The 112,847-nt window shown below is 69.7% G+C and carries 104 protein-coding genes and 12 pseudogenes (1 of these 116 running past the window's edge); 57 read left to right on the forward strand and 59 right to left on the reverse strand.

The features are described 5' to 3' along the window. Positions 1 to 575: 575 nt before the first annotated feature. From QF027_RS00005 to QF027_RS00015, 3 genes and pseudogenes are all read left to right on the forward strand, one after another. A pseudogene (locus QF027_RS00005) lies at positions 576 to 980 on the forward strand (DEAD/DEAH box helicase family protein); the annotation flags it as partial. 97 nt (positions 981 to 1,077) lie between these two features. Continuing rightward, a complete protein-coding gene (locus QF027_RS00010) occupies positions 1,078 to 1,581 on the forward strand; it encodes an AbfB domain-containing protein (protein WP_307071998.1) in 504 nt (167 codons plus the stop codon). Positions 1,582 to 2,171: 590 nt separating this feature from the next. Then, positions 2,172 to 2,687 (forward strand): hypothetical protein, encoded by a 516-nt coding sequence (locus QF027_RS00015; RefSeq protein WP_307071999.1) that lies wholly within the window; start codon positions 2,172 to 2,174, stop codon positions 2,685 to 2,687. A 61-nt stretch (positions 2,688 to 2,748) separates the two neighbouring features. Here QF027_RS00015 and QF027_RS00020 read toward each other — a convergent pair whose 3' ends face one another. The 4 genes from QF027_RS00020 to QF027_RS00035 form a co-directional block, all read right to left on the reverse strand. Next, positions 2,749 to 3,276, reverse strand: a complete 528-nt coding sequence (locus tag QF027_RS00020; RefSeq protein ID WP_307072000.1) for a hypothetical protein — start codon at positions 3,274 to 3,276, stop codon at positions 2,749 to 2,751. Positions 3,277 to 3,643: 367 nt separating this feature from the next. Further along, positions 3,644 to 4,114, reverse strand: coding sequence for a GNAT family N-acetyltransferase (locus tag QF027_RS00025; protein WP_306972059.1), 471 nt, complete (start codon positions 4,112 to 4,114; stop codon positions 3,644 to 3,646). Between the two features lie 746 nt (positions 4,115 to 4,860). Then, entirely contained in the window at positions 4,861 to 5,517 is a 657-nt protein-coding gene (locus QF027_RS00030; protein WP_307072001.1) for a TetR/AcrR family transcriptional regulator, read from the reverse strand. A 183-nt stretch (positions 5,518 to 5,700) separates the two neighbouring features. Continuing rightward, a complete protein-coding gene (locus QF027_RS00035; RefSeq protein WP_306972057.1) occupies positions 5,701 to 6,906 on the reverse strand; it encodes a cytochrome P450 family protein in 1,206 nt (401 codons plus the stop codon). A gap of 244 nt (positions 6,907 to 7,150) precedes the next feature. On the opposite strand from QF027_RS00035, the gene QF027_RS00040 reads away from it, so the two are divergent. Further along, positions 7,151 to 7,861 (forward strand): transposase, encoded by a 711-nt coding sequence (locus tag QF027_RS00040; protein WP_307072002.1) that lies wholly within the window; start codon positions 7,151 to 7,153, stop codon positions 7,859 to 7,861. Positions 7,862 to 8,378: 517 nt separating this feature from the next. Beyond that, entirely contained in the window at positions 8,379 to 9,002 is a 624-nt protein-coding gene (gene wrbA / locus QF027_RS00045) for an NAD(P)H:quinone oxidoreductase (protein WP_306972055.1), read from the forward strand. Positions 9,003 to 9,076: 74 nt separating this feature from the next. On the opposite strand, the gene QF027_RS00050 is transcribed toward wrbA, so the two are convergent. The 8 genes from QF027_RS00050 to QF027_RS00085 form a co-directional block, all read right to left on the reverse strand. Beyond that, positions 9,077 to 9,583 carry a PhzA/PhzB family protein gene (locus QF027_RS00050; protein ID WP_306972054.1) on the reverse strand — a complete coding sequence of 169 codons (507 nt, stop codon included), beginning with the start codon at positions 9,581 to 9,583 and terminating at the stop codon, positions 9,077 to 9,079. A 37-nt stretch (positions 9,584 to 9,620) separates the two neighbouring features. Continuing rightward, positions 9,621 to 10,316, reverse strand: coding sequence for a phenazine biosynthesis FMN-dependent oxidase PhzG (gene phzG, locus QF027_RS00055; protein ID WP_307072003.1), 696 nt, complete (start codon positions 10,314 to 10,316; stop codon positions 9,621 to 9,623). After that, on the reverse strand, positions 10,309 to 11,145 hold the full coding sequence (locus QF027_RS00060; protein WP_306972052.1) for a PhzF family phenazine biosynthesis isomerase: 837 nt from the start codon (positions 11,143 to 11,145) through the stop codon (positions 10,309 to 10,311). Before QF027_RS00060 ends, phzG begins: the two co-directional genes overlap by 8 nt. Before the next feature lie 74 nt (positions 11,146 to 11,219). Next, the gene (locus QF027_RS00065) at positions 11,220 to 13,109 is read right to left on the reverse strand and encodes an anthranilate synthase family protein (protein WP_307072004.1); all 1,890 of its coding nucleotides are present in this window, start codon (positions 13,107 to 13,109) and stop codon (positions 11,220 to 11,222) included. After that, positions 13,106 to 13,729: an isochorismatase family protein gene (locus tag QF027_RS00070; RefSeq protein ID WP_306972050.1), complete on the reverse strand. Its 624-nt coding sequence runs from the start codon at positions 13,727 to 13,729 to the stop codon at positions 13,106 to 13,108. The genes QF027_RS00065 and QF027_RS00070 overlap by 4 nt, the downstream gene beginning before the upstream one ends. Before the next feature lie 26 nt (positions 13,730 to 13,755). Then, entirely contained in the window at positions 13,756 to 14,931 is a 1,176-nt protein-coding gene (locus QF027_RS00075) for a 3-deoxy-7-phosphoheptulonate synthase (RefSeq protein WP_373431985.1), read from the reverse strand. Between the two features lie 62 nt (positions 14,932 to 14,993). Continuing rightward, the gene (locus QF027_RS00080) at positions 14,994 to 15,482 is read right to left on the reverse strand and encodes a PhzA/PhzB family protein (RefSeq protein WP_306972048.1); all 489 of its coding nucleotides are present in this window, start codon (positions 15,480 to 15,482) and stop codon (positions 14,994 to 14,996) included. Between the two features lie 107 nt (positions 15,483 to 15,589). Next, positions 15,590 to 16,486, reverse strand: coding sequence for an aromatic prenyltransferase (locus QF027_RS00085; RefSeq protein WP_306972047.1), 897 nt, complete (start codon positions 16,484 to 16,486; stop codon positions 15,590 to 15,592). Between the two features lie 498 nt (positions 16,487 to 16,984). On the opposite strand from QF027_RS00085, the gene QF027_RS00090 reads away from it, so the two are divergent. Together QF027_RS00090 and QF027_RS00095 are read left to right on the forward strand one after the other, a co-directional pair. Further along, entirely contained in the window at positions 16,985 to 17,917 is a 933-nt protein-coding gene (locus QF027_RS00090) for a LysR family transcriptional regulator (RefSeq protein WP_306972046.1), read from the forward strand. A gap of 217 nt (positions 17,918 to 18,134) precedes the next feature. Beyond that, positions 18,135 to 18,783 (forward strand): annotated as a pseudogene (locus QF027_RS00095) (transposase); the annotation flags it as partial. Positions 18,784 to 18,846: 63 nt separating this feature from the next. On the opposite strand, the gene QF027_RS00100 reads toward QF027_RS00095, so the two are convergent. After that, positions 18,847 to 20,445, reverse strand: a complete 1,599-nt coding sequence (locus QF027_RS00100) for a prenyltransferase/squalene oxidase repeat-containing protein (RefSeq protein WP_307072006.1) — start codon at positions 20,443 to 20,445, stop codon at positions 18,847 to 18,849. 406 nt (positions 20,446 to 20,851) lie between these two features. Between QF027_RS00100 and QF027_RS00105 the strand changes: the two genes are divergently transcribed. Both QF027_RS00105 and sigJ read left to right on the forward strand, forming a co-directional pair. Next, positions 20,852 to 21,310 (forward strand): hypothetical protein, encoded by a 459-nt coding sequence (locus QF027_RS00105; RefSeq protein ID WP_307072007.1) that lies wholly within the window; start codon positions 20,852 to 20,854, stop codon positions 21,308 to 21,310. Positions 21,311 to 21,473: 163 nt separating this feature from the next. Continuing rightward, entirely contained in the window at positions 21,474 to 22,412 is a 939-nt protein-coding gene (sigJ, locus tag QF027_RS00110; protein WP_307072008.1) for an RNA polymerase sigma factor SigJ, read from the forward strand. 116 nt (positions 22,413 to 22,528) lie between these two features. Here sigJ and QF027_RS00115 read toward each other — a convergent pair whose 3' ends face one another. Together QF027_RS00115 and QF027_RS00120 are read right to left on the reverse strand one after the other, a co-directional pair. Continuing rightward, on the reverse strand, positions 22,529 to 23,578 hold the full coding sequence (locus QF027_RS00115; protein ID WP_307072009.1) for a methyltransferase: 1,050 nt from the start codon (positions 23,576 to 23,578) through the stop codon (positions 22,529 to 22,531). A 131-nt stretch (positions 23,579 to 23,709) separates the two neighbouring features. Next, positions 23,710 to 24,606, reverse strand: a complete 897-nt coding sequence (locus QF027_RS00120) for an aromatic prenyltransferase (protein ID WP_306972041.1) — start codon at positions 24,604 to 24,606, stop codon at positions 23,710 to 23,712. Positions 24,607 to 25,098: 492 nt separating this feature from the next. On the opposite strand from QF027_RS00120, the gene QF027_RS00125 reads away from it, so the two are divergent. Together QF027_RS00125 and QF027_RS00130 are read left to right on the forward strand one after the other, a co-directional pair. Beyond that, positions 25,099 to 25,656 (forward strand): cupin domain-containing protein, encoded by a 558-nt coding sequence (locus tag QF027_RS00125; protein WP_307072010.1) that lies wholly within the window; start codon positions 25,099 to 25,101, stop codon positions 25,654 to 25,656. A 14-nt stretch (positions 25,657 to 25,670) separates the two neighbouring features. Then, positions 25,671 to 26,810, forward strand: a complete 1,140-nt coding sequence (locus QF027_RS00130) for a DegT/DnrJ/EryC1/StrS family aminotransferase (protein WP_307072011.1) — start codon at positions 25,671 to 25,673, stop codon at positions 26,808 to 26,810. A gap of 143 nt (positions 26,811 to 26,953) precedes the next feature. Here QF027_RS00130 and QF027_RS00135 read toward each other — a convergent pair whose 3' ends face one another. The 3 genes from QF027_RS00135 to QF027_RS00145 all read right to left on the reverse strand — a co-directional run bounded on the left by QF027_RS00135 (position 26,954) and on the right by QF027_RS00145 (position 30,849). Then, positions 26,954 to 27,964, reverse strand: a complete 1,011-nt coding sequence (locus QF027_RS00135; RefSeq protein ID WP_306972038.1) for a methyltransferase — start codon at positions 27,962 to 27,964, stop codon at positions 26,954 to 26,956. Positions 27,965 to 28,085: 121 nt separating this feature from the next. Beyond that, entirely contained in the window at positions 28,086 to 29,672 is a 1,587-nt protein-coding gene (locus QF027_RS00140; protein ID WP_307072012.1) for a class I adenylate-forming enzyme family protein, read from the reverse strand. Between the two features lie 100 nt (positions 29,673 to 29,772). Then, positions 29,773 to 30,849 carry a type III polyketide synthase gene (locus QF027_RS00145; RefSeq protein WP_306972036.1) on the reverse strand — a complete coding sequence of 359 codons (1,077 nt, stop codon included), beginning with the start codon at positions 30,847 to 30,849 and terminating at the stop codon, positions 29,773 to 29,775. Positions 30,850 to 31,436: 587 nt separating this feature from the next. On the opposite strand from QF027_RS00145, the gene QF027_RS00150 reads away from it, so the two are divergent. From QF027_RS00150 to QF027_RS00165, 4 genes are all read left to right on the forward strand, one after another. After that, positions 31,437 to 32,354, forward strand: coding sequence for an aromatic prenyltransferase (locus QF027_RS00150; protein WP_306972035.1), 918 nt, complete (start codon positions 31,437 to 31,439; stop codon positions 32,352 to 32,354). Positions 32,355 to 32,385: 31 nt separating this feature from the next. Further along, positions 32,386 to 33,480: a polyprenyl synthetase family protein gene (locus QF027_RS00155; protein WP_306972034.1), complete on the forward strand. Its 1,095-nt coding sequence runs from the start codon at positions 32,386 to 32,388 to the stop codon at positions 33,478 to 33,480. A 127-nt stretch (positions 33,481 to 33,607) separates the two neighbouring features. Further along, positions 33,608 to 35,122, forward strand: a complete 1,515-nt coding sequence (locus QF027_RS00160) for an MFS transporter (RefSeq protein WP_306972033.1) — start codon at positions 33,608 to 33,610, stop codon at positions 35,120 to 35,122. A gap of 132 nt (positions 35,123 to 35,254) precedes the next feature. Beyond that, positions 35,255 to 35,638, forward strand: coding sequence for a nuclear transport factor 2 family protein (locus QF027_RS00165; RefSeq protein WP_306972032.1), 384 nt, complete (start codon positions 35,255 to 35,257; stop codon positions 35,636 to 35,638). A gap of 114 nt (positions 35,639 to 35,752) precedes the next feature. Here the strand turns inward: QF027_RS00165 and pcaB are convergent, their stop codons facing one another. Then, positions 35,753 to 37,192, reverse strand: coding sequence for a 3-carboxy-cis,cis-muconate cycloisomerase (pcaB, locus tag QF027_RS00170; RefSeq protein ID WP_306972031.1), 1,440 nt, complete (start codon positions 37,190 to 37,192; stop codon positions 35,753 to 35,755). After that, entirely contained in the window at positions 37,189 to 39,264 is a 2,076-nt protein-coding gene (locus QF027_RS00175; RefSeq protein WP_307072013.1) for an FAD/NAD(P)-binding protein, read from the reverse strand. Before QF027_RS00175 ends, pcaB begins: the two co-directional genes overlap by 4 nt. 399 nt (positions 39,265 to 39,663) lie before the next feature. Between QF027_RS00175 and QF027_RS00180 the strand changes: the two genes are divergently transcribed. The 9 genes from QF027_RS00180 (at position 39,664) to QF027_RS00220 (ending at position 48,473) form a co-directional block, all read left to right on the forward strand. Beyond that, entirely contained in the window at positions 39,664 to 40,284 is a 621-nt protein-coding gene (locus tag QF027_RS00180) for a hypothetical protein (protein ID WP_306972029.1), read from the forward strand. Beyond that, complete coding sequence (locus tag QF027_RS00185) at positions 40,281 to 40,466, forward strand: hypothetical protein (protein WP_306972028.1); 186 nt, start codon at positions 40,281 to 40,283, stop codon at positions 40,464 to 40,466. Before QF027_RS00180 ends, QF027_RS00185 begins: the two co-directional genes overlap by 4 nt. A 434-nt stretch (positions 40,467 to 40,900) precedes the next feature. Then, positions 40,901 to 41,908, forward strand: a complete 1,008-nt coding sequence (gene mvk, locus QF027_RS00190; RefSeq protein WP_307072014.1) for a mevalonate kinase — start codon at positions 40,901 to 40,903, stop codon at positions 41,906 to 41,908. Beyond that, positions 41,898 to 42,953: a diphosphomevalonate decarboxylase gene (mvaD, locus tag QF027_RS00195; RefSeq protein WP_307072015.1), complete on the forward strand. Its 1,056-nt coding sequence runs from the start codon at positions 41,898 to 41,900 to the stop codon at positions 42,951 to 42,953. The genes mvk and mvaD overlap by 11 nt, the downstream gene beginning before the upstream one ends. Next, positions 42,950 to 44,086, forward strand: coding sequence for a phosphomevalonate kinase (locus QF027_RS00200; RefSeq protein WP_306972025.1), 1,137 nt, complete (start codon positions 42,950 to 42,952; stop codon positions 44,084 to 44,086). The genes mvaD and QF027_RS00200 overlap by 4 nt, the downstream gene beginning before the upstream one ends. Further along, positions 44,083 to 45,174 carry a type 2 isopentenyl-diphosphate Delta-isomerase gene (gene fni, locus QF027_RS00205; protein ID WP_307072016.1) on the forward strand — a complete coding sequence of 364 codons (1,092 nt, stop codon included), beginning with the start codon at positions 44,083 to 44,085 and terminating at the stop codon, positions 45,172 to 45,174. The genes QF027_RS00200 and fni overlap by 4 nt, the downstream gene beginning before the upstream one ends. After that, entirely contained in the window at positions 45,171 to 46,232 is a 1,062-nt protein-coding gene (locus QF027_RS00210) for a hydroxymethylglutaryl-CoA reductase (RefSeq protein WP_307072017.1), read from the forward strand. Before fni ends, QF027_RS00210 begins: the two co-directional genes overlap by 4 nt. A gap of 3 nt (positions 46,233 to 46,235) precedes the next feature. Beyond that, a complete protein-coding gene (locus QF027_RS00215; RefSeq protein WP_306972022.1) occupies positions 46,236 to 47,405 on the forward strand; it encodes a hydroxymethylglutaryl-CoA synthase in 1,170 nt (389 codons plus the stop codon). 84 nt (positions 47,406 to 47,489) lie between these two features. Then, positions 47,490 to 48,473 carry a 3-oxoacyl-ACP synthase III family protein gene (locus QF027_RS00220; protein ID WP_307072018.1) on the forward strand — a complete coding sequence of 328 codons (984 nt, stop codon included), beginning with the start codon at positions 47,490 to 47,492 and terminating at the stop codon, positions 48,471 to 48,473. Positions 48,474 to 48,848: 375 nt separating this feature from the next. Here QF027_RS00220 and QF027_RS00225 read toward each other — a convergent pair whose 3' ends face one another. The 5 genes and pseudogenes from QF027_RS00225 to QF027_RS00245 all read right to left on the reverse strand — a co-directional run bounded on the left by QF027_RS00225 (position 48,849) and on the right by QF027_RS00245 (position 54,352). Beyond that, a complete protein-coding gene (locus tag QF027_RS00225; protein WP_307072019.1) occupies positions 48,849 to 49,601 on the reverse strand; it encodes a thioesterase II family protein in 753 nt (250 codons plus the stop codon). A gap of 117 nt (positions 49,602 to 49,718) precedes the next feature. Further along, on the reverse strand, positions 49,719 to 50,540 hold the full coding sequence (locus QF027_RS00230) for an AfsR/SARP family transcriptional regulator (RefSeq protein WP_306972019.1): 822 nt from the start codon (positions 50,538 to 50,540) through the stop codon (positions 49,719 to 49,721). Positions 50,541 to 50,763: 223 nt separating this feature from the next. After that, positions 50,764 to 51,045 (reverse strand): annotated as a pseudogene (locus QF027_RS00235) (BTAD domain-containing putative transcriptional regulator); the annotation flags it as partial. 562 nt (positions 51,046 to 51,607) lie between these two features. Continuing rightward, positions 51,608 to 52,471 (reverse strand): AfsR/SARP family transcriptional regulator, encoded by an 864-nt coding sequence (locus tag QF027_RS00240; RefSeq protein WP_307072021.1) that lies wholly within the window; start codon positions 52,469 to 52,471, stop codon positions 51,608 to 51,610. A gap of 303 nt (positions 52,472 to 52,774) precedes the next feature. Further along, positions 52,775 to 54,352 (reverse strand): acyl-CoA carboxylase subunit beta, encoded by a 1,578-nt coding sequence (locus QF027_RS00245; RefSeq protein ID WP_307072022.1) that lies wholly within the window; start codon positions 54,350 to 54,352, stop codon positions 52,775 to 52,777. Positions 54,353 to 54,859: 507 nt separating this feature from the next. On the opposite strand from QF027_RS00245, the gene QF027_RS00250 reads away from it, so the two are divergent. Continuing rightward, complete coding sequence (locus QF027_RS00250) at positions 54,860 to 55,846, forward strand: ScbA/BarX family gamma-butyrolactone biosynthesis protein (RefSeq protein ID WP_307072023.1); 987 nt, start codon at positions 54,860 to 54,862, stop codon at positions 55,844 to 55,846. Positions 55,847 to 55,989: 143 nt separating this feature from the next. Here QF027_RS00250 and QF027_RS00255 read toward each other — a convergent pair whose 3' ends face one another. Together QF027_RS00255 and QF027_RS00260 are read right to left on the reverse strand one after the other, a co-directional pair. Next, a complete protein-coding gene (locus tag QF027_RS00255; protein ID WP_306972013.1) occupies positions 55,990 to 56,634 on the reverse strand; it encodes a ScbR family autoregulator-binding transcription factor in 645 nt (214 codons plus the stop codon). A 196-nt stretch (positions 56,635 to 56,830) separates the two neighbouring features. Continuing rightward, entirely contained in the window at positions 56,831 to 57,550 is a 720-nt protein-coding gene (locus QF027_RS00260; RefSeq protein ID WP_307072024.1) for an HAD family hydrolase, read from the reverse strand. A gap of 173 nt (positions 57,551 to 57,723) precedes the next feature. Between QF027_RS00260 and QF027_RS00265 the strand changes: the two genes are divergently transcribed. Further along, positions 57,724 to 58,488 (forward strand): SDR family oxidoreductase, encoded by a 765-nt coding sequence (locus QF027_RS00265; RefSeq protein WP_306972011.1) that lies wholly within the window; start codon positions 57,724 to 57,726, stop codon positions 58,486 to 58,488. A 36-nt stretch (positions 58,489 to 58,524) separates the two neighbouring features. Here the strand turns inward: QF027_RS00265 and QF027_RS00270 are convergent, their stop codons facing one another. From QF027_RS00270 to QF027_RS00320, 13 genes and pseudogenes are all read right to left on the reverse strand, one after another. Next, complete coding sequence (locus QF027_RS00270; RefSeq protein ID WP_306972010.1) at positions 58,525 to 58,926, reverse strand: DUF6009 family protein; 402 nt, start codon at positions 58,924 to 58,926, stop codon at positions 58,525 to 58,527. Then, entirely contained in the window at positions 58,923 to 60,467 is a 1,545-nt protein-coding gene (locus QF027_RS00275) for a DNA primase family protein (protein ID WP_307072025.1), read from the reverse strand. The genes QF027_RS00270 and QF027_RS00275 overlap by 4 nt, the downstream gene beginning before the upstream one ends. After that, entirely contained in the window at positions 60,464 to 61,450 is a 987-nt protein-coding gene (locus QF027_RS00280) for a bifunctional DNA primase/polymerase (protein ID WP_373432385.1), read from the reverse strand. Before QF027_RS00280 ends, QF027_RS00275 begins: the two co-directional genes overlap by 4 nt. 1,346 nt (positions 61,451 to 62,796) lie before the next feature. Then, positions 62,797 to 63,660, reverse strand: a complete 864-nt coding sequence (locus tag QF027_RS00285; protein ID WP_373432386.1) for a ParB/RepB/Spo0J family partition protein — start codon at positions 63,658 to 63,660, stop codon at positions 62,797 to 62,799. A gap of 17 nt (positions 63,661 to 63,677) precedes the next feature. Continuing rightward, positions 63,678 to 63,809 (reverse strand): annotated as a pseudogene (locus QF027_RS49390) (ParA family protein); the annotation flags it as partial. A 408-nt stretch (positions 63,810 to 64,217) separates the two neighbouring features. Continuing rightward, positions 64,218 to 64,601 (reverse strand): DUF6183 family protein, encoded by a 384-nt coding sequence (locus QF027_RS00290; protein WP_307072027.1) that lies wholly within the window; start codon positions 64,599 to 64,601, stop codon positions 64,218 to 64,220. Then, on the reverse strand, positions 64,505 to 64,879 hold the full coding sequence (locus QF027_RS00295) for a hypothetical protein (RefSeq protein WP_307072028.1): 375 nt from the start codon (positions 64,877 to 64,879) through the stop codon (positions 64,505 to 64,507). Before QF027_RS00295 ends, QF027_RS00290 begins: the two co-directional genes overlap by 97 nt. Continuing rightward, positions 64,876 to 65,130: a hypothetical protein gene (locus QF027_RS00300; RefSeq protein ID WP_306972006.1), complete on the reverse strand. Its 255-nt coding sequence runs from the start codon at positions 65,128 to 65,130 to the stop codon at positions 64,876 to 64,878. The genes QF027_RS00295 and QF027_RS00300 overlap by 4 nt, the downstream gene beginning before the upstream one ends. Before the next feature lie 387 nt (positions 65,131 to 65,517). Next, positions 65,518 to 65,701 (reverse strand): annotated as a pseudogene (locus QF027_RS49395) (DNA primase); the annotation flags it as partial. A 29-nt stretch (positions 65,702 to 65,730) separates the two neighbouring features. Further along, positions 65,731 to 66,114 carry a DUF6009 family protein gene (locus tag QF027_RS00305; RefSeq protein ID WP_306971812.1) on the reverse strand — a complete coding sequence of 128 codons (384 nt, stop codon included), beginning with the start codon at positions 66,112 to 66,114 and terminating at the stop codon, positions 65,731 to 65,733. Between the two features lie 187 nt (positions 66,115 to 66,301). Then, complete coding sequence (locus QF027_RS00310) at positions 66,302 to 67,834, reverse strand: DNA primase family protein (RefSeq protein ID WP_307072029.1); 1,533 nt, start codon at positions 67,832 to 67,834, stop codon at positions 66,302 to 66,304. Further along, a complete protein-coding gene (locus tag QF027_RS00315; RefSeq protein ID WP_306972159.1) occupies positions 67,831 to 68,850 on the reverse strand; it encodes a bifunctional DNA primase/polymerase in 1,020 nt (339 codons plus the stop codon). The genes QF027_RS00310 and QF027_RS00315 overlap by 4 nt, the downstream gene beginning before the upstream one ends. A 1,038-nt stretch (positions 68,851 to 69,888) precedes the next feature. Beyond that, positions 69,889 to 70,545: a maleylpyruvate isomerase family mycothiol-dependent enzyme gene (locus QF027_RS00320; RefSeq protein WP_306972004.1), complete on the reverse strand. Its 657-nt coding sequence runs from the start codon at positions 70,543 to 70,545 to the stop codon at positions 69,889 to 69,891. Positions 70,546 to 70,770: 225 nt separating this feature from the next. On the opposite strand from QF027_RS00320, the gene QF027_RS00325 reads away from it, so the two are divergent. From QF027_RS00325 to QF027_RS00370, 10 genes and pseudogenes are all read left to right on the forward strand, one after another. Next, positions 70,771 to 71,076 (forward strand): hypothetical protein, encoded by a 306-nt coding sequence (locus QF027_RS00325; protein WP_306972003.1) that lies wholly within the window; start codon positions 70,771 to 70,773, stop codon positions 71,074 to 71,076. 437 nt (positions 71,077 to 71,513) lie between these two features. Beyond that, entirely contained in the window at positions 71,514 to 74,261 is a 2,748-nt protein-coding gene (locus QF027_RS00330) for an FG-GAP repeat domain-containing protein (RefSeq protein ID WP_307072030.1), read from the forward strand. A gap of 69 nt (positions 74,262 to 74,330) precedes the next feature. Further along, a complete protein-coding gene (locus QF027_RS00335) occupies positions 74,331 to 74,528 on the forward strand; it encodes a hypothetical protein (protein WP_307072031.1) in 198 nt (65 codons plus the stop codon). 89 nt (positions 74,529 to 74,617) lie between these two features. Then, a complete protein-coding gene (locus QF027_RS00340; RefSeq protein WP_307072032.1) occupies positions 74,618 to 75,127 on the forward strand; it encodes an AMIN-like domain-containing (lipo)protein in 510 nt (169 codons plus the stop codon). A gap of 408 nt (positions 75,128 to 75,535) precedes the next feature. After that, positions 75,536 to 75,649: pseudogene (locus QF027_RS49400) on the forward strand (DUF397 domain-containing protein); the annotation flags it as partial. Positions 75,650 to 75,657: 8 nt separating this feature from the next. Continuing rightward, positions 75,658 to 75,834 (forward strand): annotated as a pseudogene (locus QF027_RS00350) (ROK family protein); the annotation flags it as partial. Positions 75,835 to 75,971: 137 nt separating this feature from the next. Then, a complete protein-coding gene (locus QF027_RS00355) occupies positions 75,972 to 76,913 on the forward strand; it encodes a TIGR01777 family oxidoreductase (RefSeq protein WP_307072033.1) in 942 nt (313 codons plus the stop codon). 194 nt (positions 76,914 to 77,107) lie between these two features. After that, on the forward strand, positions 77,108 to 77,278 hold the full coding sequence (locus tag QF027_RS00360) for a hypothetical protein (protein ID WP_307072034.1): 171 nt from the start codon (positions 77,108 to 77,110) through the stop codon (positions 77,276 to 77,278). Between the two features lie 158 nt (positions 77,279 to 77,436). Continuing rightward, positions 77,437 to 77,601, forward strand: a complete 165-nt coding sequence (locus QF027_RS00365; protein ID WP_307072035.1) for a hypothetical protein — start codon at positions 77,437 to 77,439, stop codon at positions 77,599 to 77,601. Then, positions 77,598 to 78,371 (forward strand): sigma-70 family RNA polymerase sigma factor, encoded by a 774-nt coding sequence (locus QF027_RS00370; RefSeq protein WP_307072036.1) that lies wholly within the window; start codon positions 77,598 to 77,600, stop codon positions 78,369 to 78,371. The genes QF027_RS00365 and QF027_RS00370 overlap by 4 nt, the downstream gene beginning before the upstream one ends. A 482-nt stretch (positions 78,372 to 78,853) precedes the next feature. Here the strand turns inward: QF027_RS00370 and QF027_RS00375 are convergent, their stop codons facing one another. Continuing rightward, the gene (locus QF027_RS00375) at positions 78,854 to 79,219 is read right to left on the reverse strand and encodes a hypothetical protein (RefSeq protein ID WP_307072037.1); all 366 of its coding nucleotides are present in this window, start codon (positions 79,217 to 79,219) and stop codon (positions 78,854 to 78,856) included. Between the two features lie 323 nt (positions 79,220 to 79,542). Here QF027_RS00375 and QF027_RS00380 point away from each other — a divergent pair, with 323 nt between their 5' ends. The 3 genes from QF027_RS00380 to QF027_RS00390 all read left to right on the forward strand — a co-directional run bounded on the left by QF027_RS00380 (position 79,543) and on the right by QF027_RS00390 (position 81,375). Further along, complete coding sequence (locus QF027_RS00380) at positions 79,543 to 80,208, forward strand: restriction endonuclease (RefSeq protein WP_307072038.1); 666 nt, start codon at positions 79,543 to 79,545, stop codon at positions 80,206 to 80,208. 113 nt (positions 80,209 to 80,321) lie between these two features. Then, positions 80,322 to 81,122, forward strand: coding sequence for an endonuclease domain-containing protein (locus QF027_RS00385; protein WP_307072039.1), 801 nt, complete (start codon positions 80,322 to 80,324; stop codon positions 81,120 to 81,122). 109 nt (positions 81,123 to 81,231) lie between these two features. Further along, positions 81,232 to 81,375 carry a hypothetical protein gene (locus QF027_RS00390; protein ID WP_307072040.1) on the forward strand — a complete coding sequence of 48 codons (144 nt, stop codon included), beginning with the start codon at positions 81,232 to 81,234 and terminating at the stop codon, positions 81,373 to 81,375. Between the two features lie 113 nt (positions 81,376 to 81,488). Here the strand turns inward: QF027_RS00390 and QF027_RS00395 are convergent, their stop codons facing one another. Beyond that, complete coding sequence (locus tag QF027_RS00395; protein WP_307072041.1) at positions 81,489 to 82,580, reverse strand: integrase; 1,092 nt, start codon at positions 82,578 to 82,580, stop codon at positions 81,489 to 81,491. Positions 82,581 to 82,945: 365 nt separating this feature from the next. Here QF027_RS00395 and QF027_RS00400 point away from each other — a divergent pair, with 365 nt between their 5' ends. Together QF027_RS00400 and QF027_RS00405 are read left to right on the forward strand one after the other, a co-directional pair. Beyond that, positions 82,946 to 83,083, forward strand: a complete 138-nt coding sequence (locus tag QF027_RS00400; protein ID WP_307072042.1) for a hypothetical protein — start codon at positions 82,946 to 82,948, stop codon at positions 83,081 to 83,083. Between the two features lie 342 nt (positions 83,084 to 83,425). Next, complete coding sequence (locus QF027_RS00405) at positions 83,426 to 84,658, forward strand: helix-turn-helix domain-containing protein (protein ID WP_307072043.1); 1,233 nt, start codon at positions 83,426 to 83,428, stop codon at positions 84,656 to 84,658. 60 nt (positions 84,659 to 84,718) lie between these two features. Here the strand turns inward: QF027_RS00405 and QF027_RS00410 are convergent, their stop codons facing one another. Then, entirely contained in the window at positions 84,719 to 85,348 is a 630-nt protein-coding gene (locus tag QF027_RS00410) for a hypothetical protein (protein ID WP_307072044.1), read from the reverse strand. 142 nt (positions 85,349 to 85,490) lie between these two features. Then, entirely contained in the window at positions 85,491 to 86,999 is a 1,509-nt protein-coding gene (locus QF027_RS00415) for a WD40 repeat domain-containing protein (protein ID WP_307072045.1), read from the reverse strand. A gap of 170 nt (positions 87,000 to 87,169) precedes the next feature. On the opposite strand from QF027_RS00415, the gene QF027_RS00420 reads away from it, so the two are divergent. After that, positions 87,170 to 87,406 carry a hypothetical protein gene (locus QF027_RS00420; protein ID WP_307072046.1) on the forward strand — a complete coding sequence of 79 codons (237 nt, stop codon included), beginning with the start codon at positions 87,170 to 87,172 and terminating at the stop codon, positions 87,404 to 87,406. Positions 87,407 to 87,503: 97 nt separating this feature from the next. On the opposite strand, the gene QF027_RS00425 is transcribed toward QF027_RS00420, so the two are convergent. Beyond that, a complete protein-coding gene (locus QF027_RS00425; protein WP_307072047.1) occupies positions 87,504 to 88,553 on the reverse strand; it encodes an integrase in 1,050 nt (349 codons plus the stop codon). 196 nt (positions 88,554 to 88,749) lie between these two features. Here QF027_RS00425 and QF027_RS00430 point away from each other — a divergent pair, with 196 nt between their 5' ends. From QF027_RS00430 to QF027_RS00445, 3 genes are all read left to right on the forward strand, one after another. Continuing rightward, positions 88,750 to 89,469, forward strand: coding sequence for a hypothetical protein (locus QF027_RS00430; protein ID WP_307072048.1), 720 nt, complete (start codon positions 88,750 to 88,752; stop codon positions 89,467 to 89,469). A gap of 79 nt (positions 89,470 to 89,548) precedes the next feature. Continuing rightward, positions 89,549 to 89,725, forward strand: a complete 177-nt coding sequence (locus QF027_RS00435; RefSeq protein WP_307072049.1) for a hypothetical protein — start codon at positions 89,549 to 89,551, stop codon at positions 89,723 to 89,725. Positions 89,726 to 90,802: 1,077 nt separating this feature from the next. Next, complete coding sequence (locus QF027_RS00445) at positions 90,803 to 92,452, forward strand: substrate-binding and VWA domain-containing protein (protein ID WP_307072089.1); 1,650 nt, start codon at positions 90,803 to 90,805, stop codon at positions 92,450 to 92,452. A 369-nt stretch (positions 92,453 to 92,821) separates the two neighbouring features. On the opposite strand, the gene QF027_RS00450 is transcribed toward QF027_RS00445, so the two are convergent. The 3 genes from QF027_RS00450 to QF027_RS00460 all read right to left on the reverse strand — a co-directional run bounded on the left by QF027_RS00450 (position 92,822) and on the right by QF027_RS00460 (position 93,779). After that, positions 92,822 to 92,974: a hypothetical protein gene (locus QF027_RS00450; RefSeq protein ID WP_307072050.1), complete on the reverse strand. Its 153-nt coding sequence runs from the start codon at positions 92,972 to 92,974 to the stop codon at positions 92,822 to 92,824. Positions 92,975 to 93,022: 48 nt separating this feature from the next. After that, entirely contained in the window at positions 93,023 to 93,307 is a 285-nt protein-coding gene (locus QF027_RS00455; protein ID WP_307072051.1) for a hypothetical protein, read from the reverse strand. A gap of 130 nt (positions 93,308 to 93,437) precedes the next feature. Further along, complete coding sequence (locus tag QF027_RS00460) at positions 93,438 to 93,779, reverse strand: hypothetical protein (protein ID WP_307072052.1); 342 nt, start codon at positions 93,777 to 93,779, stop codon at positions 93,438 to 93,440. A gap of 399 nt (positions 93,780 to 94,178) precedes the next feature. On the opposite strand from QF027_RS00460, the gene QF027_RS00465 reads away from it, so the two are divergent. Beyond that, positions 94,179 to 94,664 carry a hypothetical protein gene (locus QF027_RS00465; RefSeq protein ID WP_306971918.1) on the forward strand — a complete coding sequence of 162 codons (486 nt, stop codon included), beginning with the start codon at positions 94,179 to 94,181 and terminating at the stop codon, positions 94,662 to 94,664. A 78-nt stretch (positions 94,665 to 94,742) separates the two neighbouring features. Here the strand turns inward: QF027_RS00465 and tpg are convergent, their stop codons facing one another. Further along, on the reverse strand, positions 94,743 to 95,303 hold the full coding sequence (gene tpg / locus QF027_RS00470) for a telomere-protecting terminal protein Tpg (protein ID WP_307072053.1): 561 nt from the start codon (positions 95,301 to 95,303) through the stop codon (positions 94,743 to 94,745). 3 nt (positions 95,304 to 95,306) lie between these two features. After that, positions 95,307 to 97,439 carry a telomere-associated protein Tap gene (gene tap, locus QF027_RS00475; RefSeq protein WP_307072054.1) on the reverse strand — a complete coding sequence of 711 codons (2,133 nt, stop codon included), beginning with the start codon at positions 97,437 to 97,439 and terminating at the stop codon, positions 95,307 to 95,309. 344 nt (positions 97,440 to 97,783) lie between these two features. Between tap and QF027_RS00480 the strand changes: the two genes are divergently transcribed. The 3 genes from QF027_RS00480 to QF027_RS00490 all read left to right on the forward strand — a co-directional run bounded on the left by QF027_RS00480 (position 97,784) and on the right by QF027_RS00490 (position 100,165). Beyond that, the gene (locus QF027_RS00480) at positions 97,784 to 98,566 is read left to right on the forward strand and encodes a TnsA-like heteromeric transposase endonuclease subunit (RefSeq protein WP_307072055.1); all 783 of its coding nucleotides are present in this window, start codon (positions 97,784 to 97,786) and stop codon (positions 98,564 to 98,566) included. A 130-nt stretch (positions 98,567 to 98,696) separates the two neighbouring features. Then, positions 98,697 to 99,398: a hypothetical protein gene (locus tag QF027_RS00485; RefSeq protein WP_307072056.1), complete on the forward strand. Its 702-nt coding sequence runs from the start codon at positions 98,697 to 98,699 to the stop codon at positions 99,396 to 99,398. 59 nt (positions 99,399 to 99,457) lie between these two features. Continuing rightward, positions 99,458 to 100,165, forward strand: coding sequence for an N-acyl homoserine lactonase family protein (locus QF027_RS00490; RefSeq protein ID WP_307072057.1), 708 nt, complete (start codon positions 99,458 to 99,460; stop codon positions 100,163 to 100,165). Between the two features lie 173 nt (positions 100,166 to 100,338). On the opposite strand, the gene QF027_RS00495 is transcribed toward QF027_RS00490, so the two are convergent. Continuing rightward, entirely contained in the window at positions 100,339 to 100,491 is a 153-nt protein-coding gene (locus tag QF027_RS00495; protein ID WP_307072058.1) for a hypothetical protein, read from the reverse strand. 306 nt (positions 100,492 to 100,797) lie between these two features. Here QF027_RS00495 and QF027_RS00500 point away from each other — a divergent pair. Continuing rightward, positions 100,798 to 101,102: pseudogene (locus QF027_RS00500) on the forward strand (MarR family transcriptional regulator); the annotation flags it as partial. Here QF027_RS00500 and QF027_RS00505 read toward each other — a convergent pair. Then, a complete protein-coding gene (locus tag QF027_RS00505; RefSeq protein ID WP_307072059.1) occupies positions 101,099 to 101,527 on the reverse strand; it encodes a hypothetical protein in 429 nt (142 codons plus the stop codon). The pseudogene QF027_RS00500 and the gene QF027_RS00505 sit on opposite strands and share 4 nt — an antisense overlap. Positions 101,528 to 101,974: 447 nt before the next feature. Here QF027_RS00505 and QF027_RS00510 point away from each other — a divergent pair, with 447 nt between their 5' ends. Beyond that, positions 101,975 to 103,294, forward strand: coding sequence for an MFS transporter (locus QF027_RS00510; protein WP_307072060.1), 1,320 nt, complete (start codon positions 101,975 to 101,977; stop codon positions 103,292 to 103,294). A gap of 2 nt (positions 103,295 to 103,296) precedes the next feature. Here the strand turns inward: QF027_RS00510 and QF027_RS00515 are convergent. Continuing rightward, positions 103,297 to 103,520: pseudogene (locus tag QF027_RS00515) on the reverse strand (hypothetical protein); the annotation flags it as partial. Between QF027_RS00515 and QF027_RS49405 the strand changes: the two are divergent. From QF027_RS49405 to QF027_RS00525, 3 genes and pseudogenes are all read left to right on the forward strand, one after another. After that, a pseudogene (locus QF027_RS49405) lies at positions 103,513 to 103,605 on the forward strand (dienelactone hydrolase family protein); the annotation flags it as partial. The pseudogenes QF027_RS00515 and QF027_RS49405 overlap by 8 nt on opposite strands. A 999-nt stretch (positions 103,606 to 104,604) precedes the next feature. After that, positions 104,605 to 105,324, forward strand: coding sequence for a CBS domain-containing protein (locus QF027_RS00520; RefSeq protein ID WP_307072061.1), 720 nt, complete (start codon positions 104,605 to 104,607; stop codon positions 105,322 to 105,324). A gap of 117 nt (positions 105,325 to 105,441) precedes the next feature. Beyond that, positions 105,442 to 105,870 carry a hypothetical protein gene (locus QF027_RS00525; protein WP_307072062.1) on the forward strand — a complete coding sequence of 143 codons (429 nt, stop codon included), beginning with the start codon at positions 105,442 to 105,444 and terminating at the stop codon, positions 105,868 to 105,870. A gap of 51 nt (positions 105,871 to 105,921) precedes the next feature. Here QF027_RS00525 and QF027_RS00530 read toward each other — a convergent pair whose 3' ends face one another. Together QF027_RS00530 and QF027_RS49410 are read right to left on the reverse strand one after the other, a co-directional pair. Next, positions 105,922 to 106,413 carry a DUF4265 domain-containing protein gene (locus QF027_RS00530; protein ID WP_306971904.1) on the reverse strand — a complete coding sequence of 164 codons (492 nt, stop codon included), beginning with the start codon at positions 106,411 to 106,413 and terminating at the stop codon, positions 105,922 to 105,924. A gap of 70 nt (positions 106,414 to 106,483) precedes the next feature. Further along, positions 106,484 to 106,528 (reverse strand): annotated as a pseudogene (locus tag QF027_RS49410) (hypothetical protein); the annotation flags it as partial. A 259-nt stretch (positions 106,529 to 106,787) separates the two neighbouring features. Here QF027_RS49410 and QF027_RS00540 point away from each other — a divergent pair. Beyond that, a complete protein-coding gene (locus QF027_RS00540) occupies positions 106,788 to 107,129 on the forward strand; it encodes a DUF6207 family protein (protein ID WP_306971931.1) in 342 nt (113 codons plus the stop codon). On the opposite strand, the gene QF027_RS00545 is transcribed toward QF027_RS00540, so the two are convergent. Further along, positions 107,051 to 107,794 carry an SOS response-associated peptidase gene (locus tag QF027_RS00545; RefSeq protein ID WP_307072063.1) on the reverse strand — a complete coding sequence of 248 codons (744 nt, stop codon included), beginning with the start codon at positions 107,792 to 107,794 and terminating at the stop codon, positions 107,051 to 107,053. The two genes, QF027_RS00540 and QF027_RS00545, sit on opposite strands and share 79 nt — an antisense overlap. Before the next feature lie 336 nt (positions 107,795 to 108,130). Beyond that, the gene (locus QF027_RS00550; RefSeq protein ID WP_306971900.1) at positions 108,131 to 108,367 is read right to left on the reverse strand and encodes a hypothetical protein; all 237 of its coding nucleotides are present in this window, start codon (positions 108,365 to 108,367) and stop codon (positions 108,131 to 108,133) included. A gap of 387 nt (positions 108,368 to 108,754) precedes the next feature. Here QF027_RS00550 and QF027_RS00555 point away from each other — a divergent pair, with 387 nt between their 5' ends. After that, complete coding sequence (locus tag QF027_RS00555) at positions 108,755 to 109,291, forward strand: 2'-5' RNA ligase family protein (protein WP_307072064.1); 537 nt, start codon at positions 108,755 to 108,757, stop codon at positions 109,289 to 109,291. A 19-nt stretch (positions 109,292 to 109,310) separates the two neighbouring features. Here the strand turns inward: QF027_RS00555 and istB are convergent, their stop codons facing one another. Together istB and istA are read right to left on the reverse strand one after the other, a co-directional pair. Next, positions 109,311 to 110,072, reverse strand: a complete 762-nt coding sequence (istB, locus tag QF027_RS00560) for an IS21-like element helper ATPase IstB (protein WP_307072065.1) — start codon at positions 110,070 to 110,072, stop codon at positions 109,311 to 109,313. After that, a pseudogene (istA, locus tag QF027_RS00565) lies at positions 110,069 to 111,723 on the reverse strand (IS21 family transposase). The gene istB and the pseudogene istA overlap by 4 nt, the downstream one beginning before the upstream one ends. Before the next feature lie 256 nt (positions 111,724 to 111,979). Between istA and QF027_RS00570 the strand changes: the two are divergent. Further along, positions 111,980 to 112,847, forward strand: partial view of an amino acid transporter gene (locus QF027_RS00570; RefSeq protein ID WP_307072066.1) — the start only. 1,115 nt of this gene lie beyond the right edge of the window; the window shows 868 of its 1,983 coding nt (coding positions 1–868); its start codon is at positions 111,980 to 111,982; the stop codon falls past the right edge of the window.

Raw genomic sequence — 112,847 nt, forward strand, 5'->3', positions numbered from 1 at the left:
CCCGCGGAGCGGGATATGCAGCGCTGGCGCGCTGCATAGGGAGCGGCTCCGCTGACGCTCCGCCAGATTCCCGCGCAAGCGCGGGAATCGAATTCCGCAAGCGGAATTCTGAGTGCGTGTCAATTCGCGTAAGCGCGAATTGGGGGAATCCCGCAAGCGGGATTCCTGGGGCTGGCGGCAAGAGGGGGTGCATTGCGTGCGGGACTGTGTAGGGTTTGGGATTCCCAGCCACTACCTCTGTAAGGGGTGTGACGCACTGTCGGCCTGACGGAGTGCCGGCGCCTTGTTGTAGTGACGGGGTTCCGCTGCGCTCCACCCTGAACCTCTCCCCCACCGTCTACCTGTCCCCACTGTTCACCAAAACCCTGTCTGTATATAGGATAGTCGACCGTTTGTGGGTGAGATTGAGTCACTGTGCCATCCTCGGGTGTGAAGTTGGCGTATGGGTGATGCATCATGACTTGTGGCTGTGTAGAGTCTGGGATCAGATGCTACACCCCTAGCGCCGCGTACCTTGCGCCTGGATTCTATTTGTTATTACGCGCCGCATTCCGAGAAAAAGGAGAACACGGGGCATGGCCGTGAAGCTGCGTGATCACCAGATCGAGGCCGTTTCCGCCATTGTGCGGGGTCTTGATGTTCCGCCGGGTGGTATTCCCTGGAATGGTCTTCGTGGGCAGGTGCACGCGGCGTGTGGGACGGGGAAGACGATTATGGCTGCGGTGTCGGCGAGGCGGCTTGTGCCCAGGGGGCGTGTGCTCGTGCTGGTGCCGACGCTGGATCTGCTGGCGCAGACGGTGAGGGCGTGGCACGAGGTTGGGCACAGGGGGCCGGCGGTTGCGGTGTGTTCGCTCCAGGACGACCCGGAGCTGTGGTCGTTGAAGGTGCGTTCCACGACGAACCCGGTCCAGTTGGCGCTGTGGCACGGGCAGGGGCCGGTCACCATCTACGCGACGTACGCCACCTACGCCAATCTAGCGTCGGGATGCAAGTTTATTTGACTGGAGAGATACTAAGAGATGGTAGTCGGCATCAAATGGCCAGAATAATGTCGATTGTAATGCAAGGGGAACGGCCATGTCACTCGGCGAAGTCTGGTACGCAACTATTGAAGCGGCATCGTGGAGTGGTGACGGAATGGCGTGGTATGTTCGCCATAGGTATTGGCTTGCATATCTTGAGAAGCACCCAATAGCGGGGGATAAGCGGGATGCCTCGTTCTTACTAGTTCCCGGGCTTGCCGATGAGCGGCATTTCTCGTTCCGGGCAACGAACCCGGGCCTTGAGAATCAGCACCTCCGAAACGAAGGAGGGCGGCTCAAACTGCAGCATCACTTTGAGGGTGACGAACTCTACGAACAGGACGCTACGTTTGAAATGACTCCCTGTCTGGCAATCAAAGACATCGGGCCGGGAGTATCATTCCGCTCGCATAATCACCCAGACCTGTTTATGCGCTATAAGAGTGTGGAACAGCCGCCGGCTCCAGCAGAAATGTGGATGGAAGATTTCCAAGAGGCTGGCGGGCAAAATTACCGGATGAGTTTTTCTTTCCGCCTTATTCCCGGCCTATATCATTGAATCTCGCGCAGACACTGATTCCTAAGAGCTCGTAACACGATCTTGCGTCTCCAAGGGTTGGACCGTCGGCCTGCCAGCGATACTGGCGAGATGGACAGATGGCAGGGCCCTGCCACGCTTGAGTGGTGGGCCAATCGATCGACCTGCTTGGGCAGGTTCGGTGTGTGGACGCGGCCGGGTGCGCGCTGTGCTTCGGGGCGGGGCCGGCCAGAGGCCAGGCCGTTGCAGAGGACGTGGATGCGGGCCTGGCACCCTCGTACCTGCCGGAAGATCGCCCACTAAGGGAAGCGCTGGAGGAGGTCGATCCGAGGTGGTGCCCGGAGTGGGAGAACGGGTGGCAGCGCTGCTTCCGGAGCCATGCGGCGTGGTACCTCAGGCGACCCGGGGCATAGCGCGGAGACGAGTGCCAGCGATCCAGACAAGTGGGGTAGCCCCAGCGGAGAAGCCAGGACGGCACCGACTCCGTGATCACACCAGCCACAAAGTGATCGTTTCACTTTGGGAGAAGCAGCTCACGACAGGCTGTAGATCACGAAGCGGAGACCAACGCGCCGGTGTCACATAGGCGTTGATCAGTCCAGAATCGCCTCATGGCCAAAGACGACCGCCATGAGGCGGCAGCACCTTCATTCCTGTCCTGCGCCGCCGAAGTGGCTAGTCTGCTAGACCTGGGGACCGGCGCAGACATGCCGGAAGATCGCCGTGCTCGGCACCTGGCCCATGCGGTCCGCAAGCCGCTGCTGGAGAGCGCCGGCCTGCCTGAGGAGTTCTTCGCCCCGCTCATGGCCGCAGCTGTCTACGACCCGGACCCCAGCTTCTGCCGCTGGTTCGTTGAGCCCGCGGTTTACGCATTCGGGCGCCGTCGGGTCATGACGGCACTGCTCGACTATCTCCGGACGGGCACGGAAGCGGAGCGAGCAGGCGCCAAGCGGGCCTGGTACTGCGCCCACGTCCCGCTATGTGCAGATCGATCCCCGGCCTACGCACCCGACGGGAGTCGCGATCCAGCCCTGGATGAGACCCACGACGTCGCGGACGAGTGGCGTGAGGCTACCGACGCACAGCTGCGTGAATTGGCCACCGTACGGGCCCGCAACGAAGTCTGACGCCGCGCAGGAGGGTTGCGGGACAGGCTTTAGTAAGGCGCCGACGCGGTGGATCGCCAGCTCACACGTAGTAGTGGATGGTCGCCCACACTGCGACGCCGATGGTGAGCAACAGCAAGTCCCTGGATACTGCCCTGACCTTCCTGGCTCGGCGCAAGGTGAGCTTTCTCCTGCTCCGATAGGTCTGAACCAGGCTGTTGATGTAGAGCTGCCCCACAAGGACCAGCAAGACACCCACGGCAATGGCACCGGGCCTCCCTGCGAACCAGTTCAGGAGGGCGGTCTCGGAACCATCTGCCGTGAGTAGGGCCGCCATCTCAATGAACACGAGGAAGATTAGAACGACGGCCTCAGTCAACAGGTCCCGGAAGATTTGCTTCTTGTCCTGCTGGGGCGGCTGCCCGGACACGTGCCGCCAGACCATAACGAAGGGCCGCCAGCACCACTTGACAGTGGGTACTTGCGTCCTCGGTGCCCGTGTCCTCGCTCGTAGCTCGTGCGCGCTCCGCGACTCCACTACTACCGCGAGGATGGCCACAGGAATCACCTGTGCCAGAACGCCCGCGAAGTCTACTTTGGGATCAGTCACGCGCTGATCTTCGTGACCTACTTCCCGATTTTGGCTACCCAAGGCACCCGCGTCGTGGCAGGCCACCCGAACGCGGGACTCTCAATGGCGGCCAGGTGGATAAAGCCAACACCCCACTATGGCGGGGAGGAAGGCACCGGCTGGGACCCGTTGGTTTCGTAGGTCGGAGTGGGCAACGTATGTCGATGGCTTTGGGCAGCACTTGGCGGTCATTGGGCCCGGAAATATCGATGAGAAGTAGCAACGCTCGAAGCGGGAGCCGCTCTCTGGCGCGTCAAGTCGACGAGGATGGGCGGCATGACGGAAGCCACCACCACAGCACGCCAGCTACGGCGGCACTGACACGGCGGGGAAGCGATAGTGGGTCTCAGATATCCCGCTCCAGGACCGGCCGAGGGCGGCGCCCCGGCGGGGGCGGCCGGTAGCCCGGCGGCGAGGAGAGATGTTCACACCCCCCGCCGTACTCGGGGAACGCGACGCCCATCTCCTTCTCCATCGCCGGGAAGAACTGCTGAGCCTCCGGGGACTGACCGGTGGTCTGCCAGGTATAGCCGGGCCCGTCGTCCAGCGCCCGGCGGATCAGCCGACGGCCGAGCCCCTGGCCCTGGTGCTCGATCGTGATGGAGATCTTGTTGATGCTCCCGACGCGGCAGGCATCGCACACCATCCACACCAACGTCCCGATGTCGTACCCCTCGCGGTCGAACATGCGGATGCGGCGATGCCCGGCCAGACGCCGCGGCGGCCAGTACAGGAACCGCACCTCCTGGCCGCGGGTGGCCAACAAGATCCACCGCCACCGCAGCGGCGAGAGGTACTCAGGTACGGGCGGTGTCACCGGCTGCTCCTCCTTCGGATTCCTCCCGGGCCTGAGAGCGCGGGGCTGGGACACCCCCAGGGTGTCGCACCCGCCCCCGCTCGCCGACAGGACGCGTCACGGCCGGTACAACCCGAGACTCAGAGCCGCTGATGCCGCCTACGGTCCGTGGCGGTCCCATGGAGCCGCACGCGAAGCCGCCTCAGCGCCGTCCGGGGCCGACGCACAGCAGCTGACGGGCTGCCGGCGGATGGATCCACGGCCTTCCCAGCCGGCCGCCTGCTAGCGCCCCCCAAGACCTACGCCATACCCGGGCGGCGGCTCCAGGCGGCCGCGCACCCCCGCTACCTAGCAGTCCCCTCCCCGAGGAGGCTCGACGGCTCAGCGGTGGTCCTTCAGGCCATGGTGTTCAACTCGTGCTGTTTGGTGGGGAGTTGAGGCACTGACCGTTCAGCTCCCGTATGTGGGTATGACAGGTGGTGCCGGTTGTGTCTTTAAAGACTGTCCCGCAATGATCCGGAGGTCAGCATCGCAAGCCGGAAAGCTGCGTTGTCGTGCGCGCGACGTGTATACGGTGCCGAAGTGATCGCCGCTGAGGGGTCCATGCTGCTCCGGACGACCTGTGCCATCGCCTGGAGTGGCCGGTGCGGGGAGTGCTGAGCGGTGTCGGCCGTGGCGGCTGGCCGATGATGCCGAACGCGCCGCTGTCGTCGTACGGGGCAAGCCGCTTCCGGGAGGTGAGGGGGACGATCTCCCGCGCGGCTCCTTCAACGCCGCCGGTGCGGGCCGAGCTCGAGGAGCACGTTGCCGAGCTGGGCGGAGGTCAGGGGCGGTACGGGCAGGGTGGACGCGGCCGGATTGGCGCGGAAACCGTCGAGAAGCAAGGCAAGCGGGCGGGTCCATGCGTCGGGGGCGACGGTGCTCAGTGCAGGCACGACCCGGCCCAGCGCCGCCAGGACGAAGAGGACGTCCTCGGTGGTGAGGTCCGGACGGACGGTGCCCTGCGCCTGACCGCGGCGGAGCAGGTCCGCGACGGTCTCGCGGTGATGGGCGTGGATGGCGTCCAGAGAGGTCACGCCTTCCAGACTCGTGGTCATGAGGTCGTTGGTGCCGCGGTCTGCGGCAAGCGTCGCGAACACGGTGTGCAGGTATCGCGTCAGCCCTGTCCACGCGTCCTCGGCGGTGCGTGCTTGCGCGCCGGCGGCCATGGTCTCCGTGAGAGCATCCCGGAAGACCTCGTCCACGAGCGCGGCGCGGGTCGGAAAGTGGCGATAGAGGGTCGCGTTGCCGATACCTGCGCGCCGAGCGATGACGTCGAGCGGAGCGTCCAATCCCTGTTCGGCGAAGACCTCACGGGCCGTCTGGGTCAGCAGCTTCCGGTTGCGCAGCGCGTCGCGGCGCCCCGTCGGCGCATGGCCGCCCATCGTGTCTCCTTCCTGATCGTCTCGTCTTCGTACCGGAGAGCGCTCCCCGGTACGGATGCTACCGACGATCGAGCAAGCAGGAATCCTCCCCCTGAGCTGTCGCTGTGGGCATGAGGCCCACCGGCGCCGAAAGGGAGGCTCGGTGTACAGATCGGCGTTCGTCCTCGGCGGCGGGGGCCGTGTCTACCAGCGCACCGGCAGCTCTCGCAGGCTCCGCATGAGACTGGGCCGCCACCGTGGTGTGCCGTCACCGTCGAAGGCCAGGCGGGGGAAACGGTCCAGCAGGATACGCAGGGCCAGGGTCGCCTCCAGCCGTGCCAGCGGGGCGCCCAGGCAGTGGTGCAGGCCGTACCCGAAGGCGAGGTGAGCACGGGTCTCGGTCGGATCACGGCGGATGTCGAACCGGTCGGGGGCGGGGAAGCGCGCAGGGTCGCGGTTCGCGGCGGCGATGGAGAGCACGACACGTGCGCCCGCCGGTATCCGGGCGCCGCCGAGAGTGATCGGTTCAGCGGCGTAGCGGTAGGTGCCCGCTGGTGCGGGCGACTCGAAGCGGAGCGTCTCCTCCACGGCGCCCTTCAGCAACTCGGGGTCGGTACGGAGGGCGGCGAGCTGCCCGGGATGGCCGAGCAGCAGCTGGACGGCGTTGGCGATGAGGTTGACGGTGGTCTCGTGCCCTGCGACGAGCAGCAGGAAGGCCATTCCGAGCAGTTCCTCCGGGGTGAGCCGGTCGCCGCCGTCCCCGTCGTGAGTGCGGACCAGGGCGTGCAGCAGATCGCTGTCCGCGGCGTCCCGAAGCCGCCGTTTCTCCTCCGCCAGCCCCGCGAGGTACGCGGCCATCTCCTGGCTGGCGCGGGTGGACTGCTCCGCATCGTCGAGGGCGACGACCTTCGTGGACCACGCCCGGAAGGCATCCCGGTCCACGTCCGGCACGCCGAGCAGCTCGCAGATGATGGTGAGCGGCAACGGATAGGCGTATGCGGCCACAAGGTCGGCACGGCCGTCGGCGGCCACGGCGTCCAGAAGCGCACCGGCCGCCTCCTCAACGCGGGGCCGCAGCGCCTGGACGCGGCGGGCGGTGAACTCGCGGGCCACGAGCGTCCGCAGCCGGGTGTGATCGGGCGGGTCGACCTGGAGCATGTTGCGGCCCACGGAGTACAGCCCGTCGTCCTCGAAGTCGGCAGAGTGTCGTACGTCATTGCGCAGCCTGGGGTCGGCGAACGCGACACGCACTTCCTCATGCCCGACCACCAGCCATGACTCGTCCCCGGTGGGGAAACGCACGTGGTGGACGGAGCCGCGGGAGCGCAGCGAGTTGAAGGCGGAGTAGGGGTCGGCGGTGAAGTCGTCGGTGAGGTCGGCGAGTCGGACGGTATGGCGCTGCATGCGCATCGGCGGCTCCCGGGAAAGAAGGAGGGATCATCCCCCGTTTAGGTGTCAGCCGCGACCGTAACATGAAGCAGGGAGTGGTCCCCGCTTCCCTCTTCGAGGGCAAGCCCACAAGTGTCCGAATGACGACTGTGACGCCCGGCGCCGATCCGGGCGGCTGCAGCAACGAACCGCCTTTTTGACCTCGCTCTCCACGGAGAAGAAGGTGATCACCTGTCCCTGGCGGATGTGATGCCATGATCGCGTTGTGGCTGGTGTGATCACGGCGGCACAGCCGTCCTGGATAGGCCCGTTCACCGGGCTGAGCCGAGGCCGACCCTGGAGCCTGCCCCTGGAGGATCGTGTCCTGCTGGTTGTGGCTTACTGGCGCACCAACTTGACGCTGCGTCAGCCCGCGCCGCTGTTCGGAATCTCGAAGTCTGCGGCCGACCGGATCATTAACCGCCTCGCGCCGCTGCTCGCGCTGCGGCCGCACCGACGGTTCCGCAAGGACACTGTGCTCATTGTGGACGGCACCCTGGTCCCCACGCGTGACCATGCGGTGGCAGAGCAGTCGAAAAACTACCGGTACTCCACCAACCACCAGGTCGTCATCGACGCCGATACGCGGCTGGTCGTCGCAGTCGGCCGACCTCTGCCCGGCAACCGCAACGACTGCAAGGCATGGGGCTTGTCCGGAGCGAAGGCCGCCGTCGGAAATGCCGTGGTGATCGCTGACGGCGGATATCGCGGCACTGGCCTGGTGATCCCGCATCGCCGTGAACCAGGCCAGGCCGAACTCCCGGCCTGGAAGGAGGAGCACAACCGCTCACACCGCAGGGTCCGTGCCCGTGTCGAGCACACCTTCGCCCGCATGAAGAGCTGGAAGATCCTCCGCGTCTGCCGATTGAAGGGCGAGGGCGTTCATCACGCCATGCTTGGCATCGCCCGCCTGCACAACCTCGTGCTCGCCGGATAGACCCACCCAAGGTGGGCATCCTCGATGCTGACCATGCCAAGGCAGTCGATCATTGCGGGACAGCCTTTAAACCGCTCGCGGCTTGATCAACTCACCGCGGTGTTGCTACGACCCCTGGAATTCGCCCCTCGCTGGGGCCCTGCACGGCGTCCTCGGCGTCGGCCGGGGAGGCGGGAAACCGGTGGGCGAGGCTGGGCAAGGCTGTTTCCTTGCCCCCTTCACCTCACATCACGGCGGCCTGCGTCGTCGAACAGACGGAGACCGAGAAAAACCTGTTCCCCCGTCAGGAGGCCCGGCCGCCGGGTCCTCGGTCTCCCCTTGCCGCTTCTCCGTCCCCCCGCGGGCGTACCCCGCCCGCGGGGGGACGGAGACGGAGGCATGCCGGGGGGTTCGCGTCCGTCGCTCCAGGAGCGGCTGACCGGCGAAACCTGTGCGGCGTACGGAACATCGAACGCGGCTCCCGCCGGCCTCGAGTGCGAGGCGGACGAGCAGCCATGAGGAGAGGACAGCACCTGTCGTGGAATCCGTGAACGTCGCGATCATCTACTACAGCGCGACCGGCCATGTGCACACCCTCGCGCACGCCGCCGCCGAGGGCGCCGAGAAGGCCGGTGCCGCCGTCCGGGTCCGCCGCGTCGCCGAGACGGCCCCCGCCCAGGCCGTCGCCGCCAACCCCGCCTGGGCCCGGTACCGCGAGGAACACGCGGACATCCCCGAGGCCGGTCTCGACGACCTCGACTGGGCCGACGCCGTCCTCCTGGGCACGCCCACCCGGTTCGGCAACCCCGCGAGCCAGCTCCGGGCCTTCCTCGACACCACGGGCCCGCTGTGGGTGCAGGGCAAGCTCGCCGGCAAGGTCTACTCCGCCTTCACCGTCAGCAACACCCTCCACGGCGGGCAGGAGTCCACCATCCTGGCCCTGTCCAACACCTTCTACCACTGGGGCGGCATCATCGTGCCCCCCGGTTACACCGACCCCATCCAGTTCCAGGTCGGCAACCCGTACGGCGTCTCCCACGTCGCGGGTGCCCCCGGGCAGCAGACGGCACCCAGCCAGGAGACCCTCCAGGCGGCCCGCTACCAGGCCCAGCGCGTCACCGACACCGCGGCGGCCCTGAAGAAGGGCCGCGCCGCCCGGTGACGCCGCTCCCCCCGCGGGGGGCGTGCGGGATCCCGGCCCCCGCGCGGCCGGGATCCCCCGGGCGGCGGCCGGGGTCAGCTGGGGATCCAGTCCCGCTGGATACGGGGGGTCCCGATGCCGAGCGACCGCATGTGCTCGATGGGGTTGGTGTACTCCCGGCTGGCGACGATCCGGCCGTCGCTGAGCGTGAAACCGTGGATGAAGTGGTTGTGGTAGTGGCCCTCGGGATAGCCGGGGAAACGGATCGTCCCCTCGCCCTCGCACTCGACCCAGATGACGGCCGGGTCCTGTGTCTCGTAGAGGTGCACGCCGTGCCACCGCCAGTCGGGCAGCACCTTCAGGGACAGCTCGCCATGCCGCTTCAGCTTCTCGCGGCCCCTGACGACGATGGGCCGGCCGATGTCGGTGTAGAACAGGGACGCGGTGCCGTCCTCGGTGTAGAGGGTGTAGCGGCTCAGCCGTGCCTCGGCGCCGGTCTCCATGTACCGCTCCACGGCCCGCCGGTTGCGGGCCCGCAGCTCGTGGTCGCCGGTGAACACCGCGGCCAAGCCGCCGGACCCGGTGGACGGGGACGATGTCATGGTGCCTCCCGGTGGGCCGACGGAGCAGACGCGCGGGTCACGGCTGGAGCCGGCTGGTCCGCCAGCCGTCGCCGACCCGGTCGTAGCGCAGTCGTTCGTGCAGCCGGTCGGTGCCGTGGGCCCAGAACTCCAGGGATTCGGGTTCGAGCCGGTAGGCCACGAACGTCTCGGGGCAGGGCAGCGGCCGCTCCAGGGCACCCAGCTCCAGGGCCCTGGCACGCAGTTCGGCGAACTCGTCGAGGCCGGACAGCGGCTCGCTCTGCCGGGAGACGGAGGTCATCGGGTGGGTGAAGACGGGCCGCGCGAACCACAGGGCCTCGGCCTCGGCCCGGGGCAGCAGGCGCACCGGACCCGCCAGCGTGATCTGCCGGCTGGTCTCGCGCCAGTACAGGACGCCGGAGGCCCACGGGTTCTCAGCCAGTTCCCGGCCCTTCCGGCTGCCGGCGTGGGTGATGAAGACGAGGCCGGCGTCCGTGACCGCGTTGACCGCCACGATGCGGGACGAGGCGCGGCCCCGGGCATCGGCGGTGGCCAGGGCGAGGGCGCGCGGTTCGCGCACGCCGTGGGCGGTGCTGCTCTCCAGCCACCCGGCCAGCAGCGCCATCGGCTCCGGCGGCGGCATGAGGAACTCGGGGAAGTCCAGCTCGATGGTCGTGGTGAGGGTCTCCGAGCGCGTGCCGCCCCGGTCGGCGGCCTTCCCGGGCGTCGCGTTCCTCGTTGACAGGTCAGACATGGAGCACTCCTTCGATTGTGACGACGCCGTGGCCCTCGACCTCGACGGAGTCGACCCGGTCCCCCTCCCCCTGCACCCGTGCGCCCATGGGGGACGGGCGGCCGATCTCGACGCCCTGAGTGATCTCGATGTGCTGCCCGTAGGCGTTCAGGCCGTGGCGGGCGAGGTGGATGGCGATGGGCCCGGCGGCGGAGCCGGTGGCGGCGTCCTCCACGACCCCGTACGCGGGCGAGAACATGCGGTTGCGCCACCGGGTGCCGGACCCGGCGAAGCAGTTGGCCGCCATGTCGGGGAACCGGGCCAGGGCCCGGTGGTCGGGGTCCAGCTTCGACAGCGCCTCGACGCTCTCGAGGCCGACGAGGACGTGGCGCGGGCCGTTGCGGTAGATCTCCACCGGGAGCGTCGACCCGCCGACGCCGAGCGCCTCGAGGAGTTCGGCGGCGCGGTCGAAGGGTTCCCACACGGGCACGGGCTGGCGCATGCGGGCGGCGACGACCTTTCCGTCCACGCGCTCCAGCTCGAAGGGGATGACCCCCATGGCGGTCTCGATCCGCAGTCGGCCGGCGTCGGTTCGGCCGCCCAGTGCGATGGCCGTGCCCAGCAACGGGTGCCCGGCGAAGGGGAGTTCGTTGACCGGGGTGAAGATCCGCACATGGGCGTCCGCGCCCTGGCGGGGCCGGAGCACGAACGTGGACTCCGAGAGGTTCATCTCCCGGGCGATGCGCTGCATCTGCCCGCAGGACAGGTCGTCGCTCGCGAAGAACACCGCGACCGGGTTTCCGGTGAGCGGCGTCCGGGCGAACGCGTCGACGACGACGTACTGGTGCATCTGTTCTCCTACGTCTCCAAGGGGTGCGGCCGTGCCGGGGCGAGCGGCGCGAACCGGCCCGGTGGGGCCTTCGGTCAGGCCGGATCAGGAGTGCGGTCCGGGGCGAGAAGACCGGCCAGGGTGGTGCCCACGATGCGCGGTCCGTCCTTTGTGAGCACCGACTCGGGGTGGAACTGCATCGAGGCGAACCAGGGACCGCGCAGGGCGTGGACCTCCCCGGTGAACCGGTCCCGGCTGACCCGGACCGGACCCAGGCCGCCGGCGCTGAACTCGTCGCTCTCGCCGACCAGGGCGAAGGTGTTGTAGAAGCCGACGCGTTCGGCAGCGCCGAACAGGTCGATCTCCTTCTGCACTCCCTGGTTGGGCACCTCCCTGCGGCGCAGCGGCAGGCCGAGCCCGAGGCCGAGGACCTGGTGGCTGAGGCACACGGCGAGGAAGGGACGGCGGGCGCTCAGCAGGGTGCCGACCGCCGTCTGCAGATGGCGCATCTTGGGGTGCGCGGTGTCCCGCGGATCGCCCGGACCCGGCCCCATCACGACCAGGTCGTGCCCCTCGAAGGCGTAGTCCTCGTCGAAGCGCCGGACCGTCACCCGCAGACCCAGTGCACGCAGTTGCTGGTCGAGCATGGAGGTGAAGGTGTCCTCGGCATCCACCACCAGCACGTCGCGTCCGGCCAGTCCCGGCCACGCCGACGCGCGTGCCGCGGCGTCGGAGAGCCAGAAGCCGGCGATGGCGTCGTTGCGCAGCCCCAGGGCCCGGCGTACGCCGGGGTGGTCTGCGAAGCGCTCCCGCCTGCCGCCGTCCAGGGCGGCGACGAGCGCGGCCGCCTTGGCGCGAGTCTCCGCGGCCTCCGAGGCGGGATCGGAGTGGCGGACGATGGTGGCGCCCACGCCGATGCCGATGCGTCCGCCGGGCCCGATGTCGGCGGTACGGATCAGGATCGCCGAGTCCATGACGCGCTCGCCCGCGTCGTCACGGCCGATGAGCGCGGCGGCGCCGCTGTAGTATTCGCGGCCGCCCGGCTCGAAACGTGCGATGGTGCGGCAGGCGCTCTCCAGCGGACTGCCGGTGACCGTGGGCGCGAACATGGTCTCGCGCAGGATGTCGCGCACGTCGCGGCCGGTGTGTCCCTCGATGAAGTACTCGGTGTGCGCGACCCGGGCCATCTCCTTGAGGTAGGGGCCCACGACACGGCCGCCCGCGGGGCAGATCCGGGCCATCATCTTGAGTTCCTCGTCGAGGACCATGTACAGCTCGTCGGTCTCCTTCCGGTCACCGAGGAACTCCAGGACGCCCGAGAGGGAGGGACCCGACGGCGGATAGCGGTAGGTGCCGCTGATGGGGTTCATGACGGCCGTGCCGCCCTGGAGGCTGACGTGCCGCTCGGGCGAGGCGCCGACCAGGGTCCGGGTGCCGGTGTGGATCAGGAACGTCCAGTGGGCACCGGATTCACCCTTGAGGAGCCGGCCGAACAGCGCGGGGGCGCTCAGCGGCCCGTAGTCCGTGATGTCGGCGACGAAGGTGCGCTTGATGACGAAGTTCGCGCCCTCCCCGGTACCGATCATCTCCTTGACGATGCGGCGCACCACCTCCTCATAGGCCGCGTCGTCGGCGTCGAAGCCACCGCCGGACAGCGTCGTCGCCACGTCGGGAATCCGTGTCAGCGCCTCCTCGAGAGGCAGCCGCTGCTGACCGGTGACGGTCATCGCCACCAGCGGTGTCCCGTCGTCGGCACAGGCGAAGCCGCGCTCGGCCAGCTGCCGGTAGGGGACGACGACGAGGACCTCGTGATGTGCACCGGGGCCCGGGACCGGCGGCAGGGGGATGTCGGCCAGGGTCGCCGGCAGGGACACCGTGCCCGTCAGGACCTCCACGGCGCCGGGGTCGGTGCCGGGCCGGTACAGCAGGGCATACGGCTGTGACGGTGTGTCCAGCACATGGTCGAGCAGATCGGCACAGGTCATGCGAACAGTCCCTTGACCGTGGTGACACGAGCGCAGCGCCCGGCGGCATAGGCGAGTGCCTGGTGGTGGTGGTCCGCCGAGAAGTCGGCGGTGGCATCGGCGACGAAGAACGGCCGGATGTCGTGGGTGAAGGCGTCGACGGCGGTGGCCAGCACACCGACGTGGGCGTAGACCCCGCACAGGACGAGCTGGTCACGGCCCGTGGCACGCATCCGCTGCAGCAGATCGGTCTTGAAGAAAGCGCTGTAGCGCCACTTGGTCAGCAGCCAGTCGTGTGCCGCCGGGGCGAGCGCGTCGACGACCTGACGGTCCTCGGGCTCGGGACGCATGCCCGGACCCCAGAAGTCCTTGAGCAGACCACGCTCCTCGTCGGTCATGCCACCCGGCTGGGCGGTGTAGGCGACCGGCATGCCAAGCCCGGCGCACTGCTCACGCAGCAGCGCCGTGTTACGGACCAGGGCATCGCGCAGGCCTTCGGGGAGCGGCTTGAGGAAGTACCGCTGCATGTCATGGACGAGGAGGACCGACCGCTCTGGTTCGGCCTTCCAGGACACAACGGCCGACGGCAGGTCACCGTCGGAGGGAAGCGGGTACGCGGAGATGGAAGGTATGCCGGTCATGGCTCCTGTTCCTGCTCGGCTGTGGCTCAGGCGGCCCAGGACGTGATGACGGAGACGGCCTGCCACGGGGTGAGACGGGGGTCGCACAACGAGGTGTAGCGCTCGCCCACGGAGTCCAGGTCGGACCAGGTCGTCGCGCATTCGGTGACATCGTCCGGAGTGGTCTCCAGGTGCAGGCCACCGGGAACGCCACCGGCACCCTGCACCGCCGCCACAAACCGCGAGACCTCCAAAGCGACGGTCTCCACCAGACGCGACTTGCGGCCGCCGGGCGCCGTCACGGTGTTGCCGTGCATGGGATCGCTGAGCCAGATGACGGGGTGACCCGCACCCTGCACAGCCTCGACCAGACGTGGAAGCCGGTCAGTGACACGCTCGGCTCCCATCCGCGCCACAAGGGTGAGTTTGCCGGGATCCCGCCACGGATCGAGCCGCTCGCACAGCGCCAACAACTCGTCCCGCTCCATCGCGGGGCCGACCTTGCACGCCACCGGATTACTCACCTGAGACAGCAACGCGACATGAGCGCCATCGACCTGCCGGGTGCGTTCACCAATCCACGGCCAATGCGTCGACCCCAGGAACAGCCGTCCCTGCTCGTCGACACGGAGCATAGGAATCTCGTAGTCGAGGAGCAGCGCCTCATGACTCGTCCAGACCACGGCTTCCACGACATCGCGTCCCGCCGCACGTTCCCGCCAGCCGAGATGACCGACAATGTCATTAGCGGCCATATAACCCGTAAGGATACGCAAAGGATCGGCACGACGGCTCTCACGGTCTGGTTCCGGACCATTAACCATATGACCCCGGAAAGACGGCAAAGCGACACCACCGACAACTTCCGTGTCCTTCGAACGAGGCTTGGCGAACTGCCCCGCGATACGTCCCACACGCAGCACAGGTTTGCCCGTGACCAGACCAAGAGCTCCGGCGAGCAGGTCGAGCACCGCGGCCTTGCGCGTCACGTGATGGGGGGTGCACTCCTGCGGGTCCTCGGCGCAGTCGCCCGACTGCACCACCATGGCCTCGCCGAGCGCCACCTTGCCGAGCAGGGTGCGCATCGTGGCCACGTCGTCGGGCCGTACGAGGGTGGGGCGTGCGGCCAGTGCCTGGCTCACCCTGCTCAGCTGGGAGAGGTCGCCCCATTCGGGCTGCTGCCTCGCCTCCCGGAAACGAATGTCCCGTACGACGTCTCTCACGACATCTTTCATGACGTACTCCGATCCGCAGATGATGTCGTGCCGCTCAGGTGGCGGGCCTTTCAGGTGGGAATTCCCTTGCGCTTGATCTCCGGGACAGGAATGCCGAGCGCCCGCAGCTGTTCGAAGGGGTTCATGAATTCGCGCTGCCGCTTGATCTTCCCGTTCTCGAACTCGAACGAGTGCAGGAAGTGGTTCTCGTAGTAGCCCTCGGGGTAGTCGCCGAAGCGGATCTTCCCGTGGCCGTCGCATTCCACCCAGAAGCGGTCGGGGTCCTGGGTCTCGAAGATCGTGATGTTGTACCACTCCCAGTCGGGGAAGCACTCCAGTGACCAGACGGCGTGGTCGGCGAGACGGTCCTTGCCCTTGATCACGATGGGGGCGCCGGTGTCGGTGGTCCACAGACCGCCGCTGCCGTCCTCGGTGAACAACTCGTGCCGCCGCAGCCGGTCCTGCCCCTTGGTGTTCATGTACTGCTCGACGACGGCACGGTTGTTACGGCGCTGTTCCGCGCGGTCGAGGAATGCCTGGGGGGCGACGCTTTCGTGCACGACGGCTCCTGTGTGTTCTCGGGTGACTGAACGCATGACAAAAGCGGCCCCGGTGACGGGACCGCTTGACTGTGTGGGGTGGAGGGCCGGGGGCCGGGGACTTGCTGCTAGCCGGCGTCGACGGCGGTCAGCATGGCCTCCACCCGGGTGTGCCACTGGTAGTACGACTGGATCTTGTGCAACTCGCCCTCGGGGGTCACCGAGACGCCGTAGACGTACTGCTCGCCGGCGGGGTACGGGGCGTTCTTCACGAGGTTCTCGATGCCGGGGCCGGTCTCCAGGGGAAGCCCCAGAGGATCCGTCGTCTTCACGGAGAACGTGATCCGCTCGATCGTCGAGGAGTCCCAGCTCAGGGTGGTGTACATGCAGAAGGCCTGTTCGCAGAACCGCAGCAGCCCCTCGCTCGGCTCGGGCAGCCCCGCCTCGCCCAGCAGCGCCCGGAGCGTCTTCGGCCGGAAGAACTCGGGCGAGGAGGGGTTGAAGTACAGGTTCACCGTCCGCTTCGGGTAGTCGATGCCGACCGTGTTCACGATGCCGGCCACGCCGTACCGTTCGAAGAAGGCGAGGTTGTCGGTCACGCTGCGCGGCATCGAGGGCAGGTCGGCCAGCTCGGCCGCCGGCTGCGGCGTCGGCGCGGGGAAGAAGGTCCAGGTCTTCTTGAAGCCGCCGACGACACCGAAGTCGAAGCCGTAACCGCCGACCGGGAAGGCCTGGTGGATCTCCGCCGACAGCCGGTCGACGGCATGACCCGTCGGGGTGGCCAGGCCGTTGGAGAGCGCGACCGCGTAGGGGTCGAGGTCCTTGGGAAGCATCGTCCAGCGGCAGTCCAGGTCGCCCGCGCGCCGGGGACCGGTCTGGGTCCGGAAGGAGATGACGGCGGGCGCCATCACGTGCTCGTACGCCGTCAGAATGGGCCAGACCTTGTCGTGCGAGAGGGAGAGGCCCATCATCCGGGACGTCTCCTGGGTGACCGAGTAGAACTCCGATGTCCGAGCTTCTGGCATGCTTCCTCCACGGATCGGTCGCGGTGTCCGGCGGGATGATGGCAGGAGGGCTGCCTCGTGCACCGTCGGTGCGGGCGTGCCCGGTGCGCCGTGAACGCGGCTCCCTCTGCGTCGTCGGCCGCGAAGGCGGGCGGGACACCGGGTGGCACGGCGCGGGTGCCGGAAAGCGGGAGAGAGAACCTGCCGACTCGCTGCCGCCTGAGAGTTTTCGGGCAGGGAGGGCGTGCAGAAAGCGTGACACAGGCGGCGCCTTCGTACCAAGGGCCTCCCGGAGTGACCTGGATCACTCATCCAGTGATTCTCCCGCCGGCCTGCTGACGGCGTGCCGGAACGGTGTGACGATCGGGGTGTGGCCGCATCGCGTGTGCAGATGCCGGGCGCCGTGCCCGTCACCTGTGCGGTGACCCTGCTGACGACCGTAGGGCGTACCGCTTATGCGATTCCAAGACCTCTTCCGTCATGTGATGATGCCTCGGAAGGCATAACCGGAGGTGAGCGGTGGATCTCCTGCAGTTGCGCTACTTCCAGGCCGTCGCCCGCTACGAGCACATCAGCCGCGCCGCGGAGGAGCTGCACGTCGCCCAGCCCGCGCTCAGCCGCACCATCGCCCGCCTGGAGGCCGACCTCGGCACCCCGCTCTTCGACCGGCGGGGCCGCCGCGTCCGGCTGAACCAGTACGGCGCGGTGTTCCTGCGCCACGTCGACCGTGCCCTGCGCGAACTCGACGACGGCCGCCGAGCGCTGCGCGACGCCCGTGACACGGGGGTCGGCCGGGTCGGCGTCGCCTGCGAGACCCTCCTGACGATCACCCCTCTCCTCGGCGGTTTCCGCGCCGCTCATCCCCGGGCCGACGTGCGGCTCTTCCAGTCGAACGCACGTGAGATGAGCCGCCAGCTGCGCGCCGGCGAGGTCGACTTCTGCGTCGCCTCGCAGCCACTGACCGGCACGGGTCTGGAGTGCGTGGAGCTCGCCCGGGAAGAGGTGCTGCTCGCGGTGCCGCGCGGGCACCGGCTCGAAGGCCGGGAGAGCGTGACGATCCCCGAGATCGCCGACGAGCCCTTCGTCACCACCCGGCCCGGCCACTGGCAGCGCGCCCTCCTCGACCGGCTGTTCGCGGCCGAGGGTCTCACCCCCCGGCTGTCCTGCGAGGGTGACGAACCGGCCGCCAGCCAGGACATGATCAGCGTGGGGCTCGGCATCGGCCTCATCCCCGCGATGTCCCGCCAGGCCCGTACGGAGACGAGCGTCCCGGTCGCCTGGGTCCACCTGGACGCGCCCGACTGCCACCGGGTGCTCACGCTCGTGCAGAGCCGCGACGCCTACCTGTCCGAAGTGGCGCTGAAATTCAGAGAGTTCATCATCGGCAGGCCCTTCATGGCACACCGTCCGCCCGGCCCGCGTCCCGAGCCCTCCCTCCCTCCCGCCCAGTAGGACTCCGTTAAGTTGCTCTGGCCTTTGGGTTTGGGCTGGTGGTGGACGTTCTGGGCAGGGGGCGGTGGCAGGTGGTGCAGGTGCCGGTCCAACAGTTCAGCAGGTCCTGGATGGCGTCGAGGGCCTGGTAGAGAGTGAGCCCGCTGTATCGGCTTTTGGGGCCAGGCGCTGTTCGGTGAGGAACGTCTCCGCCCACCTGGCCGAGGTCTACGGCGCGAGCGTGTCCAAGCAGACCATCTCCCCTATCACCGACAAGGTCATGGATGGGATGGCTGCACGTGAAGGTCCGCGACGGGCAGGTGGCCAACCGGCCTGTCTACGTCGCCCTGGCCGTGACGGTGGACGGCACCCGCGACATCCTCGGACTGTGGGCCGGTGACGGCGGCGAGGGCGCCAAGTACTCGCTCCAGGTCCTCACCGAGATCAAGAACCGGGGCGTCGAGGACGTCGTTCCGCTATGCGGGCCGCCAGGACTGGGACAAGATTTCCCGCGCGCTCAAGCCCGTCTGCACCGCGCCGACTGCAAGCGCGGCCGAGGACCGCTTCCTGGAGTTCCCTGAGGAGTGGGGCGCCAAGTATCCGGCGATCGTGCGGCCTTGGGAGAACGCCTGGGCGGAGTTCGTGCCGTTCCTCCAGTTCGACACCGAGATCCGCCGCATCGTCTGCACCACGACCGCGATCGAGTCGGTCAACGCGCGCATACGCAAAGCCGTCCGAGCCGCGGACACTTCCCGAACGAGGCCGCCGCGCTCAAGTGCGTCTACATGGCTGTCATGAGCCTGGACCCCACCGGCCAGGGACGCAAACGCTGGACCATGCGAGGGAAGCCCGCACTCCAGGCCTTCGATATCGCCTTCGACGGCCGACTCTCCGTCGGCCGCCGACAACTCACCACACGAGTTACACCGTTGGCTGGACACACCCAACGGTCAGGCGACGCCGCTCGCTACCAGGCGGTTGAGCGCCGTCAGGACGTGCACGTCGGCCAGTACGGGAAAGTCGAAGGGCAGGGGGCGCGGGCCCGCCTGGTCGGGGACCGAGGTGAATCCGCCGTCGGGGTGCTGCTGGTCCTCCAGGTAGGCGAGGGGCTTGGCCAGGTCGGCCCCCGGGGCGTGGCGGGCGAGCGCGCACAGGGCCTGGGCGGTGGACAGCACATCGCTGTCCTTGTCCGGGCTGTGTCCCCAGCCGCCGTCACTCGCCCGGGCCTGCTGGAGGAAGGCGACGGCCCTGGCCGTGCACGCGTCTGCGCGCCGCCGCAGATCCTCCTGTGAGGCGGGTACGCAGGACAGGGCGTCCAGGACGCGCAGGGTGACGCTCGAGAAGCTGAGCGACCAGCCCGGTTCGAAGCTACCGTCCTCGTGCTGGGCACTGATGAGTACCTCGGCCGCGGGGCCGAGCAGATCCGCGTGGCGGCTCCAGGGCAGGGCGATGACGGCTCCCGCCGTCATGTCCAGGTCCCAGGGGTGGCCCCGCAGATAGGTGGGGAAGCCGCCCTCCTCGTTCGCCCGGGCGCGCAGGTACGCCTCGCCCCCCTCGATGCCGTGCCGGAACCGCGTCCCGTCGAGTGTCCGCAGGAACTCCACGCACCGGGCGGTGTCGTCGACGTCGGTCTGGGTCGTGGTCTCGTTGTAGCCCCAGCCGCCGTCGGCGTGCTGACGGGAGGCGATGTACTCCCCCATCCGCGACGCGAGCTGCGCGTGCCCCGGCACGGGGGCGAGGGCCACTCCGGCGAGGGCGGTCACGAAGACCTCCTGCCCGTCGATGAACGGCACGCCACCGTCCCGGCCGCGCAGCCGGACCAGCGCCTCGATCCCCTCGCGCATCAGTTCGCAGCCGGGTCGGTACGTGTGGAGTGCGTGCAGTGCCACGAGGTGGGCCAGCGCGTTTCCCTCCCACACCCGCCCCGCGGGGAAGGCGGCAAGCCGGCGCACCAGCAGATCCTGGTACTCGAGCAGGTCCCACCGGTAGGTGGCGTCCCCGGCTGCCCCGGGCTGCCCCGCTCCCCCGTTGCCGTGCGCGTGCAGGACGGTGGCCGCGCACAGCGTCAGCTCCGTCCACACCGCCTGCGGCCGCGGGCCGATGCTGCGCGGATCCGGGCGCGCGCCGTCCGGCAGCAGTCCGCACAGGCCCAGGATCGTCTCCAGCAGGAGCCGTTTGCGGGCACCGGTGCCGTGCCGGGACCTCCCGAGGTCCAGCACGTCACCGGCGTCGCAGGGCCGGCCGAGCAGCGCGTCGGCGACCACCCGTTCCAGGGGGCCGTTGGGCCGGGCCCCCTGGAGGTAGTCCTGCAGTTCCTTCTGCGCACGGGGCAGCGCGCGCTCCTTGCGCAGCAGGAGCAGCAGCAGCGCGGACTCGATGATCCGGCCGGCGCACCGGTCCTTGAGGGCGCCCTCACCGTCCACCTGCACGGCCAGGTGGCGCGCCACACGGTCGCGTACCGCCACGGCCCCGGACCGATGCCCGTCGCCGCTCGCTGCCGGCGGCTGCAGGGCGGAGCCGCCCACGGAGCCCACCAGACGATCACTCATGCTCAGTTTCCTTTCGGATGTACGAACGCGACGCACGGGCTGCCCGTGCGGGAGCCCGTGCGGGGATGCCGGGCGCAGAAGGGAAGGGCGGGTCGCCGCGGAGGAGGGGCACGGGAAGAGGGCGGTTCCCCGCCCTCGGCGCCCGGTCGGTCCCGGACCGGCCTCGCGCATGTCGGGGAAAAAAAGAACGCCGAGCACGGCGGGAGGAGAACCTCGACCACCGCTCGGCGGAATCCGGGCAGGGGGAATGCGCGGACAGTGTGACACGGTCGGCGTCACCGGGCCAAGGGGTGTCCGAAAGCCGACGTGGCACACGTCGGCGCGCCCCGGCTCACAAACCGGGGTGCCACGTCGTCGGTCAAGTGTGCTGAAGACTCAGCAGCCGAGACGAGAGATGGGGAGCTCGATGCACGACACCTCTTCCGAGGGTGCGCCCTCCCAGGCCGGGACGGGCACGGCGGTCATGACGGACCGGACGGTGGACGGTCGTGGAACGGTTGTCCTGCTGCGGGTCGTGGCGGTCCTCGCCCTGCTCCAGACCCTGGTGCAGGGCCTGCTGGCCGGAATGCTGCTCAACGGCGATCTCGACTCGATCGACCCGCACGGGCACAACGCCTACGCCTTCGAGTTCCTGGTGTTCCTCCAGGTCGTGGCCGCCGTCCTGCTGTGGCGCCGCAACCGCTGGCTGACCTGGCCGCTGAAGGCGACGATAGGCATCCTGGCGGCCACCTTCGCCCAGACCGGACTGGGCCTGAACAGCGCGCTCGCCGCCCACGTCACCCTCGGTGTGGCACTGTGCGCGATGGAGACGGCGCTCGTCCTGCGCGCGTTCACGCTCCGCGTGGCGGCCCCGGCCCGGTCCTGAGCCCGCCGGCCGGTGCGCGGGCACCGTCGGCGTTCGCGGTCACGGCCGGGGGCCGTGGCCGCCCGCCGGCGTCCGTGACGCGACGGGTGCGCCCGGCCTCACAGGCGACCGGCCGTCTCGTCATGACCAGTGACGGAAAGCGACCCGAGGAGACCCCAAGACCATGAGCTCCCCGCAGGAAGACGACCAGCTCGATCCGGGACTGGACGCGATCATGAAGGAGCGGCGCCAGCTGATCAATCTCGCCTACCGGCTGCTGGGGTCGCTGGCCGACGCCGAGGACGTCGTGCAGGACACGTACGTCCGCTGGTACGCCATGACGCCCGAGCAGCGGGACGCCATCGTGTCCCCGGGGGCCTGGCTGAACAAGGTCGCCAGCCGCATCTGCCTGGACCTGCTCGGCTCGGCGCGGGTGCGCCGCGAGAACTACGTGGGCGAATGGATCCCCGAGCCCGTGCCCGATCGCACGGAGTGGGCCGCAGTCCGCCCGGCGGGCACCGCCACCGACCCCGCCGACCGGATCACTCTCGACGAGTCGGTCAGCATGGCCTTCCTCGTCGTCCTGGAATCGCTCACCCCGGCCGAGCGCGTCGCGTTCGTGCTGCACGACGTCTTCCGCTACCCCTTCAACGACATCGCCGACATCGTCGGCCGGACACCGGCGGCCTGCCGTCAGCTGGCCACGTCGGCGCGCCGCCGTATCCGCGACGCACAGGCCCCGACCAGGCCCGCCAACCGGCAGACCGATGTCGTGCGGAACTTCAAGCAGGCCTGGGAGTCCATGGACATCGACGCCCTCATCGGTTTCCTCGACCCCGGTGCCGTGTCGGTCGCCGACACCGGCGGCCTCGTCGAGGCCGGGGCCCGCTCCCTGGAGGGCGCCGAGCAGATCGCGAACGGTCTCGTGGCACTCCTCCACCGGATGCCCGACCTGACCATCCTGGAGCGCATGGTCAACGGCCGGCCCGGGCTCGTGATCGAGCAGGACGGCGTCATCGTGAGCGTGATGGCGCTGGAGGCGACCGACGACCGGGTCACCCACATCTGGGTCATGCGCAACCCCGAGAAGCTGCGCGGGTGGAGGACGGAGCCGCAGGGCTGACCCGCGCGGCCCGCCTCACATCGTGAGGGGCTGCGTCGTCGCACCGGCGGGGGCGGGTTCGCCCCGCCCCCGCCGGCAAAGGGCCCGGTGCGGGTCTCCCGGTGTCCGCCCGGCTCTCAGCGGGCCACGGCCGCCTCGGCCACCGAGGCGTGCGGTGAGGGATCCAGGAACCGCACGATCTCGAATCCCGCCTGACGGAGCAGTTCCCCGTACTCCGCGCGGGTGCGGTTCCTTCCGTTGAGGACGGTCATCATCAGCATGTCGACCGTCTTGCCGAAGTGGGGCTCGTTGCCCGCCGGGATCATGGGGTTGGCGACCAGCAGGCGCGCGTGCGCGGGCATGGCGGCGCGGCAGGTGCGCAGGATGCTCACGCATTGCTCGTCCGTCCAGCTGGCCAGTACGTGCTTGAGGACGTAGACGTCGGCGCCGGAGGGCACGGAGACGAAGAAGTCCCCGGCCTGGGCCTGCCAGCGCCCGGCCAGGTCCGGGGTGTCGAGGACGTGCCCGGCCACCACGTTCTCCAGGTCGAACAGCACGCCCGTCAGATGCGGGTTGCGCCGCAGGACGGAGCGCAGCAGGCCGCCGCGTCCGCCGCCCACGTCGATGACGCTCTTGGCCTGCGAGAAGTCGAGGGCCTCGGCGATGTCGTTGCTGAGTGCCTCGGAGGCAGCCGCCATGCTCGCGTTGAAGGCGGCGCCGAAGTCCCGGTCGGTGGCGACGTGGTCGTAGAAGGAAGTGCCGTACTGCGTCTCGAAGGCGGTCGTGCCGGTGCGCACCGCTTCGTGCAGACGGCCCGCCGGCTCCCAGAAGGGGGCCTCGCTGTACACCATGACGGTGTCGCGTATCGACCCTGGCACGTCGGTGCGCAGTGCCTGTGCGAGCGGGGTGAGGTGGAACCGGCCCGTCTCGTCCTCGCGGAAGACTCCCTTGGTGGCCAGGAACCTCAGGAGCCGGTACAGGTGCGGCTCATGGGCCCCCGTCGACCCGGCCAGCTCCCCGGCCGTGCGGGGGCCGTCCACCAGGTGATCGGCGACACCGAAACGTGCGGCGCTGTGCAGGGCCGCCGAGTACAGGTAACCCAGGGCGAGATCGAGCAGGTCGCCCGCTTCCCGCCCGGTGCCGGAACCCGACGGAGCCGCTTCGTCCCCGCGGTGAGCGACTGACATCGATCAACTCCCTTTTTGATGCGGCCGGAGACCGAGGGTGCGTGGTGAGCGCACGAGATACGGACGTCCACTCTCTGCCCGGCCGTTCGAGTTCCGGTCGAGCGCCGCACGAGAGTGTGACGGTCCGGACGTCAGTTGGCCGGTCCGACGCGGGCCTGCGTCTCGGAAGTCATCCGGTAGTAGGCCGCGAGCTTGTAGTACTCCTCGGCGCGGGACAGCGCCCCGGCGTAAACGAGCACCCGGTCGCCCTCGTACGCGTAGGGCACGCTTCTGGCGAACTTCTCGAGCACCGGCTCGGCGCGGGAGGGGAGTTCCGCCGGGTCGGTGGTTCTCATGGAGAAGCTGATCCGCTCGATCCTCGAGGAGTCCCAGCCGAAGGTGGGGTACATCGCTGAGGAGGTCCCGATGAAGTCGAGCAGCCGCCCGCTCGGCTCCGGCAGCCCGAATGCGCGGACCATCGACAGCACGGCCCGGCGTTCGACCTGTTCGGCGCCGAGCCCGTTGAAGTACACGTTCCACGTCCTGTTCGCATAGTCGACCGCCATGGCCGACACCTTGCCGTCCAGGCCGTACTCGGCGAACGTGCTCATGTGCTCCCGCAGGCCGGCCGGCATGGACGGGACGTCGGCAAGTTCCGCGAGGTCCCGGAAGCCGCCCAGCGGGAAGACGATGTACGTCTTGTTGAAACCGCGTGAGATGCCGTGGTCGACGCCGTGGGCGGAGACGGGGAACCGCTTCCGGATGTCCTGGAAGAGGACGCGTATCGGATGGCTCGTCTCTTCGACGAGGCCGTGCGCCAGGGCGATGTCGTAGGGGTCCCCGGCGCTCGGCGGCATCGTGAAGTCGAAGGAGACGTCCTTGACGCGTCCTCCGCTGGTCACGATGTTGAAGACGACGGTGGAGTCGATCACGTCCCGGAACGCGGTGAGTACCGGCCAGGCATCGTCGCGCGAGCAGGCCACGCCCACGAGCTGGGCCGCTTCCCTCATGGTCGAATACAAAGATTCGATGTCGGCTTCTCCGGACACCGTGCCTCCCCCGTGTCGCGTTCCCCGCCCGCGTGCTCGACGAGGCGATGGCTCCCCTTGATGACGTTGGACGCGCGGCGGCGCACCCCCCGGTTCCGGGGTCCGCAGCGGCGAGTTCGAGCCGCATCATGTGTGCCGCGGCTCGAGGCGCATTGGAGAAGCACTGGTGCCCGGAGCGAGTGACTTACGTCACTTTATGGGGATCTTGGCGTGCGGGTCCGCACCATGTCACGCTTACCGCACCTCTCCCCTGCCCAAAATCCCTTGTGGCACGGTGAGTTGACTACCGCATCCGCCGGTTCACTCCGGACCGCCCCGCGCTCGGCGCGCCGGTCCGGCTCGCGGCACGCTGCGCGCACGGCCGCCGGCTCGTCCTCGCCCGCCGACCTCGAACGCGCCGCCCTCCCCTCCGCTTCACCTCCCGGTGTTCACCGCGGGAGTTCACAGGCGCCCTTCTCGGGGCGGCATTAGCGCGGAAAGGAAACATATCGGATGACAGGTCTCATCGTCCCGCCCGGTCAGGGGCGAAAGCTGATCACAAAGGCCCAGGAAGTGACCTTCAAGGCCACCAAGGCGCAAGGTTCCGCCATATCGGTGTTCGAGGTGGTCGTGCCGCCCGGTTTCGACGTCGGAGCCCACGTCCACAAGGACTCCCAGGAGTTCTTCTACGTGCTGGAGGGGGAACTGCAGATTCTCGCGTTCGAGCCGGCCCTGCGGACCGGGGATTCCTGGCACGACTGGCAGTCCCCCGACGGGGACAAGGCCGTCCGGGCGACCGAGGGTGCCTTCATGTTCGTTCCTCCGGGCACCCCGCACGCGTTCCGGAACGCCTCGGACGAACCGGCCCGCATGCTGTTCCAGTGCTATCCGTCGCCGTATCACGAGTTCTATTTCGAGGAGATCGCGGAGATCTGGGCAGCCGGCGGGCCGGTGGATCCCGAGGCCGTCGAGCAAATGCGACGCCGGTACGACGTCAGTCAGATCACGCCGCTTCGCTACGAGCCCCCCACCCCGACTTCTTCCCGGCCGGCAACAGAGCGCGGAGTGTGACGGAGATGCCCACCATGAACGGAATTCCCCTGGTGCACGCGAGCCTGGGCGAGCAGGAGCTGGCGGCCGTCGCCGAGGTGTTCGCCTCGGGCTGGCCGGCCGGTCAGGGCCCCCGGGGCAAGGCGCTGGAGGCCCAGCTCGCCGGGCGCTTCGGCGTGGACGGTGCCGTCGCGCTGAGCAACTGCGGCGTCGCGCTGCACCTCGCGCTGCTGGCGCTGGGCGTTGAGCCGGGCGACGAGGTGATCGTCGCCGACTACTCGTTCCCCGCGCCGGCCCATGCGGTGCGCTACCTCGGCGCGACACCGGTCTTCGCCGACGTCCGCGCCGACACCGGCACGGTGGATCCGCAGGCGGTGGCGGATCTCGTCACCCCACGGACGGTGGGTGTCATCGCGGTGGACACGGTCGGCCTGCCCGCCGACTACGCGGAACTGAACGCCCTGGCCGAGCGTCACGGCCTGTTCGTCATCGAGGACGCCGCCTGCGCGGTCGGCGCGACCTACCGAGGACGGCCGGCGGGCGCACTGGCACCGGTGGCCTGCGTGTCCTTCCACGGACGCAAGGGCGCCACGAGCGGTGAGGGCGGAGCACTGCTCACCTCCGACCCGGCGGTCGCGGAGCACGCCCGGCTGCGGTCGGCCTTCGGCATCACCAGCATCTTCGATCAGGCACAGGTCGTGGGCCTGCCGATCCCGACGTTCACCGAGATCGGCTACAACTACAAGCTGTCCGACATCGCCGCCGCGATCCTGCAGGTGCAGCTGAACCGGCTCGACGAGCTCCTGGAGCGGCGCGACGCCGTCGCCGCGCGCTACGCCGAGCTCCTCGGCGACGAGGAACTGCTGACGCTTCCCCGGGTGCCCGCGGACCGTACCCACACCTGGCAGTCGTACCTGGTGACGCTGGACCGGAGCGTGGACCGCACGGCGGTCGCCGCCGAGCTGCGCGGCCGCGGTATCGGCTGCGGGCACGGGACGTGGGCCTCGCACCTGCAGCCCGCGTTCGAGTCGAAGCAGGCGTGCCCGGTGTCGGCGGACCTCTTCGAACGCCAGCTCGCCATTCCCATGCACGCCGAGCTCGGCACGGACCAGGTCGAACGCGTCGCGGACGCCCTGCGCGGCGCGGTCCGGGCCCACGCCGCCCGGCCGGTGTGACGGACGGTGTGACGGACGCCGGCCCGGATGATCCGGGCCGGCGTCCCTGTTCCTCGCGCGACGGGGCGCCGGGCGGCCGGGAGTCGCCTCGCGGGACGCGTCCCCGGCCCGTCCCGCACGCACCCGGGGAGCGGCCCGGCCGGTTACGCGATCTTCGTGGCGGAGATGACGGCCTGGACGGGGATGACGTCCGGCGGGATCTCGGAGGCGTCCTTGGTGACCGCCTTCGTCACCTTGAACCCGCTCTCCTCCAGCCAGCGCTGATACACCGACAGCTTCTGCGGACCGCCCTGCCCCATTGTGCACCCGATGAAGAACGCCGGGAAGAAGTCCACGTTGTAGTTGCCGGCATCCCTGATGTCCTCCGGATACACCGGCACCAGCACATGCACCTGCCCACCCGGCTGAAGCGACCGGTGCACACCCGCCAGGATCCTCAGCACGTCATCCCGGTCGAACATGTCCAGGAAATGCTTGACCAGAACCGTGTCGAACCCCTCGGGAACCCCGTCGAAAACATTCCCCCCGATGAACGACAGATGCTCCTGCAGCCCCTCCGCCCGGAAGTTCGCCAGAGCCTCCTGCTCCTTCTCCGGCAGATCGAACGTCGTCACCGACAACCCCGCGGACTCCTTGTACCGGTAGGCATGAATCGCCCCCAGCCCCGTATTGCCCGCCAGATCCAGCACCCGCGCACCCGCCGGAATCTCCACATGACCGAAGAACCACGGATCGATGTTCGCCGTCACCGTGTTCATCAACCCCAGCCACGCATCCTTCAGATCCTGATGCCCGGCCACCGCGTCGTACAACGTCCCCTCGGCCCCGTACAGCTCCCGCAGACCCACCACCGAACCACTGCGCGCGCTCTGCGTCAGATAGAACAACTGCCGCAACGCCGTCACCTTGATCAGGTTCATGTACCGCAACGCCCGCTGCAGATCCTCCTCCCCCACCTCCCCCAAAGCATCCAGACGATACCCCCCGCACTCCTCGTCGAACGCGACGAACCCCTCCTTCACCAGCAAGAACAGCAACTGCTCCACCGCATCCGGCTTCACCCCCGCCGCCTCACCCAGCTCCACCGCACCCAGCCCCGGACTCTCCCGCAGCCGGTCGATCAGACCGAGCTCGAAACACGACAGCAGACTCATGAACCGCGACGGTCCCACCATGTACTCACGAAAACGCGCGAGCGTGGCCTGTGACGTCACAACAACAACCCCTCTTCCAAAACGATGAACCCCACCGCCACAGCGGCAGGACGTGGAACGGTCAGGCCCGCTCTTCCAGCCGTTGCTCGAACCGGCGGGCCAGCTCGAGCCGCTGCACCTTCAGCGTGGCGGTCCGGGGCAGTTCGGCCTGCGGGATGTGGACGGGGTCGGCGAGCTGGGGGAAGTCGGCGGCGGCGGCGCGCCAGCGGCCCGGGTCGACCGGCTTGTCGTCGGCGGTGCAGATCACCGGCACCGGCTCCGCGTCCGGTCCCCGCACCACCACCAGCTCGGTCAGCTCGTCCAGCCGGCTGAGCACCACGTCCTCGATCTCCAGCGAACTGCGCACCCCCGGGATCATGTCGACCTCCCGGTCGAGCATGTGCAGGCAGCCGAACCGCGTCCGGTACCCCACGTCCCCGGTCCGCCACCACTCGCCCCTGCGCTGGGTGTCGTAGCGCTCCTGCTCACCGAAGTACGTCTTCGCCAGACCGTCCCACGCCACCTCGATGAAACCGGGGTTCTTCTCCGAGGGCGGACTGCCGTTCCGGCTCACCACACGGAGCCGCGCGGCGCCCATGGGCATGGCCCAGCCGACGCAGCGCCCGTTCGCCTTGTGGGCGGAGCGGCGGAAGTAGGCGCGGCCGACGGCCGGACCGACCTCGCTCTGCCCGTAGATCTGGAAGAACAGCGCGCCGGGCCGGGCGGAGGCCCCGAGCAGCTTGCTCATCGTCCCGGGGTGGATCGCGTCAAAGGTGCTGCTGAAGACCTTCACCGACGCGAACGGCATCCGCGGGTCCTCGGCGAGCCCCTCCCACTCCATCAGGGAGTTGGGCAGCGCCTCGATGAGAACCGGGCGGTGCTCGAGGAAGTGCCCGGCGACCTCGGCGGGGTCGGGCTCGCGCATGAGCAGGACCGGATGCGCCTTCAGCAGCGCGAGGGACATCGCCGCGACCATCCGAGAGTGCACGAAGGGCACGTGGATGGCGACGGTCTCCTTCTTCCTCAGCAGGGAGAGCAGGCGCCACTGCGGTACGAGACGCAGCCCCTGGGTGCGCGGGGTGTGCACCACGAGCTTCGGGATCCCGGTCGTGCCCGAGGTGTGGGTGATCACGGCTGCCTCGTCGATCGGCCGCACCACCGGCCTGACCCGCGGCGCGCCGGCGAGCCCGGCCAGCGACACCGTCCCGGGCCGGTCGCCCGCCGAGGTGATCACCCGCCGCGTGAGGTCCTGGAGCGGCAGCCCGTCCAGGAGGTCGAGCTTGGCGCCGTCGGTGAGCAGGGCCGGCCGCTCCAGCCGCTGGAGCAGGACGCCCACGGTGCGGGCGTCCAGGGCCGGCGACAGGTTCACGACGACCGCGCCGATGCGGGAGACCGCGGCGGCGAGCATCCAGTGGTCGGCGTTGGCCGTCTTGTAGATCACGACGCGCTCGTCGGACCGGACACCGGCCGCCCACAGCCGCGCCGCCAGATCGTCGACGTACTCGGCGTACCGGGCCACGGTCAGGCGCCGGCCCGCCTCGGGGAAGGTGTCCAGGTCGTGGTCCAGGGTGATCGGCGTCGACGGGTTCACGGCCGCGGCCATCTCCGGCAGCAGACCGAGGTGAAGACCGCGCTTCCGTATCGATGTATAGGCTGTGGAACTCTTCATGGGGACTGTCTCCTTAGGAGGCGCACTGCACAATCGGGCGGACGTCGTGCGGTCCGCTGAACGCCCCCCACCTCTGGCCGGGCAGGGCGGCGGGGGCAGGTCAGGCGACGCCCTCGGCGGTCGCCGGCGCGTCGGCACCCCAACGGCCCAGCGCCATCTCGGCGGTGATTCCGGGGCCGAAGCCCGCGATCAGACCCGTGGCGTCGGGCGCCGGCGTGTCCTCTTCGAACAGCCTGCGGGCCGCCTCCAGGACGACCGCGCTGGCGATGTTGCCGTACTCGCTCAGGGTCGACCAGCTGTGCCGGAACACCTCGCGGTCCACGTCGAGGAACTTGGCGAGGTCGTCCAGGATCCGCGGCCCGCCGGCGTGCACGATGTAGAAGTCGAGGTTGCCGGCGTCCCAGCTGTGGTCCTTGGCGAACTCCCGCAGCACCGGCGCCAGCGGCTCCATCGTCCCCGGCACCCGGCGGTCCAGCTGGAAGTGGAAGCCGGTGTCCCGGACGGCGTAGGAGATCCAGTCCTCGGTGTCCGGGATGAGGTACGAGGCGTTGCGCTCCAGGTCGATGCCGACGCCGCCCGCACCGCGCACCACGGCGGCCGCGACCGCGTCGCCGAACAACCCGTCGGACAGCAGCGCACCGATGTTGTCGTCCTCGGGCTGGTAGCACAGGGAGCACAGCTCGCACGAGACGATCAGGACGTTGCTCCCCGGGTGGGCCAGGCAGAAGTCGTGGGCCCGGTTGATCGCCGCGCCGCCCGCCGCGCAGCCCAGCTGGGCGATGGGTATCTGACGGGTGTCGGACCGGAAGCCGAGCCGGTTGATCAGCCACGCGGTCAGTGACGGCATCAGGAACCCGGTGCACGACACGTAGATGATCGCGTCGACGTCACGGGCCGTCACGCCGGCGTTGCGCAGGGCCTGTTCTATGACCTCGGGCGTCCGCTTCTTGGACTCGAGCTCGTAGACGCGATTGCGTTCCGTCAGGCCCGGATGGCGGAGCGTCTTGTCGACGGGCTGGACGATGTGCCGCTTCTTCACCCCCGTGTTCCGGATCAGGCGAAGCGCCAAAGGGAGCTGGGGCTTTCCGCTGTGGACTCGCTGAGCGAATTCCAGAGTCTCTTCCATCGTGATGACGTATTCCGGCACGCTCACCGCGGGCTTGCAGAGCCTGGCCATATCTGGTGTCCACTTTCTCTGGAGTCTGCCGTCTGTACGTGACGAGACGTTGGCGCACTTTCCGGTGCTGCCCCGAGGGACGTCCGGTGGCGTGACCGAGCGGTCCGGGCATGCGAAGGGGAACGCGCGGCGAACGCGCGGCCGGAAACCGGGGTGGTGTCAGGGATTCTTCGCGAGCGCCCGGGACCTGGTACGGAATACGGAGATGTCCGGGGCGGCCACGCGCACTTGGGTGAACGGCGCCTTCGCCGGGCGGCGGGAGAAACACGGCCGCCGGTCGGTGGGCACCTGCCCGGCCGGGACGGCGACGCCGACGGTTTCTCGGCGAACGGGCTGCCACGAAACGGCATGTGGGCAGGGAAGGCGTGCCGACATAGTGACACGGCCGGTATCACCGTGCCAAGAGCCACCGGAATGTGATGTGGTCCACGTGAATGCCGTCCCACGGGGCCGGCCGATGACCGCGAGGGCGCGGGAGGACCGCGGTACCGGCCCCTGCTCCGGCCGTGCGACCGGACTCGACCGGCTCTGTAGTGGCCTCACCCATACTCGGCGCCGGACGGACCGCACGGACCCGTGGAGGAAGAGTGTCCGAGACCAAGCTGGCAGACCTCTACTCGGCCATTGAGGAGTCAGCCCGGCTGCTCGATGTGCCGTACGCACAGGACAAGGTGCGGTCGGTGCTGACCGCCTACGAGGAGGCGCTCGCGACCACACCGATCGCCTTCCGCATGGGGACCGGCCGGCGTTATTCGAGCGATGTCGACTGGCGCTTCCCGGTTCCCACGGACGGTGTCGATCCCTACACCACCGCACTGGCGCACGGTCTGCTCGAGAGCACGGACCACCCCATCGCCTCCCTGTTCCTGGAGGTCGCGGAGCGCTGCAGGACCACCTTCTACGGCGTCGACTTCGGAGTGGCCAGCGGCCTGAAGAAGCTGTACCTGGCCTTCCCCGCGGAGGACATGGAACCGCTGTCCACGTTCCTCGACCTGCCGTCCATGCCGCGCAGCGTCGCCGACAACTACGACTTCTTCGTCCGGCACGGCATGGACGGCAAGCAGATGCCCATGTTCTCGATGGACTACCGGCACCGCACGGTGAACCTGTACTTCAACGCGCTGTCCCCCGAGACACTCGAGCCGGACAGCGTCCGGTCGATCTTCCGCGACCTGGAGCTGCCGGAACCGAGCGAGCGGCTGCTCACGCTGAGCCGGCGTGCATTCGGGTTCTACGCCACCCTGGGCTGGGACTCCCCGAAGATCGAGCGGTCCGCCTTCTCCATCCTGATCAAGGACCCGGCGGACCTTCCCGTGCCGATGGAACCGGAGATCGAGAAGTTCCTGGCCAGCATGCGGCGCCGGGCCGCCGACGACAAGTTCCTCTACTACGTCGCCATGTCGTCGACCGGCGAGGAGATCTACAAGTTCCAGTCGTACTACCAGTTCCAGCCGTGGCTGAACCCGATGCTGCAGTCCGAGTCCGACGAGGGCCAGGGCAGCTGACCTCCCGCCCGCCCGCACCGAAGGGACAGCCATGACCATCACCCGACCCCGCCAGGGGGCGGCTCTGCCCACGGACGACATCGATGCCGCACTCAGGCGGTTCCTGGCCGGCCGCCGGGCCGAGGCGGAGACGATCAGCCCGGCCTACGCGGCCGCGGTCGCCGAGCTGGAGCGCTATGTGCTGCGCGGGGGCAAGCGCGTACGGCCGGCCTTCGCCTGGCTCGGCTGGATCGGTGCCGGGGGCGACGAGGCGGGGGCGGAGACCGAGGCGGTCCTGCGCGCCTGCGCCGCGCTGGAGATGTTCCACGCCTACGGACTGATCCACGACGACGTCATCGACGCGTCACTGACCCGCCGTGGCGCTCCCGCCGCGCACGTGATGTTCGCCGACCACCACCGGTCCCGCTGCTGGAACGGCGACGCGGAGCAGTTCGGCACGGGTGCCGCGATCCTGGTCGGAGACCTGGCGCAGTGCTGGGCCGACGACATGGTCCGCACGTCCGGGCTGCCGGAGCAGGCGCAGCGGCGGGTGGCCCAGGTGTGGTCGGAGCTGCGCACCGAGGTCCTGTGCGGCCAGCTGCTCGACCTGACCGCCGAGGCGGCGGGCGACGAGGACATCGAGACGGCACTGCGCGTCAACCAGTACAAGACGGCCTCCTACACGGTGGAACGCCCGCTGCACATCGGGGCGGCGATAGCGGGCGCCGACGCCGGGCTCATCGCCGCCTACCGGGCGTTCGGCGTCGACATCGGCATCGCCTTCCAGCTGCGCGACGACCTGCTGGGCGTCTTCGGCGCCCCGGAGGAAACCGGCAAGCCGTCCGGCGACGACCTGATCCAGGGCAAGCGCACCGTGCTGTTCACCGCCGCGCTCAAGTTCGCCGACGCGCAGGACCCGGACGCGGCGAAGTTCCTCAGGACCAGGATCGGGACGCGGATCTCCGGCGAGGAACTGCACACGATGCGCGCCATCATCACCGGCGTCGGCGCGGTGGACCACGTCGAACGCGACATCGCCGCCCGCACCGACCGGGCCGTCGCCGCGCTGCGGGCGAGCGGCGCCACCGACGTCGCCAAGGACCGGCTGACCGCCATGGCGATCAGCGCGACACAGCGCACCTCCTGACGTACTCACGTCGTCAGCACCCGCCCCGGCCTGCCCTTCGGCCGCCGTGAACTCACAAAGCCGGCCGCTGGATCGTCGTATCTGTGCGGCCTCGAGTGAGTCCGGTGTACTGAAGAAGGAGAAGATCATGGCAACACGAAGCGCAGCCCCCGCCGCCGGGGCGGGCTCGGAGGTGACGGCGGACCCCAAGCGGTGGTGGGTCCTCGCCGTCGTCTGTTGCGCCTACCTCATGGTCGGCCTCGACCTGACCGTGATGAACCTCGCGCTTCCCGAGGCCCAGCAGGATCTCGGCTTCAGCGACGGCGACCGGCAGTGGATCGTCACCGCCTACGCCCTGCCGTACGGAAGCCTGCTGCTGTTCTGCGGACGCCTGTCCGACCTGATGGGCCGCAAGCGGGCCTTCCTCATCGGACTGGCCGGATTCGCCGTCGCCTCCGCCGTGGGCGGTGCCGCGCCCAACTTCGAGACCCTGGTCGCCGCCCGGGCCGCCCAGGGAGCCTTCGCCGCCCTGCTCTCCCCCTCCTGTCTGGCCCTGATGGCCGTCACCTTCACCGACCCCAAGGAGCGCGGCAAGGCCTTCGGCGCCATCGGCGGCGTCATCGCCGCCGGCGGTGGTCTGGGCCTGCTGCTGGGCGGTTTCCTCACCTCCGCCTTCGACTGGCGCTGGTGCATGTACGTCAACCTGGTCTTCGCGGTCGTCGCGCTCGCCGGCGGTCTGACCCTGATCGCCCGCCAGGCCCCCTCGCGCAACCCGATGGACATCCCGGGCGTCCTGCTGGCCTGCAGCGGCATGTTCTGCGTCGTCTACGGCTTCTCCAACGCCGAGGACGGCTGGGGCGACGCGGGCACCTGGGGCCTACTCGCCGTCGGCGGTCTCCTCCTGATCGCCTTCGCCGCCTGGCAGACCCGCGCCGCCCACCCGCTGCTGCCCCCTCGTGTCGTCCTCGACCGCAACCGCGGCGGCGCCTACCTCACCGTCCTGTTCGTCGGAGCGGGCTTCTTCGGGCTGCTGCTCTTCCTGATCTACTACATGCAGACGGTTCTGGGGTACTCCCCGCTCAAGTCGGGCGCCGCCGTCCTGCCCATGGTGCTGGCCACCCTCGTCACCACGAGCGTCTGCGGCGCCAAGCTCTTTCCCCGGCTCGGGCCCCGCCCCATGGTCCCCAGCGGTCTGCTGGTCACCGCGCTCGGCCTGGTCTGGCTCACCCGGATCGAAGTCGACTCCACCTACGCCACCAGCATCCTCGGCCCCATCATCGCCAACGGCGTGGGCATGGGTCTGGTCTACGCCGCCGCGCTCAACACCGGCACCTCCGGCGTCCGCCCCGAGGACTCCGGCATCGCCTCGGCCACCTTCAGCGCCGGACAGCAGATCGGCGGCGCCGTCGGCACCGCGCTGCTGAACACCATCGCCGCCACCGCCGTCACCGACTGGCTCACCGACCACACCAACGGCCGCCCCAGCCCCCTCCAGCTCCAGACCGCTGCCGTGCACAGCTACACGACCGTATTCTGGTGGTCCGCCGCCATCCTCGCCAGCGGCGCCGTCATCGCCGCGGTCCTCCTGCGCAGCGGCCCGCTGCCCACCCCGGAACAGCACGCCGGGGACCCCGCCACCCGCTCGGAGGCACAGCCCGCCTGACCGTGCGCCCGAACGCGAAGGACGGCCCCGGAGACGGGGGCCGTCCTTCGGCCTTTCCGGGCACGGGGACGGCCGTGTCCGTCTCCGTCACGGCTCCAGCGCCGGTCCAGTCGGCCGCGCCGATAATGTGACATGAGTAAACACAAGGACATCATCACGCAGTACCTCGACGGTGTTCACCGCGGCGACCACGAGCTGGTCCTGTCCCTGGTGACCGACGACGTCCTGTTGGAGAAGAAGGGCCAGCCCGCCTTCCGCGGCAAGGAAGTACTCCGCGCCGCCGTCGACAACAAGGACGGCATCGTCCACAAGGACGCCGGCTCACTGCGTCCGACCCACAAGGTCGCGCGCATGATCGAGGAGGGCGACACCGTGGCCGTGGACGGCACCGTCGAGGTCCCCCTCCCGAACGGCGGCCGGCTGGAGATGCTGTTCTCCGACTACTTCACCTTCAGCGGCGGCCTGATCAGCGGCGTGGAGAGCTACATGATCACGCCTACCCCGCCCCAGAGCTGACCCCGCGCCATCCCCCGCGCTCCGGACGGCCCCGCCCCGGTCGTGGGCACAGCCGTCCGGAGCGCGGATGTGCCGGACGCGTCCCGTCGCGCCGCCGACGCGCACGGTGCCGGTCTACGGCTGCGGCCCGCGCGTGTCCTGCGCAGTGCTGAGCGCACGGTCCACCAGGGCCCCCGCGGCACCGGTGTAGCCGTCCGGGTCGAGCAGGGCGGCGGCCTCGGCCCGGCTCAGCACGCCGGCGAGCCGGGGGAGCCCGGCCAGTACGTCGGCCAGTGGACGGCCGGTCGTGGCGGCGAGCGCCGAGGCCTCGGTCAGCAGCCGCTTCGCGGCCGCCCTGCCGATGCGCGGCGCCAGGACGGCCGAGACCCGCTCGGAGACCAGCTGCCCACCGGTCGCCGCCAGGTTGGCGCGCATCCGCTCCGGGTCGACGGTGAGCCCACGGGCGAGTTCGACGGCCGTGTGCGCGGCGCCGCCGGTGAGCCGCAGCGCCTCGCGCAGCGGCTGCCACTCGGCGTGCCACAGTCCGGCGGAGCGTTCGTCCTCCGTGGCCAGGCACTGCGTCAGCACGGTGGCCAGAGCGGGCACCTGCAGGGCGGCGGAGCGGATCAGGGTCGCGAGCACCGGGTTGCGCTTGTGCGGCATCGCCGACGAGGCGCCCCGCCCGGCGACCGCGGGCTCGGCCGCTTCGCCGACCTCGGTACGGGTCAGCACCAGCACGTCCGCGGCGATCTTGCCGAGTGCCCCGGCCGTATGGGCGAGCGCCGCCCCCAGGTCCGCGACGGGAGTGCGCAGGGCGTGCCAGGGCAGGACCGGGTCGGCCAGGCCCGTCTCGTCGGCGAAGGCGGCACCGAGGCCGTCCAGCACGGCCGCGGGGTCGGCGTCCTCCCCCGCGTACTGCAGATAGCCGGCCAGGGTGCCGGCTGCGCCGCCGAGCGCCACCGGAAGCCCGCCGCGGATGACGCGTTCGAGGCGTTCGACCGCGTCGAGGACCAGGTGGCGCCAGCCGGCCGCCTTGAGTCCGAAGGTCGTGGGCACGGCGTGCAGGGCGAGCGTGCGGCCGGCCATCACGGTGTCCCGGTGGCGTGCCGCGAGGTCGCCCAGTGCGGCGGCCACGGCCCGCAGATCCGCGACGACCAGACGCAGCGCCCGCTGCGCGACCAGCATCGCACCGGTGTCGAGGACGTCCTGGCTGGTCGAGCCGCGGTGCACGTACTCGGCTGCGGCCGGGGACCGCTCGGCGACCACCGCGGTCAGCGCCTTGACCAGGCCGACGACCGGGTTGGCGGTCTCCCGCGCGGCGAGTGCCAGCTCACGCACGTCCAGCAGGTCCGCCCGGGCGGCCGCCGTGATGTCCTCGGCCGCGTCGGCGGGCACCGTACCGCAGCGGGCCTGCGCGCGGGCCAGTGCCGCCTCCGCGTCGAGCATCGCCTGCAGCCATGCGCGGTCCCCCACGGCGGCCTCGACGGGGGTACCCGCCCGGACCGGCGAGAGCAGCCCGGCGTCCAGGTGGGCGGGCAGTTCTCCGGTGAGCAAAGGCTCCTGCGGTGAGGTCATGCGCCTGCCTTCGCGTTGGGGGGCGTGATCGGGCCGGGGACCGTGCGGCCCGCGGCTGAGGGCGGTGAGGGCCGCGGCACGGCCGGCGGCAGGGCGAGGACGGCCGCCGCGATGGCGTTGGAGTCCTCCAGGGTGACCGAGCCGACGCCGGGCCTGATGCCCGCGGCGGTGACCCAGTGCACCGACTCGGTCGGCACCCCGTAGGCGAAGCGCCGGGGGTGCGGGACGCCCCGGGCGTCGATCAGCCGGTTGGGCCGCTCGGTCACCGCGAGCCCCCCGGTCTCGTGGTCCGTGCCGCCGGTGGCGGCGCCACCGGCGGCCGCCCGTCCGCGCGGGATGCGGTACGGACGGCACTGCCCGGTGCGCAGCAGATGACTCATCAGCGGGTCCGCGGTGCGCCGCAGGTCGGTCGTGGGCAGCCGGGCCTCGATGAGGGCCGTGGCCCGCACCCGCACCCCCGGTATCGCGCTCGGCGTACCGGTGAAACAGGGGCCGAGCGGGTCGTGCGCGTCCGTGCCGACACGCAGCCCGGGGCCCGTGATGTCGAGGACGCCCGCGTCCATGAGCGCGGCCATCTCCTCGATGCGGGACGCCGGCGGGCCGATGGACACAAAGGCGTTGAGCGGCGTGTACCAGCGGTCGAGGTGGTCCCGGTGGGAGTCGGCGGTCAGGCCGGCGTGGTCGACGGCGAGCCGCACCTCGTTGCGCAGGTCCCGCAGGACGTCGAGCGCGGCCTTGACCGGTCCGCTGACGTTGCCCTGGCGGGCCAGGCGGACGTCCTCCTCGAGGTGCTCGCGCAGCCAGCGGCGGAAGGCGGTCAGGTCGCCGAAGGTGCGGCTGCCGTAGGGACGGGCGACGCGCTCCCAGTCCCAGCGCTCGGGCGGGCCGATCCCGGCCGCGGCGAGGAGCCGTTCCTCGGACCGCCCCGGCTCGGCGTGCAGATACCGCACGGCGAACTCCTCGGTGACCGCGCGGGGTTCACCGCGCGCCGTGAGCAGGGCCGTGTAGTAGACGCCGCTGACCTCCTTGGAGATCAGCGGCCACAGGTCGGCGGCGAAGTCGATGGCCCCGCCGCGGGTGCCCCGGGCCCGCAGCCCGGCGATGTGCTCGTCGGTCAGGAGCCGGGGGACGTGGCGGCCGTGGGCTCTTTTCTCGTTCTCGCCGCGCGCCTGATAGGGAACACCGCGCCGGGATCCCGCGTGCAGGCGCGGCTCGCGGCCCGAGGGCCGGTAGACCAGGTTGCCGCCGGCACGGCTGAAGGTGCCGCCCCGGCCCTGGGTGAGCAGCGTCATGTAGTCGAAGAAGTTGAGCCCGAGCCCGCGCAGCAGCACGTTCTCGCCGGGCCGGATGCCCGACAGGTCCACGTCGGCAGGGTTGGCGGGAGACACGTACGTCAGCCCGTGCCGGGCGGCGAAGCCGGCCAGCTCCCGTTCCGTGCGGGTGGGCCGGGCCGGTACGTGGCCCTGGGCGAGGACGACCGCGGACAGACCGGTCAGCCGGGTGCCGTCCTCCAGGGTGAGGGTCTGTCCGGCCGCGGCGGGGCCGTCCTCCAGGGCGACGGCCCGTGCCGGATGGGTGCGCACCGTCACATGGGCGGGGGCGTCCGCCACGACCTGCCGGAAGACCCAGGTCAGATAGCGGCCGTAGAGCGCGCGGGTGGGGTAGGAGTCGGGCCCCAGACCGCGCGCCTCGGCGAGCAGTTCCTCGTCGTGGCCGTCGTCCCGGCCGGTCTCCAGCGTGCCCGACCGCCATGCCCTCACCCACTCGTACAGGCTCGGCCCCTCCTCCACCGGGCCGTCGATGCGCACGCTGGCGTCGGTGTACACCGTCACCTGGCAGGCGACGGTGTTCATCAGCAGGTGCCGGGACTGCGCCGGACGCCACACCCGCCCCGCACCCGGCGGGTCCGGGTCGGCGACATGCACGGTGACGGTGTCCCAGCGGGGCGACTTGCGTTCGTGCGCGCAGAGCCGTTCCAGTACGGAAAGGCCCCGGGGACCGGCGCCGACGAGGCACACCTCCAGGTGTGCCGCCGTATCCTGCGCGGCCGGCGGGGCGGACGCGCACGACACCGGGGGACCGGCCGGACGCGGTCGGCCCGAGGGCGACCGGGCGGCCGCCGCCCTCGGGGGCGGCCCTGCGGGGGGTCCGTCGCCTGCCGCGCGTCCCCCTCCATGCGTACCCTCCACGGTTTCTCCCTCCTCGGGGCAACCGTCGGGGCAGGCGCTCGATCAGGGATCGGCTCCCGGTGGAAAACGGCTCAAGAAGCCGGGGCCGTGGCGGCCCGCGGAGCCCGTGGCCGCCGGTACGTCCTCGGCGCCCGGACCGGGCGAGCGGTACCCGAACGCGGCTGTACCGGTACTCGAGCCGACGGTCGTTCTAATGGGACTGCTCACACGGCGCGCGGCCTCACAGGCTCGGCACACGGGACGGCACGTGAGTTCGCCCGTCCGCCTCATGAAGGAGCTTCGATGACGTTTCGCACTTGCCCGAGAGGCCACGCTCAGGACAGCGCCGCCGCCCTGTGCGCTCGCTGCGTCACCGGGGTGGAACGCCATCTGCGCGTGCTTCCCGGCCTTCACCAGGAGTGCCTGCACCCGGCCTCACCGGCGACCAGGCGGACCAACCCGACGAAGGTCTCGGCGAGCCGCACACGCGATCACCTCGACATCTCGGTGCTCGACACCCGCCATCACATCCACACGGTGCTCGAGTCCTGGTCGGGGATGGTCGTGGACAAGCTGGGCACCACTCCCCCGCCCCGGACCGTGCCCCATCTGGCGCGGTTTCTCAGGCGGCATCTGGACTGGCTCGCCGCGCAGCCTCCGGCGGCCGACTTCGTGGACGAGATCGAGAGTCTCGTCGCCGAACTGCACCGGACCATCGATCCGGAATCGGGCGGTGGCGTCCACACACTCGTCAGAAACTGCGTGGTGGACGGCTGCACCGGGAAGATCAGCGCCGCGCCCGGCGGCAGCGGACGTGCCGGGAGCAGCCGGATCACCTGTTCCGGGGGGCATTCCTGGGACATGCGCGAGTGGCTCGGTCTCAGGAAGCTCATGGAGCGGCAGCGGGAGGGGGCCGACGCATGACCAGGCCCCCGAGCCACCGGCTCGTCCCCACCAAGGTGGCCGCACTGGCCGTGGGGGTGTCCGAGGCGACCATCCGCAAGTGGGTGAGCCGCGGGAAGATCACCCGCTACGGCGCACCGCACCGGCGCTCGCAGTTCGACATCGAGGAACTCACGGAAATCGCCCTGCGGCGCCGTGTCTGATCCGGCGGCCGCACGGCACCGCGGGCCGTTCCCCACGGGCCCGCCGAAGTGATCTGGGTCACTTCGGCGGGGTGTTGGCGGCCGGGGACCGGGCGTGTCACTATCTCCTCACACCTCCCCTGCCCGAAAACCGCCGCAAGGCGGTGGATCGCGTGCCGTGTCCGCCGGTCCTCCCGGAAATCGGACACCCGCCGCCGCGCGGCAGCCCTCTCCCCGCATCCGTCGCATCCGTCCCGCCGTTTCACCGGATGCCGCACGTCGATGCCCGGCACCACCACGTGCCCCTGCCGCGTGCGGCGGCCGGCCCCCCATGCCTTCGCAGAGGGCGGCGCACACGTCCGACGTCCTGCTTCGTGCCCTCCGTGGAGCTCTGGAAGAAGCGATCCCATGCCCATGCGATCTCCGCGCAGAAAAGACAAAGGGAGCTGAGTGCGTTGACTCTACCGACCTCGGCGGAGGGGGTGTCAGAGAGCCACCGGGCCCGCTCCGTCGGCATCGGTCGCGCCCACGCCAAGGCCATCCTGCTGGGTGAGCACGCGGTCGTCTACGGAGCGCCGGCGCTCGCGCTTCCCGTCCCCCAGCTCACGGTCACGGCGACCGCCGGGTGGTCGTCCCGGGCCTGTGACAGTCAGGGAGGCCTGTCGTACACGCTGACCGGTTCCTCCTCGCGGGCACTGGTGACCCAGGCGTCCGACGGGCTGCACAGGCTGGCCGCGGAGTTCATGGCACGCATGGGCGTGGCGGACCGGCCGCACCTCGACGTGATCCTCGACGGCGCGATCCCGCACGGCCGGGGGCTCGGCTCCAGCGCGGCGGGCTCGCGGGCGATCGTCGCCGCCCTGGCGGATCTCCTCGGCCGCGAACTGACCGAGGACGCCGCGTTCGAGCTGGTGCAGACGGCCGAGAACATGGCGCACGGCCGGGCCAGCGGCGTGGACGCCAGGACCGTCGGCGCCTCCCGGCCGCTGCTGTTCCGGGCGGGCTGGACCGAGGAACTGACCATCGGCCGCGACATCCTGTTCATCGTCGCGGACAGCGGCGTGCCGGGCAGCACCAAGGAAGCGGTCGCGCTGCTGCGCGAGGAGTTCCGGCGCCGCACGGGAGCGCGGGAGCGCTTCGTCAGCCGGGCGTCGGAGCTGACCGAGGCGGGCAGGCGGGCACTCGCCGACGGCGATCTGGAGGAACTCGGCGCGCGGCTGACGGACTATCACGAGCTGCTGCGGGAGGCCCGGCTCAGCACCGACCGGATCGACGCACTGGTCGTGGCCGCGCTGCAGGCAGGCAGCCTCGGCGCCAAGATCACCGGCGGTGGCCTGGGGGGCTGCATGATCGCACAGACCCGGCCGGAGCGGGCCCGGGACGTCACCCGGCGGCTGCACGAGGCCGGCGCCGTACATACCTGGGTCGTACCGCTGAAGGGGCTCGGCAACCATGCGCAGTGAACACCCGGCCATCACAGTGGCCCGATCGCCGGAACAGGACGGCACGCGCAGCGCCACCGCCGTCGCGCACCCGAACATCGCGCTGGTCAAGTACTGGGGCAAGCGCGACGAGCGTCTCATGCTGCCCTGGACGGACAGCCTGTCGATGACGCTGGACGTCTTCCCGACGACCACCCGCGTCCGGCTCGGCCCCGCGGCCGGGCGCGACGAGGCCACCCTCGACGGGGCGCCGGCGACGGGCGAGGCCCTGCGCCGTATCACCGCCTTCCTGGAGCTCGTGCGGGAGATGTCCGGGAGCGACCGGCGAGCCGTGGTGGAGTCGAGGAACACCGTGCCCACCGGGGCGGGCCTGGCGTCCTCCGCCAGCGGGTTCGCCGCCCTTGCCGTCGCCGCCGCCGCCGCATACGGACTCGACCTGGACGCCACCGCGCTGTCCCGGCTGGCGCGGCGCGGATCGGGGTCGGCCGCGCGGTCGGTCTTCGGTGGCTTCGCCGTCTGGCACGCCGGCCGGGACGCCGGCACGGCCGCGGACGCGGACCGCTGCTCGTACGCCGAGCCGGTGCCCACGGCGGACATCGACCCGGCGCTGGTCGTCGCCGTGGTTGACGCCGGCCCCAAATCCGTGTCCAGCAGGGAGGCCATGCGCCGTACGGTCGGCACCTCGCCGCTGTACCGGCCGTGGGCCGCCTCCAGCAGTCAGGACCTGGAGGAGATGCGCGCCGCGCTGCGGCGCGGCGACCTGGCGGCGGTGGGTGAGATCGCCGAGCGCAACGCGCTCGGCATGCACGCGACCATGCTGGCGGCGCGCCCCGCGGTGCGGTATCTGTCGTCGGCCACGGTCACGGTGCTCGACTGCGTGCTCCGGCTGCGGCGGGACGGCGTCCCGGCCTACGCGACCATGGACGCCGGGCCGAACGTGAAGGTGCTCTGCCACCGCACGGACGCGGAGCGGGTGGCCGAGGCCGTCCGCGGTGCCGCCCCGCGGGCCTCGGTCCTCGTCGCTGGTCCGGGGCACGGCGCCCGCCTGCTGAGCGAGGGCACATGAGGACGCGTCCGCGCACGGTCGTCCGGCACGCGCCCGGCAAGCTGTTCGTGGCAGGCGAGTACGCGGTCGTGGAGCCCGGGAACCCGGCGGTCCTGGTGGCGGTCGACCGGCAGGTCACCGTCGCCGTGTCCGGCCCTGGCGACGACGCCGGCCCCGCCCCGGACGGCGTCGTCGTCTCCTCCGACCTCGGCCTGAGGTCCGTGCCCTGGCGGTGGCACGAGGGGCGGCTCGTCGTCCGCGGCGCGTACGACGGGCCCCGCACGCGCCGCGAACTGGCCCACGTCGTGACGGCGGTCGAGACCGTGGGCCGGCTGCTGACCGAACGCGGCCTGCCGGTGCCCGCGCTGGACGTCTCGGTCAGCAGCCGGCTGCACGAGAACGGCAGGAAGTTCGGTCTGGGCTCCAGCGGTGCGGTGACCGTGGCGACCGTCGCGGCCGTGGCGTCCTTCTGCGGACTGGAGCTGTCGCGGGACGAGCGGTTCCGTCTGGCCATGCTCGCCACGGCGGAACTCGACCCGAAAGCGTCCGGTGGTGATCTCGCCGCCAGCACCTGGGGCGGCTGGATCGCGTACCAGGCGCCCGACCGGGACTTCGTGCTCGATCTGGCCCGGCGCCTGGGGGTCGGCAGAGCGCTGCGCGCGCCCTGGCCGGGCCACGCCGTGCGCCGGCTGCCGCCGCCCGCCGGCCTGACGCTGGAGGTCGGCTGGACCGGGGAGCCCGCCTCCACCGCGTCCCTGGTGTCCGGCCTGCACCGGCGCGCCTGGCGGGGCAGCCTCTCCCACCAGAGGTTCGTGGCGACCACCACCGACTGCGTGCGCTCCGCGGTCACGGCTCTGGAGACCGGCGACCGTCCGGCCCTGCTGCGCCAGATCCGCCGGGCCCGGCGGGAGCTGGCCCGTCTGGACGGCGAGGTCCGCCTCGGCATCTTCACGCCCGGGCTGACGGCCCTGTGCGACGCCGCCGAGGCCGTCGGAGGCGCGGCCAAGCCCTCCGGGGCGGGCGGCGGCGACTGCGGCATCGCTCTGCTGGACGCCGGGGCGACGCGGGACATCACACACCTACGGCGGCGGTGGGAGGCAGCGGGGGTGCTGCCCCTGCCCGTCCGTCCGGCCCTGGAAGGAATCGCGGAATGAGCGCTCAGCGCAAGGACGACCACGTCCGGCTCGCCATCGAGCAGCACCAGGCGCACAGCGGACGCAACCAGTTCGACGACGTGTCGTTCGTGCACCACGCCCTGGCCGGCATCGACCGGCCGGACGTGTCCCTGGGCACGGACTTCGCCGGGCTGTCCTGGCAGGTGCCGATCTACATCAACGCGATGACCGGCGGCAGTGCCAAGACCGGTGCCATCAACCGGGATCTGGCCACGGCCGCCCGCGAGACCGGGGTGCCGATCGCCTCGGGGTCCATGAACGCCTATCTCAAGGACCCGTCGTGCGCGGGCACGTTCCGCGTGTTGCGCGAGGAGAACCCGGACGGGTTCGTCATGGCGAACATCAACGCGACGACGTCGGTCGACAACGCGCGGCGCGCCATCGACCTGCTGGAGGCGGACGCCCTGCAGATCCACATCAACACGGCGCAGGAGACGCCGATGCCGGAGGGCGACCGGTCGTTCTCGTCCTGGGGCCCGCAGATCGAGAAGATCGCGGCGGCGGCCGGTGTCCCCGTGATCGTCAAGGAGGTCGGCAACGGGCTGAGCCGTCAGACCGTCCTGACCCTGCGGGAGCTAGGGGTGCGGGCGGCCGACGTCAGCGGCCGCGGCGGCACGGACTTCGCCCGCATCGAGAACGGCCGGCGGGAACTCGCCGACTACGCCTTCCTGCACGGCTGGGGGCAGTCCACCCCCGCCTGTCTCCTGGACGCGCAGGACGCCGGGCTTCCCGTTCTCGCCTCCGGCGGGGTCCGTCACCCGCTCGACGTCGCCCGCGCGCTCGCGCTCGGCGCCCGCGCGGTCGGGGCCTCTGCGGGATTCCTGCGCACCCTGCTCGACGGCGGCGTCCCGGCGCTGGTCGCGCAGATCATCACCTGGCTGGACCAACTGGCGGCGCTGCAGACGATGCTCGGCGCGCGCACCCCCGCCGACCTCACCCGCTGCGACCTGCTGGTCCACGGCGAGATTCGTTCCTTCTGCGCCGACCGGGGCATCGACACGCGGCGGCTCGCCCAGCGGTCCGGCTCCGCCGCGGTCCTCCACGAAATGACGGGAAGCACACGATGACCGACATACACGCCATAGCCGGGGTCCCGATGCGGTGGGTGGGCCCCCTTCGCATTTCGGGCAACGTCGCCACCACCGAGACCCAGGTACCGCTCGCCACCTACGAGTCGCCGCTGTGGCCCTCCGTGGGCCGCGGGGCGAAGGTCTCCATGCTGACCGAGCAGGGCATCGTCGCCACCCTGGTCGACGAGCGGATGACGCGCTCGGTGCTGGTCGAGGCGACGGACGCGCAGACCGCGCTCGCGGCCGCCCGGTCCATCGAGGCGCGGACCGACGAGTTGCAGGAGGTGGTGCGCGGCTGCAGCAGGTTCGCCCGGCTCATCGGGGTCCGGCACGAGATCAACGCCAACCTGCTGTTCCTCAGGTTCGAGTTCGCCACCGGCGACGCCTCCGGGCACAACATGGCGACGCTCGCCTCCGACGCGCTCCTGAGACACCTGCTGGAGACCGTTCCCGGGATCTCGTACGGATCGATCTCGGGCAACTACTGCACGGACAAGAAGGCGACCGCCGTCAACGGGATCCTCGGGCGCGGCAAGAACGTGGTCACGGAGCTGCTCGTGCCGCGCGGGGTCGTGGAGGGCGTCCTGCACACGACCGCCGCCAGGATCGCCGAGCTGAACCTGCGCAAGAACCTGCTCGGCACCCTGCTCGCCGGCGGCATCCGCTCGGCGAACGCCCACTTCGCGAACATGCTGCTCGGGTTCTACCTGGCGACCGGCCAGGACGCGGCCAACATCGTTGAGGGGTCGCAGGGCGTCACCATGGCCGAGGACCGCGACGGCGACCTCTACTTCGCCTGCACGCTGCCGAACCTGATCGTGGGCACGGTCGGCAACGGCAAGGGCCTCGGCTTCGTGGAGACGAACCTGACCCGGCTCGGCTGCCGGGACGACCGCGAACCCGGGGAGAACGCGCGCCGGCTGGCGGTCATCGCGGCGGCGGCGGTGCTCTGCGGTGAACTCTCGCTGCTCGCGGCGCAGACCAACCCGGGTGAGCTCATGCGTGCACACGTCCAGCTGGAACGCGACAACAAGACCGCAAAGGTTGGTGCATAGGGCATGTCCATCTCCATCGGAATCCACGACCTGTCGTTCGCCACATCCGAGTTCGTCCTGCCGCACACCGCCCTCGCCGAGCACAACGGCACCGACATCGGCAAGTACCACGTGGGCATCGGCCAGCGTTCGATGAGCGTGCCGGCCGCGGACGAGGACATCGTGACGATGGCGGCGACCGCGGCCGCGCCGATCGTCGCCCGGCACAGCAAGGACCGCATCCGGACGGTGGTGTTCGCCACGGAGTCGTCGATCGACCAGGCGAAGGCGGGCGGGGTGTACGTGCACTCCCTGATCGGCCTGCCGTCGGCCTGCCGGGTCGTCGAGCTGAAGCAGGCGTGCTACGGGGCGACGGCCGCCCTCCAGTTCGCGATCGGCCTGGTGCGGCGCGATCCCGCCCAGCAGGTCCTGGTGATCGCGAGCGACGTCTCCAAGTACGAGCTGGACAGTCCGGGCGAGGCCACGCAGGGCGCGGCCGCGGTGGCCATGCTGGTCGGCGCCGACCCCGCCCTGGTGCGTATCGAGGAGCCGTCGGGCCTGTTCACCGCGGACGTCATGGACTTCTGGCGGCCGAACTACCGCGATACGGCCCTGGTCGACGGGCAGGAGTCCATCAGCGCCTACCTCCAGGCCGTCGAGGGCGCCTGGAAGGACTACGCGCAGCAGGACGGCCGCTCCCTGGAGGAGTTCGCCGCGTTCGTCTACCACCAGCCGTTCACCAAGATGGCCTACAAGGCCCACCGCCATCTGCTGGAGTTCTGCGGCCACGACGCCGACCGGGACGCGCTCGAGCGGGCCCTCGGCTCGACCACGGCCTACAACACGGTCGTCGGCAACAGCTATACCGCGTCGGTGTATCTGGGCCTGGCCGCTCTGCTCGACCGGGCGGACGACCTGACCGGCCGGCCGGTCGCCTTCCTGAGCTACGGCTCCGGCAGCGTCGCCGAGTTCTTCGCCGGCACCGTCGTCGCCGGGTACCGGGAGCACCTGCGTACGGAGGAGAACCGCGAGGCGATCGCCCGGCGCAAGCCCGTCGACTACGCCGGCTACCGCGCGCTGCACGAACGGTCGCTCCCGGCCGACGGCGGCGACCACTCCACCCCGGCACAGACCACCGGCCCCTACCGGCTGGCCGGGATCAGCGGCCACAAGCGCGTCTACGAGGCGCGCTGACGATGCCTTCCGCCGGCCCGGGACGTGCTCCGGGCCGGCCTTTCGCACAGCCATTCCACGACCACCTGAGGGGAGGGCAGCCGCATGACCGACGTCAGGATCCGCGTTCTCGGTACGGGTGCCTACGTACCGGAACGGATCGTCTCCAACGATGAGGTCGGTGCGCCGGCCGGTGTGGACGACGCCTGGATCACCCGGAAGACCGGGATCCGGCAGCGGCGCTGGGCAGCCGGGGACCAGGCCACCTCGGATCTGGCCGCGGCGGCGGGGCGGGCCGCGCTGCTGTCCGCCGGCATCACCCCCGAGCAGCTCACCGTGATCGCGGTCGCCACCTCCACGCCGGACCGGCCCCAGCCGCCCACGGCGGCCTACGTCCAGCAGCACCTCGGTGCGGCCGGCACGGCGGCGTTCGACGTCAACGCGGTGTGCTCCGGCACGGTGTACGCGCTCTCCTCGGTGGCGGGCACCCTGGTGCACCGGGGTGGCTACGCGCTGGTCATCGGCGCGGACGTCTACTCGCGCATCCTCGACCCGGCCGACCGCAAGACCGTCATCCTGTTCGGGGACGGCGCCGGCGCGATGGTCCTCGGTCCGACCGGCCGGGGCCCGGTGGTGCGGCGGGTGGCCCTGCACACCTTCGGCGACCTCACGGGCCTGATCCAGGTGCCCGGGGGCGGCAGCCGGCTGCCTCTGGACCGGGACGGCCTCGACACCGGCCTGCAGTACTTCGCGATGGACGGGCGCGAGGTACGCCGCTTCGTCATGGAGCAACTGCCGCAGCTGACCAAGGGCTTCCTGCACGAGGCCGGTGTGGAGGCCGCCGACATCAGCCACTTCGTCCCGCACCAGGCCAACGGCGTCATGCTCGACGCCGCCTTCGAGGAGCTGCACCTGCCCCGGGCCACCATGCACCGCACGGTCGAGACCTACGGCAACACGGGTGCCGCCTCCATCCCGATCACCATGGACGCGGCCGTCCGCGCCGGCCGGTTCCGCCCGGGGGAGCTGGTCCTGCTGGCCGGCTTCGGCGGCGGCATGGCCGCGAGTTTCGCCCTGATCGAGTGGTAGCCGCCGCCCGTGACGCCGGACGCCCGGCCGCCCCGGCCGTCTGCGGTCCGCGGGCGGCCCGGCGTACGAGGGCCGCCGGGCGTCACGGGCGTCAGGTGTCTCCCGGCCTGCCCGCGTCCGGAACGGTCCCGAACCGCCACGCCGGGGGCGGAACGCGGCCGTGAGCCGTTCATCCGGGTGGAGGTGAAGCCGGGTACGAGCGGGGACCGGGCGCAGCGGGTGGACCGGGACGGACCGGCCGGGCGCGCGGGGCCCCCGGTGCCCGGCATCAGCACGGCGCTCACCGACGTGCAGCCCGGGGCGCCGAGGCGCCGGCCGTGCGCGGGACGACGCCGAGCCGCGGACCGGCGCCTGGCGCCGAGCCGCGCACGGAGATCAGCCGACGGGCTCGGCCTCCTGGACGAGCCGGCGGGCGATGCGGCAGGCCCGGCCCAGCAGCCGGGGCAGTTCACGGCCACCGCGTCCGAACGCGTGAGGCCCGGGGACGGTCCGCACCCGTACGGGCCCGTCGGTCCACCGGTGCCAGTCGCCGGCCGCGTCGCCCGCGGAGTACGGACCGTCCGGTGCGACGACCACGAGCACCGGGGTGGTGAGCGGACCGGCCGGGGAGGGCCTGCCGGCCGCATCCTCCAGGTCCTGGGCCAGTTCGAGGTCGGCGCGGAGCACCGGCAGCATGGCCCGCAGAAAGATCCCTTCGTCGCTGTGGGCCGGTACAGCTCCCCCGCGGCTCAGGGCGTGCAGCAGCTCGGCGTCCGTGGCCCGGCGGACGTCCGCCAGCGCGGCGGGCGGCCGCGGCGGCGGCCAGGCGCCGACGGCGAGGAACGCCGGGCCCGGCAGGCCCGCCTCGAGCAGGGCTCGTGCCACGCCGCGCGCCGCCATCGCGCCGAGCCCGGCCCCGTACAGGGCGTACGGGCCGCGCCGGGACTCCGTGAACGACGGCAGTACGTCCGCCAGCAGCGCGGCGTGCGTGGTGATCCGGGGTTCGGTGCGCCGCTGCGCGCAGCCCGGCAGCAGGACCGGGACCGGCTCCACACCGGCTCCCACGTCCGCCGCCCAGTCGTCGAAGACTCCGACACCCTCGGCGGAGTGTGCGAAGCAGTGAAGTCGCACCGGCTGTTCGACCGACATGGGTCCCCTCCTCTTCGTCCGCTCCGGCACCGCGGGGCGGGGTACGAGCATGACCGGACCCCCTCGAACGGCACTGGATACCCGGCCGAACACACCGCCGGCCGCACGGGCCGCGCCCTAGGCGACGTAACGGTCGAAGGTGGAACCGCGGCGCGGGCCCGCCACCACATCGAGTTCGGGGTCGACCGCGAGCATGGCCTGGTGCAGGCGCTGCAGCTGCGGCGAGGGCTCCACGCCGAGTTCCTCGATCAGGCCCTCCCGCAGCCGCCGGTACACGGTCAGGGCGGAGGCCTGCCGTCCGGACCGGTACAGGGCCACCATCGCCTGCGCGTGCAGGCCCTCGTGGTGCGAGTGACGGGCGATCAGGTCGGTCAGTTCGGCGATCAGTTCTGCGTGCCGGCCGAGCCGCAGGTCGGCGTCGATACGCCGTTCCGTGATCATCAGCCGGGACTCCTCCAGCCGCGTGACCTCTATCCCCAGGACCGGCCCGCGTCGTACGTCCACCAGCGCGGGTCCCTGCCACAGGGCGAGCGCCTGCCGGTAGCACCGGGCGGCGCGCGCGTCGTCGACCCGCTCGAACGCCTCCTGGCCCGCGGCGGCCAGGCGCTCATAGGTGTGCACGTCCACGGACTCCGGCGGGATCCGCAGCATGTATCCGCCGTGCCGAGTGGCCAGAATTTTCTTCGCCGCGCCCGGCGCATCGGATCCCATCGCGCTGCCGATGCACCGACGCAGCTGCATGATGTACGTCTGCAGCGTGGTCATCGCGCTCTGTGGCAGCTCCGTCCCCCAGATCTCCTCCATCAGCGTCGACACGGGCACGACCCGGCCCGGGTACAGCGCGAGCAGGCCGAGGACCTGGCGGGGTTTTCCGGCGGTCGGGACGATCGAGTCCCCGTTCACGGTGGCAGACAGCGGACCCAAGACCTGAATCTCCATGGTTCCCTCCGTTGACCCGATGACGGAAAGTCGTCGGTGGATTCGCACGCTAGTCGGACTCACACCGGAGGCATCGGTTCCTTCAGCGGCATTTGAGCGATCCTCGACGCGCAGGACCGTCCGGGACTCCTCGTCCCGGTCCGCCGTGCGCGCCGTCGCTCAGTTGCCGCGCTCGCGGCGCTCGGGGCCGGCGTCCCCACCGGACGCGAGGACCAGGCCGCGGACGCGCCGGAATGGCCGACGGCTCGAGCCCGAACTCCCGTACCAGGGTCGTGCGGATCCGCCGGTACGCACGCAGTGCCTCGCTGCGCCGCCCGGACCGGTGCAGGACGAGCATGTACTGGCCCCACAGCCTCTCGGGGGCCGGGCTCCAGCCACCTGGCCTCCGCCCGCAGCGATCTGCCATCCGCATGCGGGCGACGGCGGGTCCGCTCCACAGGCGGAGCGCTTCCCGCAGCCGCTCTGCCGCGCCCAGGTGGTCTGCGGCGTCCATCGCCCGGTGGCCCGGGCTCGTGCACCTGGCGCGGTTTCGGTGCGGTGGGTGTCACGGGGATGCCGTTCTCCCTGACGTCCAGGGTGTCCAGCACCTCGATGTCCACACCATCCCCGGTTTCAGCCTTGCGGTAAAGGCGTCACAGGGCTGCTCCTGTCACAACTCCCCTTGTCCGCCATCGAGTTGAGGTCAGGAAAACGGGCCGGGCGGCCGGTGACGCTTTCGTCCGGCCTTGCCAGGGCACCGAGCTGCCACATCCACGTTACGGAGAGCTTCTTCCGGCTCGGGTGAAGCCGGTGCTCAAGCCCCTCATCAGCGGTCCGTCGATGCCTCCGGGCCCGGTGAGACCACCCCCCGGATCATGAACAACAAGGGGGGAAGTCATGCCGGACCCGAAGGCCGGTAGCCCCATTGCGGAGCCACGAAAAAGGTAAGGGGGGCGCGCGTCGCGGCGGGTGCCACCGTGGTGCGGAACCGGCGGCCGGGTCCTGACACGTCCGGTCCGCGCGTGAGGGGCCGCCCGGTGGCGGCCCCTCACGTCACACCGACGGTCTCCCCTACGGCTGCACAGCCCTCACCGGGCGGTGCCGCACACCCGGGCCGGCGAAACCGCGGCCGCCAGCCGCTGCTCCGACTGCGGCGCGGTCTCCTGGGCGGTAATCAGGATCGACCGCTGGAGCCGGCGCAGCCGTTCCGACGGCTCCAGGCCGAGCCCTCGTATGAGCGTGCCGCGCAGCCGCTGGTACACGTCGAGGGCCTCGCCGCGCCGGCCCGAGCGGTGCAGCGCCAGCATGAACTGGGCGTGCAGGTTCTCGTGGGTGCGGTACCGGCTGGTCAGCACCGTGAGCTCGGCGAGCAGCTCGCGGTGGCGGCCGAGCCGGAGGTCGGCCTCGATGCGCTGGTCGAGGGCGCACAGCCGGCTCTCCTCCAGCCGCCTGGCCTCCGTCTCCAGCAGCGTGCCGGTCTGCACGCCGGCGAAGGCGAGGCCGGTCCAGAGGGCGAGCGCCTCACGCAGCAGGCGGGAGGCCCCCTGGAAGTCGCCCGTGTCGAGCGCGCGGTAGCCCATACCCGCGAGCCGTTCGAACTCCCGTACGTCGTTGGGGCCGTCACCCGAGACGAGCATGTACCCCCCGGGCGAGGTGACCAGGACGTCCTTGGCGCTGCGCGGCCGGCCCTCGGCCGGCCCGGCGGCAGCGCTCTCCTTCTCCAACGCGATGCCGATGAGGTCGCGCAGTTGCAGCACGTACGTCTGGAGCGTGGTGCGCGCGCTGCGCGGTGGTCGGCCCGCCCACAGCTCGTCGATCAGCGCGGAGACCGGCACGACTTGATCGGCGTGCAGTGCCAGAAGCGCCAGCGCCTGACGGGGCTTCGGCGCGGTCGGAGTGATGGAGATCCCGTTCTCCCGGACGTCCAATAGGCCCAATAACCCGATCTGCACGCCGCATCCCCCTAGATGTGTGCTGTCACTCAGCAAATCACGAGTACAAAACAGGCCAGATGGTTTGTCAATATCAAACCGTCCGGGATGATTTGCTGAATCGTGCAACTATTTCGCCCTTGCTCTCACAAAAGCCTCTGACGTGGTGCTTTTCTCTCAGTAGCTCGCCGGGAACAGGGTGAATCCCAGCGGACAGTCAGATGGCTCCCCCGAGAACAGGCGATCACATGGCTGTCCGGGGCACTTCGGCCCGGGATAACAGACCCTGCGTGCGGTTACCGCCAACACTACTGGAGTCAGGGGTCACTGGGGCGGGTTGCCGTGTTTGCGGGACGGCAGATCGGCATGCTTGGACTGCAGCATCGCCAGCGAGCGGATCAGCACCTCGCGGGTCTCGGCGGGGTCGATCACGTCGTCGACCAGACCGCGCTCGGCGGCGTAGTACGGGTGCATGAGCTCGGACTTGTACTCCTTGGCCATGCGGGCCCGCATGGCCTCGGGGTCCTCGGCCTCGGCGATCTGGCGCCGGAAGATGACGTTGGCGGCACCTTCGGCGCCCATCACGGCGACCTCGTTCGTCGGCCAGGCGTAGGTGAGGTCGGCGCCGATGGACTGGCTGTCCATGACGATGTACGCGCCGCCGTAGGCCTTGCGAAGGATCAGGGAGATCCTCGGCACGGTGGCGTTGCAGTACGCGTACAGCAGTTTCGCCCCGTGGCGGATGATTCCGCCGTGTTCCTGGTCGACACCCGGAAGGAACCCGGGGACGTCCAGGAAAGTGACGATCGGGATGTTGAAAGCGTCACACATCTGCACGAAGCGGGCGGCCTTCTCGGACGCCTCGATGTCCAGCACGCCCGCCAGCAACTGGGGCTGGTTGGCGACGATGCCGACGACCTGACCGTCCAGCCGGGCCAGCGCGCAGATGATGTTGCGTGCCCAGCGCTCGTGGACCTCCAGGAACTCGCCGTCGTCGACGATCTCCTCGATCACCTTCGCCATGTCGTACGGCCGGTTGCCGTCGCCCGGCACCAGGTCGAGCAACACGTCGCCGCGGCGGTCCGCGGGATCGTCGTTGTGCACGCGGGGCGGGTTCTCGCGGTTGTTCTGCGGGAGGAGGGACAGCAGGTAGCGCACCTCGTAGATGCAGGTCTCCTCGTCGTCGTAGGCGAAGTGGCACACGCCGGAGGTCTCGGCATGCACGTCCGCGCCGCCGAGCCCGTTCTGCGTGATCTCCTCGCCCGTGACGGCCTTGACCACCTCGGGGCCGGTGATGAACATCTGCGAGGTGTCGCGGACCATGAAGACGAAGTCGGTGAGGGCGGGGCTGTAGGCCGCGCCGCCCGCGCACGGGCCGAGCATGACGCTGATCTGCGGGATGACGCCGGAGGCCTTGGTGTTGCGCTGGAAGATGCCGCCGTAGCCGGCGAGGGCCGAGACGCCCTCCTGGATACGGGCGCCCGCGCCGTCGTTCAGGGAGACCAGAGGCGCGCCCGCCGCGATGGCCATGTCCATGATCTTGTGGATCTTCGTGGCGTGGGCCTCGCCCAGCGCGCCGCCGAAGATCCGGAAGTCGTGGGCGTAGACGAAGACCGTGCGGCCGTCGACCGTGCCCCAGCCGGTGATGACACCGTCGGTGTACGGCTTCTTGGCCTCCAGGCCGAAACCGGTGGCCCGGTGCCGGCGCAACTGCTCGACCTCACGGAAGGAACCGGAGTCCAGCAGCAGTTCGATGCGCTCCCGCGCGGTCAGCTTGCCCTTGGCGTGCTGCGCCGCCGTCGCCTTCTCACTCGGGCCGGCCAGTGCCCGGGCACGGATCTCGCGCAGCTCCGCCACCTGCCCGTGGACGCCGGCCGGAGCGGGGGCACTCGTGATCGCCATGTCTGGGCCCTTTCGTGTAGCCGCCTGTTCGGGTTTCACGGGGCTGCGCCGCAGGGCCCACGGGCAGCGCTCGGCTCACCGCCAGCTTCCGGGCGCCGCGTATCCCCGCGCCTGCTCCCACCAGTTCCATCCGCGGTACGGCGGCGGTTTCGGGCTCTGCCCGGCCGCGTGCCCGCAGGATCAGAAGCACCGCGGCCAGAGCGGCCAGTTCGTCCAGGCCGGCTCGGCCGCGTTCCACGCGAAGCACGGTGTCTGGGCTCTCCATCCGGCCCTTCCCCTCCGCTACGTCCCTGGACATGGTCGGGGCGGGGACTCGAAAAGCGCTGAGGGATCGCTCGAGGCGCGTGCGGAAGGCAGCCGGAAGGCAGCCGGAAGGGAGTCGAGCGGTCCGCTGCACGACCCTCGAGCCGGTGAATACCTAGAAATTGGACCGTACGGTAAGTATGTTTGCTGGCTGCGGAGCCTGTCGCTCGACCGTCAAGCCGACGCAGCTCAGGGGGAAAAGACATGTCTGGCAGCACGTTCCGCTTCGGGCGCGCGACAGCCGACGAGAAGACACCGGGTGACGGCAGTGGTGAACGGGGACGCTCCTTCGGCTCGTGCCACCCGTCCCTGACCACCACCGTCCCCAGGGAATTCGTCCACCGCGTCGGCATCGCCGAGGTGCTGCTCACCGACTGGGAACGCCTGGACGGCAGCCGTTTCGCCGTGACCGCCCAGTGGCCGCGGCTGCATGGATTCTTCACCACCGTCGAGGGCTGCCACGACCCGCTGCTCGTGGCCGAGACGATCCGGCAGGCCGGACTCCTGGTGGCCCACGCCGAGTTCGGGGTTCCGCTCGGCCACCAGTTCCTGATGTGGGACCTCTCGTTCGACGCCCGGCCCGAGCACCTGCTCGTCGGCGCGACGCCGGCCGCTCCCGAGATCGAGATCGCCTGCATGGACATCAACCGCCGGGGCGACAGCATCGCGGGGCTCCATCTGGAGGCGGTGATCCGGCGTGACGGACAGGTGGCCGCGACCGGCGCCGCCACCTTCAACTGCACGTCGCCGGCCGTCTACCGCCGTCTGCGGGGCTCCCGTACCGGTGACGGTGTGCCCGTGCCGCTTCCGCTGACCAGCCCCTCGGCACCGCAGGACGTCGGGCGCGTCTCGCCCACGGACGTCGTCCTGTCCCCCGCACCGGCGCCGGACCGCTGGCTGCTGCGGGTGGACACCCGCCACCCCGTGCTGTTCGACCACCCTGTCGATCACGTACCGGGCATGGTCCTGATGGAGGCCGCCCGCCAGGCCGCGGTCGCGTTCCTGGGCCGGGTGTGCCTGCCGGTCGGCATGGCCAACGCGTTCACCCGTTACACGGAACTCGACGCCCCGTGCATGATCGAGGCGTGTTCCGTGCCCCGCGACGCGGAGGGCAGGGAGCGCGTGTCGGTGACCGGTCGTCAGGAGGGCCACGTGGTCTTCACCTCCACCCTGACCGTGGCGCCCGACTGACCGTCTTGCCGTGCCCGGCGCCGGGTCGCTTCGGTCGCTGCCGGCATCCCGCACCCGCTCCGGGCTGTCGCTCCCGTCGAAGGCCGGGGGGCCGGGCGGCGTGCGGCGGCTGCCCCGGTTCCGCCCGGCGGGCGCCGCGCGGGTCAGACCGCGGGGGCCAGCGGAACCATCTGGCTCATCAGCCGCGCCCCCCGGTCCGGGGCCGCGTCGAGGCGCATCAGGACCGTCGGTGAGGCGATGGAGGGCAGCAGGTGCTGCAGCAGCACCGAGACCCGCTGCTCGACATCCTGCAGACTGGTCTCGAGCTGAGCGTAGAGCTGCACTCCGTTGAACGCGCTGACCACCATCTCGGCGGTCTCGCGCGGCGCCACGTGCCTCAGTGTCTCGCCGCGCCGGTGGGCCTCGACCATGAGGTCCGTCAGCCTGGCGACCCACAGCGGCCACGCGCTGCCGTAGTGCTTGCGGCCCACGGGGTCCGCGGAGAGCCGTGCACCCGCGCGCAGGAGGACATCGTGCTTCAGCCGGTGGGCCACCGACATGGCGATGTCCACGACCTCCTGAAGCTTGATCTCCTGCGGGAACACCCACTCGGCGGTCTGGACCTCCAGAACGCCCTTGGCGAGGGCTTCCTTGGAGTCGAAGTGGAAGTAGAGCGCGCCCTTGGTCACTCCGGCGATCCTGAGAATGTCCGCGACCGTCGCGGTCGCGTACCCGTGCTCCGCGAAGACGGCCGCGGCCGCCTCCAGTACCGCACGGCGGGTCCTGACCGCTCGCTCCTGTCGGGCCACCGAACCTCCCTGTCAGTGGCCCGCGCCGCGCAGGAGCGCACCGGGCCGCTCGTTAAGAAACCGCATAGGAGGCACCGTAAGCCGCGACGGAACACGACACCAGTGTTTCACTTCCGTTCACCGCCTTCCTTCTTCGCGCTCCGCACCGCGAAAAGCCGCGGTGACACACGGATCTGACGCCTTCTCAGGCACACCCTCAAGCCTCCAGCGCGGCCCCTTCGTCTGCGTCTGCGGCGGCCCTCGGCCACAGGCGGCCCTCGGCGGCCTCGGCGTCGACGGTCCGCAGCAGCCGCCCGTCGATCGCGTCGAGCGATCCGACCAGGTGCCGCACGCCGACCTCGTGCATCAACTGCCGCTGGAAACTGTGCTCGTAGGCGGTCGGATGACCGATGAACGCCGCCCCCAGGTGCCGTGCGGCTTCGGCCACACGCGCCACGTCGTCGATGAACAGGGCCTGGTCGCAGCGGACCCCGAAGACGTCCTCGGCGATCTCACGGATCCCGGGCCGTATCGCGTCGGTGCAGACGTACCGCGGCTCGTCGAAGTACCCGGCGAAGGAGGCGAGGTGGCGGTCGAAGTGGGTGCGCCCGAGCCCTCCGTAGCACACCAGGCGCGCGCCGGTGGCGCGCAACCGCTCCAGCAGCGCGCCGGCGCCGTCCAGCATGCGCACCGGGTGGTCCTCCAGGTACTCCGCCCGCTCCCGGAAGTACGCCTCCACCACGTCCTCGGCCGGCTCCGGAAGGCCCAGTGCCGCCGCGGCCCGCAGCTGTGGCTGGGACAGCACCTCCCGCTCCAGCCCGACGGTCCAGGCCCGGCCCCGGCGCACCACGAACCGGTGAATGACCGGGCTGAAGGTGTCGTTCAGCAGCACGCCGTCGATGTTCACCGCGATCAGACGCAGATACCGTAAAGCCATCAGAACCGCCTGGCGTCGAGCCGCACGGGCACTGCGTGCGGCGGATGGTAGGGGACGTGACGGCTCTGCGCCGGTCACCGCCGTCACCGAGAGCCGTCCAGGACGATAGACCGGACACGCGGTGCGTTCAATGGTCCCCGGACCGTCAGCGCACGCCACGGAACGGGGAACCGATGAGCGCACTGAAGGGCAGAACAGCGCTGGTCACGGGGGCCGGACGAGGCATCGGCCGGGCCATCGCCCGCCGGCTGGCCGCGGACGGGGCGCTCGTCGCCGTGCACTACGGCAGCGACGAGGCATCGGCCCGGGAAACCGTCGACCTGATCACCGGCGCGGGTGGCCGCGCCGTTCGCGTGCACGCCCCGCTCGGCGTGTCCGGCGACGTGCGGACGCTGTACGAGCGGTTCGACCGCGGTCTGGAGAAGCTGGGCGCGGCGCCGGGCCTGGACATCCTGGTCAACAACGCGGGGTTCAACCTCCGGGGCGGGGTGGCCGACGTGACGCCGGAGGACTTCGACCGGCTCATGGCCGTGCACGCCAAGGCACCTCTGTTCCTGGTGCAACAGGGCCTGCCACGGCTGCGGGAGGGCGGTCGGATCGTCAACATCGGCTCGGCCGCCACCCGGGTGGCCTTCCCGACCTCCCTCGCCTACTCCATGGCCAAGAGTGCGCTCGACGCCCTGACCCGCACGCTCGCCAAGGAGCTGGGGCCCCGGCAGATCACGGTGAACTCCGTGGCACCGGGCTTCGTCAAGACCGACCTGAACAAGGGGCGCTGGTCGACGCCCGAGGCGGAGGCCGCCCACGCCGCCCTCTCCGTGTTCGGCCGCATGGGGCGGCCCGGGGACGTCGCCGACATCGTGGCCTTCCTGGCCTCGGACGACTCCCGGTGGGTCACGGGCCAGTGCATCGACGCGTCGGGCGGCACGGCCCTGTGACGTACGGAGCACCCCTGCGCAGGCACCGGGGCGAGCTCACATCGGCAGGGTGAGACCCCGCCCCCGCGTCACCGACGACAGCGGCCCGCCCTCCGAGCGCTCCGTCTTGCGGCCCTTGCTGCCCGGCGCCAGTGTGCGCGGGTCCACGGCCTCCGCGGGCGCCCCGGTGGCGTACAGCCCGTCCGGGTCGGCGTCGCGGTCGTGCGGGAGCAGCCAGAACACCCGCCGACGGAAGGTGCCCGACGAACGGGAGGGTTTGGCCTGCGAACCGAGCAGCGCGTAGCCGACCATGCGGCCGTCGCGGTGGTAGGCCGGCCTGCCGCGCCGCGTCGGCAGCCGGTCCAGGCTCTGACGGACATAGTCGAGCGCGGCTATGTCCTCAAGCCAGACGAAGTCGACCTCGTGGATGATCTCGTCCTCTGCGATGAGGGCGCTCATGCTGACTCCTCGCCGGAAACCAGTCCGATGCCCGGGTAGTACTTCCGCTGGTTGGACAGGATCATCCCCTTCGGGGACGCCAGTCCCACCAGCTCCCGTACCCGCGCCGCGAAAGCCCGCGACGAGACGGCCGGTACTCCCTCATTCTGACACCATGCCTTGTAGGCCGCGTAGAGCTGGGCCTGTTCCGTCCTCAAGGACGGTTCGAGGCAGCAGGATTCGCTCAGGAATCGCCCGGTGTGGTCCTCGGTCTCCGCGTAAGCGGTCGTGGCGATGCGCACCCGCTCCGGCCCGGCGAGGTCCTTCTCCCCGGTCAGGTAGCGGCCCGCGCCCGTGATGAGCCAGTTGAGGATGCCCGGCCCCTCCTCGGTGACGAGGATGTCCGCCAGGTTGTCGATCTTGTGGCTGTCCGCGACGACGCGCTCGAACGGGATGATCCGCATCCGGCGCCAGAACGCGAAGCCGCCGGTGCCCACCTCGGGCCGGTGGTTGCCCAGCAGCCACAGCTTGTGCGTCGGCGTGAAGCTGAAGAAGTCCTGCCGCATCCGGCGGGCCTTGATGCGGTCGCCTCCGGTGAGCAGCTTGACACGGGCCTCGTCGAAGCGGTCGCCGGGCTTGACCTCGCTGCACACGAGGACGCGGCGGCCGTGCAGTTCGGCGAGGTCGGTGGGGTGCCCCTCGTACGGGCGGGCCATGAGGAAGCCGGGGGGCGCGGCGTCGGCGTAGTCACCGAGGAGCCTCACCAGGACGTCCAGCAGCACCGACTTGCCGTTCTTGCCGGACCCGAACAGGAACGGCATGACCTGCGCGCCGACATCGCCGGTGATGGAGTAGCCCAGCAGCAGGTGCAGGAAGTGGATCATCTCCGCGCCCTCGGATCCGTCACCGAAGGTGTCGGTGAGGAACCGGTCCCAACGAGGTGTGGGCACCGGCTCCGGGACCGCGGTGGTGGAACGGGAGTGGAAGTCCTTGGCCGGCTCGGCCGCGCGGATCAGACCGGTGCGCAGGTCGACGATGCCGGCGGGCGTGCACAGCGCATAGGGGTCCGCGTCCAGGAGCGCCGCATTGAGCACCATGCCCGGCGCGGACTTGGCCTGGAGGAGCATCGCGTTCATCCCGCTGGTGCTCAGTGACCGGCGCCGGTGCTGCCGGAGCGCGTCCGCGCTGTGGACGCCCCTCGGGTCGGTGGTGGCGATGGACTCCGCCAGGTCGCCCGCGGCCCACAGGACGGTGTCGTTCTCGTCGCTGTGCCAGCGCGTGCTGTCCCACCGGAACCAGCCTAGGCCGGGGACGTACCGGTAGTCGTCGGCATAGAGCCTGACGAACAGCTTGGCATTGCCGCGGTCGCTGAGCGTGTCCGGGAGCAGTCCGTCGGCCGTGACGCCGTCCTTCCCCCGCTGGTCCCGCTGCTCGCCCTCACCCTGCCAGGGGCTCCGGCGTGGCTGGGCCCGCAGAATCTGCGCGGCGACTCCGTGGGGGTCGGCCCGCAGAATCTGCGCGGCGGCCCGGTGGGGGTCGAACAGCGCGTCCTGTGACGTCATGCGTGGCCTCCCGGAAACAGAGGGCGTCGCCCGCCGGCGGCCAGACCGCAGCGGATGACGGCCGCACAGCGCCGCCGCTGACCCGGGCGGGCGTACTCGGCCGTCTCCCGCAGCACCCGCTCGGCCTCACCCGCGTCCAGCTGCCCGGCTGCAACGAGCCCACCCGCCGTGTACGCGGCACGGTTGAGCTTCTCGGAGAACGCCGCGCCCTCCGCCACGGCCGCGCAGGCGGCCACCTCCGCGAGCACCGCGGTCAGAACGCGGCCGGCCCCGCCGCGCGCCGCCGACACCGCCTGCCGGGCCCGCGGCGGCACCGGGCGGGGCCCGGCCGTCCCCGTCCCCTGCAGATGCCCGGTCCGCTCCAGCTCCCGGCCGAGCCGGGCAGGCAGCGGCGCCGGCTCACGCACGGAGCCCACCGGTTCGTACGCCCCCGCCCCGGCCACCGTGCCGGGGGGCACGATGTACCCGGCGTGCGCCCGTACGTCGACCTGCCGGGCCGGGGCCCGGGCCCCGGAGCCGGTGGAACACTGCCAGCGCTGCCCGGAACGGCACCGGTACCACACGTGCAGGCCTCCCGAGGGAGTCCGCACCCGCAGCGTCGTGTCGTCGTCCGCGGGGCTGGGGAAGCCGCGCAGCGCGGCCAGCACCCCCAGCGTGTGGAACCCGTCGGCCGGCCCGGTCAGGTCGACGTCGGCGGCGATCCCGACGCCCGGCAACAGACGGTCCCGGTGGGGAAGCCAGCGCGCGTGCGCGTCGATGTCGAGGATCACCAGGCCCGCGGGACCGCAGGCGCCACCGACGCCCGGACGCGGCCGGTCACCCCACCATCGCTCAATGCGCGCCACGTCCACGGTGGCCGCGTGGAACCCGTGACACAAGCGACCGGCGGTCAGACACGCGCAGTCCCGGCGGACGTGCCCGGGCCTGCGGCACGCCGCGCAATTGCCTGCGGGAATCTTGCGTCCCGGGGCGAGCGGGTGCACCGGCCAGCCACGTCCGGCACACCAGCGAGCGATGGCCGGCGACACTCTGGTGGGGGCTCCTCGCCGTGTACGGCTACGTGAGTGCCCCAGCTCAGCGGCCATACGCAAACCCCCCGTGAGCGACTGAAGCGACTGAGCAACGGAGACAGCCTAGCGAAGCCGACGGGCCCTGAGAGCCTCGTACTAGAACAAATATCCAGCCACCCCACGGACGCCCAGCGACCGTAACGGCACCCGCCGAGCGACTAAGGGACCCTCGGGCAGCTGCCTCGCTTCTTCAGGAGAACGGCAGGCCAGAGCGGTTGCGAGCGACGGGACAGCGACTGAAGCGACTCAAGGTCCCCGTATATGAGGCGCACACGCACACGCTTATGCCCTCATATACCGGATCACGAGTCGCTTCAGTCGCTGTCATTTTCTCGGCAACGTATCTGACCAGCCGTTTTACCCCGGTGACCGGACAGCGACCCAAAGCCCGTCCGGTCGCTGTCCGCCAGTCGCGGACCAGGGCGCCGTACGAGAAGAAGGCTCCAGGGATTCCGGAGCGAGTCTCGACCGCGGGGAGGAGGACACAGGCCTTTTCGGGACGTCCCGGCCCCGGCCCCTGTCCGACGGCCTACTGGCCGGGGTGGACGGCCTGGACGCCGGTCCCCGCGTATGCCTTGGGCGTCAGGGTGAGGAGGAACCGCCCGGCGGGAAAGGGGCTGGAGGGCCGGGCGGCGTGGATGGCGGCCCACGAGTGTCCGAAACTCAGCAGTTCGGTGGCCGTGACCGCCGCATCGGTGTCGAAGGCTTCGATGCGGATGAAACGCAGTCCGCTGATGCAGCCGAGAAGGCCGGGCCGCGCGCCCCGGCCCCGGGCGGCGTGCAGCAGGTTGTCCGTCTGGCCCGGGCGGGCTCGATGTAGTGCTTGGGCGGCCCGTGGGAGAACCGGGCTTCCACCGGCCCTGCGCGGTCGGATCCCCTCCCGCTTCGGAGATCTCCCGCGCCGGTCCCCGGCGCAGGCCGTGCGCCGTCGAGCCGAGCGCGGATCTTGACGATGTCGCCGATCGCGTCGGGGCTGAGGAAGTCGCCGCGCGGCCCGGCCCGCGGGCGAATGGTGCCGCCGCGGGTGATGTGCCGGAACAGGGCGCCTCTTGGTGCCTCAGGCCGTGACGCGTCCGATGGCGATGGCGAGGACGTGGCGGGGCCCTTCGGTGTCGAGCATCTCCTCGAATGAGGGGTGCCGTCGTAGGTATCGGTCAGCTGGCCGAGGGTGGAGGCGTATCCGGGCAGCGTCGTCTTACGGCCGCAGTGTGGGCCCGGTCTTGCTGGAGGAAGGACAAGACCGGGCTCAAAGGGCCGAGTCAGCTTGCTTTTGACATCGACCCGTCGGTGTATCGACGCAAGGTCTCCTCGAACTGTGCCGAGTCAAGCTCGTGCGCCATAGCAGCGAGCAGGCGGAAGAGCTCCAGGAAGGTCGGCTTGTTCATCTTCACCTTCAAGTGCATGGCGATGTGCACCGGATCGTCGTACGGCAGCTTCGGGAGCTGCCGCTCCCCCGCGGGTTCGGCTTCGACGGGTTCCTGGCTGCCGCGCGGTTCGGGGACCGCCGCTTCAGCCGCTGTGTGATCGTCGCGCTGCTCGGAGCCGGCCGTACCATCCGGTCCGTCTCTTACGCCGTAATGGACGGGAGGTGCGTCCGCCGTTGGAGGGGCACCCTTGTTCGCCTGCTTCCTGCCGCTGCGCTCCCGCTTCTCGGCTTCCTGGCGGGCTCGCTTCGTCTTGAGTTCTTCAAGGGCCGCCTTCTGTTCCGCAGCCGGTTTGTTGCCGACGGCGCGCAGCAGGTCGACGGGTTCCTCACCGATGCGGGCCTGGAGGTCGGGTGTGAGATTGAGCAGGGCGAGGCGTTGCGACACCCAGCCTTGGGAGCGCTGGAGTCGCTTGGCCAGGGCGGTCTGGCTGCCGTGGATGGCCAGGAGCCGTTGGAGCGCTCGTGCTTCGTCGAGTTCTTCGAGATCCTGTCGGTGGATGTTGGCGACGAGGGCGGACTCGAGGAGTTCCTCGGATGTAGTGCCCTGATCGTCGCTGACCATGATCTTGATGGTGGTCAGTTGTGCTTCGCGGGCGGCGGCGAGACGGCTGCTGCCGTCGATGACGACGTGGGTGGTGTCGGCTTCAAGGTCGGCTTCGCGTGCGGGGTTGGCTGCGACGTAGGCGTCGCGGTTCATGACGGTGATCGCTTGCTTATGCCCTGTTCGACGGCAGTCTGGATCTCGATGCTGTGCTGGGCGGCTCTGATTTTGAGGTTCTGCCGGAGCCATCCCGGCAGTTTGGAGACGATCTTCTCGCGGTCGCTGGGCATGGCTGGCGAACTCATGCGTGACACCTGACTAACGTTCGTGATCGTTTTCTTCATCGGCACGTTAGTTAGCCGAACCTGTCGGAGCGTCAGAGTGTCGCCTGACCTATTACGGCGTAATAGCTGCAGCGTGGTTGTCCGGTCCCAGATACCTGGGGGCATCCCGTACTCCCTGACCCGCGGTGCCTACAGCAAGGCTGGACGGTCGATGCGCATCGCGGGAGCCCAGGCGGAGTTTGGCCTGCGGGCCTGCAGAAGGCCAGGGCTGCGCACAGTTCGCGGGGACCGGTCAGTGGTTGCCTTGCGGTGGCCGCCGCTTTGAAACGCAAGAAGGCCCGTACGCCCCATAGTTGTCGCGGGGCGTACGGGCCTATGCCGTGCCCAGGTCGTGTGCCAGGCAGGCCAGGCCGCAGATGCGGCGTCAGGTCAGGGTCGGGGATACCGGTAGCGGTCGGTGGGGCGGGGTACTGCGTGGCTGTACAAGGCGGCGAGGGAACGCCAGGCGGCCAGTCGACCGTAAGCGCCGTACTCGCCGTTGTTGTACGCGCCGCCGGTCGATGCCTCGGCGAAAAGCATCTGCCAGACGTCTTCCGGCTGACAGGTGGAGAGCGCAAGGCGCTCCGCCGGGGTTCGCCGTGCGTCGCCGTCGCGTTCCCTGTCCAGCAGCCTGACAAGCGTCTGCGGCTGGCGCCGCTGATCCGCCAGGCCGAAGGTCAGGTGGGATTCAGTGGAGTGATGCCGGTGTCTGCATACAGTTCGGGTTCTAGCGACAGGACTGTGAGGGGTTCCCCCGCCTTCACCGCCTGCCATGCGACTGCCGCTGCGTGGGCCACCGACCAGTCGACGTTTGTCCAGTCCATTGCGTGCACCGCGTGCGCTGGGGTGAACGACATGTTCTCCGCAAACCGCAGGGACGCCGCATGCTTGCCCGCACCGGTTACCTGCCGTTCGGCGGCCAGCATGGACAGTGACGGGATGACGACCCTGCCAGTGCCGCGGGAAGCCTCGATGTAGAGGCCCGTGAAGAAGGGATCCGCGTGAAATAGAGCGGTCAGAGCGGTGTGGTCCAGGATGGCCGTCACATTCATGCGGCGGCGCCGCCCTGATGGGCGCGGATTTTCGCCCAGGCGTCCTGGCCGGCCTGCTGGACCTGCTCGGTGTACTCGATGCCGAGCTCACGGGCAGCCTCGAAAGCCCGCTGCTCCCGCTCAGCCGCCGTGAGCTCGCGGGTAGCGAGGTCCGCCAGCAGCTCCGTGATCGTGGTGCCGCGCTCCTCCGCGAGGATGCGCAGCCGGTCGCGCACTTCCTCACTGGTTTTGATGCTCGTCGGCTTGCTCATAGAGCCGATTCTACCGCCGGTAGATCTCGTCTTCGAGCATGTGGTCAGCGCAGGAGGTGGTCTACTGCGGGCGTCCTGGGATGGCAGAAGGCCGAGCGTCATCGCTGCGCTGACCCAAGCCCGCATTCAGCGACGCAGTGGGGGTCGGCAACTGCTCGGGCTTGCGAGGTGCCGTGCGGGCCCCGGTAGCGTGAGCAGCGCGATCTGGGACGCCGGGTGCGGTGCCAGCGTGCGGGGCCCCTGCTCCACCAGCGTGATGGTTCAGGGCCTCCCCGTCGCCTCTGGCTGCATCCACATGGCCAGGTCGTAAGGGACTCCGCCCTTCTGGGATCGGACCACGGACAAGCGCAGCAAGGCCGCCGAATCAGCGGGCGAGCAGCCAGAGTGGTGAGTGGGGTCGAAGCTGAAGGAGCCCGGCGTATGCGGCGGCCCTTGATGCGGTCGCCGCCGGTCAGCAGCTTGACCCGAATTCCGTCAAACTTGTCGCCGGGCTTGATCTCCGAGCACACACAGACGCGCCAGCCGTGAACCACGGCCAGGTCAGTGGGGTGCCTTCGAAGGGCTTGGCCATAGGTAAGGCGTGTAAACGTCCGCGGGTTGTCAGGAGCGGGAGCCTGTTATGGCCGCCGGGCCGCTCTGGGAGCGCGGGGTCTTCTCGCCCACCTTCTTCACCTCGATGGTACGTGGGTCGACGGCTTCGCCGGGGGCGCCTTCGCGGTACAGGCCGCCGGGCAGGCTGTCGCGGTCGTGCGGGAGGAGGAAGAAGACGCGGCGCTTGTACAGGCCGCTGTCGGGGTCGGGTTCGGCCTGGCCGTCGAGAAGGGCGTAGCCGACCATGCGGCCGTCGCGCGCGTAGGGGGGTTTGGTGTTGCGGCGGCGGGTCTTGTCGAGGGCTTGGCGGACGTAGTCGAGGTGTTCGGGGTCTTCCAGCCACACGATGTCTTCTTCGTGGGTGAGATCGCCCTCGGTCAGTAGCGAGCTCATGGCTGCAGCCCCTCCTTTGTCTGCGGGGCCCGGTTGCGGCCCGCCTCGTGGTGTGGTGAGCCGCCCGCTGCTGGACGTGGGCCTACGACTCCATGGTAAGTCGGGCGGATGAGGGCGGGTAGGGGCTGGTCCTGCCGCGGGCCGGGGCCGGTGTGCGGCAGTTCGTCGGAGGGGCGCGGGAGTTGGTTCATGACGGGGTGTCCAGCAGGGCGAGGCCGGGGTAGTACTTGCGGCCGTTGGATTTGATCATGTCGGTGGGTGAGGCGAGGCCTACTTCCTGCCTGACGCGGGTGGCGAAAGCGCGGGTGCCGGCGGGGCGGATGCCTTCGCCGGTGCTGCACCAGGAGGCGTAGGCGGTGTACAGCAGGCCCTGTTCGACGCGCAGGTCGGGCTGGGCGTCGATGTCGCGGGTGCAGCATTCGGTGAGGAAGCGGCCGATGTGGTCTTCGGTGTTCGCGTATGCGCTGGTGGCGATGCGGACGCGGTCGGGGCCTTCGAGGTTGTCGCGGGTGGTGAGGTAGCGGCGGGCGCCCTCGATGAGCCATTGCAGGATGCCGGGGCCTTCGTCGCGGACGAGTTCGAGCGCCAGGTTGTCGATCTTGCGGTGGTCGGGGACGGTCCGCTCGAAGGGCAGTAGGCGGATGCGGCGCCAGAACGCGAAGCCTCCGTTGCTCACTTCGGGGCGGTGGTTGCCCAGCAGCCACAGGTGGTGGGTGGGGCTGAAGGAGAAGTAGTCCTGGCGCATCCTGCGGGCTTTGATCTTCTCTCCGCCGGTCAGGAGTTTGACTCTCGCTTCGTCGAACTTGTCGTTGGGCTTGAGCTCGCTGCAGACGATCAGTCGGCGGCCGTGGAGTTCGGTGAGTTCCGTGGAGTGCTCGGAGAAGGCGCCGCGGTCCATGAGGAAGCCGGGCGGGGCGGCGTCGGCGTAGTCCCCCAGGATCTGGATCATGACGTCCAGCAGGACGCTCTTGCCGTTCTTGCCGTGGCCGTGGAGGAAGGGCAGGACCTGGGCGCCGACGTCTCCGGTGATGGAGTAGCCGAGCAGCAGGTGCAGGAAGTCGATCATTTCCTGGCCTTCGGCGTCGTCGCCGAAGGTGTCATGCAGGAAGCGGTGCCAGCGCGGGGTTTCGGTCTGCTGGGGGGCGACGCTGGTGGCGCGGGAGTGGAAGTCGCGGGTGGGGTCGGGCTTGCGCAGCAGTCCGGTGTTCAGGTCAACGACGCCGACTGGGGTGCACAGGGCGTAGGGGTCGCCGTCGAGGGTGTCGGGGTCGACGGACAGGTCGGGAGAGGCCTTGGCCTGGGTGAGGAGGGCCTTCATGCCAGTGGTCGACAGGGTGCGCTTCTTGTGGTGGTGGAGTTCGCGGTCGCTGAACAGGCCGCGGGGGTCGGTGTCGGGCATGTCCTCGGCCATCTCGCCGGCGGCCCACAGGGCGGCCTTCTCGCCGCCGGTGCGCTTCCAGCGGTAGCCGTCCCAGGAGAACCAGCCCAAACCTTCGACGTGGCGGAATTGGTCGCGGTAGAGCTTGACGAACAGCTTGGCGTTGCCGCGGTCGGTAAGTGTTCCGGGCAGCGGGGCCGGCAGCGCCCGGGACGGTGTGGCGAGCGGGGAGGTGTGGGCCTGGGCGGGCAGGGCTGGCTGCTGATGCTCTGCCTGTTCAAGGTCCAGCATCTGCTGGGCAGCGGCGGTGGCGTCGAAGCGCGGCGTCTCGGCGCTGCTCATGAACGTCCTTCGAGGTGGAGCGGGCGGGCGGACCCGGCAGCGAGGGCGTCTTCGATGATGCGTTCGTTGCGGGCACTCTGCCAGGGACGTGCGGTCTCGGCGGCCTCGCGCAGCAGGGCGCGCGCGGCGTGTTCGTCGAGGTGTCCGGCGGCCGCCAGTCCCCCGGCCGTGTAGGCGGCTTTGTTGAGCTTCTCGGTAAAGGCGGCGCCCTCGGGCGTTGCCGCGCACTCGGCGACCTCCAGCAGCAGGGGGTCCAGGACGCGGTGCGCGCGCACCGGGGTCCGGGGCCGGCGGCTGCGCGGGATCGCGGGCCGGGAGGAGGGCGCCGGCTGTCGGATCGTGTGTCCGGTCCGTACGAGTTCCTCGCCGAGCCATCCGGGCAGCGGCGCAGGCAGGTGGGACGGTCCTTCCCGCTGGTAGGTGCCGTGTGTGGTGCGGGTGGTGGGGGCGACGATGTAGCCGCCGTCGGCCCGGACATCGACCTGCCAGGCCAGCGCGGTCTTCGTGCTGGACCCGGTCGAGCAGCGGAAGCGGATGGCGGGGTGGAGGTTTCGGTACCACACGTGCAGACCGCCGGAGGGGGTACGCACGCGCAGCGTGCTGTCGTCCTCCGCCGGGGTGGGCTGGCCGCGCAGTGCTGCCAGGAGGGCCAGGGTGTCGAAGCCGGAGGCCAGGCCGTGCAGGTTCACGGAGTCGTGGATGGCGATGCCGGGCAGGAGCCTGCTGCGGTCCGGGACCGGAGCGGAGTGCGCGTCGATGTCGATGACGATCAGGTCGGCTCCGCCACAGGCAACGCCGACGCCCCAGGAAGGGTGATCGGACCACCAGGCGTCGATCCGTGTCGTGTTGGTCGTTGCGGCGTGGAATCCGTGGCATGGGCGGCCGGCTGGGATACATACGCATCCCGCGGGAGAGTGGTGCTTGTCCTTGCAGGCCGGGCAGTTGGCGACGGGTGTCTTGCGTCCGGTGGCAAGGGGGTGGACCGGCCATCCTTGTTCGGCACACCAGCGGGCCACGGCGTGGGATGTGGCGGTCCGCGCAGTAGCGGCGGGCGCTCTCGTCACGTCGGGGCCGGGCACGCGTCTGTCCTTCGGCGAGGGTCTTGTCCTTCGGTCCCTGACAGGCCCAGTCGTGCGCAGGCCTCGTGCTGGGCGTGAGGGACCAAAGGGACTGTAGGGACTGGCTTTCGGAAGAGTGTAGAACCCCCGGCCGAGGAGTGGACGCAGCTCCCCCGCGTGGCGCCGTATCTGTTTTCGGGTCCCTACGGTCCCTTGAGTCTCTGAAGAGAGACCAGGGTGGGTCATCCATGTCCGTAATGCACGCAATGAGAGTGTCTGGAGAGACCGTAATTCATCTATCAGTAGCCCTGGAGAGGGGGACGGCTCAGGGACTCGATCAGCCACGACCGGCGAGCGAGCCCCCCCCCCCCCACCTGGGCTCACGTCGCCGATCCGCCAGCAGCCTGTTTTCACACCCGTTGCCCTCCGGGCAGGGCCTGAGCCGGGGGGCGAGGGCCTGAACCCTGCTTTGAGTCCCTGAACATTTTCGCAGCTCAGGAGTGGGGTGCGGCACCCAAGAGGGACTGTAGGGACTGAGAACTCCAATTATGGGCCACCCACGTATATGCACCTCAACAGATACGCCCGCGCGTACACGCACACAGGACTCGTTCATAACTCCCAACTAGAGTCCCTTGGGTCCCTGAACGCCATCACCCAACGCCGTGACCTGCATTTTTACAAGGGACTCAACGGCAGGGACTGAACGCTCACAGGCCCTCCTCACTAGGGGGGGCCGAGTCGGGCAGAGCTGTGGGACGGCACCGCTCTGCCGGCGCCTGCGAGGCCGGGCCCCGGCGATCGCAGGCTCACCGCCGCAAGGATCTTGGCGTGAGTCGGGCACGGGGGCCCCGCCGGCTCCCGGGAGTTTGTGCCGTAGGGCGCCTGCCAGTCCGGCTGCACGCCGGATAACGGGCGAATGGCCGGTCCCCGCTGGCGGCTGCCCTCGGCAGCCCCTCAGTGCTCCGACCAGGTCGGAGCCCCTTAGCTTGTTCTTTAACCTGAGCGCAGTCGGGCACGCAGGACTGCCGCACCGTCCCCCTCAAGGTCCTCGCAGGCCGCTGCGCGGCCTGCCATCCCCATTACCAGCGAGAGGGTCGGCCCCCGGAGCAGGTCCCCCGAGCCGGTGGTGAACGGTCCGTCTGTGGCCTCGACCCGCAAGCCCGCGATTGCAGTGTTGCTTGCGACGGTGAAATCGCGGCTGGCGAAGAACCGGGCCACGGCGGTCGTCGTGGCCACCGGGGGTGTCCGCACAAGACCCAACGGCCGGCGGATGTCCTCGCTGTGGACGACTATTTCGCCCAGCCAGGCCGCAGTATGTCCTGTCGGCCCGGCGGGCCCGGCGACAACTTCGCGAAATCGCCGCAAGGTCTCTTCAGGTGTGGCACCACGGTGCTTTGCGAGCCGTCGGTCGTTGTGCAGATCGGGGTCGAACCGCGCGGCCAGCATGCTCAGCAGCCAGCGCCACATCCTCGTGCTGGCACCTGCCGTCAGATGGGCTACGACCTCCTCCACGGTCCAGCGTTCACACAGTGATGCTTTCGCCCATTGTTCCTCGCTGAGCTCGGCGAGGTCTTGAGCGAGCGCCAACCGCTCGACGTGGATCGCCCGTTCCAGAGCTTTCCGAGTTTCCGAAACGTGTGGTTCAGCCATAGGGCAGCCTCCAGAGATCGGGTGTCCTGCATCAGACTCCTATCGCCGCCCAAATTCATCGACTGCACCCACGTAGCGAACCTATGCGACCTTCCAGTGTCGAAACGGTCCTCGAACCACGCCGCTCACCTGGGCATTCTCCTGCCGCTGAGGCGGCCGGGCGGTTAGCTCGGGCGCCGAGCGGCGAAAGGCGTATGAGGCACGTAGGACCGGGAGCATTGGCCCATGAGCTACTTCATGTACGACGTCATGGGCCGCACGGTCGACGAGCCTGATCCGGAGACGATGAGGCGAGTGCTCGACGGTCTGGCGGAGGCCGATGACGAACACCCGGACGTATCCCTGACCCATGAAAGTGGGTGGTGCCTCAGCGCGTTCCAAGGCGGCCTGTTGGTCTGGGAGAACCCGGACGACGATTCGGCGGCCCGGCGCCAGTCGCGCGAAGTCGCCCACGAGGAGATTCTCCGGCTCTTCGGCCTGCTTGCCGCAGGTGACATTGCATCGGTTGAGGAGCTTCCCTGGCAGAGATGACCAGTCTTCCTGTCAGGTCCCCGTTCAGAGGAAGATCCCTGCGGCGTGACGTGCCGCGAGGTGGCGCACGGCGAGCTGGTCGGTGTCGGCGATCGGCGCAGCAGGGCCGGGTGCGTACACCCATCCGTGCCCGGCTGTGGCCTGACGTCCGAGCCTTTCTATGGCAGGGGTTATTCATGCTTGCCATCCTCGTGTAGCTGAGCGAGGGCCCGAACGACTTCGGTCGTGTGGGCCCCTTCCGCTGCCCCGGAAGTCCCAGGGACCCCGCTGGTATGCACTGATAGGCTCCCGTCGCCCGCTCAGGGCATGCACATTTCATTCACAGACTGGCGGACCTGTCCGGTCACAGCTGCCAGGGCGAGGGGCCGGGGTGTTCCGTGGGGGTCAACAAGGTCGTGCGACGCCGTCTGTTCGGCAGAGGGGGTGCGGCCCTGGCAGTGAGCGTTGCCCTCGCCGCGGGTGCTCCGGCCGCCGTGCCGACAGGGATGGCGGTGGCCGTCGGGGCTGACCAGGTCGCGGCGGCGGGCGAGGTCGTGCTCCCCGCCGCGGACCGGCGCGCCACGCGCAACCCGGTGTTCATCGGCTTCGGAGACACGGGTGTGCTGTCGAATCCCGAGGGATCCAGCGGCTGGCTCTGGACCGACTACGCGACGCGCAAGACCCGGGCGGTGACCGAGTTCGCCGGCACTCAGCAGCCCAACGCGCTCGCCCAGTCGGACACCACCTACACCCTGTCGACCGACGCCGAGGGCCGGCGCGTCGTGCGGTTCCGCGCGATGGGCTCCGCCGAGGACCGCGGCTCGGTGACCGTCCCGACCGGTCTGACCTATGCGGGGACGGCCGGCGCGGGTGTCGTGGTCGCTTACCTGGGTGGCTCGACCAACGTACGCGAACTGCACCTGCTGAAGCAGGCGGCCGGGGGCGGAACCGAGGACACGAAGGTGACCGGCTGGCCCGCCGACGCGAAGCTCCTCGCGTTGAGCGGGAAGGACGACCGATCGCTGCTGCTTCGCTACCGCGTGCCGACCGAGGACCCCCAGGTCTTCCTCTACCAGCTCGTCCTCGTCGACGTCCGCGACGGGACCTGGACCAAGCTGTTCACCCCCTACAACACCAACTCGGCCCGGCTGCCCGTCCTGAACGAGGGCTACGTCGGCTGGTGGTATCCGGGAGCCGGCGCGCGGCTGCTGCGCCGCGACGCACTGGACGGACCGGTGATCACCGTTCCCTTCCAGGGCACCGTGGGAAAGACCGACTTCACGGTCGTCGGTGACGACGTCGTGGTGGCCACCTACGGCGACGAGACCCGTGCCATACTCACCCGGCCCCTGACCGACGCGGGCGAATGGCGCACCCTGCTCCCGCAGATGGACGGGTGGATCCACGCGTCGGCCGACGGATCGGCTGTCGTGGTGGGCGGTCCCGACAAGGCGCACTGGGGCATGCACCGCATCTCCGAGACGCCGGACGGACAGATCGTGGCCGATGAGCTGATGGACCTGCCGCCGGTTCCCGCGCCCGTCGACGGACTCTCGCTGGTGGGCGGCACCCTTGCCTGGACCGACCAGACCGCGCCCCCGTCCTACGACGTCATGTTCAACACACGCATCGTGTCGGCCGACGCGGTCCCCCAGGTGGGGCCGGTCCGCCAGGCCGGCGGAGGGGTCAAGCCGTGCATCTTCGTGAACAGCTGTGTGCGGCTGTTCGGCGCGGGCGACGGATCTGTCGTCTACAACGACCTGGACAACTCCCAGCTGATACACCGCCGTACACCCGCCGGTGAGGTTCAGACGCTGACGGTTGACGGCTTCTACGGTGAGGTGAGCGCCGCGGAGGGACGGTACGCGCTGCTCTCGGGCGGCCCGAACAAGAAGCAGTTCCTCGTCGACTGGACGCAGTCCAAGGTCGTCTCGACCCGCACCGCCGTGGCCGCCGCCCTGTGGGACGGACAGCTGTGGACCACGACCTCCACCGCCGGGCACCTGTCGATGAGCCGCCTCGGCTCGACCGCCGCTGCGGTCGACGTCAACGTCGGCTCGGCATGCGTGCCCAGCGAGCTGCAGGTCAACGGCCGCTTCGTCTACTGGGCGTGCGCCGCGCAGAAGAAGGCCGGCGTGTTCGACCGCTCCCGCGGACGGTCGGTGGCCGTGCCCGTGGGGGACGCGCTGCTGGCCGACGGGTTCCTGGTCCGCCATGACAACGAGCGCGGCAAGCTGGTGCGCACCGACGTCCGCTCCGGGCAGGCGGTCACCTCTGACCTGGCGGATCTGCCGGCGACCAAGAATCTCATGCCCGAGGGCAGTACCTCGGACCGACGTGTCCGCTGGACCCTGGACCCTGACAGCGGCCGCCTGGCTTTCGTGGACGCCGGCGAGCGCATCCATCTGATGCCGGCCGGGACTCTCGCCGCTCCCGTGCGGCGAGATCACGCGGGCCGGGACGGCATCGGTGACCTGCTCACCCTCAACTCCTCCGGCGCGCTCACGTTCCAGCAAGGTACGGGCACGGGCACCTTCTCGGAGAAGGTGAGCGGCGGCGGCTGGGCGACCTCGGTCAGGGCGGTGCCGTTCGGGGACGTCAGCGGGGACCGGTGCAACGACGTTCTGGTGCGGCTGAGCAGCGGCGCCCTGCGCGCCTACCGACCGGGGTGCGGTGCCGCGCTGAAGTCGTCGACGCCGTACACCTCGCTGGGCACGTCCGGCTGGAACCAGTACGACGTGCTGACCGCGCCCGGTGATGTGACCAAGGACGGGCTCCCGGACCTGATCGCGCGGAACTCCTCGACCGGGGCCGTGTACCTCTACAAGGGGACGAGCACGGGCAAGCTGTCGGCGCGGGTGAAGCTCTACGACAACTGGAAGGCGTACAAGAAGATCGTCGGGGCCGGGGACCTGAACGGCGACGGCATCGGCGACCTGCTGGCGCAGGACACGGCGAACAACCTGTACCGGTACTACGGCACCGACAACGGCACGTTCGGCGCCCGGACGAAGGTCTTCTCCAACTGGGGCGGCTCCTACAACGTGATCGTCGGCGTCGGCGACATCACCGGCGACGGGAAGGCCGACCTGGTCTCGCGGGACAGCGCGGGGAACGTGTGGCGCAACAACGGCGACGCCAAGGGATCGTTCGGGGCGCGCACGCGCATCGCCACCGGCTGGCAGGGCTACAAGGGCCTCTTTTAGGGATCGTCTTCGAAAACGGATCTTTCCCCGAACAGGAATGACGCGAGTTTGACCGCCGCTTCGTAGGAAGTGGCGGTTTTCTCGTATCTGGTGGCGATGCCGCAGAAGCCCCAGGATGTGCGCGCCGTCCTGGAAGGGTTGGACCGCGACGCCGCCCGCGACGTGCTCTGGCGGCTGCGCCTCACCCAGCCGCAGATCACCCGGGTCTGGGCTGACCGCGGCTATGCCGGCGACCGTCGAGGTCGGCGATCGCACTTCAGTACATGAGAATCATTCGCCAAAGCGTGCAACCGTATGACCCTCACATATGTCTCATACTGTGACCACCAGTCCCCGACGTCTCATAAGGGGGCGTCATGTACACCCGCCATTGCCTCATGGCCATCACCGCGAGCGCACTCCTGCTGGCCGGCACCGCGGCTCCGACCTCTGCCGCCGCCACGTCCCCGGCACCGTCCACGAGTCTCGTGGTCAACGCCAGGATCGCCGGTCACTGCTCCTTCGACCGGGTCGTCATCGATGTGAAGGGCAAACTGCCGCCGACCACCGTCACGCGTTTCAAGGAACTCCGCTACGACGGCTCGGGGAAGAAGGTCCCGCTGGCCGGGAAGCACTTCCTGGAGATCAAGCTCTCCCCAGCCGCAGCCCACAACAACGCGGGCAGGAACGTCTACAAGGGCCCGCGCCTGATCAAGCTGAATCTGCCGAAACTCAAGGGCTTCGCACTGACCGGCGACTTCGAGGGCGTCGTCACCTTCGGGGCCGCGTTCGACAGCAAGCCCTCCTACACGACGAAGCAGCTGCACCGCCCCGAGCGCTTCGTCCTCGACATCGCCCACCGCAACACCTGCCGTTCGTCGCACTGAGGTGCATTGACGGATGCTGGGGTCGCGCACCGCTTCACGCGATGGGCGGCACCGGGTGTATGTCGTCAGCGGCGTGTCCCGTACGGTCGTGGACCCGCTGGACCGCCGCTGCCGACGGCGGCTCCACACGCACCCGCCGGCCACCGATCACACAGGCGGCGACGACACGACCCCACGACGCTGTCCGGACAGGCCTCTTTGCCTTGCTTGGGGCGGTCAGCCCCAAGCCGGTTGGCGCCTACGAGCCCGGAGGCAAAGCTGGACGCCGCCGGGACCGCCGCGCCGGGGCCCGGCCCTCGGCGCCCCGAGCCGGGCCAGCGGACGGCCCGTCCTGCTCGACCTGCACCGTCGTGGCGTTGGGCGCGCGCAACACGGGTGTAGACGACCCGCAGGCCGCCGCCACGGTGGTTGAGGGGCCTGGAAGTCGCCCGTTGACGCAAGTCGACGTACAGCGACGGCAGCGGCGGCGACTGCCTCGAAGTCGCCGACGGCCACCCCGCCCACGTCCGCGACTCACGCGTACAGCTCCGATGGGCAAGGCGGGCGACGTCCTGTTCGCGCCCCTGCGCAAGGCTGACTACGACACCTTGTCCTTCGTGCGGCGCCTGAGGGTCGAGCCCGCGCAGATGGGCACCGACGCGGGGCTGGTGGGGGCCGCAGCGGCAGCCCTCGCCAAGCGGGCGGACCCGGCCGCGGCGGGGGTCTGACGCCCCAGGCAGGAACGATTCACCCGAAGGGCTCGACCGATCCGGCAGGTTCGGCCGGGCCCTTCATCCATGACGCGGCCGACTTTTGAACATGTTCAAATAGACCGCTAAGGTGGTCCCCTACGAGGGGGAGCCGCATGAAGATCGTGATACCCGGCGGGACCGGGCAGGTCGGCAGGATCCTGGACCGCGCGCTCACCGGGGCGGGACACGAGGTCGTCGTCCTGACAAGACGGCCGCAGCGCGACCGCGAGGTCGTCTGGGACGGCGAGACGCCGGGACGGTGGGCGCGGGAGATCGACGGCAGCGACGTCGTGATCAACCTGGCCGGGCGCAGTGTCAGCTGCCGCTACACCGAGGCCAACCTGAAGGCCATGATGGACTCGCGGGTGCGCTCCACCCGGGCCGTCGGGATGGCGGTCGCCGCCGCCGCACGGCCGCCGCGGGTCTGGCTGCAGATGAGTACGGCCACCGTCTACGCCCACCGGTTCGACGCGCCGAACGACGAGCGGACCGGCCTGATCGGCGGCAGCGAGCCCGGCGTCCCGGACTACTGGTCCTACAGCGTCGAGATCGCCGCCAACTGGGAGCGGGCCCAGGACCGGGCCGTGACCCCGCAGACCCGCAAGGTCGCCCTGCGTTCCGCGATGGTGATGAGCCCCGACCCCGGCGGGGTCTTCGACGTCCTGTCGTGGCTCGCGCGGCTCGGCCTCGGCGGCCCGGTCGCGGGCGGCGCACAGTACGTGTCCTGGATCCACGACCGGGACTTCGTCCGTGCGGTCGAGTTCCTCGTCGACCGGGACGACCTCACCGGTCCCGTGAACCTCGCCGCCCCCGAACCCCTGCCGCAGCGCGCGTTCATGCGCGCCCTGCGCTCCGCCTGGGGTGTCCCGGTCGGCCTGCCGGCGACCCGGTGGATGGCGGAACTCGGCGCCTTCGCACTGCGCTCGGACACCGAACTCCTGCTGAAGAGCCGCCGTGTCGTTCCCGGCCGCCTGCTCGAGGAGGGCTTCGCCTTCGAGCACCCCGCGTGGCCGGAGGCCGCCGCCGACCTCGTACGACGAGGGCGTGACGGTTAAGCGAGTCTCGGTGTTGCCCTGCGGCTGCACAGCCTTGTTGAGCGCGGGGGTGTCGCTCCTCTTGTCGGTTCCGATGATCGCCGGGTTGGACGGTGTTTCAGATGGTGAGTCTGTGAGTACTGCGGACGAGGCCGCTGTTGGTCTCCGCCAGCAGTGTGAAAGCCTGACGGAACTCGGCGCCTTCGCACTGCGTGATGAGTGCTGATTTCGTCGACTGGCCGTCGATCGCGGCCGACGGCTTCCCCTTCCCCGAGGCCGTACCGGCATCTCAGCTCGCCGACGAGCTATCGGCCATGCTGGCCGTGGCCGTGGCCGTGGCCGTGGCCGTGGCCGTGGCCGAGGATGAGGAGGACGGCGAGGACTGATCTCGCGGGCCAAATTCCGTGAGCCGCTGGGCTCTGATCCGAAAAAATCATGGACTGGCCAGTAAACGCCCGGGCCCGAGGGCGCCACCAACTGGTAGCCGCCAAGGCATTCCCACTGGGATCCGCCGACGGCGGGACGAGTTGGAAGGTACGCCGCCATGATGGATCCCGTGACCCTGATGCTGCTCGGCGCCGCGCCCGCGGTGCTGAAGGTCGCCGACGCCCTCGCCCAGGCCCTGCTGCTGCGCGCCCGCGCCGAACTGGCCCGGGCCGAGGCCGCCGCGCGGGTGCCAGGAGACAAGCCCGCCGGCGGTGCGCAGTGAACAAGGAAATGTACTGCGCCGAGTGCGGCGCCACGGTGATGATGGCCTTCGAGACGGCCTACGAGCTGTACTACCGTCCGCTGGTCCTGTCGGTGCGTCAGCGGAGCGCCGCCTGGGGGCTGTCCGAGCAGGACGTCGACGCTGAGGCGCTCGTCCAGGACACCTTCGAGCAGGCCCTGCGTGTCTGGGACACCATCAGGGTCCCCCGCGCCTGGCTCTACACCGTGGCTCGGCGTCGTCTAGCCCGCTGCGTCCCCGTAGCCGGCCTGCGGGCAGATGGGGATCCGACGGACCACACCGAGCAGGGGACCGTCAGTTGGACCACCATCGCTCCGTCCGCAAGCACCGAGGACCTCGTCGCCGCGCGGGAGATTACCGAGCTCATCCAACTGATGCCGCAGCAGCGCCGCCAGGAAGTCGCCTACCTGCGCTACCTCGAAGAGTGGGCTTTCAGCGAGATCGCCGAACAGCTCGGCTGCTGCCCGGCCACTGCCCGTGTCCATGCTCTCAACGCGCGGGCCCAAATCGCCGAAGCCTCATCTGCGGCCGAGGCCGCATGTGCCCCGGACGTCACGTTGTCTTCGAAAGCTTCTACCGCGGCCGGCTGGCTGTTCGTTCTGCTCATGCTCGGCTGGGTCCTCGCGGCTGGCTTCCTCGTCGGTTGGCCCTGGGTGCTGGCGGCTGTCGGCGGCGTTGCAGCCATCGTCCTGGTGCGCTGGGCGTGGAGCGCCTGGAGCTGGCGCAGGGCCCGGCAGTCGGGAGATAGCTGAAGGTGATCAATGCGTCACCGGTTGTCAGTGGTGGCTGCTTTGATGGGCGGTTGCACCGGTGCGGCGCGTCCGTCAGGGGAGGGGAGCACGACGTGGTACAGGTGCGGGATTACGAACGGGCGGATGGTACGAAGGTCAGGGCGCACTCGCGGCGGCACCCGGGGGCGCGGCGGGAGTTGACCTTCTTCGCCGTGGTCGCCCTGGCCGTCTCGGTTTCGGTAGCAACGGCGGAACGGCAGGCGGCACTGGGACGGGCGAGCGGTTACCCCGACCGCAGCAGACCGGCGTCTACCCGGTGCACTTCCCAGGTTGGGACAAGCCCGCACCGCGGCGACGCCGACGGTGTCGTACCCGATCCGCTGGGACCGCAGCCAGTAAGCGCGGCTCCGCACGGCGAAGGGCCCCTGTTCTCCGGGGCCCTCCTTCGTGCTTGCTGTGCGGGGGCCCGTTACATCTGACGGCCCCCTGATGTGGTGCGAGTCCTACCGGTGGTGAGTGGCCGGGACTGATGCCGACTGCGACGGTGTGGTGCCGACTGGGGCCTTGCTGGTTCCCGGTCCGCCGGCCAGAGCCAGCAGTAAGAGGAGCAGGATCAGACCTCCGCCCCCGGTGCCGGCGACCACGGCGACAGTGCGCGGGTTGATGGAGCGGTGGTGCCCGCGGACGCGGGTGCCGTCGCGGCGGTAGTGGGGGCGTACGTAGGTCGTCGGTCCGGTGGGGACCGGGCGTGGCCGGGATGTGGTGCGTCGGGGTGCCGTACGGGGCTGTGCGGTGCGCGGCCGGGTGCGGCGGTTGTGGCCTTTGACGTAGGTGCCGTCGCGGCGGTAGTGGGGGCGTACGTAGGTCACGGGCGGTCCTCGGCGGTGAGAGGGGGCGATGCCCCCAGGCGGGGCCGGGTGTTCCTCGGCGCAACATTCGACGGTAGCGACCGGCACTGACAGTCCAGGGCGGCCAACTCATCGACTGTGCGCGGCCGTTGGGCTCAGCCAGCGATTTTCAGACGGGTGATCCCGACAGCGGACCGACTGTCAGTGCCGGGTGCTGTCATGAAAGCGGCGGAGAACGGCAGACGAGGGGGAAATGTGCCCGGGAACAGGGGATACGAAGATGCCGATCACACCGGCCGGAATGGGCGCGGGACGCTGCGCGCCCTGGTGGCGGGGGACTTACGGTGAGCCCGCGTCGGCGGCGGCGCAAGAGCGATGAAGATCTGCTCGTCGCGCTGGGCGGGGTCGTGGTCGTCGGGTTGGTGCTGGTCAAGGTCGGAGAGTGGGTGTGGGCGCACTGGTGGGTCCTGGTCGTACTCGGCCTGCTGGCGCTTCTCGTCCTCGCGGGCTGGATCTACCGGCAGGTTGACCAGATGCGGACCGCGCAGCTGCGGGTTGAGGGCCTGACCTACTCGCTCGGCCAGCTGGATGCCATGCACCACAGCACCTTCGAGAACGCCGTGCGTGACCTGCTGGCCCGGGACGGCTCCCGCGACGCGCTGCGCTGCGGCGGCCGGGGTGACCTCGGCGCCGACGTGAAGGGGCACGATCCGCTCGGTCGGCTGTGGGTGATCCAGTGCAAGCACCGCAGGAAAGGCCTGGACGGCTCGGCTGTCGGGACTCCGGAGCTGCAGACGCTCAACGGCACCGGCCGGCCGGTGCACGGCGGCGACGTCGTCGTGATGGTGACCAACGGGAGGATCTCCTCGCCTGCCCGCGACTTCGCCCGGCACCAGCGCCTACACCTGGTCGACCGGCGAGTGCTGGAGCAGTGGGCCCGGGGCGGGCGACCGCTGTGGGAGATCCTCCCGGCTGTTCCCCCGCCCCGGAAGCCTCCACAGCTTCGCTGAGTTTCATCGCACTGGTGGGCGGGACCATTTGGTCCCGCCCACCGCCATGTCGCCTTGCCGTGAGTCGACGCCGGCGCCGTTCGGTTGTCAGTGCCGTGCGCCAGGATCCCCCCATGGCGAGCCTGGATGAACTGCCCCCGTACCGGCGGGCACAGCTGCTGTGGCGCTGGGCCGACCAGGGCGCCGAGTTCGTCGAGTACCTGGTGCACAACGCCAAGAAACGGCCCTGCGACCTGCCGACTCCGCCGCCCGGGCCGCCGGGCAGAACCCTCGCACTCCCCGGCGACGACGGCCGGTTCCATCTCGATCGGGCGGGCCGGATGCTGTGCGGGGAGACGGAGGCCGCCGGCGTCTGGAGCCATCGCCAGCGCTGCGGGTGGATCGAGCGGGCGCACGGCCCGCAGGAGTGGAAGGGCGGCCGCCTGGACGACCCCGACACGGTGGTCGGGGGCTCCCTTGTCGCCGAGTGGACGGTCCGGGCGACCGGGCCGGGTGTGGATCCGGGCACCGTCGACCGGGCGGACCGCTGCCAGGGCGGGCGGTACGAGCTGATGCACCTATGGCCGCCGCGCCCGGCCCGTACGGCGTCCATCCGGCGCCTGCGTGCGGCGCTGGTCGACGCGCTCGGCGCCGACTGCCACCTGTGCGGCCTGTACCCCGGGTCGATGGTCGACCATGACCATCAGACGGGGCAGGTGAGAGGGTTTCTGTGCGCCTACTGCAACCGGGGGTTGGAGGAGTGCCCGCACCTCACCGACTGTCCGAGGGCCGACTATCTGCTCGTGCCTCCGGCGGCTGGGCTGAACCTCACCTACCCGGCCAGCCAGCAGTGGCGGCCCAAGGAGTCCACCCGCCAGCGGGTGATCGAGCAGCTCGGGTTCGACCCCTTCGAGGGGCTGCACCGAGCTCCGTAGAACGAAGGCAGCGGGCCTTTTCGCGAGAGTTGCGGGGCTAACCCTCGCGTACCGCAAGGTGCGGTCCTGACGCGGACGGGCCGCGTCTCACCCGACCTTGGAGTTCAACGTGAACGGTCTCGACACCCGCACCGCCGTACTGCTGCTGGCGGGCGCCGGCGGTACGTACATCGCCTTTCAGCACCCTGCGGTCGGGGTCTCGCTTCTCGTGGGCCTGGCGGTGGTCGGCCTGCTCCACACCCTGATGCGGTGATGTCCAAGAACCGAACGGCTCGACGGCCGCCAGCTGCCGCTAGTGCGCGTTCAGAAGGGCCGTTCAGGCTGCACTGTCGTACGGTGCCTGGTCCGGCGACGGACGTGTTTCGGCTACAGGCCGATGCCGTACAGCGGGTTGGTCTCGTCCCAGATCCCGGCCTGGTCGAAGTAGCCGGCCAGGGACTTGGAGCCGTCGGTCCAGCCGCCGTGGCGGCCGGTCTCGATGAGGTCCTTGCCGGCCTGCTTGGCGGCGGTGGCGAAGCCGCGGCGCAGGCTGTGTCCGCTCCAGCGGGGCGGGAGGTCGGGCAGCAGCTCGGTGGGGGCGGTCAGGGCGGCGCGGGCGGCGGCCCGGGTCACCGCGTCCCCGATGCCCTCGCCGGTGATCCGGCCGGTGGGGTCACCGATCGGCTGGCCGTGGCGGCGCATCGGGTGGGCGATGCGGCCGTGCCGGTCGATGCGCAGGAACAGCGGGCCGGCGGGATGGCGGCCGTGGTCTAGCAGGCACTGGCGCCAGGCGCGGACTGCGCGGACCGGGCAGGTGGCAGGGTTGGAGCCGTAGGGCACGCCGAGCGGGCCCTCGTGGTTGACCTTCGGGCGCCAGATTTCGACGGCCAGGCCCTCCTCGACCTCGGCGACGTCGGTCCAGTCCAGCAGCCGCAGTTCCGAACGGCGCGCGGCCAGGGCGAAGCCGAGCAGCACGACGGCGACGTCCCGGCGGCCGATCGCCGTGGCGGTGTCGGTGGCGGCGACCATCTTGCGCAGCACGGGCGGGGTGGCGGCGGCCGCTCGGCGGGGCCGACGGCGCGGGTCCTTGCTCTTCTTGCGTTCTGCCTCGTGGCCCTTGAGGACGCGGCGGGCCCCGGTCGTGGAGGGCTTGGGGACCTCGGCGGCGGCGTGCGCCACAGTGATGGAGGCCAGCGCCCGGTCCATAGTGGCCGGACTCTTGTCCTCGCCCTTCAGGTGCGTCATGTACTCGGTGAGGGTGTCGCCGCTCGCGGGCAACGGCTGATGGCCCTTCGCGGAGCACCACGCGGTGAACCGTGCCCAGTCGCCGGCGTAGCCGCGGCGGGTCTCGGCGGGGATGCCCTCCTCGACCGCGGCGCGGGCCTCCGCCGACAGTCCGCCCGTCCGGGCCGTCGTTGAGACGATGGTGGAACCGACGGTCTCGGCGGTGGTCTCCACGACGATGGGCACGGACTCCACGGGCCGCTCTCCTCGCGCGTTCTGACTCCGGGTAAGGCAACTTACCAGGAGCCAGGCAAGGCGAGGCGAATTTCCTGCAGTTGTGGCTGTTGTCTTTCGAAACGCACCGCACCCGGGCCCGGTTCCCGATCACCGGCGGTCGCCAAAAGTATGACTAGTGACGTGGGCTGACGCCGGATCAGGGACCGCCGTATGCAGAGCCGTTGCTGCTGGGCCGGGGTCTTTGCGCGTAGATCGCCCGGGTGTGCATCGAGCCGAATTCGGGGTCAGTCACAGCCGGTACCATGGTGCCCACCTCCGTCCCGTCAAGGGGCCTATCGGCTCCGGCCGGCCGGGTCGAATGCACCCGGGATAGGAGGTCGACCGTGTCGGACGACGACTCGCCCCCGAAGGGCGAGAAGGACCCCGACAGGAAGTCGTACTACCGGCGGCTCGCCGAACTGGCGCTGAAGGCGGCCCTCGCGGCCGGGCTTCGCTTCCTGTTCGAGAAGTTCTGGCAGTAACGAAAAACGGTCCCGGCTGCGCCAACAGCTGAGACCGCTTCCGGTCGGACAGACAAGGTGCCGTGTGCTCAAACCGTGGCAGGGGCGGGTACACGGCATCTTGCTTTTTTAAAGGTCGGCGGGACGTACGGCCTCTCGCTCGTGAGGCCGCTTCCAACTTGCTCGCGAGCAAGGCGACGGCCCCAAGCATGCGGACTGACACGCCCCGTGCCAACCGTATTTTGAGTCTTAACAGTACCGAATCGCCGGTACGACGCCCACCCCGCCCGTAATATCACGCGTTTCGCGTAACCTCAATTGACAGTGAACAGTACCCGTGGGGGCGGGTGGAGGGAGGCGGCGATGGCACGAGGTGTCGCGGGGTTCGACGGATCGGCACTGCGTGCCGCACGGCTGGTCGCCCAATGCCCCGACCACCCGCACCGGCTCACCGTCGCCTGCCTCGCCCGCCGGGTCGGCACCTCGAAAGCGCTCATCCTCAGCTACGAGCACGGCCGCAGCAGTCCCTCCCCCCAGCGGCTCGCGGATCTGGCCCGGGCCGTCGGGGTGCCGGCCTCCGCGCTGCAGCACGGCACCCAACTGTCGGATCTCCGGGTGGCCCGCGGCCTGACCCTCGCCGAGCTCGCCGACCGGCTGGGTCTGGCGGTGAACACCTACCGGCAGATCGAGTCCAGCGGCGTGCTGCCCAAACGCCGCCCGGCGGCCTTCTGGGACCTGGCCAACGAACTGGACGTGGACCACTCCCAGTTGCACGCGGCCATCCGGCGAATTCCCGCCGTCCAGGAACGACGGGAGCACGCGGCCTTCATGCTCAAGGATGTGCTCGCGCACGCCCTGGACCCCGGCCCCTTCCAGGCCCAGCAGGACACCTCCCCGGCCGCCACGGTGCTGGCCGCGGTGTACGGGGTGGCCCCCTCCACGGTGAGCACCATGGTCAACATGCTGCTCGCCGACCTGCGCCAACTGGCCCTGCAGCGGGCCCAGCTGGAGGCCCGCCGGGACTTCACCGCGCACTCCCGGTCTACCCAGCTGTACGAGCGCGAGTTGGAGACCATCTCGAACCGGATCACGGAGGACACCGAAAGGGTCCCAGACATCCTGGAGCGCTACCTGGTCAACCCGATGCCGCAGTCCTGCTGGCACAGCCTGGCCAAGCTCTACGTCGCCGGGCCTCCCGGTTCCGCTCTCTCCTCCGGCGTGTCCGGCGACGTCATCGCCGCACTGGAGAAGACGTTCGACCATTACCTGATTGAAGAGGATCCCCCCGGGTTCAGGCTCTCGGCCCCCGGGGTGCTGTTCTTCCTGGACACCCTGCCGTACTACCGGATCCTCTACGTGCCGCCGGACCGCGCGATACGCCCGGACCCTCAGTACTACGGATGGCCGTCCTTCCGCGCACGAGCACAGCCCCACCGCCGTCACCGGCTCCGGGTGGCCCACGTCCTGGGCCACGACCCACACCCCCACTGGGACGGCGGCTCGTGGATGACGATCCAGTCTCCGCGCGGGTCCTGGGGCCCCACCGACCCGTGGGTGTCGTCGACCGCACCCTGGTTCGACGAGGCGCCGTTCTGAGCCACGGCATAGCTCTGACAGCCTCCGGGCCCCAGAAGGGCGTTGGGGCTCGATGTCGTCCTACTCCGCAGCCGACTGCCCTGTGCACGCGGCCAAGCGCTTCACTTTGTCTACGCCGTCGTTGCAGCACTGCCCGCAGACCAGACGGCGCTTCTTCGGCTGCTTGGCCAGGGGAATGTTGTACGGCATGCGGTCTTCGTTGTGGCGTTCGCGCAGGTCGTAACCACATTGGGCGCACATCAAGCCCATCGCGCCGGCCTGCTTATTCGTCCAGCGGGGCCAATCCGCTGCCAGGGCGAGCTGCATGACGGCCATGCCCTCGGCCCGCGGTTCGAAGATGGTGAAGCCGAAACCCGGGCAATCCCCGGTGATCTGGTCGATGTACGTCTCCAGCGACGGCATCCACCGCACCAGGTGCTTCAGGTCGTTCTTGGCGACGCGCACTTCCTCACCGCGCCGCGGCCGTTTATCCCATGAGTTGGCCAGGGGGAAGCGGAAGGCCGTGACGACCTGGTGGGGGACGTCCAACATGGTCAGGTCCTTGGCAATCTCGGCTGCTGTGGCCTTCGATTCACCGCAGTTGACCTCCCGCCACAGCGCGAGCCCATCGCCGCAGATCACCCCAGAGGCGTTCACCGTGCTGACGATGCGCCGCTGCGCAGCCCGTACCTCCGGCACCGCTCCTGCCATCGACTCGCCTCGTATCTTCCCGGCGCCCCCACGTGGGGCTGCCCCTGCTGGTCAACGACCGGCCGGGCCGTTTGGTGCGATGCGGGAGCGGAGTCCGGATATGTCAGCGATGACGGTCATGTGCGGGCGGGGTGCACAGACGTCACCGTCCAGACATGTGAGCTGTCTGAGTCCACAGCTGCACGGTCCCGCCAGCCGTAGCAAGGAGGCTGTCGTCGTGGGAGAACGCCACCGCCGTAATCCGCTCTTCGTAGCCGGTGAGTGGTTCGCCGACAGGGGTACGGGTCTGGGTGTCCCACAACCGCACAGTCCCTCTGCCGCCAGCAGCGAGGAGGCTGCCGTCGTGGGAGAACGCCAGCGCATTACCTCTGTCCTTGGCGGTGAGTGGTTCGCCGACAGGGGTACGGGTCTGGGTGTCCCACAACCGCACGGTCTTGTCGCCGCCGCTTGTAGCAAGGAGGCGACCGTCGGGGGAGAACGCCAACTTCTTGATTCCTGGAGGGGGGAACGTCCCTCTTGTGCGGTGGCCAACGATGGATTCGCCGACAGGGTCGCGGGTCTGTGTGTCCCAAAACCGCACAGTCCAGTCGGCGCCGGCGGTGGCCAGCAGGCGGCCGTCGGGGGAGAAGGCAACCGCGTTGATCTTCGCGGCGTGGGCGGTGAGCGGGTCGCCGACGGGGCGGCCAGTCTGGGTATCCCACAACCGCACAGTCTCGTCGGTGCACCCAGCAGCCAACAGGCGGCCGTCGAGGGAGAACGCCAACGCATTGAACGGATCGTGGGCGGTGAGCGGCTTTCCAACGGGATTGCGGGTCTGGATGTCCCACAACCGCACAGTCCTGTCAGCGATGGCAACGGCGAGGAGACGGCCGTCGGGAGAGAACGCCACAACCATGACCTCGTCTTGGGCGGTGAGCGGGTCGCCGACGGGGCGGCCAGTCTGGGTGTCCCACAACCGCACAGTCCAGCCGGTGCCTTCAGCAGCCAACAGACGGCCGTCGGGGGAGAAGGCAACCCGCGGGAACCCCCGCCCGATGATGAAGCTGTTGGTTGGATCTGTCGAACGACGCTGCTCTACTGATGGAGCGCGTGGCACCTGATCCCGCTGGCTCGAAGGGGCGCTCTCTCCTTGGTGGTGCCCAGGGGGATGCGTGTCGCCGATGCCGCGTGCGTCGGGGGCCGGGGCCTCAGCCCACCAGGCCGCTTCCGACTCTGCTAGTGACTGTGCATCTTGCGGCTCAACGACTTCCGGCTGGGGCCCCTCTGGTGGAGCCGGGATGGTCGTGGTGTCAGGGTGCCGTCGGGCTGCAGCACGTCTCGTTTCAAGGGTGCGCCATCGCTCCCGCCACGGCTCCAGCCGGGGGTCTCGGCGCTGCGGCGGGGCTGTCTCTTCGCCGTCGTCGTAGGCCAGCATGGTGCGCACCAGCCACAGCAATCGACTCAGCGAGGCAGGGCCACGCCGTCCGGCGAAGATCTCGCTCATGGACGACTTCGACAGCGCATACTCATCGCCGTATAGCTTCACCCCGCGGGCTCGGATCCGGTCGTAGGACGGAGCGCCGCGCGCGCCTTTAAGCTCGGTGAGCCTTTCCCCGAGATCTCGCAGCGCTGCCTTATACGTGTCTTCGCCGTTCGTCCCCTTGCCAGCCACGCTGCCTCCGCTCGTTGTGCGCAGCAGGGTACGGCCGCTGGAGCCGATCTCTGCGGAACAACTCGGAACAGGGTGGGGAGTTGTTCGAGGGCGTACGCGGGACGTTCGGACTGCGCCGACCTTGTTCGGTTCATGCAGGTCAGTGGCGTGTACGGGGTCATCGTTGTGGCATGACTCAGATGACCCCGCCCCCAGCGGCCCCCACGCCGGACGGCTCCGCGCCGGAACCGCCGTTCCTGTCCTTGCACACCACTGTCGTCATACTCACCGCGCTCGTCATCGGGCTCGTGGTGGGCGTCCTGACCGTCCTCGCCGGGGCCCCCGTCGCGGGCTCGGTGCTGGCCGGGCTGACCGCTGCTGGATCCTCGGTGCCGATCCTGCGCTCCCTGATCGGGCGCAGCCCGTGACCGACCGGATCCATCGGATGCCGAGACGCGTGCCGGACGGCCTCCGGGCGGTTCCCCGCGGTCCGCCCCGGCGGTCGTCGCGTCGTGTTCTGATGATCTACAGCACACCGAGCAGGGCGTTGTCCTCCCACTGGTCGACCACTTCGAGGTAGCCGGCGAGCACCTTGGAGTGCGGGGCCCAGCCGCCCTGCTTGGCGATGACGATCTGGTCGTGACCCTTCAGGCGGGAAGACGTCGCGAGGCCGCGGCGGGGGCTGTGGCCGGTGAAGCGGATCTCGATCCCCGCGCGCTCACCGGCCCGGGTGACGATGTCACCGATGGACTCGGGCTGTAGCCCGCTCTCCATGACGGTGTGCCAGCGGTTGTGCAGGCGGCGCCAGGCGTAGCCGTCCGGGTCGGTGAGGTCGGCGGCCTCCTTCCACGCCTGCCAGGCACGGACCGGGCAAATCGAGGGCCGGGAGCCGTAGGGGACCGGCACGACGCGGGGGCGGACCTTGGACACGCGCAGGTCGGCCTGGATGCCGCCGGGGGTTTCCGCGTAGTCGCGGACCCGGTTGAAAGCGAGTTCGTGTTCGCGGCCGGCGACGGCGAAGTGCATGAGGACCAGGGCGCGGTCGCGGATGCCCCTGAGGTTGTCTGGGCAGGCGGCGCTGATTTTCACCAGATGCTCGACGAGCAGCGGCGGGGCCTGGCCTCGGCCGCGGGTCTCCCCCCTTTCCTCCATCTCCTTGACCAACTGCTTGAGCCGGTTGCGGGCGAGGCGGGCGACGCCGTCCTCCAGCCGCACGCCGTGCTCGGCGCGGGCGGAGACGACGGTGCCGGAGATCCGCCGGTCGATGGTCGACGGCGCGGTGCACGTCCCCTTCCTGCCGCCGGGCTGGGTCCACAGCCACTCCACGAACATCACCAGCGTGCCCGGGGTGACGGCGAGCATAGGCACCCCGGAGTCGGCGCAGAACTTCGTCCAGCTCGTCCAGTCCTGGGCGTAGCTTCGGCGGGTGCTCGACGGGCGGCCGTCCGCGACGGTGCGCACGGCCTGGTGGTCGATGTGGTCGAGCGCGGCTCGGGTTGCGGCGTCGTACTCCTCGGGGCGGGCCGGCACGACCGGGATGACGACCGGTTCGACCGCCTTCTGACTGTCTGACATAAGCCGCCCCGTTCAACCGTTTTGAGCACTTCCATGGACTCCGGATATGGGGAGCTTATCCCGAATGCAACGGGCATCTCCGTTTGCCGCGACGTAGTGCTACGAAACGCATTTCACATTTCGAGGGGGATGACGCTGACGTTCGCACGTACAGGGGAGCACTAAGACTTCCCAGTACGAGATGGAGTGTTGCCCTGTGTCCACCGACGCCAACCCGGCGCTCACCGCGCCCGCGTCTGCCGCCTCTCCCCGCCTGCCAGACGAAGAGCGGGCCGCCGCTCAGCGGGCCGCTGACGGGGAACTGTTCGAGCAACTGCAGGCGGACGGGTTCAAGGGCGCCCGCTTCGACATGCTCCAGGACCGCCTCTGGTTGTACGGATGGAAGGTGCTGCGGGCCTGGATGAAGGACGGCACGATCATCGAGCGCTGCCGTGAGCGCCGGATCTACTTCCCCGCGCCCTACACCGAGGTCGAAGAGATGATGCGCCGGGACGACGTCCGTCAAGACATCGCCATTGACTGCCTGAGCCGGGCCGTCCCTCGCTTCATGTCGGACTGCCTGCAGGACTGGAAGCCGGACGGCGGCCGGAGCCTGAACACCTTCTTCCTGCACCTTGCCCTGCACGTCTACCGGGACGCCTACCGGCAGTGGGCCGGCGGCCACCGGCAGCGGATGCGGGAGCTCCTCGGGCCCGACAGGGTTCCGGTCGGCGACCCCTTTTCTGAGGAATGGGAGTACGAGCCGGTGCCGGGTCCGGAGAACCAGTTCGTGCTGCAGGAGACCCTGGACATCATCCTGGAGGGGTCCTCGATGGAGGAGCGGGCGGTGTGCACGGCCATGCTCACCACCGGGCTACACAGGAGAAGATCGCGCAACAACTCGGAACCACCCGGAAGTCTGTCGAACGGCGCCTGAGCAAGGTCCGGCAGCGGGCCCGGAAGCTCGCCGCGTCCGGCGTCATCATGACCCCCTCGGTCAGCTCGGCGGTGACCCGGTGAACGGTCCCCTCGACCTGCGCGTCCGTGTCTTCTTCCTTCTCGGTGCGGCCACGGCGTACATCACGTACAGGCACCCGGACGTCGGCGTCGCCGTGCTCGTCGCCGTCGGCGTGGTGACCCTGGTGTACCTGCTCATGGGGTCCGGCACGAACGGAGACCCTCCCGCGCGCTGACACACACCCTCGTTCGGGCCGCTCGTGCGTACGCGTGCGCGCATAAAGGGGGGTTCAGAAAGTCCAGAGTCGAAGTTCCTCTCGGTCCGCGCGCTCGACCAACCCCGCTGCAACCGCTGCGCGTCGGCTGGGGTCTTGACGGGTATGGGAGCACATCTTCCCCGGCGCCGGACCGAGCGGCGCGGGCTGCGCTTGTGGCCGGTCGGCACCGTCCTGATCCTGACGTTCACCTCCGCGCTGCTCGTGGCCGCCGCGGTGTTCGCTACCGGATGGGAATTGCTCGGCGCCCGCGGGCTGAAGCCCGAGCACCGTATCGACTCCAAGACGCTGTTCGACCTGGTGAAGCTGGCCTTCGGCGTGGTCGCCGGGGCCGGCGCCCTGGTCGCCCTGGTCGTGGCCTACCGGCGCCAGCGCGTCGACGAGGATGGAACCGCCCGGGTTGTCCGTGCCCCCAGATTGGTCCACTTGATCCCCCCGGTCCGCTGTGAGGGGGGATCGCCCCAGGGCCTCGCGCGTACGCGTGCACGCATAAAAGGGGGGTCCAGAAAGTCCAGAAACTCGGCCGCGCCCAGGTGCGGCCCACTCCCGTACGCGACAATCGCGGCGTGCAGACGTCGACGTTTCTCCTCGTGCGCTCAAAGTCCGGCGCTCTGTCGGTGTCGCCGGGCGGTCGCTGAGTACATCGCTCCGCCGCGGAGCCGATGGTGGTGGGTAACCCCGCCACCATCCGCATTCAGTGCATCAGGGTCGGCTTCCCGGACCCGGACGGGCTCATTGCGCTACTGTCCCCGGCCGTCGGCCAGCTTCCGGCGCCGGGCCCCCGGCGCCGGACCCGGCGAACCTACCGGTCCCGAAGAGATCGCAGAGCCTGAGTAAGGGGCGACCGGTGCGCGTCCCGAGACCTCGCAGCCGCCCCGACGGCGCACGCGGTGGAAGATCCCCCTCACGATCGGCATCACTCTTGCCCTGATCGCGGCAAGTGCTGGCACGTACCAGGCGATCGGGGGCAATGAAACGACGAAACCGTCCGGCGTCTCAGGGCTGGACGCGTGCGGCCATCCCGTCAAGACGCTGACGATCGCCTCGTCGACCGACAAGTCCGGGATCCTCACAGACCTCGCGAACGACTACCGGGCACGCCTGAGCCACGGCCAGTGCATCAAGGTCACGGTCAACAGCATCGACTCGGGCACCGCGATGCGGGCGCTGGCGAGCGGCTGGAACACTATGACCGACGGCCCGAGCCCGGATGTGTGGTCGCCCGCCTCGAACGTGTGGTTGCAGATCGCCCGTCACCGAGCCGTGAACGCCCAACTGCGTGACCGGCTTCCGCAATCCGCAGGTCCGTCCATCGTCACCAGCCCGCTGACCATCGCCATGCCGGAGCCGGCCGCGAAGAAGCTGGGCTGGCCGGGCAAGAAGATCAGCTGGCAAGACCTGTCGACACTGGCGAGCCGCCCCGGCTTCAAACTCGGCAAGACCAACCCGGAGTACTCCACCTCGGGCCTGAACGCCACCTTCGCCTCCTTCTACGCGCAGACCGGCACCAGCAGCGAACTGAGCACCGCGAACCTTCACGACAGCGCCACCCAGCAAAAGGTCCGCACGATCGAGAAGTCGGTCGTGCACTACGGCGACACCACCCTGACGTACCTGGCCAACCTGCGCCGCTACGACGAGGTCGGCCAGGCATCGGCCTACGTCTCCGCGGTCACCGTCGAGGAGAACAGCGTCATCGCCTACAACATGGGCTACCCCTGCGGCGTCCAGTCCGACGAACCCGGCTGCGCGAAGACCAGCACCCGACCGCACACCAAGCTCGTCGCCTTCCACCCCACCAACGACGACAACGTCGGCACGATCTACTCCGACCACCCCTACATCACGCTCAACGGCCTGTCCGGCGCCAAGAAGGACGTCGCGGCCGACTTCAAGACATTCCTCAGATCCAAGACCGCCCAGGACGCGTTCGCTGAACTGGGCTTTCGCACCCACGCGGGCGGACTCACCCCCCGCATCACCCCTGACAACGGAGTCCTGCGCGAACAGCTCCCCGGTCAGCTGGGCCAGCCCTCCGACGAAGTCCTGGACGATCTCCTGACCGTGTGGCGCCAGCTGCGCAAGCCCGCCAACGTGCTCCTGCTGATCGACACCTCCGGCTCCATGGACTGGAACGCCAAGGGCAAACGGAGAGTGGCGCCCAGCGAACCGAGCAAGCTCGACCTGGTCAAGAAAGCCCACAGCGCCCTGCTCGACGGCTTCACCGACACCGACAAGGTCGGCCTCTGGCACTTCTCCGACCAGCACGAAACCGACGAGAAGATCGCTCCCATGGGCAGCACGACGAGCGGCGGCAAGACACAGCGCCAGCACCTCGAAGCCGACGTCGACGCCCTGAAACCGGGCGGCGGGACCGCGCTGTACGCCACCACCGACGACGCCGTGAAGAGCCTGCGCGACAACTACGCCAACAACGCCATCAACGCCATCGTCGTCCTGACCGACGGCTGCAACCAAACCCAAGGCGGACCCGTCCTCGAAGAGGTCACCGGCAACCTCGGCAACCCCAGCAAACCCGCCGTGCGGGTCTTCACCATCGCCTACGGCGGTGACGCCTGCCGGGACGAACTCCAGGAAATCGCCGAGGCCAGCGACGCCCGCGCCTACGACGCCAAGGACCCCAACACCATCGACAATGTCCTGACCAATGTCATCTCCAACTTCTAGACCCGGCGCCGGGGACCAGCGAGACCCATCCTTGCCGGTCTAGGCGCGACCGGGGCCCGGGTGGTCGCCATGACAGCCCCGGTCCCGGTCCGTGAACCTTCTACGTGAACGCCCGGCTCAACGAGGGGCGCCCGGCCGGGTCACGATGCGAGCCGCGTCACCTGGTGGTCGTGGCCGCTGTTGCTTGCCCGGGCTGGGGCCGGTGGCCACTGGGGGCCTTCGCCGGCCCCCAGGCCCCCGCTCCCCCGGCACCGCCCGGCGCGGTCAGCGCTCCCGTGGTGCGGGTGCGTGCGCGCCGGACGGCACCGGGGCCGTGGCCTGTGACCTGGGCAAGTTCTAAATTTCCGACCGGAATTGAGGCAGGCCGTCTCAGTCCGAGTCGGGGTCGGTGCACCCGGCGTCGAGCTGGAGGTTGGCACGCTGGCCGTTGTCGTACGGACGGGCGCTGGTGGCACGGAACTCGCGCTCCAGGACGTCGAGGACGGCCCGGACGATCGCCTCGTCGCCGCAGGACGTCCGCAATCCCGGGCAGGTACGTGCGCGGGGTCCGCTCGCGGCGGGGCCGGGCCGTCACAGGAAGCTTGCCCGGGCAACGACGGCGACCAGCTCGCCCCGCGCGGCCGCCGCCAGGAGCGTGTCGGGGTCGGGAGAGGAGACCGGCCCGCACAGCAGCGCGTGGGAGGCGACGTCGAGCAGGTTCCACCAGTCGTCGGGCACCTTCGCCTCGCCCCGCCACAGCCGGATGTCGTCCCAGCCCTCCATGTCGGTGTGCGCGATCTCGTCCAGGGCCGGGGAGGGGATGCGCGTGCGGATGCGCCAGTTGAAGTCCAGCTCGGGGAAGGCGCTGCCGCGCATCCGCTTTTACTACGCGGGATCGGTTGGAGCGTTGGTGAGCCAACGTTTTGCCGGACTGTCTTTTGTGTCGTACCGGCTGAATGGCTGTTTCCTTTCCGTGCGGACGCCGGTCGACGCCTGGGCGGGTGGGTCAGGGCTGGTCCGGGGTGATGATGTGCCCGAATCCGAGGGCGTACGGCTTGGCGCGGTAGTCGAAGGCGTTGAGGATGCTGCCGGGGGCGAGGTGCATCGTCGCGCGGGTGGTCTCGTACCGGCAGACGACCTCCTCGCCCTTGCGTCCGCCTTCCTGCTTGTCGAGTGCCGCCTCGCTGAGCCGGTCGTGCGTTCCCCGGCTGACGTGCACATGGTCCTCGAAGACGGAGACGAGCAGGCCGCCGTCGGAGTCGTCCTCGTGGCCGGGCGGCACGAGGACGAAGCCGGCGCTCTGCAGGTCGAACCGCAGCCGGGCCGCGAGGGCTTCGAGTGCCGTCATCGCCAGTCCAGCTCTTTCCTCCCAGTCGAGGAAGGCGGCGCCTTCCTCCTCCTGGCGCTGGTAGTCGTCGGCGGCCTGCCGGTTCGCGGCGCGTTCGGTGTCGTTCTTCGGGACCGGGAACGGTGAGCCGAAGCATGGAAGTTGTCACCGGGGGAGCCAGAAGAACCGGTGTACAGGACCGCGGTCGAACCGGCCTGGTTGTCACCAGCGAGGCACGCGGCTTGTCACACATGCTCACTCGGCAGCCCTTCTGTCACCAGGAGCGAAGATCGACAGCCTCCGGCTCCCCGAGGCGATTGCATGCGGCGACACTTCACCACAACCGCGTCCTGTTCCTGTGCGTCCTACTAGTGAGCGCCGGCAGGAGTCGGCTACCCCGGGGGGATCGGGACGCGAGTCATGCAGACGTACGCGATCGTCCAGCACATCACACGGTTCTTTTGGCTCACGCGTGGTGCGAGGCGACAGCCGCCCACGTCCGTCCGGCGACTGGTGGGGCTCTGGCTGTTCGCGCTTGCCTTCGGGGCCGGGCTCACCGCGCTCGGCTGGGACGATGATTTCGGCGGCAGCTACCTCATGGCGCTGCTGCTCCTCTTCCATATCGTCGGCGACATCATCGGCGGGGTACGGCACCGCTGGCCGGCCGCACTGGCCGCGGTAGCAGTCCTGTGGGGCGCCAGCCGGCTCACCAGCGCCGTCCTGCCCGGCTCCCTCGACGATGCCTGGGCACAGAGCGTCGCCGCCGCTGTCGGTGTCTCGCTCGGGTTGGCAGTGAGCGCCGCGATCACACGGCTTCCGGAGCGCCGACACGTCGACCCGTCGAGGGGCACGACTCCGGGTTCGGCGGAGACTCTCGGTAAAGGCGATGGCCGCCCACCTCGGTGACAACAAACCTGCCTTTGTGACACCTATCGTGCTTCGGCTCGAACGGGTAATTGATGCTCGCCATAAAGGGCCCCGTAATTAGTAGTCGAGATCCAGATAGTCGATGTCGTTGATTTCCACGTCCGACAGTCCCATGGCGCGGACGCCGCCGTCCTGAAAATAGATTTCCTTGAATCCTTCGGCGATGATCCCACGCATCTCCTGGTCGCTGGCTCCCGTGTCACGGGCGTCGAACAGGCGCTGTGCGTACTCCGGGGGGAGGTGGACGGTGAGTCGCCGGAAGCGTCCGTCGTCGGTTGTGCCGATGGGCGCGGTGTAGCCGAACCGGGCCCGGGTCTCCACGGTGATTCCGCCCGTGGTGGCGGCCTGCTGCTGCCGGCGCTTGCGTACCTGCGGCTGCCACCGCTGCCGTACCGCGTCGTCGATCTTCGCAGCGACGTCGGCGCGGGCGTGCTTGCGGGCGCCGCGGCGGTAGCGGTTGACGGAGTCGGCGGTGACCCCGATCTCCTGGGCGACGGCCTTCGCGCTGCCCAACTGCCGGATCAGGTAGCCGATCTGGCCCTTGAGGGTCTTGGGCGGCTGGCGGGTGAACGCTTCCCGGTCGGCCCGCTCGATCGCGTCGTCGATCTCTCCGGCCACGGCCTACTCTCCTTCGTCCAGGACGGCGTCGCCGCCCTTGATGTGCCGTGCCGGGTTCAGTCCCTGCTCCATGAGGTCGACCGCCCAGGCCATCGACTGCACGCCTTCCAGCTTCGCCAGGCCCGGCGTGGGCCCGAGGCGGAAGCCGCCGGGCTGGGGCTTGCCCGAGGCGGCGTAGGGCAGGAAGGCGAGCGGGCTCTCGCCCGGCGAGGGGTAGACGACGCAGTCGGAGAGCACCGCGAGCGGGTACAGGCCGGTCATCTTGACCATGTTGTTGAGCTTGCGGTGCATGTTGACCCGCGCCTTGGAGATGACGGCGGCGCGGATGTCGGGGCGCCATGTCGGCCGCTGAAGGGCCGGCCACCGCTCGCCTTCCTTGTAGTGGCGGCCCTGGGGACGCTCACGGAGCTTGCCGACGCCGCCCTTGACGGTCGCCTTGATAGCGGCGAGCACGGCGGCCATCGCCGGGTCGGCGTCCTTGTGCCGCTCCATCGCGGCGAGGAACGCGCGGTCGTCCAGGTCCTTGGTGACGCCGAGGTCGGCGAGGGTGTCGACGTATGCGGTCTTGAGGCGGTCGTGCCACGGGTCCAGGTACGCGCCGGTCTCGCGGCGCAGGTACGCCTCGATCGGGTGGACGTTGAAGCCGAGCTCCTGGGCGTAGGCGACGGTGTGTGTCTGATACCAGGCCGGCCCGGTCGGGCGGCTGCCGTCCGGCGTGAACGGCGAGGGCAGACGCGGGTCCAGCTCGATGTGGGACAGGTCGACCAGCCAGCTCCCGGAGATCTTCGGGTTGAACGTCGGGGCGTGGAAGTGGTCGGGGGCGGAGAGGCCGACGACCAGGCGGGCCGCGGCCGCGAGAAACGCGGTGTTCAGGTCCAGGCCGACCGCGTAGGGCAGGGTGCACTCCTGGGCGGTCAGCAGGTCCACCGGCCGCACCCACTGGTAGGCCTCCTCGTTGAGGAAGCCGCCCGTCCAGCCGGAGTTCACGACCACGGGGTGTTCCGGGGTGGCCTCAGGCGGCGCAGGGTCCATCGGCTCCGTTCCGAGCGAGCCGGGGTTGTGGCCGGGCACCCAGTTCCCGGTCTGCGGGTCCTGCACGGCCCTGGTCGGCGGGCGCAGCGCCGTCATCAGCTCCAGCCCGGAGACGGCCGTGGAGCCGCGCGGGGTGATGACCCGGGTCGCGTACACCCCGAGGACGCGGGCGATGTCGGCCGCCTCCATGTCGGAGACGCCGGGCCAGGACCGCTCATCGAGGGCGTCCCACGACAGGATCGCCAGCTGCACGCACTGCCGCTCACGGCCCTGCGCCTTGCGGTAGATCCGCGCCCACGGACCGAACCCACGCTGCGTGAGCTGCCACTTCGCCTTCAAGACCTCCTTGACCACCGGGTGGTCTTCCGGGAGGCGCAGGGAGCGGCGCTGCTCGTGGCCCTCCAGGCGCTCGGGCAGACCGAGCTTCACGGCGGCCGCTGCGGTGAGCACGACCAGCGGGTCGGAGTCCTTGCCGTACCGGTTGAGCTTCGCGGCACCGAGGCCAGACTCACGCAGCGTCCACTCCACCAGTTCGGGGATCGTGGTGGCCGGGCAGTCGAGGACGATGCCGTCGACGCCGTACGCGGAGCCGGCACCGTCCAGCACCGCGAGCGGGCCGTGCGGAAAGCGCGGGTCGACGGCGGGCTTCGCGGCCTTCTTCCCGGCCGGGCGGTGCGACGACACCGCCGGGCGGGCAGCGGGGCGCTCCGGTGCGGCCGGGGCGGCGGGAGCCTTCACCGGCGCGACGGTCTCCGCTTCGGGGACCGAGGGCGTGGCAGGGCCGGTGAACGTCTGCGGAACCGGCTCGGGCCGGAACGCGGGAGCCGGGGCGGGCGCGACGGCTGGAACTCCGAGGGCGGGATACTTCGCCGCCCATCCGTTCAGCAGCCGCTGGTACGCCTCCAGGCGCGGTGACTTCGGCTCGGAGCGGCCGTTCTCGTAGTTCTTCACCGTCTGCGTCGACGTCTTCAACGCGGCCGCGAGGCGGGCCTGCGTGATGCCGGCGGCCTCACGCAGTCGGGCGCGCTCCGCCGGGGGCGGGAGCTGCGGCTCCTCCTCCAGCAATGCGTCGATGTTCGCGAACAGCTCTTCCTCGGATGCCATTATCGGTCTACCTCCACCCCGGACACTAGCATTGTTTATCCTACTGTTTAACCCGCTTATTTAACCTACCCGGATTAATTTCGGAGGGTGTGGATGGCGTCGCGGAGCTGCGCAGGTGTCCTGTGACAGCGAATCTTGAGCATGTGCCACAGATGTTTGATCAGGGCATTGATGCCTGTCCTGTCTCTGCGATGTGTAGGCAGTCCCGCTCTTCTGTAGGCATGTGCGGCTGGGTCCCGGTCATGTGTAGGCAAGTTCTGAAGAGTTCCGGTCTTGTGTAGGTACGGCGATTGCCTCGCTTCTACGGTCGAAGTGGCTGGTCGACGTTGTACCGGAGGCCCGGGATGGATGCGGATGAGGTGTCGGCGGAGGACATCGAGCTGGAGTACGTCAGCACGGCCGGGGTCCGCGAGCGGGGGCCTTTGAGCCGGTTGTGGCCGGTGCGGTTCGAGTCGGTACGGCCCGAGCGCCGGTTCCCGGCTTTCCGGGGCCAGGGCAACTGGTGCGGCTGGTACTGGTCGGCGACCTGCGGCGGGCATGTGGGCTATGAGTCGTGGCTGGAGCGCGACCGTCTGATGCTGCTCGACTTCGATCCGCTGGTGACGGGCATGGCTTCGCAGCCGTTCCGGCTGTCGTGGACCAGTACGGATGGGAAGCGGGTGCGGCATACGCCGGACTTCTTCGTACGCCGCGCCGACGGCACGGGCCGGGTGGTGGACGTGCGTCCGGACGAGCGGATCGAGCCGGATGACGCGACGAAGTTCGCCGTGACGGCGGCGACTTGCCGAGCGGTGGGCTGGGACTTCCAACGGGTGGGCACGCCGGAGGCGGTGCTGATGGCGAACGTGCGGTGGCTGGCCGGCTACCGGCATCCGCGAGTGCACCGCCCGGAGGTCGCTGCCCGCCTGGTGGACGTGTTCACCGACGGCGCCGGGTTGCTGACCGGTACCCGACGGGTGGGTGATCAGATCGCGGTGCTGCCGGTGCTGTTCCACCTGCTCTGGCGCCGGGTCCTGGCCGTGGATCTGGAGGCCGGGTTGTTCTCGGCGGACTCGCAGGTCCGGCTCGGCATGGTGCGGGAAGGGGGCGGGGATGCCGTCGCGTCCGCGGCTGCTGCGAGCGGGTGACCTGGTCCGGTTCGACGGCCTGGCCCTGGCGAACCACGTCCCCCTGGCCCGCCTGCGCTCTCCCTCACGCTGGTTGGACTCCCGTCTCACCAGCCTCGACACTCTCTGCGTTCTCAGCGGCCAGTCTCGGATGACCCTGGCCGGAGCGATCCCCGACCTCCGCACGGACGACGCCTCACTGACGACGGAAATCCACATCCCGGCCCCCGACCGCACGCTTCGCTGGGCTTGCCGCCGTTGCGTCGTCACACGCACCCGTTCGACGCTGCCCGCCCAGGTCTGGGCCTCCATCCACAACGAAGTCTGCATCCGCCACAACCTCTGGATTGGCAAGAACGTCCTCGCCCCTGAACAACAGCTTGACCTGTCCCGAACCCCCGACGTCATTCGCGCTCAACGCCACTACTGGCGACTCCGACAGCGATACGGCCCGACCCTCATCGACGCGTGCTACGTCGCCACCGGCAAGCTCTGGAGCGGTCTGGCCCACCGCCACTACCGGCTCACCCACCGCGCCGAACTCCTCAACGACCTGGTCGTGGTCAAGGCACCCACCGTCGAACCGGACAAAAAGGCCCCATGGCTGGAAGCCGCTGGATACCCCGAACACATCACGCTGATCAGCCTGTTCGCATCAGGTCATTGGAGGCGATCGGTCCTCAGCGACGACCTTCTCGTCGTCACCCGGGCTATTGCCGAATTCCACCGCCGCTTCCCGCTGCAGGCACCCCTGCGAGGCACCAGCCGCACATGGCTCAGCACCACCATCGAGGCCACGGCCAGAAAGGTCGAAACTCTCCTGCCCGCCACACGACCCGCAGAAGATCCATAAGCGCTTCTGCTGTCGGCAGACTCGCTGGATGTCATACGGCGGCCTGCCAGGATGGCCGCATGGGGAAGAACATGGCGGTGCGTCGACTCGATCTCGGGTACTTCATCCGGCCTGCATCGGAGACGGGCGGCCCACAACCACGAGTTGAACCTGTCCTTGCCTACCTGGTGCAACACGACCAGGGATTGATCCTCTTCGATACCGGCATCGGCGGCGCGGACCCCGAAACCGAAGCACACTACCGACCCCGACGGCGAGCGTTGCAGGACGCCCTGTCAGCATCCGGAGTCGCCCTTGATGACATCTCCATGGTCGTGAACTGCCACCTGCACTTCGACCACTGCGGCGGAAATCCCCTCCTGGGTGACAAGCCCATCCTGGTTCAGGACGTCGAACTGGCCACTGCTCGTCAGGGCAACTACACCTTCGATGAACTGATCGACTTCCCCGGCGCAACCTACGAGGAAGTCGCCGGCGAAACCGAAGTCTGGCCGGGAGTCTGGATCATGCCGACGCCTGGGCACACCCAAGGGCACCAGTCGCTGGTTCTCCGGCAAGGCGACGGCACAGTAGTCCTCGCCGGCCAGGCACACGACTTCGCTTCCCATTTCGCGTCCGACCAACTGGCCCGTCACGCGGCACTCCAGGGCGTGGAGCAGCCGCTTCCTCCTTATCAGCACTGGCTGGAGCGACTCGCCGACTTCGACCCACGACGTGTGCTCTTCGCCCACGACTGCTCAGTCTGGGAACCGCCGCAGACCGCCTGACTGCGTCGACTACGGAGCCGCTGAAGCCGACTCTCCAGCACATGCCACACACCGAAGTGCCCACACATAAGTGGGACAACCCTGGCCAGCGTGTCCCAGACAAGTCGAAGCACCCCAGGTCACAGCCTCGCACTACCCACACATAACTGGGGACAGGACAATGCCAGCCCTGGTCAGTGGTCCTTCATCAGGAGATGGAGCAGCGTCACCACCGCGGCACCGATCACGAGAGCGGCGCCGAACGGCGGATGCTCGTAGGCGGCATACGTGACCCCGCTGCCGACGAGCAAAAGCAGCACCATCCGCTGATCTATCTGACCGCCCATGGATCCGAGCCCCTCTCCTTCGCGTACTCCGGGTTGAACAGCACCCGACGACCCCGATTCATCGAGAACCGGACCCGTGCACGCTGGCGGGGGCACGCGCTGCATGGTGGCCGCGGCTACTCGGTGACCCGATCCGGGCGCCGTCACAAGGGGTACCAGTAACCGTCACGATCTGTCGGTCGTGGCAGTCACCGATGCGAACGAAGTCAGTGGTCCGTGTGGCTTGCCGCCTCTACGTCAAATCCGACCTCTCAAAAGATCGATGACATCAGGCCCGTACGACATGGTCCGCAGCGGCGACGAAGGGACATCCCACCCGACGGCCGCGGCATGACCATCCCTGAACTCCAGCAGGCCATGACCTCTTACATCAGGCCCGAAGACGACCTGAAGGCAGAGGTGGAAGTCCTGCTGGAGCGCGGTTGGCTCACCCGCGGTGCCGGGGGACGACTGTGGATCACCGAGTCGGGCGAGGAGGCTCGTGTCGGTCTCAAGCAGCACGCCCCGGCCATCCGGGCGCGCATCCACCAGGGCTTGATGACGCCGGCTACGTCACCACACTGAAAGTGCTCCAGCAGATGATCCGAAACGCGGGCGGCACCCTGGCTTAGCCGCAACCCCGCCCTGCCTGCATCGAGTGGGGCCCCTCCGCCAGGCAGCATCTGAGTCTAAAGCGGAGCTCGAACGGGAGAGACCAGTTGGAGGTCCGGAACCCGCAGGCCACTCTGCCGCAGTTCGGGCACTTCGCGGGCCGGCAATGCTTCATCACCGGCTCCGTGTCCGGGCCGGCGGCCGGGCGGCGCGAGAGACAGAGGGCGGTGGATGCCTCGAAGCAACAGTCGTTGAGGACGCCCGGACAGTAGGTGCGGGCCGGGTTGGCGAGCATGCTCCGCAGCCGTGCGGCATCCACGATGCGGCCGGGGAAGTCGCCGAGTTCGTCACGGACGCGGGCGAACTCCGTGGCCAGCCGGGGTGGCATCCGCACTCCGGCCTTGAAGTCCTCGTACTGGTCGAGGAAGTGCTCCAGTCGGGCCATCTGTTGTTCGTTCCCGACCTCCTTGCGGAAGCCGGAGGCTGAGCTGCCGGCCTATCCCTCGAACATCGCGACCTTCATGTGCTTGTACTGAATCTTGCCCGCGACGACCCCGAACGCTGGTAGGCGATGTGCCAGGCGACCTTGTGGACGGGGTTGGGGACTGACCGTTAACCGTTTCTGAGCCTCTGGCCCGCGACGCCCGGACTCTTAAGTGGGTGCCTTGCTCGCCCGAGGCTGCTGCTAGCGTGTGTTCGTGCCGAAAACAGACAAGGTGCGCCGTCGCTGAGAGCGACGGCGCAAAACCCCAGTTCTCGCCGTCGCTCCTGACCCCTGGCCAGGAGCGTCTTTGTGGCGCTCGGATTTCCCAGTTCCGGAGCGCACCCCATGTTTGCCTTGTCTGCTCGTCAACGTCGGCGTGTCCTTGTCGCTGACCTCATCTCCACAGCCGTGTTCCCCCTCGCCATCACCGGATCGACGGCTGTCGTCCCCGAGGTGACCGCCCAACTGCCGGGGGCGGATGCCCTGGGTCCGTGGATCGTCCTCGCCTACAACGGGCTCTTCGCCGCTGCTCTGCTGCTGGCGGGAGCGACAGCGGACCGCAGCGCCCGCACCCGGTTCTTCGCCATCGGCAACATCGTTGTCGCAGGCACCGGGTTCTTGTCCGCCCTCGCTCCAGACCTTTTGACTCTGGTGGCCCTTCGCACCGTCGCCGGCATCGGAGCGGCCATGTGCGCCGCCGGCGGATCGTCGATGCTCTTGGCCGTGTACCCGCCGGAGGAGCGGCGTCGGGTGTACGGCTACGCGGGCGCCGTGCTGGGCAGCAGTCTGGCATTGGGACCGTTGGTTGCCCAGGCCCTCATGGCCGCCGGGGGCTGGCCCCTCGTCTTCGTCGCACCGGGGGCCGTCGCCACAGTCGCTGCCTTGGCCACGCTCACGCTTCCGGGCCTTCGCAGCTCCGCAGTGTCCGAGAACTTCGACCGTGCCGGCGCTGTTCTCTTTGGGGTGACCGTGGCCGCCGCAGTGACCGCACTCGGTCTGGGCTTCGGGGCCGGCGTCCCGTGGTGGGTGCCGGTCGCACTCGTCCTCGTCGCGGCAGCCAGCGCCATCGGACTCGTCCGCGTAGAACGGCGTGCATCCGATCCCGCGATACCCGTGGACCTGTTGCAGATCCCCGCCTACCGGGCGTACGCGCTGGCGACGGGCGCTTTCATGGGAATGCTCGTGGTGGGTTTGGCCGTGCTCCCTCAGCTTGGCTCCGCCCAGGGCATGGGCGCAGGCGGGGCAGCGGTGATGCTCAGCCTGCTGACCGTGCCATCGACGCTCCTTCCGCTTCTTGCCGCACGGATCGCGCGCCGATGGGCACGGCCGCTGGTGACAACCGCGCTGTTCACCTGCGCCGTCACAGCGGTCATCCTCCAGGCGACCAACCACCCTGCGGCCCTTCTCCTCGCAGCCGCGGTGATCGGGCTGTGCCTTGGACTGACCGAAGGCGTCCCGGACGGGCAAGCACTCCGCTACGTGCCCTCCGAGCGCGGAGGGGCCGGCGCCGCACTGTTCAGCACCACGCGGATGAGCCTGGAAACCTTCACGCTGGCGGCTGCCACCGGACTGATGGCGGCTCTCGGCACCTCATCCGGACTGGCAGTCGCCGGAGCCGTGTGCCTCATCGCCGCCCTCGTCGTCCGGCAAGCTGTCCCCTCCCGCGACACCCGGTCACAGCCCGAGAGTCTGGGCTCGGACATCAGCGGACCGGCAACCCAGCGGTAGCTTCAGAGTGGGTCAGAGGAGAGGGGCGCGGGCCCCGTCACCGCGTGCCGTGGGTGGTAGCCGACGCCGGGGACCACGGGGTGGTCGACCGGCGGGTGGTGGAAGGCGTGCAAGGCGCCGCCGTAGACCGCGAGGCGCCAGTCGACGCCCGCGGCCTGCACCTGGCCGTGAACGCGTTCCGTTGCACGGGCAGCATGATCGGGTCTTCCGATCCGACCCCGGCCCAACCGCGGACCGACCCCGACCGGATCGCCGCCGTCGGCTACGGCACCGGGGGCGCCATCGCGCTGGAACTCGGGCGCGACGGCGTCATGGCTGTGGACGAAGGTCTGGCGCGGGTGACGGCACAGCCGTCGGTCCCGATAGCCCGGTTCTGGCACTCGACACGCTGTCCGAGCGATTGTTGGAGACGTTGTCCGAGCGATTCTTGGAGACGTGGACAAACAGTCCCGTCTGGCCGGGAACTGGTGGCGTGGGCGATGACACAGCCATCGATGTCGACAGCCCGGCCGCAATGACTACTCCGAGCAGGGTGATTCCGACCCGAAGCCACCAGCCCGCGATGGCAGGTGTGATTCGTCTTTTCCGCAACGGGACCTCCGTACCCATGCGACACACGCCAAGGCGGGCCAAGGCGGCAGCGCTTCACAGTGATGGCGCGAAGCATAGGAAGGCCTGTCTTTTCGACGCGAACGTTGGACCGTTCTGCGGCGAGTCACCCAGCACTCACACCCAAGCGGCGGAATCTCACACCAGACATGCCCAACCACCGTTAAGGCCGTACGACACCGGCATACGGAAGTTCACCGGGAACCCTCACACCTCAGCACGGGAGATCCACACAACACGAGCCACGTTTCCGCAGGCCGGCAAATTCCGTCGGTAGCCCCTGGTCCGAACAGCACCGCGGGCCGGCGGTCGACACCGGCCGGTCTCCCTTCGCAGCGAAGGCTGAGCGTTCTCACCAAAGGTTGGGCGGAGAGGCTTCTTCTCACCGAAGGTCGAGCGCGTGCCATCGCGGCCTGCGCCGAGGCCGGTAGCCTGCCCGCTGACCGGCGAGCGCCTGTAGAGATCCGGGACTGGTGAGCTCGCATGTCGAGGTGTCGCGTAGGCGCGGCTGAAGCCCGCAGCTCAATGACGCTGAGTGAGCGGTCAGAGGGTGACCTGATCATCCCCATCGACAAGCGCAAGGGCCAGGCGCCGGCGTCGCCAGCATCTACCGCGCACTCGGTCGCACTCCTGGCCGTGGGACCGCCGGCCCTCCCCGCCAGGCCGAACGTCACTGGCCGCCGGAGCGGCGCGGTGCTGTCATGGGTAGAGAAGACGGCGTGGACGAGCCGGCAGGGGCGCGGCCGCCCCGTCGCACAGCGGAGGAGGCCGATGCCATGCTGTACCGCCGCACGGTCGGTGACGTGATGACCGAGGATGTCGTCACCCTCCGCCCCAGCACACCGTTCCAGGAGGTCGCCGCCCTGCTGGACGCGAACGACATCGTCGCGGCCCCGGTCGTCGACGACGACGGCGCTCCCGTCGGTGTCGTGTCCGCGTCCGACGTGCTGCGGCACGAGACCGGCATGCCCGAGCCGCAAAGTCAGGACGGGAACGACGAACGTGCCTGGGGCAAGGCCCGGGCCCGGACCGCGGGCGCGCTCATGAGCAGCCCCGTCTTCACCGCCCGCGCCGACTGGACGATCCCCCGGGCCGCACGGGAACTCCGTAAGCGGCACGTTAAGCAGCTGCCGGTGGTCGGCGACGACGGGCTCCTCACCGGCATCGTCACCCGCAGTGACCTGCTCGACGCCTTCATCCGCTCCGACGTCGAGATCCGCGGCGAGGTCGAGCAGGACGTCCTCGGGCGCATCCTCGGCCTGGACGAGGGCACCGTCGCGGTCGAGGTCCGGGACGGGGTCGTCACCCTTCGGGGGCACGTCCCGGAACCGCGACTCGTTCCGGTGGTCGTGGGCCTCTGCCAGGGCGTCGACGGTGTCGTCGCCGTGGACGCCCACCTCGCCGCCGCCTGGGCGGGCTAGGTGTTCTGCCCCGGGAGTCCGGCCGCAGCGGCAGGCCGACCACCAGGTGCAGTCGAGCAGATCCCGTGGGTGTCGTGGCGGTGGGCGTAGTCGCTGCGGTCGGTGTGCCAGGCGGGCGTGATGCCGTTCTTCTGTGCCTTGGTGGCGCGGGAGCGGACGCTGCGCGGCCCGCAGAATGCGCTCCTGGTAGGCCTTGTGCGTGTCACTGACCGGGACGATGTGGCGATCTTCGTCTTCGCGCCGCTCATGGACGGCTTCGCGGCGGCCGTTGGCCCGCAACCGCAGGTACATCGGGGCTTGCACACCGGCGTCCTGGCACACTCCCCCGCACAGCAGGTCCCGCTCACCGACTGGGACATTGCGGTCGGCGTACATCTTGTCCATGCGGTAGACCATGTCCCACAGATCCGGATGCTCCTCATGGCCGAGGTCATCGAGATTCAGATCAAGATGCATACGCAGTTCTTGTGCCAGACGATGTTGGCCACCCACTACCCGCCCTTCAGCCTGAAATGCCGTCAAATCCACGGTAGGACACGGCACTGACAGTCGGGAGAGACTCCGAAACAGGGCCGGCGGGAACCAGCCGCAGCGCGGTCAGCTCCGCGTGGGTGAGAACGGCATGGCGTCGGCCCATTCCCAGAAGGCGCCGGCCTCGTCGACTTCCCGTTGCAGCAGGGCGAACAACGGGCTCATGTCGGTGCCGGGAGGCACGTCGATGGCGACGAAGTGCTCCCCGTGCCATTCGCTGAGCAGCCCGGATTCCTTGATCGAGTTTTTGATGAGGCTGATGCTGCGGCCAAGTCGCGCAGCGTCTGTGCTCGGTCTGAGCAGTGTGCGCAGGACGCGGTGTCCGCTCACCTGGGCAACTTCGACCACGCAAGCTTCCGGTGACAGACGGACCCGGTCTCCGAGAGCAAGGCCGTAGGTCATGAAGGGGATACAGGCCACCGCGTATGTGCCGTGCTCTTCGGGCTGGAGCCACAGCTGCTCGATCTGCCCGTCGAGGCCGAAGGGGGTCAGATCGGCCTGGGCGATGTAGTTGCTCTCGGCCCGCCCGACCGGGTCCTCGTGCACGATGTACTGCATCTCCGCCCCTCTGCCTGCTCATCTCGGCGAAGATCGTCCCATGGCGTCGGCTGGCGAAGCCGATCAGGTGCGCTACTACTGATACCTCTCCGATGACGTCCTTCGACAGCACCATGCCGCCCAGCACTGACTGCTCTGCCTCGAGGTCCTGCGGTGGCAGGCGGTCCAGGTCGACGCCCCAACTCGCTGGCCAAGCGCGGATACACGACGACGCCCGCGTCACCGTCGAGACGTTCACCCTGCCGAGGAGAGAGGGCACACCGATGACCAGCGGCCCGGATGACCAGCGCGTACAGGCGGCCGTACGACGGCACCACGCGGTCTCTGCACGAGGCCTGCTGGAACAGTCTGTTGAATAGCACCTTCGATGAAATCTGGACGCCGTCGCCCAAACATGGGGGACGGCGACGGCCGAGGGTATGACGCGGGACCCGGGTCATCCCGGCGTGCGGATCCGCCTGTATGCAGATCTGCGGCAGGTACTCCCCCAGGCGGCCGGAGGGGAGAGTTGTCCGGGATGCAGTGAGGCTGGCTCCGTCACTACGGGGGAAAGTGACGGAACCAGCCTGAGTCCACGGTCTCATACCCGCCCCCGCCTCGCTCGTTCTTACCGCAGTTGGCGCAATCGCCGACAGCCTTACGCAGCCCGCTCGTCGAGGAGCTGGGGGCCGTTGTTGCGGACGTTGTTGACGGCGGTGGACACGGGCCGGGCATGAAGGTGGCCTTCGGCCGGCTGGCCGAGCAGAGCCCGCAGCTCGTCGAGGTCCTGGTGGCGGGGGTCGAGCCAGGCGTCGTAGTGGTCGCGGGTGAGGGCGAGCGGCATGCGGGGATGGACGCGGCCGGCCGCGTCGGTGGCCTCGGTGGTGATGATGGTGCAGGTCATTAGCCAGGCGGCCGGGTCATCGTCCTGTTTAACGGCCGGGTCGCGCCAGTACTCGTACAGCCCGGCGAGTGCCATCACCTGCTCGTCCTCGGGGTGGATGAAGTACGGCTGTTTGCGGGCCTTGCCGGTGGCCGGGTCCTTGATCTGTTCCCACTCGTAGAAGCCGTCGGCGGGCAGCAGGCAGCGGCGCCGGGTGAAGGCGCGGCGGTAGGCGGGCTTCTCGTGCACCGTCTCCACCCGCGCGTTGATCATCCGTGCGCCGACCTTCACGTCCTTCGCCCACGACGGCACCAGGCCCCAGCGCAGCGGCCGCAGCTCCCGCTGGACGGTGTCGGTGTCCTCTTCGCCGCGGGGTGCGCGCTCGAGGACCGCCCACACGTCGTCGGTCGGGGCGACATTCCAGTTCGGCGCGAGCGTCTCCTTCGCTGGAACGTCGGGTACCTGAAAGAGCGGGGCCAGTTCCTGCGGGCTGCGAGTGGAAACGTATCGACCGCACATACCGCCACTCTTCCACCAACGCTGTGGTGCCCAACAACGTCAGCGTCGTCTCGCGTGAGGGAGCAGTCGCCGAGGACGGCGTACGAGGAAGGGGATGGAGAGGGCGCCGTTCGCGGAGCTGCCCGATTCGGCATTCGCAAAGGCCGAGAAGACGCTGCCGCGCGAGGCGTCAGCCTCGTGGTGTGAGGGCGCGCGTCAGGGCGAGCCCGTCGATGACGGAGAGCTGGCCGACGGACGCGCGGATGTCCTCGCCCTCCGGGTCGTCGGTGTCCCCACTGCGCTAGCCCCACGGGGCGCCGAAGGCGGCGTCCGGGACGTCCCAGGCCATCTGCTCCGCTACTCGATGTAGCGGACCGCCTTCTTCACCTCAAGCTCCACGCCGGCCCGCACCGCGCCCTGCTCTTTCGCATGCACGGTGACCGCGCTCTGCACGTCTTGTGCAAGGTCACGCCATACCTGCCACGCGGTCTCGTAGGCGGGAGGGTCGCCTTTGGTGCGCAGGGTTTGGACAGCCGCGTGCGCCTGGTCGGCGGCGCGTTGCTTCTCCACGAGTTCTTCGAAGGTGTGTGCCACGTAAGGACCTTAAGCCGTGCACAACTGGTCCCCTCCCCGCGACGTGCGCAGCAGGGAGCCAGAGGGCCGACCTCACGGTGGACGACGACAGCATCTGACGACGGTCAGATGCGCGGACTGCAAGTCCCGGAGGGCGTACGGAGGGCGCCGTCTGGCCTACCCGCTGTCCCGGCTGCGGAATCGCACCGTGGGCGTGGCTTCGAACGAGTCGATTGGCCCCAGGGGAACGAGTCCGCTGGCCCCGATTAAGCGATCTTGGGTGCTCGTCGTGAACGAGTTGATTGGCCCCACCGGAGCGAGGGTCGCGTTTGGTGTCGACCGCGAATTCAACCGCCCGCGTTCGTAATCGGGTCGCTGCCGTTCTGGGCTCGCTGATACATATGTGCGATGGCGAGCGACGACTCCAGTGAGTTTCAAGCAGGGCAGTCGGGACTCATCGTGAGGGTCCCCGAGGCAGAACCTGCTGTTCGAGCGTGGCGTGAGCGGCTGGACCCCTCAGCCCGTGCGGGTGTTCCGGCCCATGTCACCGTCCTCTTCCCGTTCCTCGACGAGAGCCGCATTGACAGCGGTGCTTGCGCTGCCATCGGAGAAGTGATCGGGCGTCACCGGCCCTTCGAGGCCCGGTTCGAGCACTGCGGTCGATTCCCGGGGATCTTGTATCTCGTCCCCGAACCGGACATCCCGTTCCGCCGGCTCACCGAGGCGATCGCGGACCGGTGGCCGGAGACCCCGCCGTTCGGCGGGCAGTTCGACGAGGTCGTCCCGCATCTGACCATCGCCCAGGGGCAAGACGATGCCGTGCTGGAGGAGGCCGAGGCTGACCTTCGCAGCCGGCTTCCCGTCACTACCCGCGTGTCGTCGGTCGATCTGATGGTCAACGACGGAACAAGGTGGCAGCAGCGAGCGTCGTTCGCGCTCCGGTGATCCCTCTGTTGGCCATCGGTCAGCCGCCGCCCAGCTGGGCCTTGGCGTGCGCGAGACGGTAGGAGTCGCTGCCGGTTTCGATGATGTTGCCGCCGAAGGTGAGGCCGTCCACGATGGCCGCGCAGAGCCGGGGGTCGGTGAACGTCTTGGTCCACGAAGAGAACGACTCGTTGGAGGCGATCGCCATGCTGTTCTTCTCCTCGCGCTCGGTCAGAACCTGGAACAGCAGCTCGGCGCCGCGCCGGTCCAGCTCCATATAGCCCAGCTCGTCGATGCAGAGAAGATTGACCCGTCCGTAATGGGCGATGGTCTTGGTCAGCAGCTTCTCGTCGGCGGCCTCGACGAGCTCGTTGACGAGTTTGGTGGCCAAGACGTACTTGACCCGGAAGCCGGCCATCGCGGCCTCGGTGCCCAGCGCGATCAGCAGGTGTGACATGCCAGTGCCGCTGTCACCGATCAGACACAGCGGCAGCCCTTTGCGAACCCAGTCGCACGAGGCCAGGGTATGGATGGCCGCCGGGTCGATGGCGGAGTTCGCGTCGAAGTCGAACGTGCGAAGGGCTTTTTCGCGAGGGAAGCCCGCGGCCTTGATCCGGCGCTCGGAGCGACGGCGGTTGCGGTCGTCGCACTCGGCCATCAGCAGCTCGGCCAGGAACCCGCGGTGGGTCATCTGGTCGCGGGCGGCGCCCCGCATGGTGGGCAGGCGCAGGTCGCGGCAGGCCGCGTCGATGGCCGCGTCGGCGGCAGGCTCGGTCAGACCACGGGGACGAGTGGCGTTCATGGCTGAGGACTCCCTTGACTGGAGGGACGCCCGGCCGACGGCCGGGTATGGCGAAGGAGCTGGTCGTAGGCGGCCACCGAGGGCAGCGGCCTGGGGTCCGGGGGCAGCGCGGCCAGCCTGAGCGCGGTCAGTGACACCACCGGAGAGGCGATACGGCCCAGCGCCGTGTCCGGGCCCGGCTCGGCAGGAGTTTCACGTTCGGCGGCCAGACGGGCTTCCAGAGCCACTGCATCCGAGGTCAGGGCCCCGGCCCGCAGTGCGGCGGCGATCCCGGCGACGACGTGGTCGTGGCTCATGTGCCGGTGCAGCAACAGGACCTCGATCAGCGCACGGGTGCCGGCCGTGTCCCCGTGGGCCCGGCAAGCGGCCTCCCACCAGGCGTCGTGCACCGGGGTGAACTTGCCCGCCGCGCGGGCCTGGTCCAGCGCGGTCGCCCCGGGCAGTGCGCCCGGCTTGCGCAGCAGCCCTTCCAGGTAGTGGTCCAGGTCCAGGCGGCTCCCGCCGCGTGTGACGAGGCGCTCGTGCCGGGCGATTTCCGCGCGGCCGTCGTAGACCACTACCTCGGAGGCATGCAGCAGGACGCGGACCTGGCGGCCGATCAGCCGTACCGGCACCGAGTAGTGGTTCTGCCGCACGGTGATCTGCGCGTAGCGGTCCACCCTCGGAGTCAGGAGCCGCCCGGTCTCGAAGTGGTCCTCGGCAGCGGTTGCAGCAGGGGTCTTTCGATGGCGAAGTACTCGCCGACGGTGCGCGGGCGCTCGCCGATCCGGCGCTGGTCGTCCTGCCGGTCCCACTCATCGATCCGGGCGTTGAGCTCGGCCAGGGTGGTGACATCACGGACGGGGACCAGGTGGTTGCGGCGGAACCGGCCGACTTCGCCCTCGACGCCGCCCTTCTCATGGGCGCCGTCGATGCCCGGCTGGCAGTAGAAGGCGTCCAGGCCCGCCCAGGAGCGGAACGCGGTCCAGCGGTCTGTCTCCACCCGGGCCCGGGTGAAGCCGAGTACCCGGGCCACCGCGGAGGGGAGGTTGTCATAGCGGACCTTGCCCCTGGGTATGCCGCCCAGCACCTGGAAGGCGTGGACATGGCCCTCGAAGAAGGCTTCCTGCCCCTGCGAGGCCGACACGTGGTGCACGGCCTTCCCGGAGAACGAGAGCCGGAAAACGAACAGGTAGCACAAGGTGCGCACGCCATCGAGCGTGATGTAGACGCCTCCGAAGTCGACCTCGGCCTCCTCGCCGGGGCGGTGCGTCTGCGGGATGAACACACTGGGAGGTCCGCGGCCCTCCTCGACCCAGATCTCGGGCTTGCGGCGCCTGATGTAGTCCCGTACCCGGCCGTAGGAGACGTTGTCCATGCCGTGCTCGTCCACCAGCCGGTCGAAGACCCGCTTCGCGGTGTGGCGCTGCTTGCGCGGAGCATCCAGATCAGCACGCAGAATCACGTCGATCAGATGCTTGTAGGGGTCGATCACCGACGGGCGCGGAGGCATCAACTTGCGCGGCGTCGGCCACGGGGACGTCAGAGCTTCGCGTACCAGACGCCGGTGGACCCCGTAACGGCGCGAGAGTTCGTGGATCGACAGCTTCTCGGTACGGGAGTCGCGGCGGATCGCCGCGAAGAGCTCAACCTTGGTTCTCGGGCCATCCATGCGGGCCCCCTGACTATCGGAAGCACATTGACCCTGGAGATTCAGGACCGGCGCCCCTCCTGTCGAATCCCACCTCGCTTGAACGGTGTTGAGGCGGGGCAGGGCGGCAACGGGAGCGCTTGCGCGGTCGACGGGATGTGGACCCGGTGGGTCGGCGGCGCCGTGAGGCCCGCATACTCGGTGATCGTTGCGGTGCCGTGAGTGCGGTGACCGCTGTGGCCGGTGCGCTGTACGGGTGGAAGGGCTGTTGGGGATCATGTCGGACGCGAACGAACTGGCCGTTCCGGAAGTGGTGGACAGTCCCGCTGTCCGGGCGCAGCCGAGCGGCAGCCTGGCACGCTGGCTGCTGCGTCACCGGGTACAGCCGGTCGGGCCGGCGGCGGGTGAGGGGCATACGGAGCCGCACGCCTGGTGGAAGGTGATGTGCCTGACGGGGGTGGACTACTTCTCCAGCTTGGCGTACGTACCGGCGATCGCTGCGCTCGCGGCCGGGGCGGTGTCGCCGTTGGCGACGTTGCTGATCGTGGCGCTGACGCTGGTGGGGATGCTGCCGATGTACCGGCGGGTGGCCCGGGAGAGCCCGCACGGAGCCGGGTCGGTGGCGATGCTGGAGGATCTGCTGCCGTTCTGGTGGGGCAAGCTGTTCGTGCTGGTCCTGCTCGGCTTCGTGGCCACGTCGTGGATCATCACGATCACGCTGTCCGCGGCGGACGCCTCCGTCCACATGATGGAGAACCCCTACCTGCCCCATGCCCTGCACGGCCACGAGGTCGCCATCACGGTGGCCTTGTTGCTGGTGCTCGGAGGGGTGTTCCTGCTCGGGTTCAGCGAAGCGGTCAGCGTGGCCATCCCGCTGGTCGCGGTCTTCCTCGTACTCAACGCGGTGGTCATCGCCGTGGGTTTGACGGATGTGTTCACCACGCCGGGGGCGTTCTCGGCGTGGACGGACGCGCTCGGCGCGGGCGGAGGCGGATTCGGTGACCTGGTGGAGCCGGCGCTGGTGGCGTTTCCGCTGCTGGTGCTGGGGCTGTCCGGTTTCGAGACCGGGGTGAGCATGATGCCCCTGGTGTCCGCCGAAGGCGCCGATCCCGAGCAGCGGCTGCGCTCGCGTATCCGCAACACCC

The organism is Streptomyces canus, assembly GCF_030816965.1.
GTDB lineage: Bacteria > Actinomycetota > Actinomycetes > Streptomycetales > Streptomycetaceae > Streptomyces > Streptomyces canus_E.

Coding starts and splice junctions, on each gene's coding strand:
- QF027_RS00270 (WP_306972010.1), bottom strand. CDS start 58,926: ATGAGCGCCCTCATCGCAGAGGACGAGATCATCCACGAGGTCGACTTC.
- fni (WP_307072016.1), top strand. CDS start 44,083: ATGAGCGCTCAGCGCAAGGACGACCACGTCCGGCTCGCCATCGAGCAG.
- QF027_RS00215 (WP_306972022.1), top strand. CDS start 46,236: ATGTCCATCTCCATCGGAATCCACGACCTGTCGTTCGCCACATCCGAG.
- QF027_RS00210 (WP_307072017.1), top strand. CDS start 45,171: ATGACCGACATACACGCCATAGCCGGGGTCCCGATGCGGTGGGTGGGC.
- QF027_RS00340 (WP_307072032.1), top strand. CDS start 74,618: ATGTACACCCGCCATTGCCTCATGGCCATCACCGCGAGCGCACTCCTG.
- phzG (WP_307072003.1), bottom strand. CDS start 10,316: ATGTCTGACCTGTCAACGAGGAACGCGACGCCCGGGAAGGCCGCCGAC.
- QF027_RS00520 (WP_307072061.1), top strand. CDS start 104,605: ATGGGTAGAGAAGACGGCGTGGACGAGCCGGCAGGGGCGCGGCCGCCC.
- QF027_RS00225 (WP_307072019.1), bottom strand. CDS start 49,601: ATGTCGGTCGAACAGCCGGTGCGACTTCACTGCTTCGCACACTCCGCC.
- QF027_RS00460 (WP_307072052.1), bottom strand. CDS start 93,779: ATGACGGCACTCGAAGCCCTCGCGGCCCGGCTGCGGTTCGACCTGCAG.
- QF027_RS00455 (WP_307072051.1), bottom strand. CDS start 93,307: ATGCGCGGCAGCGCCTTCCCCGAGCTGGACTTCAACTGGCGCATCCGC.
- QF027_RS00365 (WP_307072035.1), top strand. CDS start 77,437: ATGATGGATCCCGTGACCCTGATGCTGCTCGGCGCCGCGCCCGCGGTG.
- tap (WP_307072054.1), bottom strand. CDS start 97,439: ATGGCATCCGAGGAAGAGCTGTTCGCGAACATCGACGCATTGCTGGAG.
- sigJ (WP_307072008.1), top strand. CDS start 21,474: ATGAGCTCCCCGCAGGAAGACGACCAGCTCGATCCGGGACTGGACGCG.
- QF027_RS00140 (WP_307072012.1), bottom strand. CDS start 29,672: ATGAAGAGTTCCACAGCCTATACATCGATACGGAAGCGCGGTCTTCAC.
- QF027_RS00165 (WP_306972032.1), top strand. CDS start 35,255: ATGAGTAAACACAAGGACATCATCACGCAGTACCTCGACGGTGTTCAC.
- QF027_RS00260 (WP_307072024.1), bottom strand. CDS start 57,550: ATGGCTTTACGGTATCTGCGTCTGATCGCGGTGAACATCGACGGCGTG.
- QF027_RS00485 (WP_307072056.1), top strand. CDS start 98,697: ATGACCCTGGCCGGAGCGATCCCCGACCTCCGCACGGACGACGCCTCA.
- QF027_RS00115 (WP_307072009.1), bottom strand. CDS start 23,578: ATGTCAGTCGCTCACCGCGGGGACGAAGCGGCTCCGTCGGGTTCCGGC.
- mvaD (WP_307072015.1), top strand. CDS start 41,898: ATGCGCAGTGAACACCCGGCCATCACAGTGGCCCGATCGCCGGAACAG.
- QF027_RS00420 (WP_307072046.1), top strand. CDS start 87,170: ATGACTCAGATGACCCCGCCCCCAGCGGCCCCCACGCCGGACGGCTCC.
- QF027_RS00355 (WP_307072033.1), top strand. CDS start 75,972: ATGAAGATCGTGATACCCGGCGGGACCGGGCAGGTCGGCAGGATCCTG.
- QF027_RS00555 (WP_307072064.1), top strand. CDS start 108,755: ATGGCGAGCGACGACTCCAGTGAGTTTCAAGCAGGGCAGTCGGGACTC.
- QF027_RS00490 (WP_307072057.1), top strand. CDS start 99,458: ATGGGGAAGAACATGGCGGTGCGTCGACTCGATCTCGGGTACTTCATC.
- QF027_RS00465 (WP_306971918.1), top strand. CDS start 94,179: ATGCAGACGTACGCGATCGTCCAGCACATCACACGGTTCTTTTGGCTC.
- QF027_RS00480 (WP_307072055.1), top strand. CDS start 97,784: ATGGATGCGGATGAGGTGTCGGCGGAGGACATCGAGCTGGAGTACGTC.
- QF027_RS00050 (WP_306972054.1), bottom strand. CDS start 9,583: ATGACATCGTCCCCGTCCACCGGGTCCGGCGGCTTGGCCGCGGTGTTC.
- QF027_RS00325 (WP_306972003.1), top strand. CDS start 70,771: ATGAGCTACTTCATGTACGACGTCATGGGCCGCACGGTCGACGAGCCT.
- QF027_RS00030 (WP_307072001.1), bottom strand. CDS start 5,517: ATGGGCGGCCATGCGCCGACGGGGCGCCGCGACGCGCTGCGCAACCGG.
- QF027_RS00275 (WP_307072025.1), bottom strand. CDS start 60,467: ATGACGTCACAGGACGCGCTGTTCGACCCCCACCGGGCCGCCGCGCAG.
- QF027_RS00405 (WP_307072043.1), top strand. CDS start 83,426: ATGGCACGAGGTGTCGCGGGGTTCGACGGATCGGCACTGCGTGCCGCA.
- QF027_RS00360 (WP_307072034.1), top strand. CDS start 77,108: ATGAGTGCTGATTTCGTCGACTGGCCGTCGATCGCGGCCGACGGCTTC.
- QF027_RS00495 (WP_307072058.1), bottom strand. CDS start 100,491: ATGGGCGGTCAGATAGATCAGCGGATGGTGCTGCTTTTGCTCGTCGGC.
- QF027_RS00265 (WP_306972011.1), top strand. CDS start 57,724: ATGAGCGCACTGAAGGGCAGAACAGCGCTGGTCACGGGGGCCGGACGA.
- QF027_RS00155 (WP_306972034.1), top strand. CDS start 32,386: ATGACCATCACCCGACCCCGCCAGGGGGCGGCTCTGCCCACGGACGAC.
- QF027_RS00300 (WP_306972006.1), bottom strand. CDS start 65,130: ATGAGCAAGCCGACGAGCATCAAAACCAGTGAGGAAGTGCGCGACCGG.
- QF027_RS00015 (WP_307071999.1), top strand. CDS start 2,172: ATGGCCAAAGACGACCGCCATGAGGCGGCAGCACCTTCATTCCTGTCC.
- QF027_RS00530 (WP_306971904.1), bottom strand. CDS start 106,413: ATGCAGTACATCGTGCACGAGGACCCGGTCGGGCGGGCCGAGAGCAAC.
- QF027_RS00180 (WP_306972029.1), top strand. CDS start 39,664: ATGACGTTTCGCACTTGCCCGAGAGGCCACGCTCAGGACAGCGCCGCC.
- QF027_RS00250 (WP_307072023.1), top strand. CDS start 54,860: ATGTCTGGCAGCACGTTCCGCTTCGGGCGCGCGACAGCCGACGAGAAG.
- pcaB (WP_306972031.1), bottom strand. CDS start 37,192: ATGACCTCACCGCAGGAGCCTTTGCTCACCGGAGAACTGCCCGCCCAC.
- QF027_RS00425 (WP_307072047.1), bottom strand. CDS start 88,553: ATGTCAGACAGTCAGAAGGCGGTCGAACCGGTCGTCATCCCGGTCGTG.
- QF027_RS00100 (WP_307072006.1), bottom strand. CDS start 20,445: ATGAGTGATCGTCTGGTGGGCTCCGTGGGCGGCTCCGCCCTGCAGCCG.
- QF027_RS00065 (WP_307072004.1), bottom strand. CDS start 13,109: ATGACCTGTGCCGATCTGCTCGACCATGTGCTGGACACACCGTCACAG.
- QF027_RS00245 (WP_307072022.1), bottom strand. CDS start 54,352: ATGGCGATCACGAGTGCCCCCGCTCCGGCCGGCGTCCACGGGCAGGTG.
- QF027_RS00220 (WP_307072018.1), top strand. CDS start 47,490: ATGACCGACGTCAGGATCCGCGTTCTCGGTACGGGTGCCTACGTACCG.
- QF027_RS00085 (WP_306972047.1), bottom strand. CDS start 16,486: ATGCCAGAAGCTCGGACATCGGAGTTCTACTCGGTCACCCAGGAGACG.
- QF027_RS00035 (WP_306972057.1), bottom strand. CDS start 6,906: ATGCGCATGCAGCGCCATACCGTCCGACTCGCCGACCTCACCGACGAC.
- istB (WP_307072065.1), bottom strand. CDS start 110,072: ATGAACGCCACTCGTCCCCGTGGTCTGACCGAGCCTGCCGCCGACGCG.
- QF027_RS00105 (WP_307072007.1), top strand. CDS start 20,852: ATGCACGACACCTCTTCCGAGGGTGCGCCCTCCCAGGCCGGGACGGGC.
- QF027_RS00410 (WP_307072044.1), bottom strand. CDS start 85,348: ATGGCAGGAGCGGTGCCGGAGGTACGGGCTGCGCAGCGGCGCATCGTC.
- QF027_RS00385 (WP_307072039.1), top strand. CDS start 80,322: ATGGCGAGCCTGGATGAACTGCCCCCGTACCGGCGGGCACAGCTGCTG.
- QF027_RS00505 (WP_307072059.1), bottom strand. CDS start 101,527: ATGGCCCGACTGGAGCACTTCCTCGACCAGTACGAGGACTTCAAGGCC.
- QF027_RS00185 (WP_306972028.1), top strand. CDS start 40,281: ATGACCAGGCCCCCGAGCCACCGGCTCGTCCCCACCAAGGTGGCCGCA.
- QF027_RS00145 (WP_306972036.1), bottom strand. CDS start 30,849: ATGGCCAGGCTCTGCAAGCCCGCGGTGAGCGTGCCGGAATACGTCATC.
- QF027_RS00160 (WP_306972033.1), top strand. CDS start 33,608: ATGGCAACACGAAGCGCAGCCCCCGCCGCCGGGGCGGGCTCGGAGGTG.
- QF027_RS00060 (WP_306972052.1), bottom strand. CDS start 11,145: ATGCACCAGTACGTCGTCGTCGACGCGTTCGCCCGGACGCCGCTCACC.
- QF027_RS00125 (WP_307072010.1), top strand. CDS start 25,099: ATGACAGGTCTCATCGTCCCGCCCGGTCAGGGGCGAAAGCTGATCACA.
- QF027_RS00295 (WP_307072028.1), bottom strand. CDS start 64,879: ATGAATGTGACGGCCATCCTGGACCACACCGCTCTGACCGCTCTATTT.
- QF027_RS00320 (WP_306972004.1), bottom strand. CDS start 70,545: ATGGCTGAACCACACGTTTCGGAAACTCGGAAAGCTCTGGAACGGGCG.
- QF027_RS00070 (WP_306972050.1), bottom strand. CDS start 13,729: ATGACCGGCATACCTTCCATCTCCGCGTACCCGCTTCCCTCCGACGGT.
- QF027_RS00310 (WP_307072029.1), bottom strand. CDS start 67,834: ATGAGCAGCGCCGAGACGCCGCGCTTCGACGCCACCGCCGCTGCCCAG.
- QF027_RS00200 (WP_306972025.1), top strand. CDS start 42,950: ATGAGGACGCGTCCGCGCACGGTCGTCCGGCACGCGCCCGGCAAGCTG.
- QF027_RS00130 (WP_307072011.1), top strand. CDS start 25,671: ATGAACGGAATTCCCCTGGTGCACGCGAGCCTGGGCGAGCAGGAGCTG.
- QF027_RS00010 (WP_307071998.1), top strand. CDS start 1,078: ATGTCACTCGGCGAAGTCTGGTACGCAACTATTGAAGCGGCATCGTGG.
- QF027_RS00545 (WP_307072063.1), bottom strand. CDS start 107,794: ATGTGCGGTCGATACGTTTCCACTCGCAGCCCGCAGGAACTGGCCCCG.
- QF027_RS00135 (WP_306972038.1), bottom strand. CDS start 27,964: ATGAGTCTGCTGTCGTGTTTCGAGCTCGGTCTGATCGACCGGCTGCGG.
- QF027_RS00285 (WP_373432386.1), bottom strand. CDS start 63,660: ATGAACCGCGACGCCTACGTCGCAGCCAACCCCGCACGCGAAGCCGAC.
- QF027_RS00290 (WP_307072027.1), bottom strand. CDS start 64,601: ATGGCAGGCGGTGAAGGCGGGGGAACCCCTCACAGTCCTGTCGCTAGA.
- QF027_RS00230 (WP_306972019.1), bottom strand. CDS start 50,540: ATGGAGATTCAGGTCTTGGGTCCGCTGTCTGCCACCGTGAACGGGGAC.
- QF027_RS00305 (WP_306971812.1), bottom strand. CDS start 66,114: ATGAGCTCGCTACTGACCGAGGGCGATCTCACCCACGAAGAAGACATC.